Annotated in this window: 93 protein-coding genes, 3 tRNA genes and 1 pseudogene (2 of these 97 only partly in view); 43 read left to right on the forward strand and 54 right to left on the reverse strand. The window is 28.7% G+C overall.

Annotated features, from left to right (window positions below; genetic code table 11):
• Together BMUR_RS13010 and pyrB are read right to left on the reverse strand one after the other, a co-directional pair.
• A protein-coding gene (locus BMUR_RS13010; RefSeq protein ID WP_013115008.1) for a dihydroorotase crosses the window boundary here: on the reverse strand, nt 1-1209 show its 5' portion. It extends 9 nt beyond the left edge of the window; only the first 1209 of its 1218 coding nucleotides appear in the window; it begins with the start codon at nt 1207-1209; its stop codon lies beyond the left edge, outside the window.
• Between the two features lie 100 nt (nt 1210-1309).
• Nucleotides 1310-2389: an aspartate carbamoyltransferase gene (pyrB, locus tag BMUR_RS13015; protein WP_013115009.1), complete on the reverse strand. Its 1080-nt coding sequence runs from the start codon at nt 2387-2389 to the stop codon at nt 1310-1312.
• A 339-nt stretch (nt 2390-2728) separates the two neighbouring features.
• On the opposite strand from pyrB, the gene dxs reads away from it, so the two are divergent.
• Nucleotides 2729-4585, forward strand: a complete 1857-nt coding sequence (gene dxs / locus BMUR_RS13020; protein WP_013115010.1) for a 1-deoxy-D-xylulose-5-phosphate synthase — start codon at nt 2729-2731, stop codon at nt 4583-4585.
• On the opposite strand, the gene BMUR_RS13025 is transcribed toward dxs, so the two are convergent.
• The 4 genes from BMUR_RS13025 to BMUR_RS13040 all read right to left on the reverse strand — a co-directional run bounded on the left by BMUR_RS13025 (nt 4580) and on the right by BMUR_RS13040 (nt 10233).
• A complete protein-coding gene (locus BMUR_RS13025; protein WP_013115011.1) occupies nt 4580-5713 on the reverse strand; it encodes a hypothetical protein in 1134 nt (377 codons plus the stop codon). The two genes, dxs and BMUR_RS13025, sit on opposite strands and share 6 nt — an antisense overlap.
• Nucleotides 5714-5846: 133 nt before the next feature.
• Complete coding sequence (gene radA, locus BMUR_RS13030) at nt 5847-7229, reverse strand: DNA repair protein RadA (protein WP_013115012.1); 1383 nt, start codon at nt 7227-7229, stop codon at nt 5847-5849.
• 9 nt (nt 7230-7238) lie between these two features.
• Nucleotides 7239-8108 (reverse strand): Rpn family recombination-promoting nuclease/putative transposase, encoded by an 870-nt coding sequence (locus tag BMUR_RS13035; RefSeq protein ID WP_013115013.1) that lies wholly within the window; start codon nt 8106-8108, stop codon nt 7239-7241.
• Between the two features lie 88 nt (nt 8109-8196).
• Nucleotides 8197-10233, reverse strand: a complete 2037-nt coding sequence (locus tag BMUR_RS13040) for a GldG family protein (RefSeq protein ID WP_013115014.1) — start codon at nt 10231-10233, stop codon at nt 8197-8199.
• Nucleotides 10234-10416: 183 nt separating this feature from the next.
• Between BMUR_RS13040 and BMUR_RS13045 the strand changes: the two genes are divergently transcribed.
• The 5 genes from BMUR_RS13045 to BMUR_RS13065 all read left to right on the forward strand — a co-directional run bounded on the left by BMUR_RS13045 (nt 10417) and on the right by BMUR_RS13065 (nt 12945).
• Nucleotides 10417-10489, forward strand: a tRNA-Phe gene (locus tag BMUR_RS13045).
• Between the two features lie 123 nt (nt 10490-10612).
• Nucleotides 10613-11326 (forward strand): RluA family pseudouridine synthase, encoded by a 714-nt coding sequence (locus BMUR_RS13050; protein ID WP_013115015.1) that lies wholly within the window; start codon nt 10613-10615, stop codon nt 11324-11326.
• An 85-nt stretch (nt 11327-11411) separates the two neighbouring features.
• Nucleotides 11412-11484, forward strand: a tRNA-Lys gene (locus BMUR_RS13055).
• Between the two features lie 32 nt (nt 11485-11516).
• Nucleotides 11517-11589 (forward strand) — tRNA-Glu (locus BMUR_RS13060).
• A 156-nt stretch (nt 11590-11745) separates the two neighbouring features.
• Nucleotides 11746-12945: a pyridoxal phosphate-dependent aminotransferase gene (locus BMUR_RS13065; protein ID WP_013115016.1), complete on the forward strand. Its 1200-nt coding sequence runs from the start codon at nt 11746-11748 to the stop codon at nt 12943-12945.
• Between the two features lie 69 nt (nt 12946-13014).
• Here BMUR_RS13065 and BMUR_RS13070 read toward each other — a convergent pair whose 3' ends face one another.
• The 5 genes from BMUR_RS13070 to BMUR_RS13090 form a co-directional block, all read right to left on the reverse strand.
• Nucleotides 13015-15021 (reverse strand): AAA family ATPase, encoded by a 2007-nt coding sequence (locus tag BMUR_RS13070; protein WP_013115017.1) that lies wholly within the window; start codon nt 15019-15021, stop codon nt 13015-13017.
• Nucleotides 15022-15421: 400 nt separating this feature from the next.
• Nucleotides 15422-16684 carry an S-methyl-5-thioribose kinase gene (gene mtnK, locus BMUR_RS13075; protein ID WP_013115018.1) on the reverse strand — a complete coding sequence of 421 codons (1263 nt, stop codon included), beginning with the start codon at nt 16682-16684 and terminating at the stop codon, nt 15422-15424.
• 26 nt (nt 16685-16710) lie between these two features.
• Nucleotides 16711-17760 (reverse strand): S-methyl-5-thioribose-1-phosphate isomerase, encoded by a 1050-nt coding sequence (gene mtnA, locus BMUR_RS13080; protein ID WP_013115019.1) that lies wholly within the window; start codon nt 17758-17760, stop codon nt 16711-16713.
• Between the two features lie 72 nt (nt 17761-17832).
• A complete protein-coding gene (gene arsS / locus BMUR_RS13085) occupies nt 17833-18783 on the reverse strand; it encodes an arsenosugar biosynthesis radical SAM (seleno)protein ArsS (RefSeq protein ID WP_013115020.1) in 951 nt (316 codons plus the stop codon).
• Nucleotides 18784-19044: 261 nt separating this feature from the next.
• Nucleotides 19045-19452 carry a rhodanese-like domain-containing protein gene (locus BMUR_RS13090; RefSeq protein ID WP_013115021.1) on the reverse strand — a complete coding sequence of 136 codons (408 nt, stop codon included), beginning with the start codon at nt 19450-19452 and terminating at the stop codon, nt 19045-19047.
• Nucleotides 19453-19656: 204 nt separating this feature from the next.
• Between BMUR_RS13090 and BMUR_RS13095 the strand changes: the two genes are divergently transcribed.
• From BMUR_RS13095 to aroA, 4 genes are all read left to right on the forward strand, one after another.
• Nucleotides 19657-20844, forward strand: coding sequence for an aminotransferase-like domain-containing protein (locus tag BMUR_RS13095; RefSeq protein ID WP_013115022.1), 1188 nt, complete (start codon nt 19657-19659; stop codon nt 20842-20844).
• 306 nt (nt 20845-21150) lie between these two features.
• Nucleotides 21151-21759 carry a rubrerythrin family protein gene (locus BMUR_RS13100; protein ID WP_013115023.1) on the forward strand — a complete coding sequence of 203 codons (609 nt, stop codon included), beginning with the start codon at nt 21151-21153 and terminating at the stop codon, nt 21757-21759.
• 156 nt (nt 21760-21915) lie between these two features.
• Nucleotides 21916-22875, forward strand: coding sequence for a signal recognition particle-docking protein FtsY (gene ftsY, locus BMUR_RS13105; RefSeq protein ID WP_013115024.1), 960 nt, complete (start codon nt 21916-21918; stop codon nt 22873-22875).
• A gap of 24 nt (nt 22876-22899) precedes the next feature.
• Nucleotides 22900-24162, forward strand: coding sequence for a 3-phosphoshikimate 1-carboxyvinyltransferase (gene aroA / locus BMUR_RS13110; RefSeq protein ID WP_013115025.1), 1263 nt, complete (start codon nt 22900-22902; stop codon nt 24160-24162).
• On the opposite strand, the gene BMUR_RS13115 is transcribed toward aroA, so the two are convergent.
• The 9 genes from BMUR_RS13115 to BMUR_RS13155 all read right to left on the reverse strand — a co-directional run bounded on the left by BMUR_RS13115 (nt 24157) and on the right by BMUR_RS13155 (nt 35447).
• Nucleotides 24157-25143, reverse strand: a complete 987-nt coding sequence (locus BMUR_RS13115) for an ABC transporter substrate-binding protein (protein WP_013115026.1) — start codon at nt 25141-25143, stop codon at nt 24157-24159. The two genes, aroA and BMUR_RS13115, sit on opposite strands and share 6 nt — an antisense overlap.
• Before the next feature lie 126 nt (nt 25144-25269).
• On the reverse strand, nt 25270-26262 hold the full coding sequence (locus tag BMUR_RS13120; RefSeq protein WP_013115027.1) for an ABC transporter substrate-binding protein: 993 nt from the start codon (nt 26260-26262) through the stop codon (nt 25270-25272).
• A gap of 6 nt (nt 26263-26268) precedes the next feature.
• Nucleotides 26269-26991: a polyprenol monophosphomannose synthase gene (locus BMUR_RS13125; protein ID WP_013115028.1), complete on the reverse strand. Its 723-nt coding sequence runs from the start codon at nt 26989-26991 to the stop codon at nt 26269-26271.
• A complete protein-coding gene (locus BMUR_RS13130) occupies nt 26988-29699 on the reverse strand; it encodes a DUF4132 domain-containing protein (protein ID WP_013115029.1) in 2712 nt (903 codons plus the stop codon). Before BMUR_RS13130 ends, BMUR_RS13125 begins: the two co-directional genes overlap by 4 nt.
• An 80-nt stretch (nt 29700-29779) precedes the next feature.
• Nucleotides 29780-30808 (reverse strand): 23S rRNA (adenine(2503)-C(2))-methyltransferase RlmN, encoded by a 1029-nt coding sequence (gene rlmN, locus BMUR_RS13135; protein WP_013115030.1) that lies wholly within the window; start codon nt 30806-30808, stop codon nt 29780-29782.
• 62 nt (nt 30809-30870) lie between these two features.
• On the reverse strand, nt 30871-31098 hold the full coding sequence (locus BMUR_RS13140) for an FmdB family zinc ribbon protein (RefSeq protein ID WP_013115031.1): 228 nt from the start codon (nt 31096-31098) through the stop codon (nt 30871-30873).
• Between the two features lie 142 nt (nt 31099-31240).
• Nucleotides 31241-32797, reverse strand: a complete 1557-nt coding sequence (locus tag BMUR_RS13145) for an FGGY family carbohydrate kinase (RefSeq protein WP_013115032.1) — start codon at nt 32795-32797, stop codon at nt 31241-31243.
• A 56-nt stretch (nt 32798-32853) separates the two neighbouring features.
• Nucleotides 32854-34578: a DNA repair protein RecN gene (gene recN / locus BMUR_RS13150; RefSeq protein ID WP_013115033.1), complete on the reverse strand. Its 1725-nt coding sequence runs from the start codon at nt 34576-34578 to the stop codon at nt 32854-32856.
• Entirely contained in the window at nt 34578-35447 is an 870-nt protein-coding gene (locus BMUR_RS13155) for an NAD(+)/NADH kinase (protein WP_013115034.1), read from the reverse strand. Before BMUR_RS13155 ends, recN begins: the two co-directional genes overlap by 1 nt.
• 109 nt (nt 35448-35556) lie before the next feature.
• Between BMUR_RS13155 and BMUR_RS13160 the strand changes: the two genes are divergently transcribed.
• Nucleotides 35557-36294 (forward strand): lysophospholipid acyltransferase family protein, encoded by a 738-nt coding sequence (locus tag BMUR_RS13160; protein ID WP_013115035.1) that lies wholly within the window; start codon nt 35557-35559, stop codon nt 36292-36294.
• 350 nt (nt 36295-36644) lie between these two features.
• Here BMUR_RS13160 and ald read toward each other — a convergent pair whose 3' ends face one another.
• Nucleotides 36645-37757, reverse strand: coding sequence for an alanine dehydrogenase (gene ald / locus BMUR_RS13165; protein WP_013115036.1), 1113 nt, complete (start codon nt 37755-37757; stop codon nt 36645-36647).
• Nucleotides 37758-38084: 327 nt separating this feature from the next.
• Here ald and BMUR_RS13170 point away from each other — a divergent pair, with 327 nt between their 5' ends.
• Nucleotides 38085-39557, forward strand: a complete 1473-nt coding sequence (locus BMUR_RS13170; protein ID WP_013115037.1) for a 4Fe-4S dicluster domain-containing protein — start codon at nt 38085-38087, stop codon at nt 39555-39557.
• Nucleotides 39558-39641: 84 nt separating this feature from the next.
• Here BMUR_RS13170 and BMUR_RS13175 read toward each other — a convergent pair whose 3' ends face one another.
• Nucleotides 39642-40274, reverse strand: coding sequence for an ankyrin repeat domain-containing protein (locus tag BMUR_RS13175; protein ID WP_013115038.1), 633 nt, complete (start codon nt 40272-40274; stop codon nt 39642-39644).
• Nucleotides 40275-40562: 288 nt separating this feature from the next.
• Here BMUR_RS13175 and BMUR_RS13180 point away from each other — a divergent pair, with 288 nt between their 5' ends.
• From BMUR_RS13180 to BMUR_RS13235, 12 genes are all read left to right on the forward strand, one after another.
• Nucleotides 40563-41978, forward strand: coding sequence for a fibronectin type III domain-containing protein (locus BMUR_RS13180; protein WP_013115039.1), 1416 nt, complete (start codon nt 40563-40565; stop codon nt 41976-41978).
• Between the two features lie 19 nt (nt 41979-41997).
• A complete protein-coding gene (locus BMUR_RS13185) occupies nt 41998-42861 on the forward strand; it encodes a tetratricopeptide repeat protein (protein ID WP_013115040.1) in 864 nt (287 codons plus the stop codon).
• A 320-nt stretch (nt 42862-43181) separates the two neighbouring features.
• Entirely contained in the window at nt 43182-45008 is a 1827-nt protein-coding gene (locus BMUR_RS13190; RefSeq protein WP_013115041.1) for a methyl-accepting chemotaxis protein, read from the forward strand.
• Between the two features lie 132 nt (nt 45009-45140).
• Nucleotides 45141-45392 (forward strand): TM1266 family iron-only hydrogenase system putative regulator, encoded by a 252-nt coding sequence (locus BMUR_RS13195; protein ID WP_008727843.1) that lies wholly within the window; start codon nt 45141-45143, stop codon nt 45390-45392.
• 38 nt (nt 45393-45430) lie between these two features.
• A complete protein-coding gene (hydG, locus tag BMUR_RS13200) occupies nt 45431-46855 on the forward strand; it encodes a [FeFe] hydrogenase H-cluster radical SAM maturase HydG (protein ID WP_013115042.1) in 1425 nt (474 codons plus the stop codon).
• Between the two features lie 189 nt (nt 46856-47044).
• Entirely contained in the window at nt 47045-48229 is a 1185-nt protein-coding gene (gene hydF / locus BMUR_RS13205) for a [FeFe] hydrogenase H-cluster maturation GTPase HydF (protein ID WP_013115043.1), read from the forward strand.
• Between the two features lie 540 nt (nt 48230-48769).
• Nucleotides 48770-49894: a [FeFe] hydrogenase H-cluster radical SAM maturase HydE gene (hydE, locus tag BMUR_RS13210; RefSeq protein ID WP_013115044.1), complete on the forward strand. Its 1125-nt coding sequence runs from the start codon at nt 48770-48772 to the stop codon at nt 49892-49894.
• 67 nt (nt 49895-49961) lie between these two features.
• Nucleotides 49962-51716 carry a TrkH family potassium uptake protein gene (locus tag BMUR_RS13215; protein ID WP_013115045.1) on the forward strand — a complete coding sequence of 585 codons (1755 nt, stop codon included), beginning with the start codon at nt 49962-49964 and terminating at the stop codon, nt 51714-51716.
• 6 nt (nt 51717-51722) lie between these two features.
• Entirely contained in the window at nt 51723-52907 is a 1185-nt protein-coding gene (gene yqeC / locus BMUR_RS13220; RefSeq protein ID WP_013115046.1) for a selenium cofactor biosynthesis protein YqeC, read from the forward strand.
• A gap of 316 nt (nt 52908-53223) precedes the next feature.
• Complete coding sequence (locus BMUR_RS13225; RefSeq protein ID WP_013115047.1) at nt 53224-54414, forward strand: ferritin-like domain-containing protein; 1191 nt, start codon at nt 53224-53226, stop codon at nt 54412-54414.
• Between the two features lie 55 nt (nt 54415-54469).
• A complete protein-coding gene (locus BMUR_RS13230) occupies nt 54470-55585 on the forward strand; it encodes an acyl-CoA dehydrogenase family protein (protein WP_013115048.1) in 1116 nt (371 codons plus the stop codon).
• Nucleotides 55586-55626: 41 nt separating this feature from the next.
• On the forward strand, nt 55627-56481 hold the full coding sequence (locus BMUR_RS13235; RefSeq protein WP_013115049.1) for a phosphate/phosphite/phosphonate ABC transporter substrate-binding protein: 855 nt from the start codon (nt 55627-55629) through the stop codon (nt 56479-56481).
• Nucleotides 56482-56630: 149 nt separating this feature from the next.
• On the opposite strand, the gene BMUR_RS13240 is transcribed toward BMUR_RS13235, so the two are convergent.
• The 11 genes from BMUR_RS13240 to BMUR_RS13285 all read right to left on the reverse strand — a co-directional run bounded on the left by BMUR_RS13240 (nt 56631) and on the right by BMUR_RS13285 (nt 68510).
• Nucleotides 56631-58013 carry a uracil-xanthine permease family protein gene (locus BMUR_RS13240; RefSeq protein WP_013115050.1) on the reverse strand — a complete coding sequence of 461 codons (1383 nt, stop codon included), beginning with the start codon at nt 58011-58013 and terminating at the stop codon, nt 56631-56633.
• A gap of 43 nt (nt 58014-58056) precedes the next feature.
• Entirely contained in the window at nt 58057-58908 is an 852-nt protein-coding gene (locus tag BMUR_RS13245) for an FAD binding domain-containing protein (RefSeq protein WP_013115051.1), read from the reverse strand.
• Nucleotides 58899-59387 carry a (2Fe-2S)-binding protein gene (locus tag BMUR_RS13250; RefSeq protein WP_013115052.1) on the reverse strand — a complete coding sequence of 163 codons (489 nt, stop codon included), beginning with the start codon at nt 59385-59387 and terminating at the stop codon, nt 58899-58901. The genes BMUR_RS13245 and BMUR_RS13250 overlap by 10 nt, the downstream gene beginning before the upstream one ends.
• On the reverse strand, nt 59387-61522 hold the full coding sequence (locus BMUR_RS13255) for a xanthine dehydrogenase family protein molybdopterin-binding subunit (RefSeq protein ID WP_013115053.1): 2136 nt from the start codon (nt 61520-61522) through the stop codon (nt 59387-59389). Before BMUR_RS13255 ends, BMUR_RS13250 begins: the two co-directional genes overlap by 1 nt.
• A gap of 41 nt (nt 61523-61563) precedes the next feature.
• The gene (locus BMUR_RS13260) at nt 61564-62529 is read right to left on the reverse strand and encodes a solute carrier family 23 protein (RefSeq protein ID WP_222832564.1); all 966 of its coding nucleotides are present in this window, start codon (nt 62527-62529) and stop codon (nt 61564-61566) included.
• Nucleotides 62526-62867, reverse strand: coding sequence for a hypothetical protein (locus BMUR_RS14835; protein WP_219817437.1), 342 nt, complete (start codon nt 62865-62867; stop codon nt 62526-62528). Before BMUR_RS14835 ends, BMUR_RS13260 begins: the two co-directional genes overlap by 4 nt.
• A gap of 79 nt (nt 62868-62946) precedes the next feature.
• Nucleotides 62947-63888 (reverse strand): carbamate kinase, encoded by a 942-nt coding sequence (gene arcC, locus BMUR_RS13265; RefSeq protein ID WP_013115054.1) that lies wholly within the window; start codon nt 63886-63888, stop codon nt 62947-62949.
• 133 nt (nt 63889-64021) lie between these two features.
• Nucleotides 64022-65215: a knotted carbamoyltransferase YgeW gene (gene ygeW, locus BMUR_RS13270; RefSeq protein ID WP_013115055.1), complete on the reverse strand. Its 1194-nt coding sequence runs from the start codon at nt 65213-65215 to the stop codon at nt 64022-64024.
• Nucleotides 65216-65263: 48 nt separating this feature from the next.
• Nucleotides 65264-66595 (reverse strand): YgeY family selenium metabolism-linked hydrolase, encoded by a 1332-nt coding sequence (locus BMUR_RS13275; protein WP_013115056.1) that lies wholly within the window; start codon nt 66593-66595, stop codon nt 65264-65266.
• 75 nt (nt 66596-66670) lie between these two features.
• Complete coding sequence (dpaL, locus tag BMUR_RS13280) at nt 66671-67864, reverse strand: diaminopropionate ammonia-lyase (protein WP_013115057.1); 1194 nt, start codon at nt 67862-67864, stop codon at nt 66671-66673.
• On the reverse strand, nt 67857-68510 hold the full coding sequence (locus tag BMUR_RS13285; RefSeq protein ID WP_013115058.1) for a helix-turn-helix transcriptional regulator: 654 nt from the start codon (nt 68508-68510) through the stop codon (nt 67857-67859). The genes dpaL and BMUR_RS13285 overlap by 8 nt, the downstream gene beginning before the upstream one ends.
• Nucleotides 68511-68711: 201 nt before the next feature.
• Here BMUR_RS13285 and ssnA point away from each other — a divergent pair, with 201 nt between their 5' ends.
• The 4 genes from ssnA to yqeB all read left to right on the forward strand — a co-directional run bounded on the left by ssnA (nt 68712) and on the right by yqeB (nt 76661).
• Nucleotides 68712-70043 (forward strand): putative aminohydrolase SsnA, encoded by a 1332-nt coding sequence (gene ssnA, locus BMUR_RS13290; RefSeq protein ID WP_013115059.1) that lies wholly within the window; start codon nt 68712-68714, stop codon nt 70041-70043.
• A gap of 127 nt (nt 70044-70170) precedes the next feature.
• Nucleotides 70171-73146, forward strand: a complete 2976-nt coding sequence (ygfK, locus tag BMUR_RS13295) for a putative selenate reductase subunit YgfK (protein WP_013115060.1) — start codon at nt 70171-70173, stop codon at nt 73144-73146.
• 105 nt (nt 73147-73251) lie between these two features.
• A complete protein-coding gene (gene xdh / locus BMUR_RS13300) occupies nt 73252-75822 on the forward strand; it encodes a selenium-dependent xanthine dehydrogenase (RefSeq protein WP_013115061.1) in 2571 nt (856 codons plus the stop codon).
• Nucleotides 75823-75833: 11 nt separating this feature from the next.
• Nucleotides 75834-76661 carry a selenium-dependent molybdenum cofactor biosynthesis protein YqeB gene (yqeB, locus tag BMUR_RS13305; RefSeq protein WP_013115062.1) on the forward strand — a complete coding sequence of 276 codons (828 nt, stop codon included), beginning with the start codon at nt 75834-75836 and terminating at the stop codon, nt 76659-76661.
• A 428-nt stretch (nt 76662-77089) separates the two neighbouring features.
• Here yqeB and BMUR_RS13310 read toward each other — a convergent pair whose 3' ends face one another.
• The 4 genes from BMUR_RS13310 to trxA form a co-directional block, all read right to left on the reverse strand.
• Nucleotides 77090-77638: a hypothetical protein gene (locus BMUR_RS13310; protein ID WP_013115063.1), complete on the reverse strand. Its 549-nt coding sequence runs from the start codon at nt 77636-77638 to the stop codon at nt 77090-77092.
• 5 nt (nt 77639-77643) lie between these two features.
• On the reverse strand, nt 77644-79185 hold the full coding sequence (locus BMUR_RS13315) for an NAD(P)H-hydrate dehydratase (protein WP_013115064.1): 1542 nt from the start codon (nt 79183-79185) through the stop codon (nt 77644-77646).
• Nucleotides 79182-81041 carry a hypothetical protein gene (locus BMUR_RS14380; RefSeq protein ID WP_013115065.1) on the reverse strand — a complete coding sequence of 620 codons (1860 nt, stop codon included), beginning with the start codon at nt 81039-81041 and terminating at the stop codon, nt 79182-79184. The genes BMUR_RS13315 and BMUR_RS14380 overlap by 4 nt, the downstream gene beginning before the upstream one ends.
• A 109-nt stretch (nt 81042-81150) precedes the next feature.
• Nucleotides 81151-81468: a thioredoxin gene (trxA, locus tag BMUR_RS13325; RefSeq protein WP_013115066.1), complete on the reverse strand. Its 318-nt coding sequence runs from the start codon at nt 81466-81468 to the stop codon at nt 81151-81153.
• Between the two features lie 203 nt (nt 81469-81671).
• On the opposite strand from trxA, the gene BMUR_RS13330 reads away from it, so the two are divergent.
• Complete coding sequence (locus BMUR_RS13330; protein ID WP_041750018.1) at nt 81672-82064, forward strand: MarR family winged helix-turn-helix transcriptional regulator; 393 nt, start codon at nt 81672-81674, stop codon at nt 82062-82064.
• A gap of 2 nt (nt 82065-82066) precedes the next feature.
• Complete coding sequence (locus BMUR_RS13335) at nt 82067-82729, forward strand: YczE/YyaS/YitT family protein (protein ID WP_013115068.1); 663 nt, start codon at nt 82067-82069, stop codon at nt 82727-82729.
• 212 nt (nt 82730-82941) lie between these two features.
• On the opposite strand, the gene fabF is transcribed toward BMUR_RS13335, so the two are convergent.
• The 12 genes and pseudogenes from fabF to BMUR_RS13395 form a co-directional block, all read right to left on the reverse strand.
• Nucleotides 82942-84195 (reverse strand): beta-ketoacyl-ACP synthase II, encoded by a 1254-nt coding sequence (gene fabF / locus BMUR_RS13340; RefSeq protein WP_013115069.1) that lies wholly within the window; start codon nt 84193-84195, stop codon nt 82942-82944.
• Nucleotides 84196-84287: 92 nt separating this feature from the next.
• Nucleotides 84288-84524 carry an acyl carrier protein gene (gene acpP / locus BMUR_RS13345; protein ID WP_013115070.1) on the reverse strand — a complete coding sequence of 79 codons (237 nt, stop codon included), beginning with the start codon at nt 84522-84524 and terminating at the stop codon, nt 84288-84290.
• Nucleotides 84525-84604: 80 nt separating this feature from the next.
• The gene (gene fabG, locus BMUR_RS13350; protein WP_013115071.1) at nt 84605-85354 is read right to left on the reverse strand and encodes a 3-oxoacyl-[acyl-carrier-protein] reductase; all 750 of its coding nucleotides are present in this window, start codon (nt 85352-85354) and stop codon (nt 84605-84607) included.
• A 246-nt stretch (nt 85355-85600) separates the two neighbouring features.
• Nucleotides 85601-87037: a phosphoglucosamine mutase gene (glmM, locus tag BMUR_RS13355; protein ID WP_013115072.1), complete on the reverse strand. Its 1437-nt coding sequence runs from the start codon at nt 87035-87037 to the stop codon at nt 85601-85603.
• Between the two features lie 133 nt (nt 87038-87170).
• Entirely contained in the window at nt 87171-88355 is a 1185-nt protein-coding gene (locus tag BMUR_RS13360; protein WP_013115073.1) for a cyclic nucleotide-binding domain-containing protein, read from the reverse strand.
• Between the two features lie 71 nt (nt 88356-88426).
• Nucleotides 88427-88996: a DNA-3-methyladenine glycosylase I gene (locus BMUR_RS13365; protein WP_104618813.1), complete on the reverse strand. Its 570-nt coding sequence runs from the start codon at nt 88994-88996 to the stop codon at nt 88427-88429.
• A 35-nt stretch (nt 88997-89031) separates the two neighbouring features.
• Nucleotides 89032-89526: a hypothetical protein gene (locus BMUR_RS13370; RefSeq protein ID WP_013115075.1), complete on the reverse strand. Its 495-nt coding sequence runs from the start codon at nt 89524-89526 to the stop codon at nt 89032-89034.
• 16 nt (nt 89527-89542) lie between these two features.
• The gene (locus tag BMUR_RS13375) at nt 89543-90430 is read right to left on the reverse strand and encodes a sigma-70 family RNA polymerase sigma factor (RefSeq protein ID WP_013115076.1); all 888 of its coding nucleotides are present in this window, start codon (nt 90428-90430) and stop codon (nt 89543-89545) included.
• Nucleotides 90423-90878 (reverse strand): DUF721 domain-containing protein, encoded by a 456-nt coding sequence (locus BMUR_RS13380; RefSeq protein ID WP_013115077.1) that lies wholly within the window; start codon nt 90876-90878, stop codon nt 90423-90425. The genes BMUR_RS13375 and BMUR_RS13380 overlap by 8 nt, the downstream gene beginning before the upstream one ends.
• Before the next feature lie 50 nt (nt 90879-90928).
• Complete coding sequence (locus BMUR_RS13385) at nt 90929-91879, reverse strand: tetratricopeptide repeat protein (RefSeq protein ID WP_013115078.1); 951 nt, start codon at nt 91877-91879, stop codon at nt 90929-90931.
• Nucleotides 91869-92711: a hypothetical protein gene (locus BMUR_RS13390; RefSeq protein ID WP_013115079.1), complete on the reverse strand. Its 843-nt coding sequence runs from the start codon at nt 92709-92711 to the stop codon at nt 91869-91871. Before BMUR_RS13390 ends, BMUR_RS13385 begins: the two co-directional genes overlap by 11 nt.
• 208 nt (nt 92712-92919) lie before the next feature.
• Nucleotides 92920-94189 (reverse strand): annotated as a pseudogene (locus BMUR_RS13395) (L-cysteine desulfidase family protein).
• Between the two features lie 234 nt (nt 94190-94423).
• On the opposite strand from BMUR_RS13395, the gene galK reads away from it, so the two are divergent.
• From galK to BMUR_RS13415, 4 genes are all read left to right on the forward strand, one after another.
• Complete coding sequence (galK, locus tag BMUR_RS13400) at nt 94424-95605, forward strand: galactokinase (protein ID WP_013115080.1); 1182 nt, start codon at nt 94424-94426, stop codon at nt 95603-95605.
• Between the two features lie 139 nt (nt 95606-95744).
• Nucleotides 95745-96849, forward strand: a protein-coding gene (prfB, locus tag BMUR_RS13405) for a peptide chain release factor 2 (RefSeq protein WP_013115081.1) whose coding sequence is annotated in 2 segments (ribosomal slippage) — nt 95745-95816 and nt 95818-96849 — 1104 coding nt in all. Because the reading frame shifts where the segments join, the coding sequence is not laid out codon by codon here.
• A 201-nt stretch (nt 96850-97050) separates the two neighbouring features.
• Nucleotides 97051-97623: a hypothetical protein gene (locus BMUR_RS13410; RefSeq protein WP_013115082.1), complete on the forward strand. Its 573-nt coding sequence runs from the start codon at nt 97051-97053 to the stop codon at nt 97621-97623.
• A 145-nt stretch (nt 97624-97768) separates the two neighbouring features.
• Nucleotides 97769-98341: a BAPKO_0422 family outer member beta-barrel protein gene (locus BMUR_RS13415; RefSeq protein ID WP_013115083.1), complete on the forward strand. Its 573-nt coding sequence runs from the start codon at nt 97769-97771 to the stop codon at nt 98339-98341.
• Nucleotides 98342-98346: 5 nt separating this feature from the next.
• On the opposite strand, the gene BMUR_RS13420 is transcribed toward BMUR_RS13415, so the two are convergent.
• Nucleotides 98347-99627, reverse strand: a complete 1281-nt coding sequence (locus BMUR_RS13420; RefSeq protein WP_013115084.1) for an ankyrin repeat domain-containing protein — start codon at nt 99625-99627, stop codon at nt 98347-98349.
• A 177-nt stretch (nt 99628-99804) separates the two neighbouring features.
• On the opposite strand from BMUR_RS13420, the gene BMUR_RS13425 reads away from it, so the two are divergent.
• From BMUR_RS13425 to BMUR_RS13450, 6 genes are all read left to right on the forward strand, one after another.
• Entirely contained in the window at nt 99805-100377 is a 573-nt protein-coding gene (locus BMUR_RS13425; protein WP_013115085.1) for an HDIG domain-containing metalloprotein, read from the forward strand.
• A gap of 17 nt (nt 100378-100394) precedes the next feature.
• The gene (locus BMUR_RS13430) at nt 100395-101036 is read left to right on the forward strand and encodes an isochorismatase family protein (protein ID WP_013115086.1); all 642 of its coding nucleotides are present in this window, start codon (nt 100395-100397) and stop codon (nt 101034-101036) included.
• Complete coding sequence (locus BMUR_RS13435; protein WP_013115087.1) at nt 101033-101566, forward strand: methylated-DNA--[protein]-cysteine S-methyltransferase; 534 nt, start codon at nt 101033-101035, stop codon at nt 101564-101566. The genes BMUR_RS13430 and BMUR_RS13435 overlap by 4 nt, the downstream gene beginning before the upstream one ends.
• 40 nt (nt 101567-101606) lie before the next feature.
• Nucleotides 101607-102161 (forward strand): GNAT family N-acetyltransferase, encoded by a 555-nt coding sequence (locus BMUR_RS13440; protein WP_013115088.1) that lies wholly within the window; start codon nt 101607-101609, stop codon nt 102159-102161.
• Nucleotides 102162-102742: 581 nt separating this feature from the next.
• The gene (locus BMUR_RS13445) at nt 102743-103744 is read left to right on the forward strand and encodes an NADP-dependent oxidoreductase (RefSeq protein ID WP_013115089.1); all 1002 of its coding nucleotides are present in this window, start codon (nt 102743-102745) and stop codon (nt 103742-103744) included.
• Between the two features lie 183 nt (nt 103745-103927).
• Complete coding sequence (locus BMUR_RS13450; RefSeq protein WP_181039125.1) at nt 103928-105034, forward strand: SpoIID/LytB domain-containing protein; 1107 nt, start codon at nt 103928-103930, stop codon at nt 105032-105034.
• Between the two features lie 84 nt (nt 105035-105118).
• On the opposite strand, the gene BMUR_RS13455 is transcribed toward BMUR_RS13450, so the two are convergent.
• Nucleotides 105119-106489 (reverse strand): aldehyde dehydrogenase family protein, encoded by a 1371-nt coding sequence (locus tag BMUR_RS13455; protein WP_013115091.1) that lies wholly within the window; start codon nt 106487-106489, stop codon nt 105119-105121.
• A gap of 180 nt (nt 106490-106669) precedes the next feature.
• On the opposite strand from BMUR_RS13455, the gene BMUR_RS13460 reads away from it, so the two are divergent.
• Nucleotides 106670-108928 (forward strand): lytic transglycosylase domain-containing protein, encoded by a 2259-nt coding sequence (locus tag BMUR_RS13460; RefSeq protein ID WP_013115092.1) that lies wholly within the window; start codon nt 106670-106672, stop codon nt 108926-108928.
• 468 nt (nt 108929-109396) lie between these two features.
• Here BMUR_RS13460 and BMUR_RS13465 read toward each other — a convergent pair whose 3' ends face one another.
• The 3 genes from BMUR_RS13465 to BMUR_RS13475 all read right to left on the reverse strand — a co-directional run bounded on the left by BMUR_RS13465 (nt 109397) and on the right by BMUR_RS13475 (nt 113477).
• Nucleotides 109397-109822 (reverse strand): PepSY-like domain-containing protein, encoded by a 426-nt coding sequence (locus tag BMUR_RS13465; RefSeq protein WP_013115093.1) that lies wholly within the window; start codon nt 109820-109822, stop codon nt 109397-109399.
• Nucleotides 109823-110109: 287 nt separating this feature from the next.
• A complete protein-coding gene (locus BMUR_RS13470) occupies nt 110110-112680 on the reverse strand; it encodes a glycosyltransferase family protein (protein WP_013115094.1) in 2571 nt (856 codons plus the stop codon).
• A gap of 215 nt (nt 112681-112895) precedes the next feature.
• Entirely contained in the window at nt 112896-113477 is a 582-nt protein-coding gene (locus tag BMUR_RS13475) for a hypothetical protein (protein WP_013115095.1), read from the reverse strand.
• 241 nt (nt 113478-113718) lie between these two features.
• Here BMUR_RS13475 and BMUR_RS13480 point away from each other — a divergent pair, with 241 nt between their 5' ends.
• Complete coding sequence (locus BMUR_RS13480; protein ID WP_013115096.1) at nt 113719-114864, forward strand: pyridoxal-phosphate-dependent aminotransferase family protein; 1146 nt, start codon at nt 113719-113721, stop codon at nt 114862-114864.
• Between the two features lie 182 nt (nt 114865-115046).
• Nucleotides 115047-115343, forward strand: the start of a protein-coding gene (serA, locus tag BMUR_RS13485; protein ID WP_013115097.1) for a phosphoglycerate dehydrogenase. 1308 nt of this gene lie beyond the right edge of the window; the window shows 297 of its 1605 coding nt (coding positions 1-297); it begins with the start codon at nt 115047-115049; its stop codon lies beyond the right edge, outside the window.

The following is a 115343-nucleotide window of genomic DNA, read 5'->3' on the forward strand; positions in this document are numbered from 1 at the left end:
AATTATCTCTTTTCCTATAAACTTATCAGTAAATATAGCATTATCATATACTTTATTTCCGCGTACTATAGTAGTTAATACTTTACCGCCTCTATTAAAACCTATATAAGGAGACCAGCCTGATTTAGTAATTATATCTTTCTCTTCTATTATAGAATTGTCTTTCATATCTATTATTACTAGATCTGCGTCATAATTTTCTTTTAACATGCCTTTATTTTTTATACCAAATATTTTTGAAGCATTTTCGCTCATAATTTTGGTTAATAATTTTAAATCCATTGTGCTGTCATTTACTTTATTTAGCATTAGTTCTAATGAATGCTCTACAGAAGGCACTCCGAAAGTAAGTTTTTCCAACTTTTCACTTATCAAATGAGGGGCATGATCAGTTCCTATTGTATCTATTGTGTAATCTAATATTGCTTTTAACAATGCTTTATTATCAGATTTTTCTCTTAATTCAGGCTTCATTCTCAAAAGCATTTTATTTTTTTCATTTTTATTAACATCTTCAGTATTTAAAAATAAATGATGAGGAGTTGCCTCTCCATAAATCACCATTCCAGAATCTTTTGCTCTTTTTAGCGAATTGATTTCACTTTCCAATGATATATGACATAAATATAATGGTGTTTTTGTTTTTTTAGCTATTTCTATTGCTTTATCAGCCATTTTATCTTCTGCATGTACTGTAACTATTTTAGAACTTTCAAATAGCTTTTCTAATATTTTATCATCTTCTACAAGCATATTTCCAGTAGAGGCATTAAAAAATATTTTTGTAGATGCTGCATCATTAATAATATTTTTTATATCATCACTGTTATCTGCTTTGCTTCCGCCGAAATGAAAACCATAATCAACATAAGATTTTCCTATCATCATATTTTTTTTGGCAATTAGATTTTCTTTTGTTATAGTGTTTGGTATAGTATTAGGCATATCCAAAAAAGAAGTAACTCCGCCCCTTGCTGCAGCCTTGCTTCCAGAATTAAAATCTTCTTTTTGAGTAAGACCGGGATCTCTCATATGAACATGAGGATCTATTATACCTGCAATCACATAATTATAGTTAGCATCTATTATATCTTTATCTTTATAGTTTTGAAAATTATTATCAAAATCTATTTTTTTTATTTTTTCATCTTTTATTATGATGGAAACTATATTGCTGCTTTCTATTATTTTAGCATTTTTTATTATCATATTACTGCCTTTATTATATTGATGATTGTTTAGAGATAATTTTTGATAATAAAAGCATTAATTATACTTTTACTATCAATTATTGTTAGATTATAAAATATTATTTTCCTATTTCTCTATTACAGTAGTAGCAGAAATCTCCGTAACTTCTTTTTGCTACTTTATTTTTTGTCTGTTCAAAGTGAGTAACACATTTGCCATTAGTACAAACCATTTCTTTATTTTCTACTACTTCATAGTCTATTTCTTTTCTTTTTGCTTTTGACTCTATTATTCCAGTAGCAAGTGCAAGCATAGCCATTCTTGTAGGAACTCCGTTTCTAGCCTGTACAAAATATTTAGCATATTTAGTATCATCTAGATCTATATTAATTTCATCTACTCTTGGAAGAGGGTGCATTATTATCATATTATCTTTGCATTTTCCTTCTATATCTTTTCTTGATATATTAAAAGCATTTTTTACTTTTTCGTACTCATTAATATTATCAAATCTTTCTTTCTGTATCCTTGTCATATATAAGCAGTCTATATCTTTTAATATCTCTTCATAGCTGTTAAGTTTTTTATATTTTATTTTAGCTTGGTCTAATTCTTTTAATATATAATCAGGTATTTGTATAATATCAGGTGAAACAAAGTAAAGTTCTCCATTAAACATTTTCAAAGCTTTGGATAATGAATGAACAGTTCTTCCATATTTTGTATCCCCAACAAAAGCTATTTTTTTATTTTCAATACTTCCAAGTTCATCTCTTAAAGTGTATAAATCAAGTAGCGTTTGGCTAGGGTGTTCATTAGAGCCGTCTCCAGCATTTATAACAGGGCATTTTGTAACTTCTTCTGCGAATTTGGCAGCACCGTCTATATTATGACGCATAACTATAATATCAGAATAAGCAGAAACCATTATAAGAGTATCTCTCAAAGATTCTCCTTTCATTATGGAGCTTTTATCTGGGTTGTCAAATCCTAATTCTTTACATCCCATTCTGTAAGCTGCTGAAGTGAATGATAATCTTGTTCTTGTGGAAGGTTCAAAGAATATGCTGGTCATAATTTTACCGTCCATAATTTTTCTTCTTTCATCACTATCAGTGTTATCCAATTTTTTAGCTGTGTCTAATACTTCAATAATTTCCTCTTTTGATAACTCTTTGATGGATATAAAGTTTTTCATTGTTGCTCCCTTAAAAATAATTTATGATAATAGTTTTTTTATTTTGGAATAAAAAAAAGGAATAAAATTGTTAAAGATAACAACTTTATTCCTTGATTTTTAAAAAATTCCAAATTCGTTAATTTAAACAAATCAATAAAACAGGGTAATAAATAAAAAATAATCTTATGCTCTAAAAATATATTTTTCATATTAATTCCTGCTTTGTCTCAAATTGAATAGATTATATCATGAGCATTAAAAAAATCAAGTTTAAATTTTATAATTTTATTTTTAATTATTGAAATAAAATATTTTATAGTTATAATTGCCTTATATTTTATATTATAAGGCGTTGTAATGTATTTAGAAGAAATAAATAGTCCAATTGATTTAAAAAAATTAACAGCAGAAGAATTGAAAATTTTATCATCTGAGATAAGAGAGTTTTTGATAAATAATGTTTCCAATACTGGAGGACATTTAGGAAGTAATTTAGGCGTAGTAGATTTAACTATCGTACTTCATTATTTGTTTTCTTCTCCGAGAGATGCTTTTATATTTGATGTTGGTCATCAGGCTTATACGCATAAAATTCTCACTGGAAGAAAAGACCGATTTCATACATTAAGGAAATACGGCGGACTTTCTGGATTTCCTAAAAGATGTGAGTCTGAACATGATATAGAAGAAACAGGACATGCCTCTACTTCATTATCATTTGCTTATGGGCTTGCTTGTTCAAGAAACATATTAGGTCTTAAAGGTGATGTTATAGCTATAATAGGTGACGGAGCTATGACCGGCGGTATGGCTCTTGAAGCTATGAATAATATTGCAAATACTGACACTGATATAATTATAGTATTAAATAATAATGAAATGTCTATAGGTAAAAATATAGGAGCTATATCAAAGTTTTTAAATACAACTTTAAATGATTCTTTAGTTCAGGAGGCTTCAGAAAAGGTTAGAGGATTAGTTTCAAGCCTTCCTTTCGGAGATATTGCAAACGAGTTTATAGACAGAGGTAAAGGTGCTATTAGAACTTTTGTTGCTCCCGGTATAGCTTTTAGAGAGATGGGATTTAAATATTTCGGTCCTGTTGACGGACATGATTATGATGATCTTATAAATACTTTTCAGAAGGTAAAATCTATAAGAGGCCCGAGACTTGTTCAGGTTAATACAGTTAAGGGAAAAGGCTATAAAATAGCTGAAGAAAATCCTTCCAAATTTCATGGAATAGCTCCTTTTAATGTAGAAACTGGAGAACTAAAGACAAAACAAGAATCAAAAACCTTTTCTGCCCTTGCAGGCGAATGTATTGTAAACGCTGCAAAAGAAAATAAAAATATCGCAGCAATAACTGCCGCAATGGAATCTGGAACAGGATTAACAGAATATGCCAAAATGTTTCCGGACAGATTCTTTGATGTAGGGATAGCAGAGCAGCATGCGGTAACATTTGCTGTAGGGCTTGCTGAAAGCGGTATAATACCTTTTGTTTGTTTATATTCTACATTTCTTCAAAGGGCATATGATCAGGTTATTCATGATGTTGGTATTATGAATGCTAATGTTAAACTTATGATAGATAGAGCTGGACTTGTACCAGAAGACGGAGATACTCATCAGGGGGTATTTGATGTATCTTTTTTGAGAATTGTCCCAAATATTACTATTATGGCTCCTATAGCAGAAAAAGATTTTAGAAGTATGGTAAAAAAAGCTGTAGAATATAATGGACCTGTTGTTATAAGATATAATAAATCATCTGTAAGGGAATTAAAAAATGATGAAGTATTAGATGATATAGAAATAGGAAAAGCATATATTCTTAGAGAAGATAAAAAGAATAATAATGTTATAATAAGCTATGGTCAGACTCTTATTGATATAACAGAAGCAGCTGATGAACTTAATACAGATTTTACTATTATTAATCTTTCTACTTTAAAACCTTTAGATGAAGAGACTATTTTAAAGTACATAAAAAAAGCTAATAAAGTTTTAATTATTGAAGAGGCTTTGGAGGCAGGAGGAATTGGAAGTGCTGTATTAGAATTATTAGCAGATAATGATATATATATACCTGTCAAACTTCATGCATTGCCTAATAAATTTTTTGAATCAGCAGCAAGGTCTGAGCTTTTGAAAATGTATAAACTTGATAAAGACGGATTAAAAGAAATGATAAAAAGTTATTTTTTATAATTTTATTTTTTTTACTTCTTTTAAGTATTGTATAAACATATTTGTGATAATTGGATCAAGCATTATATCTTTTTCTATAAAGTTTTCTGTCATATAGTTTACAGTTTCTTTGATTGATTTTTTAAAGCCATGTGTTAAAGTGTCGTATACATCTATAACTTCTAAAATTTTAGCCGGTAAATATGTTAAACTTTGCAGTGTTAATATATCTTTATAATCATAAGAAACTAAATATTCTATATTATGATTAGGATTTCTTTTTAGAGCTGCTTTATATAACTCGCTAAAAAGTCCGTATCCATGACCGTAGTATTCATGATGCAAAGAAACAGTTAAAGATATTCCTTCGCTTCCTCTCATAAAATATTTAGCAAAAGTATAATCTTTTATAGAGTGATTATCCTTTTTTTCTTCGTTTATTGGTATATAGTCATGATCATTTTCAAGAGCAATATCATGCATTAATACTCCTATAGATGTATCCAGCAGCGTATTAGCTTCTACTTTTCTTATTCCTAGTTTAACATTTGTTTCTAAGCTGTTTTCAGTATCTATATTGTACATTTTGTATATTTTTTCAGAATATTTGTAATAAGTTTTTTTAAAATCTACTCTGATTTTATTAGTTATTCCCTGACTCATTTTTTCATTAAAAAAAAGTATTGCTTCTATTACTGTTAAGAATACCCTGTTAATATGACCTATTGAAGAATCAGATTTAAATGCTTCCATATTATCAAATATATTATTAGTTTCATACTCTTTTTTATATATTATCATAGAGATTTCAGAGATTAAAAGTTTTATCATTTTCGATAAACCCATTATATCTTCATCATCATTTTTTAGCATATTATTTTCTTTTTTCTGCAAATAATCGGCATATTGAAGTCTTAATATAAAAGCTATTTCCATAAGCATTTTAGATATTGCTGATGCAGTTTCAGAGTCTAGGAAGTTTTTACGATAATATGTTAATTTTACTATGTATTGTCGCAAATAATTTGATGTTTCTTTATTGGACATATTAATAATATTCTGAAGTATAGTTATTTCTTTATTAGCGATTTCTTTATTTGTAGAGAGGCAAAATTTGAATTTAGTGTAAAATTCTTCTACTTTTTTCAAAACTTATCCTTAAATATAGATATAATATTATACATTATAATATGATATTTTTCAATTATATTTTTTGTATATGCTTGTATTAAAATTATTATTAACGGTAATTTTTTAATTTTTTTAATAAAAAATATATAAATTATGATATACCCAATCTTTTTACAGCCTCTGAAATATGTTCTAATCCTATAATTTTTATTCCTTCTATATTTTTTACTTCTTTTAAAGCCCGCTTAGAAATATATACTTCTTTGAGAGAGAATTTTTTCATTTCTTTTATACGTCTTTCTATAAATCTTACAGGTCTTATTTCCCCAGAAAGTCCTAATTCTCCAATATAGGCAGTTGTTCTTTGAATAGATATTCCAGACATACTAGAAGCTATTGCCATTGCTATAGATAAATCGCTTGCTGTTTCTTTTACATTAAGTCCGTTTGCTATATTAATATATACATCTTGATTTGAAAGGTTTAGATGAGCACGTTTTTCTAGTATTGCTATTATTATAAGAAGTCTGTACTGATCATAACCTATAGTAAGTCTTCTAGGATAACCGAATGCACTGCTTCCCACCAATGCCTCTTCTTCTACGCAAAATACCCTGCTTCCTTCTATTACAGGGGTTATGACGCTTCCTGCAAATACTGCTTCGTTTAATCCTCTTGTAAATACTCTTGAAGGGTCTTTTACTTCCATTAATCCTTTTTCAGCCATTTCAAATATTCCGACTTCATCTACCGCTCCGTAACGGTTTTTTACGGCTCTTAATATTCTGTATATTCCTTTATCATCGCCCTCAAAATAAAGAACACAGTCTACTATATGCTCCAAAATTTTAGGTCCTGCTATAGTTCCTTCTTTTGTGATATGTCCTACCAAAAATATAGTTATATTTTTTAATTTTGCAGTCTGCATTAAAGCCCATGCACAGTTTTTTATTTGTGCTGGAGATCCTGCTATACTATTTGTTGAAGGGCTGTATACTGTTTGTATAGAGTCTATTATGGCAAGTGTAGGCGGATTATCTAATAATGTATTTATTATATTATCGCAGTTGGACTCTGATGATATTAAAAAGTCTGAGTCTTCTAATATCAGTCTGTCAGCTCTTAATTTTATCTGCTCAATAGATTCTTCGCCTGTAAAATAATAAACTTTTTCATTTTTGGCAATATTTGAAGCAGTTTGTAAAAGCAAAGTAGATTTACCAATACCCGGTTCGCCTCCTATAAGTATGACGCTTCCAGATACAATTCCTCCCCCTAAAACTCTGTTAAGCTCATCTATATTTGTTGATATTCTTGCACTTTCATTAGTTTTTATTTTTTTTATAGATGTTAATTGAGCTTTATCTGAAGAAACGGAAGTTCTTTCTCTTATAGCTTTATTTGTATTTTCTGTAGGTTCTGTAAAAGGTTTTAAGCTATTCCAAGAACCGCAGGAAGGGCATTTACCCATCCAATTAATAGTGCTTTCTCCGCAGTTATCGCAGACAAATATTGTGTTATTTTTCTTTGCCATATTTATTAATTATAGTTTATTTATTTCATCTACTGTAAGTCCTGTTAATTCACTTATCAATAAAATATCCATATTTTTATTTTTCATTCCTTTAGCTATTAATATAGATCTATTTTTTTCACCTTCTTCAATTCCTAGTCTACGCTCTTCCTCAAGCATTATTTGATTTCCATATAGGTAAGCCTCTCTTTTATCGTATTCATTCATCATTAATCTATCTTTAATAAAGTTATTATATCGTCTCTGTACTTCTTCCATTACAGGTTTTTCTTTTACTAATTCTGACATTATAACCTCCCTATTATCTTTTTCTTTCATTGTAAAGAATTTAAGCCAGCAATTTAAATCTGGTTTTAATAAATTATTATGAAATTTTTTAAGTTCAATTATATGTATTTGTAAATGATCTGTTAAAAGTCTTTGATTAACCGTATCATAAATCATATAGCAGGAATGTATATTATTACTGTTATCTAAATTAAAATTAAGAAGATTAATACTTATTACAGGAGTTAGTGCATCATATTTTTCGCCTTGCTTTAAAAGTTTACTGTAATTAGAAGCCCAATAATAAAGTATGCGTTCTGGAAATCTTGAATTGCCTTGAAGCTGAATTTCTATTATAACAACTGAACCATTTTGAGTTATGCACTTAACATCTGGGCGTCTGCCCACCTTCGGTGCTATAGTTTCTTTATCTTCATAGTTCTCCTTATAGTTAAATGGCGTCAAAATTTCAACTGATCTAAAAGTCTTCATTCCAACATCAAGCATTGTTGAATTAATAAAATCAAGCAATATTGCCTCACTTCCTTTATCAGAGAAAAGATATCTCACAAAATAATCATTTAATACATTAATGCCGTTTTTTTTATTCATAAGTTTATTATAACAAAACAAAATAATTTGTAAAGGAAGTTATTTTCCATTATGCTATATAAAACTGTTTGTAACTATAAATATATTATCACTTACTGTTAAACTTTTCAAAAATTTTCTCTCTTCTTTTTTTGTCGGAACTCCATAACATAAGCCCGAACACTATAACAGCAATAGGAAGCATAACTATATTTATTACTCTTACAAATAGTTTTACAGTCTCTGGTACTTGATAAGGAGGATTATATATAGCTCCTTTTCTTCTTATGCTCATAAGTCCGTTATCTCCTACCATATAATCAACTAGATTCATTAAGAAAATTTTGTTTGCACTATAGGCACTATTTTTAGCCATTTCATAAGAACCTACTGCTATAACTTTTCCGCTTGTAGTGGAGTTAATTCTGTTTATATCATTATTAATATTGTTTTGAGTATTATCTGATAACGGTATATCCTTTCCTTCAAATGCACTGTTCATCTTTCCTTCAAATACAGAAGCTAATAATCTTTTTGATAATTTACTTGAATCAGTAGGCATTCCAGTCATAGATGCAGTGAAGTTCTCCGTTTCAACCCAGCTTTTATCGCTTGTGTAAATTAGAGGCGTAACTTTTATATCTGTATTATTTGTATTTGTGATAATTTCTGATGATATAGGAGTAAGCATTAAATTAATACTTTTAGTTATATCACTTTTGGCATTGATATTTTCTGCAGCTATTAAAGGTATATAGTACATTTTTTGTTCCGGCATACCTTGCTGTAATTGTGCTTTATATGAATTATCATCAAATATCATGTTTTCTGCTACAGTAAATCCGTAATTAGGAAGTATTTCATTAAGTCTGTTTGTAACAGGTATAAGTTTAGGTCCGTACATCTGAGCAGCAGGATCGTCTTGATTTATTTGTACGCCGTTAAGCATAAATAGTACAGGTTTTCCGCTCATAATGAATTGATCTAGTTTATATAATTCATAGTCGCTGAATGCAGTTTTGCTTCCTAAAACTATTAAAGCGTCTATATTAGAAGGTATATCATTTAAAGAAATATCAACTGCTTCAAAATTATAATTTCCTTCTATCTCTGATACATACTCGCTTACACTATCATATGCATCATTAGGATTTCCGCCGAATTGAGGAGGTATAGTTATATAGTTTGCTTCTTCATGACCTTGTATATATCCTATAGTGGCTTTAAGTCCTAGCATACTGTCTATATTTTTTGATATTTCATCTTTTATTTGGTCAAAAGCTCCGTATAAGATATATGATGTAGAAAGATGTCTTATATCATCTCCGTTTTCTAAAACTAATGAGAAATAAGCACTTCCTTTATTTGCTACTATATTTCCGTTTGGGTCTTTTATATCATTCCATTCTATCTTTTCTACATTTAATTTTTTTATCAATTCTTCATTTTCTTTATTAGGGTTTGTCATGTCTACATTAATAAACTTTACTTTGTTCATTAAGTCTTTATTTGCTTCAGCAACTGCCTGCATAATAGAGTCTGGTATAATTTCCATTGCTCCTATTTGAAGAAGATCATATATTTCAGGAGACGATATATAATAAACATTTAAATTGTTTTCAAGTCTTTTTAATCTGTCATTTTTATCCATCATCTTTCTTATGATAGTATCTATATTGTATTCTAATCCTTCAGTTGACTGAATAAAAGGTATAGTCTCTATAGAGTCGCCGTATATAAAAGAAAGCCCCATATACGCTACTTTAGTCTGAGTTTGATCTTTTTCTAAAACACTTATTTGAGTTGGATTTATTCTGTATTGAGAAGCTAATTCAGAATGTTTTGATGCGTCTACTACTTCAAAACTTATATTTTTTCCTCCAGCTGTTTTGTATCCTTCAAACAAATCTTTTACGTATTTCTCGTAAGTTGAAAAAGGAGGCGGAAGATTTGGTGTAACAAAAAACTTTACACTCATAGGCTCTTTTAAATTTTTAACCAAATTTTTGCTTTCTTTGCTTAGAGAGTATACTTTATCTTTTGTTAAATCTATCATTGGAGTGAATTGATTAATGATAGCATTTATCAGTATTATAATTACAACTATTAATGAAAATGTTATTATTCTGTCTTTTTTCTTTGTCATGTATTACCTGCTCATTAAGTGTTTTTTATTTAATTAAAATATTTTGGATTAAAAAGTATATTATATATTAACATTATTATTTGTCAAAATATATAAAGTATAAACCCAAAAATATATTTTTTGTAATAATTTTTATATCAATACTTGACATTTTTTTCTTGTGTGATATAATAACTATCACTTGCCCAGTTAGCTCAGTAGGTAGAGCAAAGGACTGAAAATCCTTGTGTCTAGGGTTCGATTCCCTGACTGGGCACATTCCTTTTATTTCCCCCAAATCAAAATAATCTATTTGCTATTTTAATAATTAATTTTATCCACTTGACAATAACTTTTAATGCTTTAAAATATTTTTTATTAAAATATATAGCGGTAAAATATGAATATAGAAAAAGAAATGACAAATTACATTAATCCAATCTATGAGGATAATCATATAATAGTGGCAGTTAAGCCTCCTAATATACCCGTGCAGGGTGATATAACAGGGGATTTATCTTTTTTTGATAATATAAAAGATTATATAAAAATAAAATACAATAAAAAAGGAAATGTATTTTTGGGTCTTGTTCATAGATTAGACAGACCAGTATCTGGGATAATGGTTTTTGCCAAAACTTCTAAGGCTGCTTCAAGATTAAGTGAGGCTATAAGAGATAGAAAGTTTGAAAAGACTTATTATGCTGTTGTTAATGGCATACTTTTAGATAAAGAGGGTATGCTTGAAAACTATCTTATAAAAAAGACAAATAAATTGGGCAATATTGCTCAGGTGGTTTTTGAAAATACTAAAAATGCCAAAATAGCAAAATTAAAATACGAAGTTATAAAAGAAGACTTGATAAAAAATTTGAGTTTATTAAAAATAGAGTTAGAAACAGGAAGATTTCATCAAATAAGGGTTCAGCTTTCAAATATAGGGCATACCATATATGGAGACAGGAAATACGGAAACTATATAAAATATGACAGAGATAATGTTCCTTTAGCCTTATTTGCCAAAAGTTTGAGATTTCCGCATCCTACAAAAGATGAATATATCTATGCCGAGGCAGATTTACCTAATTATAATCCTTGGAATATATTTTTATGATAATTATGAAAAAAATTGTTTTTGGTACTTGACAAAAAATAATAATATGCTATTATATACAAACATTCAAATGAATGAAACAAACGGGCCAATAGCTCAGTCGGTAGAGCATCGCCCTTTTAAGGCGGTTGTCGAAAGTTCGAACCTTTCTTGGCTCATATAGAGTTTATGTTCTATTTATATTTAATATGCCGGTGTGGTGAAGTGGCTAACACACAGGATTTTCATTCCTGCATTCGCGGGTTCGAAACCCGTCACCGGTTCATTTCTTACCATACTTGAGAGAGTATGGTTTTTTTATATTTTTTTATTAATTTATGTTATCAGTTACAAAAAATATCAATAATTGTATTGACAATTTTAATAGTTTACTATATCTTCTTTTTTAGATTACTATATATAAAAATTTGGAGAGAAATATGTATATATCTAAAAGAATTCAAAGGCTTAAAACTTCGCCTGTAAGAAAGTTAAATCCATATGCTGAAGAAGCTGTAAAAAGAGGAATAAAAATATATCATCTTAATATAGGACAGCCTGATATTGAAACACCAAGCGTATTTTTGGAAGCTATTTCTAAATATAAAGGAAAAACTCTCAAATACGAGAATTCAAGAGGTATGAAGCCGCTTATCAATAAAATTCAAGAGTATTATGATAAATTAGGTATTCATTATGAAGAAAATGAAATTACTATTACTAACGGCGGAAGTGAAGCAATATTATTTAGTTTGCTTGCTATTTTTGATGAGGGTGATGAAATTTTGGTAGCAGAACCTTACTATGCTAATTATAATAGTTTTTATGATGTTCTTGATATCAAACGTAATGCTGTTAGAACTTATGCTGAAAATGGCTTTCATCTTCCTAATCGCGATGAGATAGAAAAACATATTACTCCAAAGACAAAAGCATATATGTTCTCTAACCCTTCAAACCCTACTGGTGTTGTATCTACTAAAGAAGAGCTTGATGATATAGCTTATCTTGCTAAAAAACATAATATGTTCATCATAAGCGATGAAGTATATAGAGAATTTGTTTATGGAGAGAGAAAAGCAATCAGCTTTGGTACTTATAAAGATTTAGCTGATAATGTTGTAATAATTGATTCTATATCAAAAAGGTTTTCAGCATGCGGAGCTAGAATAGGCTGTATAATAAGTAAAAACAAAGATTTCAGTAATGCTGTATTTAGAGAATGTCAGGCTAGATTATCTGCTCCTACACTTGAGATGGTTGGTGCTGCTGCTTTATATGATTTACCAGATAACTATTTTGAAGCTGCTAGAAAAGAGTATGACAATAGAAGAAAAATATTATTTGAAGAGCTTACAAAGATGGACGGCGTAGTAATGAAAGAACCTGAAGGTGCATTTTATGTACTTGCAAAACTTCCAGTAAAAAATGCTGAGGACTTTGCTATATGGCTTTTAAAAGATTTTAATCTTGATAATGAAACTGTAATGTTTGCTCCTGGCGAAGGTTTTTATGCTACTGAAGGTTTGGGTAAAGATGAAGTTAGAATGTGTTATGCTTTAGAAGCTAAAGATTTGAAAAGATCTATGGAAATATTAAGACAAGGTTTAATAAAATACAAAAAAGAAGTAGAAAAATAATTTTTATATTAAAATTAAAAAAGGGGCTATTAAAAAATAGTCCCTTTTATTTATTATCAATTATTTTTATTAGTCAATTTCATTTATCACCTTAAAGAAATTATCTATTGTTTTCTTAGATATTAATTCTTTATTATAATAGTCTATTATATTATTTTTAAATAAACTTGAATAAAGAGCATCTTTATTTTTTTTATCTATTTTGTAAATTTGTTTGTCTTTCTCACTAAATAAATCTTCTATTGTAACAAAATTTGTATTTATATCTGTAAGCTGTGTTACTTTGAGATTTGTATTTTTAGCGAGTTCTTTAAATTGATTAGCAGAGTTATCACCGTCAATTAATATAGAAGGATTTTTTGATATATTGCATAATCCTTCTATTATGATATTTTTTTGCTTTTCATCATTTTCTCTTCCTATACCATTAATAGGCATGAATGCTATATCTATTTCTTTATTTTCTATATATTCCATAAGTATTTTAAATGCTGTAAAATAATTATAATCTGTAATGCCTTCTACATATATCAGTTTTGTATCTCTGGTAATATCTATATGTTTTATACCGAATGCATTTATAATTTTTTCAAGAGTATCTGATTTGCCGTAAGTTGCAGAGAAGTCGTTTTCTATTTTTATTCCTATACCGTCCTGTTTTATTTCAGCTATTTTTAATTCGTCTAAATAATTTATATCAGCAAAATATGGAATTTGAACAGATGTTATAATTGTAACTCCATTGTCTTTTGCAAACTGTTTTAAAAATTCTCTAAGTTCTTTTATTACTGGTACCGATAAATGCTGCTCTGGTTCATCTATTATAATAATATCGCCTTTTTTAAACTCATTATAGTTCAATGTGTTGAAAAATAAACTGAAAAACCAATTAAATCCTTCAGATTCATTTTCTAAATTTGTAAGTCCGTTTTTGCTTTCAAAATATATTTTTATGAATTCTTTTTCTAATGATATCTTAAAACTATAATCACTATTTGATTTGTATAATTCATTGTTTGATATATATAAATCATTAAATCTTTTGGATATAGTATTTTCTAATATTTTATTTATCTCATTTTCTGTTTGTTTTGCAAATGCTACATCAGATAGTATATTGCTGTAATTATCTGATATATATTCATACATTTCCATATTATTGGCTGATTTAAATAAAGAATATAGAAAATTAGATTCTTTAATAAAGTTTTTACTATTATTTTTTCGGTTATGTTTTGAAATTGAGTTTTCATTTTTTTTGTAGCATGATACTACAAGTTCATCACTTTTTATATTGTTTTTATGAACATATACTTGAGAGTTTTCTATACCGTCAATTTTTATTAATATATCTGTTAAATATTGTAAATCACTATTATTTATTTTATCTTCGTCTAGTAAGATATTATAATAATTATTCCATTTATCAAGTTCATAATATTCTGTTTTAAGTATGCTTATTAATAGTTTTAATTTATCTATTGTTTGATTTTCTTTATATTTAGAAATTATATCCAAAATCTTTTCTGAAGAATAATCTAATATATCATTAAAATTTTCTTCTTCATTATTATCAGTTTTTATATTATTATCAATATTATAATTATTTTTATAAATATAAAATAGCTCATTATCTTTATACACTTCATCATCGCTTTTAAATATGTAATTAAGTATTTTATATATATAATTTTTTTTCAAAACAATATCATATAAATCTTTGTTTTCTATAACAGTCCATACAATATTTTTATTTTGAGCATTACCTTTGTATATGATTCCTTCATCAGTTTCTATAAATATTGAAATTTCTGGTTTACAGTTTATAAAGCCTTCTATTTTGGGATTATCTCTTTTATCATCTATACAGCCTGTAAAAGCTTTTTCTACTGCAGAAAGTATATTACTTTTTCCAATGCCGTTAGCTCCTATTATACTTATTAAAGATCCCTGTTTCATATCTCCGTTAAGATATAATCTTCCATACTTTAATTCATTTTCTTTACTTCGTTCATCTTCATTTTCTAATACTGGGTTAATGTTCCTAAAGTTTTTTATTGTTAAATACCTTTTCATAATTCTCCTCCACATTTTATTTAAGGTGAGATATTTTAACTTATATATTCTTATGTTGCAATAGTTTTATTTGATAATATATTTTATTTCAAAACCACTTGACAAAGTTAATTATGAAAATTATTTAATTTTAAAACTATAAATATTAAAAAAATTGAGTTTTGAAACAAGTCTAATAAATAATTTCAATATATTAAATTATTTATTATTAAAGGAATATAAAATATAATATTAGGATTAAAAAGTTAAATAATTTTGTATTTAAAAATGTTTTTAAACAAGTATAATTATATCATACAGAAAAATCAGATTTATATTTTGAAATAATAAAAAATAATTTTAAGCTATAGTTAATAAAAAATATAATTAAAAACATACAGCTTAAAATTATTTAAATTAATTAAATTTTATCAATACTTGAATATTTGTTTACAATGTCAGAAACTTTTTCTATATTTTCAATACTTTCTCTATTTACTAAAAACTCTCTTCCTATTTCTAAACATATCCAATCAAGCCTTGCTCTTTCTTTTAAATCTTCTATTGAAGCAATATCTTTATTTTTAGCAAGTCCTAAAGTTCTTCTTATAAGTACGCAGCCTGCAAAACCAATAGCATCTTTAAATATTCTTTTTAATACAGTTTTTATATACACTTCAGAATGTTTTTCTCCTTCATCATAATTCCAATAGAGCGGTTTAGTTTCTTTTAAGTGCTTTTTCAATAATTTTTCAAATTTTTCCAAAGTACCTGTTATCATATATTTAGCAGTGTCAAAAAGCCATTTTCTAAACTCTATTGAATTAGTACCGAGTCTTTTTTGATGATATTCCTGAGATATGTAAGCCATAAAAAAGTTAGCACTTGCTTTTCCTATATCAAAACCTATAGGACCATAAAATGCAAATTCAGGGTCTATTACATAAGTTTCTTCTTCATTACCCATAAAACTTCCCAAATGAAAATCACCATGAAGTAATGCCTCTGCTTTTGTCATAAACGCATATTTCATTTCAGCAGCTGCTATTTTTAGCTTAAAATCTCTTTGAAATTGTTTTACTTTTTCTATATTTAATTCTTCATAAAATACATTAGTTTCATTATCTTCAAAAGGGTGAGTAAAAATAAAATCCTCTGTTAAACTACATAGTTCGGCATTCATGTATTCAGAGACAAGAGCCTTTTTTGTTTTGCTGTCTAAATAATAATCGGATGTGAAAAATAATGTTTTTGAAAGAAAATCGGTTAAATCTTCTGCAGCTTTTGGAAATTTTCTTCCGTTTATTATTTCGCCTCTAAGCACTTTATGTTTATTTAGATTCTGCATTATAACAACGCACATATCATCAGAATCATAATATATTTTAGGTACTAAATTTGGACATAATTTGTATTGTTCTTTAAGTGTTTTTATTTCTATTTTCATTCTGTCTTTTTCTAAAGGATAATTTTCTCCTACACATCTTAAAAAAGGTACAGACTGTTTTAATATTACAGTTTCCTTATCATTGTTTTTATTTGTAATACTGTATACATAATTTAAGTTTCCATCTCCAATTTCTGTTATAACTAAATCATCAAAACTCGAGAATATATTTTTCATTTCATCAATTGTTTTTAAATAGTCTGATATAGTATTAATATTTAATTGTTTATAAGCCATATTTATATCTCCTTTATATATTTTATCTATCTACTTAGAAGTGCTTTTAAATTTTCTGTATAAGGCGGTTTTATTATTCCTTTTTCAGTTATAAATCCTGTTATAAGTTCATTAGGAGTAACATCAAAAGCTGGATTTCTTACCTTCATATCTAAAGGTGCAGTTTGTACTCCTGCAAAATTAATAATTTCTTTAGCGTCTCTTTCTTCTATTATTATATCATTACCAGTTTTGGTATTTAAATCGAATGTTGTAGAAGGACATGCTATATAAAAAGGTATATTGAAATATTTAGCTAAAATAGCAACTCCCATAGTACCTATTTTATTTGCAGCGTCTCCGTTTTCAGCAACCCTGTCGCAGCCTACTATTACCAAATCAACAAGTCCTTTTGACATTATAAAAGCAGCCATATTATCGCATATTAAAGTAACATCTATTCCAGCCTCCTGAAGTTCAAAACTAGTTAATCTAGCTCCTTGAAGAAGCGGTCTTGTTTCATCAGCATATACTCTTATTTTTATTCCTTTCTGATGAGCTATATACATAGGGGCAAGTGCTGTTCCTATTCCGCTTACAGCGAGTCTTCCGGCATTGCAGTGAGTTAGTATTCCGCAATTATCTTTTAAAAGCTTTGAACCATATTCTCCTATTTTCTGGCATATACCAATATCTTCAGAATGTATTTTTTTTGCCTCTTCTTCTAGTATGTTATATAGTTCTAAAGATGATTTGTCTTTTTTGTTTTTTATGGTATTTATCATTCTATTTAAAGCGTAGCTTAAATTAACAGCAGTAGGTCTTGAAGAGTTCAAATATTTTGCTCTTTCTTCTACAAAGTTTATAAACTCATTAGTATTTAAATTAGTTTTATTTTTTAAGTTTATAAGCAAAGAATATGCAGCAGCAACACCTATTGCAGGAGCACCTCTTACCTTTAATTCTTTTATCGCATTATAAGCCTCTTCTTCATTTGATAATTTTATTTCTTTTACTGTTATGGGTATTAACGTTTGGTCAAGTATATACAATTCTTCTCCAGTCCATCTTACAGTAGGTATATTTTTACTTTGCATAAAAAACTCTCCGAATAGTTTATGTATTATAATAAAGTATAGTAAAATGATTTTTTAATTTCAATAACTTATTTAAGATAAATTACCCTGACAGCTGCTTCCTTCTCCAGCAGTACATCCGTAACAGTAGTCTTCAACTGGTATATTATTATCTTTAAAATCATCAATAGTTAAATCGCCTATATAATAAGATTTTCCATTCTGTGATAAAAGATTTTTCATTTGGTTAAAATCGCAGTCATAAACATTGCCGTCATATCCTATATTAATGGTATCAAGACACATTACTTTAAACGCATTTGAGGCATTAAAATTATCTTCAAGGAGTTTCATATATGCTTCATATTTATTATTTTTCTTTAATTTTTCTTCAAATCTTCCTATGGGTATATTTGCTATTGTGTATAGATTATTAAATACTATATTATGATCATTTTTTAAATTTATTTTATAATCTTTTTCAAGTTCTTTTTGAGAAGAAGGTAAATAATCGTCCAAAGGATTATAAACTAAATTTATTATCAAGTTTTTATCTATACCGTATCCTATTGAGTTTAGATACTTAAGCATATTTATACATTTTTCATAAGTGCCGTTTCCTCTTTGTTCATCTACATTTTCTTTAGTGTAGCATGGAAGAGAGGCAGTTAATTCTACATTATTTTCTTTGAAAACATCTATAAGTTCTTTTTTATCTTCTAAAATAGTTAAATTTGTTCTTAATATTATTCTTTTTACATTTTTTAATTTTCTAAGCTCTTTTATAAAATATTCTATAAACTCTGATTTTTCAGGAGCTCCTCCGGTAATATCAATATCAATTTCCTTACCGCAGTTTTTTATAAATTTTAAGCAGTCATCTATTACTTCTTTTGTTATAGTTTCTGTTCTGTTTTTGTTAGCATCAACATGACAGTGGGTACAATTTAGATTACAGCCATACCCAGTATTAATTTGTATTGTTTTAATTTCTTTTTTATTTAGTTTAATTGAGTATTTCTTTAACATTTCTGAAAAATGCATTGTGATTCCTCCGTAAATATTTTATTAATATTGAATAACAAGTATAATAAATAATATTACTATACTTGTTAATTTTTTTTAAATTGTTTATATGATTGTTTTATTTGTAATTAATTATATAAAATAATAATGATGATAATAGTTTTGAATTGCTTTTATAGATTCACGATCTAATTAAATTAAAATAAGAGGGATTTTATTTTTATAATGCAGTGTTTTTTGTTTATAAAAATTATATTTCATAATAAAAAATAATAAAAATTATTTCGCTAATGCTTTAGAAAACTCATCGTATCCTGCATCTTTTAAATTATTAATGTTAGTAAATCCTAAATCAGCCATTATTTGAGATGCCTGACCAGAGCGGTTTCCTGTTCTGCAGAATAATAGATATTCTTTGCTTTTATCTAATGTTGATACTTTTTCTTTGAAATCAGCTGCTTTGAAATCTATATTAGAAGAATTTTCTATAGTACCTGTTTCTTTAATTTCATCTGGAGTTCTAACATCTATTAGTATGATATCAGGATTAGATACTATTAGAGCTGCCGCCTCATCTACAGTTAGATTTTTGTAGTTTACAGCTTCAGAGGTTTCCTTTTTTTGACAGCCTGCCATTAATAATATAACAGATAATAGTGTGAAAGTGATAATAAGATTTTTTTTCATGTAATTCTCCTTAAAAATTATATAAAATTTTTTATATAATATCATAGAGAGAATTATAGTCAATTAAAATTTTATTTATGCTTTTTATTAGTATTAGTGATAAAATAATTTCTTTATCTTTTTGATAAAAAATTGTAAATTAATATAGCATTATTGTTAATAGTAGTGTATAATATTTAACAAATTTTTTAAATGGATAGGATTATGAAATTAAGATTATCAAAAAGAGCATTACAAGAAGATTTTCAGACTAGTTTTGTTAAGATGATTTTAGAAGTAGCTGCTAAAGGTAATTTGATATCATTTGCAGGAGGATTGCCTAATCCGGCTTCTTTTCCAGTAGATGAAATAAAAGCAGCAGCTATTAAAGTATTGGAAACTAAAGGCAGCTATTCTTTGCAGTACAATAGTGCTCAAGGATATGAACCTTTAAGAGAGTTTATAGCCAACAGGTACAGAAAACAAGGCGTTAATGTAGAGGCTAAAGATATTCTCATTACAAATGGTTCGCAGCAGGCATTAGACATTATTTCTTCATGTTTGGTGGATCCAAGTGATACTGTTTTAGTTGAAGATCCGTCATATTTAGCAGCTTTGCAGTCATTTCATCTATATAATCCTAATATTAAAACTATTGATTTGAATGAAGACGGTGCAGATATAGAACAATTAAGAGAATCTATGAATAAGTATGACCATAAATTCTTTTATGCAGTTCCTAACTTTCAGAACCCAACAGGAATAACTTATACAAATGCAGTAAGAGAAAAGATAGCTGAAATAATGAAAGGCAAGGATACATTCTTTATAGAAGATAACCCTTATGGAGAATTAAGATTTAAAGGTGAGCATCAAAAATCTCTTTATACTTATTTAGGAGAACAGGCTATACTTTTGGGTACTTTCTCAAAAACAGTTTCACCGGGTTTAAGAATAGGCTGGATAGTATGCAGTATTAAAGATCTTATGGATAAAATGACAGAGTATAAACAGCTTATCGATATGCATACCAGCACATTTGTTCAGGTGGTTATTACTCAGTATTTTGAGGACAATGATTACGATGCCCATATCAAAAAAATCATTGATATGTATGGAAAACAATGCGGATATATGCTTGATGCTATGGATAAGCATTTACCTGATGATATGCATTGGACACACCCAGAAGGCGGTATGTTTGTGTGGGCTACACTTCCTAAAGGAATTGACGCAGTTGAGTTTTATAAGAATGCCGTTGAGGCTGGAGTTGCTGTTGTTCCGGGCGAGCCTTTCTATGAGGCTAAAAGAGGATTAGGTACTTTAAGACTTAATTATACCAACTCAAAACCAGAAGATATTGATAAAGGTATGTCTATCTTAGCAAAAGTTATTAAAGATATGCGTAAATAATATTTTTTATGATAAAAATTATATGAGGGGCTTTTATAAAGCCCCTTTATTATTGCATAATTATTAATTTTATATTTGAAAATATGTAAATTTTTATAGACATCATACAGGTATGAAGTATATAAAAAATTGTAATATATATCTAACATATGTTTTAATTATTTTACAATATTTTAATGTATTCATTAATTAATAAAAAATATTGCTTTTTTATTTAACCTTTTTTCGATATTAACTGTTTATATCGTATATGATTGCCTCTCATATATAAAAATCTAAACACTATATTAAAAAAAGGAAAAAAGTATGATTAAAAAAATTAGTTTATTTTTATTATTATCATTTGTTTTTGCTAGTTTTGTATACGGACAAACAGCTAAATCTACATTAGACGGTTTATCACAATCATATAACGGGGAAATGAATGCTTCTGCTTCTTATGCTGAATATGCTAAAGCAGCAAAAAATAAAAGCGTAGCAGCTATGTTTAGAGCAGCTTCTGCAGCTGAAGCTATACATGCTAAACTTTTAAATGAGATTGCTCTTTCTTCTAAATTATCATCAACTCCTTTAAAAGCTACAATCAATGCTGTAAAAACTTCTTCTGATGTTGATAATTTAAAAAGCGGTATAGCTGGCGAAACTTATGAATATACAAAAATGTATCCTGCATTCAGTAAAGTAGCTTCTGCTGAAAAAAATAAAAATGTTGCTGATTTAATGAACAGAACAGCTGCTGTAGAAAAAACTCATGCTAGTTTATATACTAAAACTATGCAGGACTTAAATGCTAATAAAACTTTACCAGAAGGATATTATTTATGTCCAGTTTGCGGATATATAGAAGCAGGAAGTGCTCCTAGCAAATGTCCTTTATGTAATGCTACAGCTAGTTCTTTTCAAGTTTTTAATTAATTAAAATTATAATTGTTCAATTTACTAAAAGAGGCAAAAGAAGCATTGATAATAATTTTATTATCGATGCTTTTTTTTATTATATACAAATTATAACTTGAAAAAATATCAATAGCCTATATAATATTTTCAATAATTTTTTAATCGGAGAAATAAATGTCATATATGAATATTATAATAATAGCTTGTGCTGTTATAGTTGTACTTATTATACTTTTAGTTTTAATGAAAAAATCTAAAAGCAAACCTAAGGTGTCTTTAACTAGTGCTAAAAGTAAATTTTCATTATCATCTCTTTTTAATACTTCATCTATTAACGATGAGTTTTTTGCAAGTTTGGAAAATACATTGATAACGGCCGATGCAGGAGTGGAAACTACAAAAGATATTATTTCAAAATTAAGAGAAGCTATAGAAAAAGAAAATATAAAAGAGCCTTCAGAAGCAAAAAAATATTTAAGGGAAATTTTAATATCAAAGTTTATATCTAAAAAAATAGAATTAAAAGATAAAAATATACTTTTTATAGTTGGAGTAAATGGTGTTGGAAAAACTACATCAATAGCAAAATTAGCCAATATACTAAAAAAAGATCATAAAGTAATACTGGCAGCAGCAGATACATTCAGAGCAGCTGCAATAGAACAGTTAGAAGAGTGGGCTAATAGGCTTTCTGTTACAATAGTAAAAGGTCAGCAGGCAGGAGACCCGGCAAGCGTATTGTTTTCAGCTTTAGATAAAGCTAAGGCTGCAAATGCTGATATTGTAATAGTTGATACAGCTGGAAGATTTCATAATCAGGAAAATTTGGTAAGACAGCTTGAAAAAATGAAAAAAATAGCTACTGAAAGATTTAGTGAATTTAATTTTATACCTATATTGGTATTGGATGCTAATGTAGGACATAATGGGATAGAGCAGGCTAAAGTTTTTACTAATGCTTTAAATATACAAGGTGCTATAGTTTCAAAATTAGACAGCACTGCTAAAGGCGGGGTTGCTATAAGTATAGCTCATTATTTATCTCTCCCTATATACTATGGCGGATTTGGTGAGAAGGTTGATGACTTTAAGGAATTTGATGCTGAAAGTTTTGTAGATTCTATATTGCAGTAAAAGTTATATTTAGGAGTTATTCTTATGCCTTTGACTATTAAACCTTCAGAAATTTTTGGTTCTGTTTATATTCAAATGAGTAAAAGTGATGCACATAGAGCTTTGATAGCTTCTGCTTTATCTAAAAGCCCCAATATTATAAAACCTTGGATTGATAATGTAAGTATCGACATAGAAGTTACTAAAGATGCCGTTTCTAATTTTGCTGATTTAGAACTTATTGATGACGGGCTTAAAGTTGTTCCAAAAAAAGAATATAAAAAAGAATTAACTATAGATGCAAAAGAATCTGGTACTAGTTTGAGGCTATTAATTCCTATTGTATCGGCACTTGGGCTTAACTGCACTTTTATAGGTTCTAAAAAGTTATTTTCAAGACCTATGGAAGTATATAAAAATATATGGAAAGAACAGGGACTAGAGTTTTCTCTTAACGAGGATTCTCTTAAAGTGTCTGGAAAATTAAAAAGCGGTGAGTTTAGAGTTGCTGGTAATGTAAGCAGTCAATTTGTAAGCGGGCTTTTATTTGCTCTGCCTTTATTAGAAGGAGATTCTAAGATTGTAATAGAAGGGGAGCTTGAGTCGGCACCTTATGTTATGATGACGCTAAAAACTCTTAAACATGCTAATATAGAAACTCTGAGAAAAGGAAGCGATGTAATAGAGGTATATGGAAATCAGGAGTATTCTCTTACTGACTATGAAGTAGAATCTGATTGGTCACATGCGGCATTTTTTGCTGCTGCCGGGGCTTTAGGCGGAGAGGTTACTTTGTATGGGCTTAATAAATATTCTATACAGGGTGATAAGGAAATACTTAATATACTCAAGTTTATGGGTGCCCCTATAATTTATAATGATGATAATTCTATAACTATAAAAAAAGCAAACAGACTTAATGCTATGGATATAGATATTTCAAATATACCAGATTTAGCACCTATAATAACATCTCTTGCTTCTACGGCAAAGGGAAGAACAAAATTGTATAATGCCTCAAGATTAAGATATAAAGAAAGCGACAGAATAAATGATCTTAAAGACAGCTTTAGTAAAATAGGAGCAAAAATAGAAGTTACAGAAAATGAGATTTTTATAGAAGGAATAGAAAAATTAGAAGGAGGAAAAACAACTTCTCATAATGATCATAGAATAGCTATGTCCCTTGCAGTTGCTTCTATAGCTTCAAATAATCCTATCACAATAGATGATGCTCAGTCTATTAATAAATCATCTTTTAACTTTATAGAACAGTTTAGGAGTATCGGTGTTAATATGGTATTATAAAGTATTTAATATGCTTTTTAATAGTTCTAATTGTATGTAATTTGTTACTGGTACATTTTCATCAATTAGTTCTGAATGCCAAAATACTTTCTGCTGAGTTTCATACCATTTTAATATATCGCCTGATTCGCAGGCGTTACTTATATCTGATGAAGAAAACCATATTCCAGTGTCTATTTCTTCTTTTATTGCCTCCATACTGTTTCCATTAAGTTTTGATACAAACTTTACAGCTTCATCTATATGATCCTTTCTATAATCCATTGCTTTTAATATTGCTCTTGAAAATTTAGAAACGGTTTCCCTATGAGTATTTATATATTCTAAAGTTGATACAAAGCTGCTTGTTAATATAATTCTATCAGAATAATTAGTAATATCAGCAAGCATTTTATAATCATTAGTATTCAAATTAGTAGTATAAGGTTCCCAAGTTGATATAGCATCAACCTCTTTATTTATAAGAGCATTTTCCAAATTTGTAATATTAATATTTAATAAATTAATATCCTTTTTTGTAAGTCCTTCATTTTCTAAAGCTGCAAGCAGCATAGCCTCTCCGGATGTGCCAAAATGAGTAGCTACAGTTTTTCCTTTTAAATCTGAAATTGTATTTATATTGTTGTATTTAGCTGTTATTATTTTTTCACCCTTACTTATTCCATTTGGTATTAAAATTTGTGCTTTTCCATCTATTATTAAATTATGAGCAGCATGTCCAATGTAAGCAAAGTCAATTTCTTCTGATATCATAGACAAAATAGCAGCATGTCCGTTAAAAAATTCATGAAGTTCTGCATCTAAATTTTCTTCTTCAAAAAAACCTTTTTCTTTAGCTATGGCTACAGCAGAAGACCCTGCAAATTCGTATAAATATCCTATTCTTATTTTTGTTTTTGGGACTTTATCTTCTTTCTCTTCTTTATTAGAGCATGATATAATGCTAATCATTATAAAAAGAGTGTAAATTATTTTCTTCATAAAATTCTCCTTAATTTAAATTCTCAATTATTGACTCTGAATGCTAAAATATTTTCTGCTGAATTGTATGAAATAGTAAAAATAATATAATATAATATATTGTTTTATTCATATATAAAATCCAAATTATAAAGTTGATAGTATATTTTTTAATCTATCTAATTCTACATAATTAGTAATAGGTACATTTTCTTTAATAATTCCAGAATCTAAAAATGTTTTTTGCTGAGTATTATACCACTTTTCTATGTTTTTATATTTGCATGAATTTTTTAAATCTGCTGATGAAAACCAAACGGCAGTATCTATTTCTCTTTTCATCATATTTTCATCTTGTTCTGTTATTTCGGCTGTAATTTTTACTGCTTCATTTAAATTATATTTTCTATAATCCATAGCTCTTAATATTGCTCTTGAAAATCTTTCAACTGCATACGAATTATTCTTTATATATTTGGAAGTTGATATAAAACTGCTTATGAATACTGCTTCATTTGAATAATTTGTTATACTTGATATTACAGTGTATTGATCTGGTATAGAGTCAGTGATTTCTTTTGTATATGGAGACCAAGTAGATACAGCATCTGCTTTTTTATTTATTATCATATTGGCTAAGTTTGTAACGTTTACATTTAATAAATTTATATCTTCTTTTGTAAGTCCTGCAGATTTTAAAGCTATATTAAGCATTGTTTCTCCTGAGGTACCAAGATGTGTAGCTACAGTTTTTCCTTTTAAGTCTGATATAGTTCTTATATTAGTCCACTTACCGGATATTATTTGTTCAGCTTTACTTATTCCATTTGGAAACAATACTTGAACATATCCGTTTATAGCATGAGAATGAGCTCCGTTTCCTATATACGCAAATTCTATTTCATTTCCTATCATTGACAGTATTTCAGAGGGTCCGCTATAAAATTTTATTAATTGAGCATCTAAATTTTCATCTTCAAAGAATCCTTTTTCCTTGGCTATTGCAATCGCAGAAGCTCCTGCAAAATCTGCTAAATACCCCACATTTATTTTTATAATATTATCTTCATTATCATTTTTTGTATTATTACTGCAGGATAATATTGCAATAGTTATTAATATGTATATTATTTTTTTCATTATTAATTATCCATTGAAATATTTCTTTTTATTTCTAAATCTTAAACGAACAACCCTAAATAATGCTTCAGCTATAATATTTTTAGACATTTTAGATTGTCCGCTTCTTCTTTCATAAAATATAATAGGCTCTTCTTTTATTTTGTATCCATTGCTTTCAAAAGAGTAATTCATTTCTATTTGAAAAGAATAACCAGCTGAAATAATATTATCAAAATTCATTTTTTTTAATACTGAAGCCCTAAAACATTTAAATCCGCCTGTTATATCCATAATCTTTGAACCTAGTATAAATGCTGCGTATCTGTTTCCATAATACGATAAAAAAAGTCTTCTTAAAGGCCAATTTACAACACTTATTCCATTACAATATCTTGAACCTATAACTAAATCAAGTTTTTCTTTTTCTATCCTTTCTATAAACTTAACTACAAAATTAGGATCATGAGAAAAGTCAGCATCCATTTCTATTATATAGTCCGGATTATATTGAAATGAATGTTTGAACCCAGCGATATAGGCAGGTCCAAGTCCTTCTTTTTTATCTCTTTTTAATAGATGAACCCTCTCATTATTCAAATATTTTTCTACGATAGTAGCAGTTCCGTCAGGACTATTGTCATCTACAACTAAAATCTCTATATATTCAGGAAGATTTAATACGGTATTTATCATATTTTCTATATTGTCTTTTTCATTGTATGTTGGAAGTACTATAATCGCTTTCATTTATTATCTGTTATCCTTCTATTTCTATTTTGTATAGTTTCTATTTTTTTTATTTTGTTTGCGTTTCTTTTTATGTGATTATCTATATTAAACATTATGTAGTTTACATATCTTAAATTTGATGCTGCGGGGTCTATAATATTTTTATATGAAAATACTTCATTAGAATCTACTTTATAAAATACTATATCTCCAAATAATATTATATCATTATCTTCTATGGCATTATCCATTCCTATTAAATTTATTTTTACTCCTATGGATATAGAAGAATCTATAATTTTGTATCCTACTATATAAGAGTTTTCATAATCCAATTCCATATCTAATGTGTCTATTAAACTTTTAAAAGTTTTTATTTTCACTTCTTTATTTCTATATTTTACTATTATATTTTCTTTTATATCGCCTTCTTCAAAATGAAATGTAATCTCCTGCATTTGATTAAAAGGCTGCTTAATTTTAAATTTTGAAATAAGTGTTTTTGATTTTTCTATATCATCTTTTGACATTTCTATTGGGCTTGCTAAGGATAATTGATACTGCTTATTTATTTTATATATTTCATAATCTAATGTATAGAATGCATTCTCTTTTCTGCTGTATTTTACATGTTTTAGTATTTTACCATTTTTATTGTAGATAGTCCATATAAACATATCAGCTAGTACATTCATAATATAATTGTTAGCAAATATTTCTTTCCAGTCTTCAACGCTCCATTTTTTTCCGGTCATTAATGCTTTGTATAATCTGTTTAATTGGAATTTATAGCATATTTTTATATGATTTTTTATACTTGTAAATTCGTCTAAAATATTTTTATCTAAACTGCTGTATTTGTCTAATTTATTGATGCATTTATTAATGTTATTATCTAGTATTTTCTCTATATTTAATTTTTCATTTAAATATATAGTAAAAGAATATTTATCATCTTTAAGAGTTTTTGTTCCGTTTAAGTCTATTCCGAAATCAGGTATTATTTTATCACTTAATTTATCTTCAGATATATTTAATCTTTTAGCAACTGATTTAAATGCTAATTTTGATGTATTTTTTATTTGAAAATATTTAAAGTTGCTTGATATATAATCAATAACTATAAGAGAATTAATGCTTCCATTAGAAGCCAATGCTGATATAGCATAATTAGCAAGGGATATTCTTCCAGATTCGCACCATTCTTTTATTTTATAAACTACCTTATCTATTTTATATTCATTTTCATACACCAAATATGGTATCATTACATATTTATAAGAGGTATCAGCACCCTCATGAATCCATTTTTCATATACATTTTTTATTACTGTTATAAATGAATTAAAATCAAAATATGATATAATTTTATCCAAATCTTTTATTTTTATAGGATTTTTTAATCTTGAATATTCTATATAAATATATTTCATTACTATAACTGGAATATTTTGATTAGTGTCTTTGCTTAAAACACCATAGAGCATAGATTCATCTATACATAAAAGATTTTTCTCATATTTTTTATTGTAGTTTTTATTAACAAAGTTTACAAGACTGCTTATATCTTTAAAACCAGAATTAATAATCTTTTTATTTTTCCATTTTTTCAATATATCTTTTGCAAGATCACTATTTAAACCTTTTAAGTATTCATATGATTCTTTTTTCTTTCGATTAATAATTTTTATGGCAGCTTTTCTTATTTTTTTTGACTTGTTTTCAAGTAAAGAACATAGTACCTTACTTGAACTAAAATTTATTTCTTTGCTGTAGAGTTCATTCAAAAATGGTATGAAATTTTTACTGTTTTTTGTTATTCTTTTTATAAAATTTTTATTTGAGAATAGGTTTTCAAAATAATCGCTGTTATTTTTTATAAGAGAGTAGAAAAAATTATTAAACTCTTTATTTTTTATTTGTACAGCAAATGAATCATAATATGATATTCTGTCATTATAAGAATAGAAAAATATATATGATATGATAATATCTGATAAAGTTATGTCAAATCCGTTTAAATAATCAAGACTTTCCTGATATGTTGTATTGAATCCTTCTTTTTCTGTTAATATTAAATATATTAATGCTTTATAATTATTAGTCTTTAATATAATATTTAAAAGTCTTTTTGCTTTTTTGGAATATTCGGATAATAAAAGTATATAGTATATTCTATAGTTTGTAAGAAGCGATTTTTTTATGAAAGAAATGTCATTAGAATTAGGAGCTTTTTTCAAATTATATGGGGCATATGGTCTTAAAGCACTAAAGTATCCGAAAGCTGATTTTTTTACATGAAATCTTTTAATGAGATCATATCTTTTATCATCTTCATAGATTATATCATCATTAATAACTGTAATACTGTTTGGGGTACCTAAATGTTCTACTATATTGTATTTAGCATAATAAGAGTCATATATTTTCTGCATAAGCAGATCTATTTTCTTTTCTGCTATTTTTATATTAGCTTTTTCATCTCCTTTTTTTAAGAGAATAGCAGTTAATATTAAATATATTCCGCAGTTATTGCTTTTTTCTAATTTTGAATAGAGAGTATAGAAATAATCTCTGTCTTTGCTGTATGTATAATTGGCTTCTCTTAGAAAATCTAGTGCATATATATCATTGTCTACTATTCCTCTGTTAATTATGCATATTTCTTTTTCTAAGTTATAGCCCTCATATCTTCTGCTAAATAACGAACTATTAAATTTTTCCATAAAAAACTCTTAATTGTTAATTAACTTTTATCTAATTATTATTATACTATTATTTATACAAAAAATAAATAGTATATATTTTATAAATTTTTTACAGCTAATTGTCCGCAGCCTGCTAAGATTTCCTGCCCTTGTTTAAATCTTTCTACTACTTCAATGCCATTATCTTTCAGTATAGACTTAAATCTTAATATAATATCTTTATTAGGTCTTTGAAGATGAGGAGCATGTTCTACCGGATTCATAGGAATGACATTTACTTTGAAAGGAAACTCTTTTTTCAAATTTACAAGTCTATAGGCATCATTAACAGAATCATTAACATCTTTTATAAGCACCCATTCAAAAGTTATCATTCTTTTTCCGTTTTTACTGTATCTTTTAAGTACAGCCATAAGGTTTTCAATAGGATATCTTTTATTAATAGGCATAATTTTATCTCTTACTTCATTTTTTAATGAATGTAAAGAAACGGCAAGACGGCAGTCTAAATCTTTTTCTATAAGCTGTTTTATTCCGACTACCTCGCCTGAAGTTGATATAGTAATATGTCTTATTCCCAAATTAAAGCCTTTAAAAGAGTTAATAGTTTCTATGGCTTTGAAAAGATTTTTGGTGTTAGCTAAAGGTTCGCCCATACCCATAAATACAATGGAATTTACCTTTTTTGTAACGGCCCTCATTAAAATAAATTCAGCAAGTATTTCATCAGCAGTAAGATTGCGTGATAAACCCATACTTCCAGTAGCACAAAAAGCACAGCCGTACCCGCATCCTACCTGTGATGACAGACAAAAAGTTACTCTATCTTTTTTTTGTAAAATAACAGATTCTATTTTTTTCTTATCGTATAATGAAATTAATAATTTTTTTGTTCCGTATTCATCTTCGGATATAGTTTCTATTTTAGAATTATGTATAAAATAGTTTTCATCAAGTAATGCTCTTAAATTTTTTGGTATATTGCTCATATCCTCAAAACTTACAGCATACTTTTTATATATCCAATCAAGTACCTGAGAAGCATGGAACTTTGGAAAATTATTTTCCTCACAGAATTTAGATAAATCCTCTTCTGAAACATTCATTATAGATATTTTTTTTGACATAGTTTTTTGTATATATTTTATTTTTTATTTAACTTATAACCTATAAGTTTTAATCAGACCCCTCAGCAGCTTTTTGTAGGCGGAGTAGGGGATTCTGATGCACTGTTTTTGGCTTTATAATCATTTACATAAAAGCCTTTTCCTTTAAATATGATACCGCTATTTAAAGATATCATTCTTTTAGCTTCGCTGCCGCATTCTGGGCAAGCAGCTTTAGCTTCTGCAGTTATTGATTGAAACTCTTCAAATTCATGACCGCAGTTTTCACATTTATATTCATAAGTCGGCATGATTTTTCCTCTTTAATTTTTAAAAATTAATTGCTGATAAATATATTATGTGAATAAAAATATGTCAAGTATATTTATTTACAGATTATATAAGTAATTGCTTATGAATAGATATACAGATAGACACAAACTAAAATTATAGTTATTTAATAATATCTTCATATCTTTCTTTTAAAATTTTCATATAGTTATGATATTTATTTGCAAGCATTAAATCAGGTTCTATTACATTATTATCGATTAAGGCGTCTCTAATTTCATCTAAAGAAACTTGCTTTTTTAGAAGAAGTACAGCAGATAAGGCAGCTCCCAAAGAAGCACCAGCTGAAGGCAGTATTTTTATAGGAGCTTCCCAAATATTTGATATTATTTTTACTATTTCTTTATTGTTTGAAACTCCGCCAGTAACAGCAAGATCTATTTTATTATCATCTCTGTTTTTATGTGTAAATTTGCTTAAATATATTTCTAATAATCCTAAAGAACTTAAAACTATACCTTTATAATCATCATCAAATGAAGGCTTTTCATAATATCTTTTTATAGGAAACGCCTTACTTATAGGAGCAGACTCATATTCTTTCTGCCAAAGCATTATTGGAAGATTATCAGCATTTGTTTCTAAAGATTTTTCAGCTTCTTTGTATGTTCTGTCATAGGAGTTCATAATTTCATCTAAAACTAAGCCTCCATTTGTTCTGCATAATATCATAAAAGGATTATCTATACCGTCATACATATTATTGGCAGCACCTGAATAATCTCTTGTGCTTTCATCTATATCAAGCATATAAACAAAACTAGTTCCTAATGATAATATATCGCCTTTATATAAAACTTTTGTCTGTGGATTATCACCGCTTCCTATACCAACTATACATTCACTATCAAAACCGTATCTTTCCATAAAGTATTCGGATATATAGCCTGCAAAACTAGATGGAGCATCGATTTCTCCTAATTTTTGCTTTAAATCAATTGATATAGTGTTTAATAATGTATCATTCCATTCTCTTTTATTATAGTCCATCAAACTTGTACCAGAGGCATTTCCAAAGTCAGTAGGTATATTGTCTTTAGCAGTTAATATTGAGGCTATAAATGTATTTAATAGAAATATTTTGTATGTATTTTCTGATAAACCTTTGTTATGGTCAAAATAGTATTTTATAACAGCACCTGTAAATCTAAGGGGAGAGTTTGAGGCTGTTATTTGTATCATTTTTTCTTTTCCGCCTGCTGCTTCTCTTAATTCATTGGCTTCTTTCTGTGTGCAGGAAGTTCTCCATATAGGTGTGGCATTATATGAATATGAGTCTTTAAACATATCCATTAAACTTTGATTTGCTGATGATTTATCTCTTAACTTCTCTAAATTATATTTATATTTTTCAGACAAATAAACATGTCCATGCTGCTGTGCTGATATTTGTATTGCTTTTATATCTTTTATACTGCATTTTTGTTTAAGTTCATCAAATGCTTTATTTAGTGCCGCCAAAAATATATTAGGGTCTTGTTCGGCTTTTCCTCTTACATTAGAATAAATTAAAAGTGTATTTTTATTCATAGACGTTTTTTTTATTTCTTCTAATGAGTTAAAAGCTATAGATATATTTAATTCATTTTTTTTAGTTTCATAATTTAAAATACTTAGAGTTACACTTTGAGTGCTTAAATCTATTCCCAATGTATACATTTTTACTTCCTGATATTTTATAGATTGATTGTATTATTTTTTATGATATGTATTATTTATATAATTTTTTTATTATTTTTAGCATGTTCTAATAATTCTTCAGCATGTTTTATGCTTGCTTCTGTAATTTCTTTTCCAGTTATCATTCTTGCAATTTCATTAACACGCATGGAATTATCTAGTTCTTCAATAGTAGAAGTTACAGTATCTTCGCCTTCATTTTTTGTAACTTTAAAATGATTATTAGCATATATTGCAATTTGTGCCAAATGCGTAACACTTAATACCTGTTTTCTTTTTGAAAGGGCAGCTATTTTTTCACCTATAACCTCAGCTATTCTTCCGCCAACTCCAACATCTATCTCATCAAAAACGCATGTTTCACAGTAGTCGCCTAAAGAAAGTACATTTTTTAATGAAAGCATTATTCTTGATATTTCCCCTCCAGAAGCAATTTTTCTAAGAGGCTGATATATACTCTGTTTATTCGGTGCTATTATAAACTCTATATTATCTATTCCATTAGAATTGGCCTTTATATTTGAGCCGTCAATATTTAGTATTCCTTCATCATCTTCATCTAAAGTTATTTCAACATCAAATTTTGTAGATGACATACCTAAATCATTCATCTCGCTTTCTATAGCCTTTATAAATTCATCTTTTCTATTATGCCTTATATCAGATATTTCTTTAGCAAGTATTGAAGTTTTTTCTCTTAAAGATTTTATTTCTTTTTTTAAATTTTCAATATCCTCTTCTGAGAAATTTAAAGACTCTAATTTTTCTTTTGCATCTTTGGCATATGATATAATTTCTTTTATATTAGAGCCGTATTTCTTTTTAAGGTTATTTATAAAGAAAAGTCTTTCATTAAGGGATTCAAGTTCTTCAGGGTTAAATTTTGTTTTGTATCTTATTTCTGTTAATACGCTTTTTATATCTTCGAGATTTAACGTTATGCCTTCTATCTGCGAAGCAATATCTGAAAGTCTGCTGTCATATTTTGATACCGTCTGCAATGCTCCTATGCTTCTTGTGAGTTTTGTATAAGCTCCAGATTCGCTTCCGAATATATCTTTATTTATAGAAGAAAGCGATGAGGCTATACTTTCAGCATTTGACATCATTGTTATATCGTTTTTTATATCCTCATCTTCATTGGGTTTTAATTTTGCTTTTTCTATTTCGTCTATTGCATATTCCAAAAATGATTTTTCTTTTAGAATAGAGTTTTTATTCTGAGATATTTCATTATATTGTCTTATAAGTTTTGTTAATTTATAATAATGATTTTTATAATTTTCAAGTTTATCTTCTATATTTAAATAACTGTCATAAAAATTAATATGATTTGCAGGATTAAAAAGAGACTGATGTTCATGCTGTCCATGAATATCAACTATTAAATCTCCAAGCTCTTTTAATTCAGCAACTTTTACTCCTACATTATTTATAAATGACTTGCTTTTTCCGTCTTTAGTAATTTCTCTTTTTATAGTAAGTTCATCATTATTAATTTCTATATTCCATTCTTTTAATTTATTTTTTACTATTTCTGAAGATGACTGAAGTTTGAAGTTTCCAGTAACAATAAGTCTGTCCCCATTAGAGCCTACCATTCTTATAGAGCCTTTTTCACCTGTAATAAGTTCTAAAGCACTGATTATAATACTTTTACCGGCTCCAGTTTCTCCAGTAAGCACATTAAAACCGCTGCTGAAATTAATTTTTAATTTATCTATTAAAACAAAATTTCTTATTTCAAGATATTTTAGCATTATCTGCCCCAATTAAGTTTATTTCTAAGTATATCGTAAAACAGTCTGTTAGCACTTTGAAATATGTAACAGTTTTTATCACTTATTTTTGCCTTTATTTTATCATAATTTTTAAATTGGCATATATCATACCCATCTATAATAACCATAGCTTTTAAAGATTTTTCTGTTAATTCTAATTCTATAGTATCATGTTTTGGAATAACCAGCGGTCTGAACGTAAGTGAATGCGGAGCTATAGGTACAAAAGATATAGCATCAATACTAGGCGATAATATAGGTCCTCCTGCACTTAAGGCATAAGCAGTAGAGCCTGTAGGGGTTGCTATCACTACTCCGTCAGCTACTATTGAAGATATAAGTTTACCTGATATCATAATATTAATATATATAGCTCTTCCAGAACATTTACTTAAGACAAGTTCATTAACAGCTAAATATTCTTTAATAACTTTCTTATTAGTAGAATATAGACTTACAGATAATAAAGTTCTAGGCTCTATTTCATAAAGTGTTTTTTTACCTTCAAGATATTCATTAAGTATCATATATGCTTCATTCGGAGGAATCTCTGATATGAAACCAAGCGTGCCGTTATATATTGGTAGTACAGAAATATCATATTTTATAGCTATTTTTAAAGCAGATAATAATGTGCCGTCTCCTCCAATAGATATAAGCATTGATACATCTTTTAATTTTCTTATTGCTTTTTTAATATTCATATAAGTAGATATATCATAATCTATTATAATAGGTTCTATATTGTATTTTTTTAATATTTTTTTAATGTTTTTTAGAATGCAAGCAGGATCACCCCTAAGTGTATTTACTATAATTCCTATTTGCTTTTTTGCTTTGTTATTCATATTACTTTAATTAAAAACTCTAAAAATAATTCATTTGATTATATCAAACAGTAATTAATATATCAAGTTATATATTGATAATTTTTAATTTTTATAATAAACTATTGATATGATATTGTTTAGTTTAATTTATTTTTTGTTGGGATTTATCCATACATTATTATGCATTATTATCGCATTTCCTGTTTATCCGTTTATCCGTATATTCAGCAAAAAGAAGGCAAAATATTGGGTGCATTCAATGGCAAAAGTTTGGGGAAGAGTACTTATGAAAATGGCTTTTATCTCATTTAATGTTGAAGGAAAAGAAAATTATAATCCTAATAAAACATACCTTCTTACTCCTAATCATCAAAGCTCATTTGATATATTTGCATGTTTTTCAATATTTAAAAAATCATATGCTTTTGTTTCAAAAGATACTTACGGAAAAGTGCCTTTAATAGGTTTTGGTATGTCGCTTGCTAATTATATATTTGTAAAACGCGGTACTGTAGGTGCTGTAAAATCTATAGATGATATGGAAGACAGATTAAAAAATGGTACTAGTATAGTTATATATCCGGAAGGAAGCAGAAGTGCTGACGGAGAAATAAGAAAGCCAAAAAGAGGAATATTAAAAATAGCAGAGAGATGTCCTGATATAGAAATACTTCCTGTTGTCATATATGGAACTAGAGATATTATGAAGGCAAAGAGTATTAAAATTAATCCTTTCAGAAAAATAAGAGTAAGATTTCTAAAACCTTTCTATCTAAAAGATATAGATGGAGATGATAATGCCAAGTTAAATTATTGGTATGAGATTATGTCTAAGAACTATAATGAGGTTAAAAACGGAAAGTAAGGTATAAAAATTTATTTGTCTTTTAGAGGTTTATATTAATCAAGGATTAATTTTTATTAACAATAATAATTTTCCCTTTTAAAATTTAATAAATTTAAAAAAGCAAATCGCTATAAGTATAACTTATAGCGATTTTGGAGTTTTATGTACTTATAAAAAATTGATAATTTTCTTATTTACTTTTAAGTAAAGAGTTTTTTAAAATTAATTAAACTGTTATTTTTAGTAGTAATACTATATTAAATAAGTATTAAAGTCAATATATTTATATGTAATTTTTTTATAATTTTAAATTAAAGCCGTAAAGATTACTAAACTTTACGGCACTTTATATAAAATTTATTTATTTTTTAATTAGATAATGCTGTCTTAGGATCTGTATATTCTATATCAAATGCTTCAGCAACACCTTTAAATGTACATTTTCCATTATAAGTATTAAGTCCGGTAAGCAAAGTATTATTTGTTTTGCAAATTTCTTCTAATCCTTTTTCAGCAATCATTATTCCGTAATGAGTTGTAGAATTAGTAAGTGCTATAGTAGAAGTTCTTGCCACAGCCCCCGGCATATTGGCGACACAGTAATGAACAATATCGTCTACTATAAATATAGGGTCATCATGAGTAGTAGGGTGAGATGTTTCAAAACAGCCTCCTTGATCAATAGCAACGTCTACTATTACAGCTCCTTTTTTCATCATTTTTAAATGCTCTTTTCTTAAAAGTTTAGGAGCTTTAGCCCCCGGTATAAGTACGCTTCCAATCACAACATCAGCAGTTTTAAATAATTCTTCTAAAGTTGAAGGAGCACTGAAATATGTATTTATCCTCATATTAAATATTTGATCTATATAGGATAGTCTTGCTGCATTAATATCAGTAATAGATACATTAGCTCCAAATCCCATAGCTATTTGAGCAGCATTAAGCCCTACAACACCAGCACCTAATATAACAACATTTGCTTTTTGTACTCCCGGAACACCTCCTAATAATACGCCTTCTCCTCCGAATTTCTTTTCCATATATTTAGCAGCTTCCTGAATTGACAATCTTCCAGCTATACCGCTCATAGGAGCTAAACAAGGCAGCTGATTCATTTCATCTTTCATGGTCTCGTATGCTATTGCTCTTATTTTTTTCTTCAAAAGCATTTCTGTTAAAGGTTTGTCAGCAGCCAAATGTAAATAAGTGTACAATATTTGATTTTCTCTGAAATATTCATATTCTTCTTCTATAGGTTCTTTTACTTTAATAATCATATCTGCTTCAAATACTCTTTTTTTATCAGCTATTTCAACACCAACTTTTTTATATTCTTCATCGCTAAATCCGGATCCTTCTCCTGCACCTTTTTCTATAATTACTTTATTACCATGCAGTATATAATCAGCTGCATTAGCAGGTGTTAATCCTACTCTGTACTCTTGATTTTTAATTTCTTTTGGACATCCTATAAGCATATAAAAAAACTCCTTTAAAATCAAAATTACTTTATATAGAAGTATATTATATTGTGTATAAAACTCTATATACATACAATATAGTTGTTTAATTATGGTTTGTCAAGAAATAAATTAGTTTTTTATTTTATTTAATATATTTTTATTTTGTATTTTTGTTTGATTATTATACATTTAATATGAATACTATATACAATAAATTTTTGTACATAATTTGAATATTATACTTGAAAAAATTAAACTTCATATTATAATACATAATAATAAATATGATATTATACTACTTAATTTAATATCAAATCACTTAAAAATATAGGAGAATATAAGGTGAATATTAATAATAATGCCTCTCAGTTAAAAAAAGAAATTTTGGTAAAAATAGCATTAATGTTTATTGAAGACAGATTAATAGAGGATATAGATAGATTGCCTATAGAAATTATACCAAGAGACAGTAAATCTATAAGGTGCTGTATACATAATGACAGAGAAATAATGAAAAATAGAATTATGGCTAGGCTTGGAATAAGCGTTGAGGGTAAAGAAGACAGCGGAATACCATTGTCAGAGTATGCTAAATTAGCTTTAGAAAGAGAAAAACCAACTTGGCCTATGCTTACAGTACTTGATGAGGCATGCAATGCTTGTGTAAGAGCAAATTTTATGGTTACTAATGCATGTCAGGCTTGTTTGGCAAGACCTTGTTTGGTGAATTGTCCTAAAGATGCAATTACTATTTTAGATGAAAAAAGGGCACATATAGACAGCAGCAAATGTATAAACTGCGGATTATGTTTAAAAAATTGTCCTTATCATGCTATTATATATATACCTGTTCCTTGTGAGGAATCTTGTCCTGTAGGAGCAATTAATAAAAATGAGCAGGGTAAAGAAGTAATAGACTATCATAAATGTATATTCTGCGGCAATTGTATGAGGGAATGTCCTTTTAGTGCTATGATGGATAAGGGACAGCTTGTAGATGTTTTAAAACACTTAAAAGAGGATAAAAAAGTTAATGTTATGTATGCTCCTGCTATTGCTTCACAGTTTAATGCTAAACCTGGACAATTAAAAAGTGCATTACTAAAAATAGGATTTAATAAAGTCTGGGAGGTGGCTTTGGGTGCTGATGTTACTTCTGACAGGGAAGCTGCTGAGTTTGAAGAGAGAATGGAGAGGGGAGATAAACTTATGACTACTTCATGCTGTCCTGCTTATGTTAAAGCTGTTAGAAAACATGTGCCTGAATTGATTCCTTGTGTATCTGAAACTAAAACTCCTATGCATTATACCGCTGAGATGATGCATGCTGAAGATCCAGATGCTGTTAATGTTTTTATAGGTCCTTGTCTTGCTAAGAGAAGAGAGAGTATAGATGATGAATTGGTGGATTATTGTTTATCTATGGAGGAGCTTGATGCTTTATTTATAGCTACTGGTACAGAAGTTGCTAAAGAGCCAGACTTGGATATAGGAGTTGTTCCTACTGCTTCTGGAAGAAAATATGCTATGAGCGGCGGTGTAGCTGAAGCTGTTAAAATAAGATTAAAACACCCTGAAAAATTAAAAGCTGCTGTTATTAACGGGCTTGATAAAGATGGTATGAAGCAGCTTAAAGGATACGGAAAAGTTCAGTCTGGAGAAACTCCTGTTACTGATGATACTCCTAATCTTGTTGAGGTTATGGCTTGTAACGGAGGCTGTGTAGGAGGTCCTTGCGTAGTTAAAAATCCTAAAGCGGCTGCTGTTCAATTACAAAGATACGCTTCTACTGGTACTGAAGTTAAAAAAGACTGATAATTTATTAAAATAAGCAATAATTAAAGGCAGGAGTTATTATTACTCTTGCCTTTTTTATTTATTTAATTATTCTTAATTTAATTATTCTATCAATAATTTTTCTATATTTTTCAAATTTCTTTCTTTTGCATAGTATAAAGCATCATTTCCCTTACTGTCTTTTATGGTTTTGTCAGCATTATGCTCTAATAGAAGTTTTACTATTTCTACGTAATTAATAGTATCTTTTCCAAATATCGCTATTTCAAGCAGAGCTGTTCTTGATAAATTATCTATATGATTAACATTTACATCTGTATTTTCAAGCAGAAATTTTACTGTTTCCCAATGTCCTTTTTCGCATGCCAGTGTTAAAGCATTTGCTCCATATATATTAACTACTTTAGTATCAGCATTAACATACATTATTTTTATTGTATTTATATATCCTTTCTCGCAGGCATATAAAAAAGGAGAATTAAATTTATTATCTTGTATATTAACATTTGCCCCATTATCAATAAAAAGTTTAGCCATTTTCATATCATTTTTATATATTGCTATCATTAATGGAGTTCTTTTCATATCATCTTGTATATTAACATTAATACCCATTTCTATATATTCCTGTACTGTTTTTATATCTCCGCTATGTACTGCCGAAAAGAAACCTATTTTTATATCTGCAAATAACATCGCATCTGATATTAATAAGATAATAATTAAAACTTTCATAATTTAATCCTTAAATTGTACTCTTTTTGCCAAGTCAAACAATATATTTTTATATTACTAAAATACATTACTATTAAAATAACTTTAAAATACTTCCAAATATAAAAATTATGATAACATATTTTAATTTTTTTTTATATTTAAATTGTAGGATTTATTTTTATATATTTTTACAGCTTGTATTAATATATAGTTTTAAATGGGTGTTTTTATTATATTTTTAATAATGGAATTAAAAAAATATCCGAAGAATTATTAAAGAATTATAAAAATAATTAGGAATTGAAAGTGCGTTATATAGGTATTTTTATAGCGTTTATTTTATTTTGTACAGTCAATCTAAATGCGGCTGTTATTAATGTTTTTTCAGATACAAATAATGTTTATTACAGTTCATTAGATAATATTACTAATAGTTTTATATTAAATAACGGTAATTCAGATGAAGTATCAAACGATATGACATTAATATTTGAGAGAACTATTTTAGGCTCTTCATATTTTCATGGATTAAGCTACAGTTCAGATATAAAATATATAGCTGGTGCTAATGGCGGAAAGGCTGTATTTTTTCCAAATATTAGGTCTTATGTGAAAATAGATCATTATTTAGATAGTTCTGATGATGTTTCTATGTCAAGTTTTACTTTTGAATTTTATTTAAATCCTTATAGAGTAAGAATGAATTCTAAAGTGCTTTCAAAGATGGCTATATATAATGATAATGGTGTTACAAAATATGCAGGTATAAGAGCAAATATTATTAATGGCAGATTAGTTTGGCAGTTTAATAATTTGTTTTCTTATAATGGTCAGTATACAAATGTTACTTTATCAGGAGGAGAGTACTTAAAGGAAAATGAATGGAGACATCATAGTGTTAGTTTTGATGCTTCTACAGGAAAATTAGTAAAATATATAGACGGACTTGAAGAAGAAGTTATATATTTAACAAGTACAGGGGATAGAAACGGATCTCCTTATGTTGCTGAATTTGAAAATATCAAATTAGATCCTCTATATTTAGGACAAGGTTTTATAGGAGGCTTAGATTCTTTTTATTTTACCCCTGATTATAAACAGGATTTTAATTTATATAGATATTCATCAAACGGAGAAATAATAAGCAGAGTTATAGATTTTGAAGATAAAAATACATTTATAGACTCTATAAATTATACAGGAAGTTATACGAATGGCTGCTATATAGACCTTTATTATAGAACTTCAGATTATTATTTTGCTCCAGATGATAGTAATATAGCCTGGCAGTATTTAGATAATAATACTAATTATATGACATCTAATGTAAGATATCTTCAGATAAGAGCTGTATTGAATAGCAATGCTGATAGAAATATAACCCCTATATTGAACAATGTTGATATTTCCTATCATAAAGGAAGACTTCCTCAGATACCTGTTAATTTAACAGCAACAGCTGTTAATAATAATTCTGTTATGTTAAGATGGGATAGTGTTCATGAAGATGTTGTAGGCTATAAAATATATTACGGTACAAAACCCGGAGTTTATAATGATGCTGAATATACTCCTATACAGATAGGAAATCAGACTGAATACTATATAGAAGGACTTAATACGAATGAGGTTTATTATTTTACTATAACCGCTATAGGCGGAGAAGGCGGGAATATAGAGAGCGGTTTTTCTAAAGAAGTTTATGTCAGACCAGTTCATTAAAATAAAAAAGGAGATTAACGTGTCTACTAATACTAAAGCAATGAAATTAAGTAATCTTGCAGAGGAACTTTTAAAGAAAGGAGTAAATGAAGAAGCTATCGAGGCTTTAAAAAGAAGTATGAGATTAAGTACTTCTGAAGATATGAAGTCGTATTTACAGGTAGCTGTTTCCTTATTTGAAAACGGCGATTATGAACATGCTAAAATATTTTTAAACACTTTCTTGGAATATTGGATGGCAGCTGAAGCATATTTTATTTTGGGAGCTATTGCCAAAAAAGAATACAGACTTCAAGAGGCTTTTGAACTTTATAGAAAAGGTATTACACTATATACTTCTCAGAATCTTGATCCTTATTATGAGTTTTTGTCTTTATGTACTATGCTTAAAGAAGAAGACAAAGGATTGGAAGCTGCCAAAAATGTACTTAAAATTAATTCAAAAGACAGAGTTGCTTTGGTTTATATGGCTAATTACTTTTTTAGAAATGAACTTTATAAAGAGGCTATGAACTTTTATAAAATATTAGTAGATAATAATTTGGCTGACCATAATGATTATCATTATTACGGTGTATGCCTTCATGAAATTAAAGATTATAAAAGAGCTGAAAATATGTATTTGCAGGCTTTGGCTATGTATCCTGCTGATACTCCGGAAATTCTTGCTCTTAAAAACCTTAGAAGCAAAAGTTTAAAAGATAATTATCCTAATTTGGAAGAAAGCAAAGCTAAATATACTAAAAAAATAAAAGAAAATCCTGATTCTAGTTCTTATTTCCATTTAGGCAATATTGAATTTATTAATGGAAATTATGAAAAAGCTGCAGAGTTTTACTCTAAAGCTAAAGAAGTTTATGAAGAGAAAGTCTGCGTATCTTAAATAAGAGTTTATTTCTGCAATTACATATAAATAAAACTTTTTATTATAAATTGTAAATCTAAGTTATATATTAATTATATTATAAAATAATATAATTACTTATATATAAATAATAATATTTCATTAGTTTTGCATCAAGTATAATATCATTACCTATTTTCATTATATATTTTATATATTCAGTAATAAAACTTTTATAATTTCATAATTATATAAAATTAAATTTATTTTATTGACACTAATATATAATTTTACTATACTAAATTTATAAATTATTCTAATTATTATTTCATTTTTTATTTAGTATTAGGGGTATCATTATGAAGAAAATACATAGTTTATCTTTTAAACTACCAGTTACTATCAGTTTATTGTCAATATTGATGTTAGGTTTTTTATTGTCAACTTCAGTATACTTTTCAAATAAAGGTATAACTGAAAGTACAAATACGGGCTTTGAGAATACCGTTGAGGGGTACGCTAACTTGTTTGATTCTATATTAAATGCTCAGGTTATGCTTAATAAATCATATACAAGCGGTGCCAATATTAAAAATTTCTTTTCAAATGCCGCTGCCTATAGTAATAATGTTTATTTGGATATAACTTCATTTGTAGAAAATAATAATTTTGTAGAGAATATTTCTATAATGGATACTAGAGGTGTGATAGTTTTTGATAGAAACTCACAATTAATAGGCCGAAATTTCATGGATTTAAGACCCACTATGATGAATAAATTATTAGCAGGCGAAGAAGTTTCTTTTGGAGATGATATTGTTAAATCAGCTGCTACTGGGGATCTTACAATATCTTTAGGGGTGAGAATACTTGATTATAATGATCAATTGATAGGTTATTTAGTTTCTATTATAAAAATAATGTCTATATATGACGCCTATTTTAGTAATGTACGCTTAGGACAGTCTGGAAGGATAGTAACAGTTAATAATAAATCTGTGGTTGTAATGGATACAGATCCTAAAGAAATAAATAAGCAGGCTCCGAGTGAATATAATAGTATAATGCAAAACTCATCTGTATCTGGAAAGTTAAAATATGGTGTAAGAGAAGGATTTTATAAAAAAATGACTGCTCAGCCTTGGATAGTCGCTTATGCTATGGATACTAAAGAGATATATGAAGTTAATAGATCTATTATTGTAATAAGTGTAATAATAGGCATTATATCGATGGTTATTATGACATTAGTAGTATTTTTATTTACTAGAAGCATAATAAAACCTCTTAATATTGTAGTCGAAGAGGCTAAGGAGATAGAAAGCGGCAGACTTATTATGCATAAAAGAAAGCTAAATAGAAAAGATGAGATTGGAGAATTATCACATTCTTTTCATAATATGAAATATAAATTAATAGAAGTAATAGAAACAACTTTGCATAATGCTGATAAGATGTCGCATGCGGCTAATGCCCTTGCTTCTGGAAATAAGAACCTAGCTGCAAAAGCAGAAAATACAGCAGCCAACCTTGAAGAGACTGCATCTTCTATGGAAGAAATATCTTCAGCAATATCAATGGCTACTAATAATTCTGTAAAAGGGAATAATATGATGAATAGCTGTAAGGAAGCTATAGAAAATGCTGCTTCAGTGGTATCAGAAACAGTAAAAAGTATGAATGAAGTTAATAATGACAGTGAGAAAATTAAAGATATAATAAAAGTTATAGAAGGCATTGCTTTTCAGACTAATATTTTAGCACTTAATGCGGCTGTAGAGGCGGCACGTGCAGGAGATCAGGGTAAAGGTTTTGCTGTTGTAGCAAGCGAGGTTAGAAGTTTGGCACAAAATAGTCAGACTTCTGCTAAAGATATTACAGAATTGATTAATCAGGTATATGAAAAGATAAATAAAGCTAATGAGATTGTAGAAAGTCAGGAACAATTATTTATAGGAATAAAAGAGCAAATAGAAAATACGGCAAATATTATAAAAGATATAAGTGCTGCTGCCGTAGAACAGCAGTCTGGAGTAGCTCAGGTTAATAAAGCTGTTATGGAAATGGATACTATTACTCAGGAAAATGCTGCTTTGGTAGAAGAGTCTACTGCTTCTTCTATATCGCTTTATAATGATGCTAAAGAACTTCAAAATGTTGTTAGCTTTTTCCATATAGAAAAATAATTATAAAAAATTAATAAAAGCTATTTACAAAATAATTTATAGTTTTATAATAAAATAACCTAAGTGAATAACTGTTAATGTTTATCATAAAGGAATTTATTTTAAAATAATATTTATATTTTTTGTTAGTTTATGGAAAATAATAGAATTGCTGTTATAGGTATAATAATTGAAGACACCAATGCTGCGGCAAAGGTGAATGAAATTCTTCATAGCTACAGTGATTTTGTTATAGGAAGAATGGGTATACCTTACAGAGAAGAAAATATAAATATAATAAGCATAGTATTAAATGCTCCTATAGATAAAATTAATAGTTTAACAGGTAAACTTGGCATGATTGAAAATGTTTCTGCAAAAGCACTTTATGCCAGTAAAAAATAATACCTAAACAGTTTAATTATAAAATAGGAGTATATTTTATGTCTTTAAAAACTTTATTCAAATACGATTCTAAATCAAGAAATGCAAATGAGTTTATCAATGATGAGGAAATTCTAAAAACAATATCCGAAGTAGAAAATGGCAACTATAATATAAGAGAAATATTAGATAAAGCTAATGAAATGAAAGGCTTAGAGCCTAAAGAGGCATTAGCTTTACTTCTTTGCAATGACAAAGATGCTGAAAATGAGATGTTTGAAATAGCAAAGAAAATCAAATTAGAAATATATGGTAAAAGAATAGTTTTATTTGCTCCGCTTTATTTATCTAACTATTGTATAAACGGCTGTGTTTACTGTCCTTATCATGCCAAAAATGGTCATATAGCAAGAAAACAATTAACTCAAGATGAAATTAGAGCAGAAGTTACAGCATTGCAGAATATGGGACATAAAAGACTTGCTTTAGAAACTGGAGAAGACCCAGATTATGCTAGCATGGAGTATTTACTTGAATCTATAAAAACAATATACAGTATTAAACATAAAAACGGAGCCATCAGAAGAGTTAATGTAAATATTGCCGCTACTACAGTTGAAAATTATAGAAAGTTAAAAGATGCTGGAATCGGTACTTATGTGTTATTCCAAGAAACTTATCATAAACATACTTATGAGAAAGTTCACCCAAGCGGACCTAAAAGCAACTATGAATATCATACAGAGGCAATGGACAGAGCGATGGAAGGCGGTATCGATGATGTAGGTATAGGTGTATTATTCGGGCTTTATGATTATAAGTATGATTTTACTGCTATGCTCTATCATGCTAAACATTTGGAAGATACTTTTGGCTGCGGACCTCATACTATAAGTGTTCCTAGAATAAGACCTGCTGATGATGTTGATGTTAAAAGTTTTCCTAATGCCATAGTTGATAGTTTATTTAAAAAGATAGTTGCTGTTTTAAGAATTGCTGTTCCTTATACTGGTATAATAGTTTCTACAAGAGAGAGCCAAAAATCAAGAGAGGAGGCATTAGAAGTAGGAGTTTCTCAAATAAGCGGAGGTTCAAGAACTAGTGTCGGAGGATATGTTGAAGAGGAAGAAGAAAATTCAAAACAGTTTGAGATATCTGATAACCGTTCGCTTGATGATATTATTAAATGGCTTTCTGATATAGGTTATTTACCTAGCTTCTGTACTGCCTGCTATAGAGAAGGTAGAACAGGAGACAGATTTATGGCTTTTGCTAAGAGCGGACAAATAAAAAATTTCTGTCAGGCCAATGCTATAATAACATTAAAAGAATATAAAAATGATTATGCCAAAGAAGAAACTAGAAAATCTATAGATAAAGTTATGGCAAATGAAATAGAGAGAGTACCTAATGAAAAAGTAAAATCAAGATTGGTTGATGCTTTAAAAGGTATAGATGAAGGAAGAAGAGATTTTAAATTTTAATTTGTATATAATCTATTTTATATATTTAGGTATAAATTGTTGATTTAATTTTATGGGATATTTATTTCACCGAGCAGAAAAATATAACTTTTATTTGCTCGGTGTATTTTATTTGTTATATTTAGAAATAAGAATTAAATAAATTTTTTGAATATTATTAATTATAATATAAATAAAATGGAATGAAATATGAATACTACACCAAATTCAAATAGAACGCATATTGCAATATTTGGAAGAAGAAATGCAGGTAAATCTAGCATCATAAATGCAATTGCAAATCAAGACGTAGCAATAGTATCTGATACTGCAGGAACTACAACAGACCCTGTAAAAAAAGCTATAGAGATAAATGCAATAGGAGCATGTGTCATAGTTGATACTGCTGGTTTTGATGATGAGGGTGAGCTTGGAGCTTTGAGAATACATAAAACTAGAAAGATTATGGAATCTGCTGATATTGCTTTACTTGTATTTGATTCTTCTTTTATTAATAATGATTATTTGCTTGAATTAAAATGGAAAAATGAGCTTGTAAGTTTGGAAATACCTGTTATAGCCGTATTAAACAAAATAGATTTAAATGATAATTATAAAAATATAGAACAGAATATAAAAGAAATGTTCGATTTAGAAGTTGTTTCAATTAGTGCCAATAGCAGAGTTAATATTGATAATCTAATAGAATCTATAAAATCGTCAATTCCAAAAACAGAAGAAATTAGTATAACAGGGCATATAATTAAAGAAGATGATATTGTAATGCTTGTTATGCCTCAAGATATTCAGGCACCAAAGGGGCGTCTTATACTTCCGCAAGTACAGACTATAAGAGATATTTTAGACAATAAGGCTGTTATTATTGCTTCTACTTTTGATAAGTTTGAAAAAGCTATTAAAGCATTAAGTAAGCCTCCTAAAGTGATAATAACAGATTCGCAAGTTTTCAAAGAAGTAGAAAAGTTAAAACCTAAAGAAAGCCTTTTAACTTCATTTTCTGTGCTTTTTGCAAGATACAAAGGAAATGAAGAAGTATATAAAAGAGGTGCTGACTTTATAGACAATCTTACAAAAGAGAGCAAATTATTAATTGCAGAAAGCTGTACTCATGTTCCTTTGGAGGGTGATATTGGAAGAGTAAAAATACCTAATCTTTTAAAAAAGAAATTTGGTTTTGACTTTGATATAGACTATGCTGTAGGAAATGATTTTCCAGATGATTTGTCTAAATATGATTTGGTAATACATTGCGGCGGGTGTATGGGTACTAGAAAGCATATTTTAAATAGAATAAGAATATGCGAAGAGCAGAATGTTCCAATAACTAATTATGGCATGACTATAGCAAAGATTAATGGAGTGCAATATATATAAAAAAGTATTTTTTAGTATTACAAATAAAATAAATTATTAACAATATATACCTAAACAACTACATTTTGTCAATTTTTATATTTTGTAAATGTATTATCAACTTTTTTGACGTACAAAAAAGTTGCTGCCGCAGGCACGCTACGCGAAAACGCAATTGCTACAGCCTTACATTATTATAATATGTATTAAATGTGTGGTAATATCTAAAATTTGGGTTAAAAATGCAGTTTTTTTGGTTCTTTTATACCAATAAAAGAACTGGTGTGCGGGGCAAAGCCCCGCAAATATTTTAAATTAGAAAATTAAGTTTGTCAATTTTTTGTTGTTCTTTTTCCTGTATCTACACGGTGTGGACTTCGTCAAAGAACCATACGAAGTGTGCCTACTGCAGGCAAAAGTGCAAATAAAAAATAATATTAGTTGTGTTTTATATTTTAGATAATTTATTAAATTTTTTAAAATAAAACATAAATTAGTTATGAAAATAACAGCAATTTAGTAAGTATTTTTACTAAAAATTAAAAATAAAGGAATATAAACTTGATTAATATAAATAAAGCAAAAGAAATTATTAAAAAAATAGATAAAGAAGAGAGCATATCCTATGATGATGCTTTAGTGTTATTATCATCTTTTGAGTACGATAATAATATTAATAAAAAACAATTAACTCAGAAAGAAGAAGAGAGCATAAAAGAATTAAAAGAATATCTTAGAGTGAAGGCTAGGGAAAAGGCAGATAAAATATTTGGAAAGTATGTTTTTATGCGAGGGCTTATAGAGTTTACCAATTACTGCAAAAATGACTGTATATACTGCGGTATAAGAAAGAGCAATAAAAATGCTGAAAGGTATAGATTAAATAAAGAAGATATTTTATCATGCTGCGAACTTGGTTATGAAATAGGATTTAGAACTTTTGTTTTGCAAGGCGGAGAAGATCCTTATTACAATATAAGTATAATGTCTGATATAGTGGATGCTATTAAAACTAAATTCCCAGACTGTGCATTAACATTATCAATAGGGGAAAAAGAAGAAGAGTATTACAGAGTATTAAAAGAAAAAGGAGCTGACAGATTTTTATTAAGGCATGAAACTTCAGATAATACTCATTATTCAAAACTTCACCCAATAGACATGAGTTTGTATAACAGAAAAGAATGTTTAAGGAGTTTAAAAAAGTTAGGCTTTCAAACAGGTACAGGAATTATGGTAGGAAGTCCGTATCAAACTTTAGAAAATATTGCTTGTGATTTGGTATTTATGCAGGAAATAAAACCAGAGATGATAGGTATAGGACCATTTTTGCCGCATAAAGATACACCTTTTTCTAATGAGAAAAAAGGAGAGTTGGAACTTACTTTAATACTCATAAGCATACTTCGTTTAATTTTTCCTTTAGCATTAATACCCGCTACTACAGCTTTAGGCACTATAAAAGAGGGAGGACGAGAAATGGGTATACTTCATGGTTCTAATGTTGTTATGCCTAATTTATCTCCTATGGACGTTAGAAAAAAATATTTATTGTATAATGATAAAATAGCTACAGGAACTGAATCTGCTGAGGGCGTTGAAAGTTTAAAAAATAATATGAAAAATATCGGGTATATTCTTACTGGAATGAGAGGCGATTATGATATAAGCAGAGGCAAAAAATAAAATTATATATTTACATATAGTTAAATATATATTAAAATACTTATACTATAAAAATAAAGATTAGTTTATGAAAAATATATTTAATAACAGAACAGGTAATAATATAAATAATAAAAATATAATACAGACTATAGATGAGCTTTTTAGAAGAGTATCAAATTTAGTAGCAATAGCAGGTTCTATATTTGCAATATTTGTTCTTCTTATGCAGGTAAGACAGATTAATGCCAGTAATTTTTATATAGCCAATTATGATAAAATAATTAATATTATTACAGTTTGTTTTGTTTTTATACTTATAGATCAAATAAGAATAGCACCTAGGAAACTTTATATAGTAGTGCCAATTATTCAGCTTATAGGGCTTTTACTTCTTAATTTTTTCAGCAAAAAATATTATGATATATATGCAAATAGAATAATATGGACTATAGCAGGGTCAATACTTTTCTTTTTGGTTATAGTTATAAATTGGCTAAGATTATCGTATTCTAAGTTTACATTATATCAAATGATTATAGCTTCTTTTGTATTTGTTATAACATTAGGAAGCTTATTATTATATCTTCCTTTAAGTACAGTAAGCGGTAAATTATCATTCGTTGATGCTTTATTTACAGCAACAAGTGCAGTATGTGTTACAGGGCTTAGTGTTATAGATATATCCAAAGAGTTTACATTATTTGGGCAAGTTGTATTAATAATTCTTATACAAATAGGCGGACTTGGTATTATGTCTATATCGGCGATAGTGCTTTTGTTTTCGGTAAATAAAGGAAGTGTTCAGGATAGGGTTAGAACTTTAGAGATGTTTAATACTCAAAATAAAGATATTATACAATCAACAGTAAAAGTAATCTTTTTATCAACATTTTTCATAGAACTATTAGGAGCTGTTTCTTTATTTACTGTTATGGAAACTGACAGTAAATTAGGAATGCGTATATTTTCGTCTGTGTTTCACTCTGTAAGTGCTTTTTGTAATGCAGGATTTTCTCTTTATACAGATAATCTTCATCAGTATTCAGCAAATATTACAGTTAATGTTACTATTATGCTTCTTATCACTTTGGGAGGTATAGGATATCCAGTAATGCTTACAGTGTCAAGGGCTGTAATTAATAAGATAAAGGGACAAAGATACGTATTTGATGTTCAGGCTAGAATAGTTATATATACAAGTGTTATGTTGATAATAGTAGGAAGTGTTTTCATATTTTTTAATGAATATTCAAATTCTTTAAAAGATTTGCCTTTAAAAGAAAAAATATTAGTTTCATTATTTCAAAGTGTAAGTCCTAGAACAGCAGGCTTTGAAACTATAGCATATAATTCTATGAGTACTGTTACTATAGGAGTAGTAATATTTTTAATGTTTGTAGGTGCTTCTCCCAACAGTACTGGCGGAGGTGTAAAAACTACTACATTATTTGTTTTTATGTTTTCAGTAATTACAGCAATTTTTAACAGACCTTATATTGTGGTTAATGGCAGAAAAATAAAAAGTGATACTGTTAATAAATCTGTTGCTATAGTTACACTTGCTATAAGCATTTCTGTACTTGCTTCATTTATTATGTTTTATATAGAAAAATCAAAAAATATGATGCCTATACTTTTTGAGGCAGTATCAGCTATAAGTACAGTAGGGCTTTCTTTGGGTATTACTCCTACAGTTACAGTATGGAGCAAATTAATACTTATACTATTGATGTTTATAGGAAGAGTAGGGTATCTTACTTTATTTATGAGCATAGGTTCTATTAATCAGGGAAAATATGGAATAATAGATTTGCCTACAAGTGATGTAACTATTGGTTAAAATATTATGTCTAAAGTTATTGTTGTATGCGGTGCAGGAGGAAAAACTTCTTATATAAAAAAGTTATCAGAAAGTTATAAAGATAAAAGGGTAGTTATAACAACAACAGCAAAAATTTTTAAACCTAAAAAATACACAGAAACAATAGATTCACATTCTTTTGATAATGATAATATTATTGTGTTAGGCAGATATTATGATGATAAAAAACTAATGTATAGAGGAGATGATGAATTAAAAAAAGCTATTAACTTGGCGGATATTGTTTTGATAGAGGCAGACGGAGCGAAGTATTATCCTATAAAAATACCTAATGATGAAGAGCCTATTATACCAGAGTTTTTATACGGAAAAATAGAGAAAATAGTTGTGGTTATGGGGCTTCATGGTTTAGGAAGAAAATTTAGAGAGGTTTGTTTTAGATATAATTTATGCAGTGAAATAGATAGTGAAAAGATAGTAGATTTTAAAACTATTAAATATATTGCAGATAAATATTATATAAATAAACTAAAAAATAAATGCAGTAATATAAGTTTATATTTAAATGATTTTACAAAGAATAATAATATTACATATAAAAAAACAGCATTTATTATATTAGCTTCTGGCAGCAGTAAGCGTTTTAATGGTAATAAATTAATTCATAAGTTTAAAAATCTAAATAATAAAACATTATTTGAAAACACCATTAATAAAATATCATATGTAAGAAAATTATTTAAAGAAGATGAAAAGCTAAAAAATATAGAAACTTCTGTAATAGCAGTAAGTATATATGATGAGATAATAAATAAAACATTTGAAAATAAAGATTATATTTCAGTATATAATGATAATCATAATGAAGGTATAAGCTCTTCTATAAAACTTGGTATTAATGAGGCTTTAAAAATAAATTCTGACTCTTTTGCTTTTTTTGTATGCGATATGCATGTTTTAGAAAGTAATGATATTTTTAATATGCTTAAATATTTTTATTATAGTCATAAAAATATAGGAGCTATGTTTACAGGAGATAGACCTTCTAATCCTGCGGTATTTTCATCAAGATATATTGATGAAATTTTAAGTTTAGAGTATGACAGCGGAGCATTAAAGATTATTAAAAAAAATATAGATGACTGTTTTTTTTATACAATAGATGAAAATAAATTAAAAGATATAGATACAAGAGAAGATTTAAAATGATGATATTAAAATGTTTATTAACTTTAATAATTCATTTTTTTATATGTATTTATGTTTTTTATAACGGATTTTATATTTATTTAATATAATTTTTGTTTTCAATATATTGACTTTAATGTTTTTCATGTTATTATACCTAGTAATAAATTGATCGGGATTAAAAAATGTATTTATTAGAAAATGTTTATATGTCTATTTATTTCTATAATAATTTTTATTTTCCCGAGACAATCTCTCTATAATAAGCCGTGCGTTTATTCTAATTTATTCTAAATAACAATATTATTATATTACACTTATCTTTTAAGGAAGCTTTATGAGTTATAATGTTAATAAAAGTATATTTTTAGGTGATTTGCCTATAGGAAAATCTTTTTTCTTTAGAATAGAAAATTCTCTTTTGATATCTAATAAAGATGATATTATAGAAATCGTTTCATTTTCTGATAATTTGGAAAGTGATTTAAAATCGTACTGTGTATTTAAAGGAGAAACATTTCTTGATAAAATAAAAAATAAAGAATTGTATAGTTATTATATTAAGAAAAAATCTAGTACTAATTTTCCTAAATTTGACACTGATAAATCAGAATTAAGAAGTTACCCAGAATCAAATATAGGTCTTGCTCCAAGAAACAGTGTTGCTGAAAATGGTTCACCTGATTATGGTTTTGATTTGGATTATAAAGAAGATATATGGAATAATAATATAACAAAGCTTTACGAAGATACAAAAAAGAGTCAGTGGAATAGTTCTTCAGATATAGAATGGAAAGAAATACCTAATTATGATAAGGATATGGAATTTGCTATAGCACAAATTATGACATATTTAACAGAGAATGAATTTTCTGCTTTATATGTTCCTAGTAAATTCATATCAAAAATAAGTCCTTATTTTTATGAAGTACCTTTATTTTTGTCATCACTTATGAATGATGAAGCGAGGCATATAGATGCTTTTATTAGAAGAGCTAATATAAATGGTATGGGGGTTCAATATTCTTCAATAATAACTCAAAATTCCTTATATACATTGTATAAAGAAAATAATTATTTAAAATCTAGTTTTTTGCTTCATATAATGGGTGAAGGTACTTTTGTAGATTTATTAAGTTTTTTAGAAAAATATACACAAGATGAGGCAACTAAAAAACTTTTAAGATTAGTTAGAATAGATGAATTAAGACATGTAGCTTATGGCATGAATCATATAAAACAAGTTTTAAAATACAATCCTAAAAAAGTTAATATTTTAAAAGAAGCAGTTTTTAAAAGAAAAGAATATTTAGATGAGTTAAACGGAGAATCTACTTTACTTATAGAGTCTATGGCATTTTTAGCAGGTGGGGGTACATCATATAGTCAATATAAAACAGGTATGGATTTAGTCGGAGAGCTTAAAGAAAAAATGCATATTAATAGAGTTCAAAGGCTTGTTGATATAGGGATAGATGAAGATTTGGCTGTTGATATATCTAAGAAACATACCCCTAATTTCATGTGATTATCAATATTATTTTTATATAAATTACAAATATTTAAAAAAGGAGAATTAGAAAATGAGTAAAATTTTTGATGATGCAATTGAATTTGCAAAAAAATATGTTGCACCTTATACGGAAGATGTAGACAAAAATGCAAGATTTCCAAAAGAAGCTTATAATGAGCTTAGAAAACAAGGTTATATGGGGCTAGTCGTTCCTAAAGAATATGGTGGAATGGGAGGTGGAGCCAGAGAACATGCAGAAGTTGTTCATGCTTTAGCTAATTATTGTGCTACTACAGCTTTGTGTTATATGATGCATAATGTTGCAACTTTATCTATAGTGTTTTTTGGAAGTGATGAGCAAAAAAAAGAGTTTTTACCAAAAATAGCTAAAGGTGAAATAGCACTTGCTTTGGCTTATAGTGAAAGCGGAAGCGGTACGCATTTTGGAAGTCCTGATATGACAGAAACTAAATCAGGCGATAAAATCATACTTAAAGGAAGAAAAAGTTTTGTAACTAGTGCTTTATTTGCTGATTATTATTTAACTCTCACAAACTCCTGTGAAAATAAAGGTACTTTAAATAACTGGTTAGTTAATCACAAATTAAATGGAATGGTTCATGAGGAAAATAAATGGGATGGTTTAGGTATGAGAGGAAATGCTTCTATGCCTGTTTGTTATAATGATGTAGAACTTGATACATTCTACAGAGTTGGAAAAGAAGGGGACGGCGGAAATCAAGCTATGAGTATTACTGCATATTTTGTATTTGGTCTTGGTGCTGTTTATAGCGGACTTGCTAGGAATGCTTATAATTGTATATTGGATTATACAAAGAATAGAAAATATACTGATGGAAAATCTTTATCTGATATAGAAATGGTTAGAGTTAATTTAGCTGAAATATATACTAGAATGCAGTCAGCTGTTGACTTTACATTTGCTGCTGCTAATGCAGTTGAAAATAAAGAAGCTGATGCTACTTTAAAAGTATTTGGATGCCGAATTAATTCTATTGAGGCTGCTGCTTACTGCTGTCAAAAAGCTATGAAATTAGGCGGCGGAAATGCCTATGCTAAAAGACTTCCTCTAGAAAGATATATGAGAGATGCTTTGGCTGCTCCTGTTATGGCACCTGGTATTGATGTATTAAAAACTTGGCTAGGTGATGCTATAGTATTATAAAATAAAATTAAGAAAATATTATTTGTATTTAAGGAGATAAAATGAAAACATTATTACTTGGTGCTGTTGCTTATGATCCTAAGGTTGTAGGAGTATGGGATATAATAAGAGATTATAGTAATGAATACGGATTAAAACTTGATTATGTTTTATTTTCAAATTATGAGAGACAAGTTGATTCTTTATTAAAAGGTCATATAGATATAGCTTGGAATACAAATGTAGCTTGGATTCAAACTTTATATGCTACTAATGATAAAGCCAGAGCTTTAGCTATGAGAGATACAGATACTAATTTTACAAGTAAATTTATTGTGAAAAAAGACAGTACAATAAAAAAATTGGAAGATTTAAAAGGTAAAAAATTCGGAGTTGGAAGTTATGACTCTTCTCAGGCAGCTATATTACCTATACAATATATAAAAGAAGCTGGTTTGCAAATAAAAGAAATAGATCTTAATGCTGATACAGATCCGAATTGTGTTAATATAGTACGATACAATACAGATTTGGGAAAACATGGCGATACAGGTAAAAGTGAATGGCATGTATTAGATGATATAAAAAGCGGAGCATTAGATGCTGGAAGTATAGGTTCTACTACTTGGATACGTATACTTGAAGAAGGATTATATCCAGATGGAGAACTAATATCTTTTTATACTGGTCCTGAATTTTGTCATTGTAATTTCTCAGTTATGCCTGATTTTGATAAAGAGGCAGGAGATGCATTTGTTAAAATGCTTACTTCCCAAAGCAAAGATGATCCTATAATTAAAAAGATGATGTCTATGGAAGGATTAAATAAATGGATTGCTGTAGGTGAAAAAGAGCTTAGAGGATATGATTCTTTATATAAAGCTATGAGAGAACAAAATTATTTTGGCAATAAATAAAAATAAATATTTATCATAATGTTATCTGGGGCTTTATATTTTCATATAAAGTCCTTTTTGTTTGTTATTTTATATTAAAATAAAAAGCATAAGTATTAAATTAATAATAACTTATGCTTTATTTTTATTATGATTATATCTTTATAATTTTATTTTTTAGCTTCTTCTTTAGGAAGAACAACATTAAGTATAATAGCAACACAAGTAGCTATAACAACAGGGCTGCTTCCAAATACAGTTTTAGCCCAAGCAGGGAAAGTATCTAAAGCACCGCCAACTTGAACAGTACCCATACCTAAAGCAACAGCAAGACCAACTATTAAAGTATTTCTAGGTCCCATATTTTCAGTGAATACCAATTTTATACCAGTCATAGCAATAGAAGCAAATACCATAATAGTAGCCCCTCCAAGCACACATGAAGGTATAGTAGTAAGTAAAGCAGAAAATTTAGGGAATAATCCTGCAACTAATATGATAATAGCAGCAATTAAAAATACTATTCTATTGATAACTTTAGTAGTAGCAACTATACCAACGTTCTGACTGTAAGTAGCAGTAGGCAGACATCCGAACATAGAAGATAATATATTAGTAAGACCGTAAGCTGTGATGCCGCATTTTAATTCTTTATCGCTAGGCATTCTTCCCATACCTCCTGAAGTAGTAGCTGAGAAATCTCCTATAGCCTGAACAGAGTTTACAGCAAATAAAAGAGCTATAGCAATACAAGCAGAAGGATCAAACTCTATACCGAAAGGAAGTAGTTTCGGAGCTTGGAAAATACCGGCATTAGCAACACTAGTAAAATTAATCATTCCAAAGAAAAAAGCAGCTATATATCCTACTATTAATCCCATAAGTATAGAAGCTAGTTTTAAAAACCCTTTAGTAAACTGATTGAATATAATAACAGCAATAAGAGTGATAAAAGCAACAGCCCAATACTGCCAAGAACCAAAAGGAACAACCTCTCCATTTATACTATATAATGTGCTTCCTCCAGCCATATATCTTACAGCAGTAGGATATAAAGAAAGACCAACGGTAAATACAACAGTACCAGCTATTAGAGGAGGAAATAACTTTCTTATTTTTTCAACAGCAAACCCGAATATAATGGCTACTATACCGCCTATTACCTGAGCACCAAATATAATAGCAAGGCCTTGAGCTCCAAGACCTGTACCTTCAGGACCTCTTGCTATAGACTGCATAGTAGATACATATGCAAAACTAACACCAATAATCATTGGAAGTCTTGCCCCTATATGATAATTTTTAGTGATAGGTATTGGGAAAACCATTATTATTGTAGAAATAGCAGCAAATACTAAAGATGACTGAACTAAGAGTATTTGTTCCGGACTTCCGCTTTTAAGACCTGCTGCAGATGATACTATAAGTGCAGGTGTTACACAGCCTACAATCATAGCAACTACATGCTGAATAGCTAGCGGAAAAGCCTGCGACATCTTTGGAACGGCTTCGTATTCAAACAAAGCGTTTTGAGTTTTTTCATTTGTACTCATATTTCTTCTCCATTCATTAAATTGTTTTATTTAAATTAATAAACTATTTTGTACAGATATGCTCTATAAAATATTTTATTAAATTTAAAGCACATTTTTTCCTATACAGAGTGGTTGACCTTGCACTGTCTCTAGGTTTCATAATATTAGAATATGCTTCCTGTATAAGATTAATGCTGTTTTGCCATTCAAGAGTATTTGAAGTTATAAATTTTTCTTCTATAGCTTCATCTCTTGTTATAGTAGTTCCTAATGTACAGAAACTTATTTTAAATCTGTATTTATTATTTTCTTTAAGAGCTAAAGCACATATTGCTAGTTTTGATAATGCATTAGCTTTTCTAGTACCTATTTTTTTGTAGAAAGAATATTTATAATCTTTTTTTGGTATTATTATATGGGTGAGTATTTCATCATCTTTAATAGTAGTTTTTCCTATTCCGGTAATAAAATCTTTAATTTTTATATCCCTCTCTGAACCTTTAGTTTTTAATCTTAAAATACTGTCCATTGCATACAATGCTGGAAGGCTGTCAGCTGAAGGCGAAGCATTGCAGATATTTCCGCCGATAGTGGCTATATTTCTAATAGGAGGACCTGCTATACCGGATGCACTTTCTTTTAATACTTGAGGAATTAAAGGAGATTTAATAATTTCATCAAAAGTGGTTAATGCTCCTATGATTATATTATTTTCATCTTCTTTTATACCTTTTAATTCATCTAAATAATTTATAAATAATACAGGTCTGTCAAATTTAGCTATTAAATTACTTCCTCTCAAATGCTCAACCATCAAATCAGTACCGCCTGCAAATATTATAGGATTATATTTAGCTTTTAATTCTAAAGCTTCATTTATATTTTTTGCTTTTAAAGTTTTCTCTACTGCCATAGGTTTTTACCCTCCTTAGAAGCTATATCAGAAGCTCTTAATACAGCATTAACTATATGGTCATACCCAGTGCATCTGCATAGATTACCTGATAAACCTTTTCTTATATCATCTTCAGTAGGTTTTCCTTTAGTACTGCTTAATACTGCCTCAGAAGACATCACCATACCCGGCGTACAAAAACCGCATTGCACAGCACCCTCATCTAAAAAAGCCTGAACTACAATTTTTCCTTTTTCTGTTTTTGTATACCCTTCTATAGTAATTATTTCTTTGCCTTCACATAATGCTATAGGTATAAGACAAGAGTTCACTACTTTTTTATCTAAAAATACGGCACAAGCACCGCATTCTCCTTCTCCGCATCCTTCTTTAGTACCAGTGAGTTTTAATTCATCGCGTAAGAAATCTATTAACCTAGTTAAAGGATTTAGTTCTGTAGTAATTTTTTCCCCATTAACGGTAAAGTTTATAGCCATTATAATACCTCCGCAATATTTTCAGGCAGTATAGGAATACTTGTGAAATGATAATTCAAAGCATTTTCCATAGCTGAAGCATAAGCACTAGCAGCTCCGTCAAATGTTATCTCTCCGACACCCTTAGCACCTAAAGGTCCGTATTCATAAGGCTCACACATAATGCAGGTCTTTATTTCCGGCAAATCCAAAGAAGTAGGTATCATGTAATCAGACATTTTTACCTGAAGGAATCTTCCATTTTTATTTACTATTTTCTCCAAAGCTCCCCAGCCCAATGCTTGAGCAACTCCGCCCTTAATTTGTCCTTCAACTATTTTTTCATCTATAGGATATCCGCAGTCAAATACAGCCCAAACGCCTACAATTTTTACTTCTAATGTAACCTTGTCAATTTCAACTTCCACAACATTAATTCCAAGTCCGTAGCTAGGATAGGCATCTCCTCTTAAAGCAGAAGTATCCCAATCTATTAAATGTGTAGGGTGTTTATAGTCTTCTATTATTTCTATTTCTTCAGATTCATTCCATCTTTGTTTTAACTTTTTAGAAGCCTCTTGTATTAGATATCCCACTATCATAACAGATCGTGAAGCTACAGTTGGACCAGTATTTGGAACAATTTCTGTATCGTATTCGGCTATTTCAATATTTTCTAATGGAATGCCCAAATTGTATGCAGCTATTTTTTTGAATGTGGTATGAAGTCCTTGTCCTATTTCTGTATTTGAAGTGAGTATAATTACTTTATTTCCTTTTTTTCTTAATTTTAATTTAGCTTTTATTATATCTCTTTCGCCGCTTCCAGTAAATGCACATCCATGAAGAAAGCATGATATTCCTATTCCTTTATACATAGTGTTTTTGTATTCTTTTGCTTTTCTTTCATAGTCTGATTCTTTTAAAGCCCATTCAAGCATTTGAGGAAGTATTATATTATCATGAAACATACCGCCTGTTATTGTAGGATCATTTTTTTTGACAAAATATTTTCTTTTTAACTCTATAGGATCAACGCCTATTTTTTGTGCTATATTATCCATAGTTCTCTCTATAGCAAATATAGCCTGAGGTCCGCCGAATCCTCTGAATGCACAGCTAGGCACATTATTAGTAGCATATAATCTTCCTAAAACTCTTACATTAGGAAAATTATATACATTAGCCGCAGTGTATGTACATCTTTGCATAATAACTCTTGAGCTAGCTTCATAAGCACCTGCATCCATATCGGATACTATATCAATAGCAATGATATTATTATTTTCATCAAGAGCTGCTTTTGTTGTTATTTGTGCGGGCTGTCTTTTTACACTGTAAGCCATATCAAATTGTCTGTCTAATATGAGTTTTACAGTTTTTTTTACTTTATATGCGGCAACAGCAACTGCAGCAGCCAATATATCAGGGTAATGCTCTTTTCCTCCAAATCCTCCGCCTATAGGTGGAGCTATTATTCTTAACTCATCATCTTCAACCCCAAGTACTGGAGCGGCTGCTTTACGTACATAATACGGGCATTGAGTAGAAGAGTAAATTAATACTTTTCCATTTTCCCATATACCAACGGCACCATTAACTTCCATATACAAATGTTCCTGATATGGAGTATAATATGTTTCTTCTATAATGGTTTTTGCTTTTTTGAATGCATTATCCACATCGCCATATCCAGCTTTAAATGATACAAATATATTATCATCTCCTACTATAGCACCGCCCAATAATTTTTTGGAATCATCTATAGTAAGAGATGCCTCTAAATCTTCGTACTCTATTACAATTTTTTCTGCTATATCATAAACTATATTTTTATCAGGCCCAACTACAAGAAGTATAGTCTCTCCGATATATCTTACAGTATCTTCAGCAAAAGGCGGCCAGTCGGATACAACCATAGCAGTCATATTTTTACCCGGAACATCTCTGTAATCAACAGTAAAATATCCGTCTGGAAGTTCTGGGATATTTATTTTTAATATTTTAGCTCTTGCTTTTGTAGAATATACTATTTTTGCATGAAGTATATCTTTGCCGAAATCTATATCATTTAAATACTTTGTTTTTCCTGTTATCTTATCTAAAGCATCTACTCTTGGTACAGAGTTTCTTAATTCTTTAATAAAAGTTTCCATTTTTTATATATCCTTTTATATACTTTAAACCTAAAAATCAATTAAGCATTATAATCTTCCGGCTTATTACTTATTTTATCATAATAAAATATAAAATTTGATAGTATATATATAATGCATGCTGCATACACAGTATTATAAAATATAAATTCTATAAATATATTCAAACTAGATACTGCATTTTGATGATTAGCAAGTCTAAGACCTAAAGCAAATGTTATTCCCATTACTATTATATTGCATTTGTTGAAAGCAGCTTTTGCTATTATTTTTATACCGTTAATTAATATCGTATCAAATAGGGTAATTATAGAACCTCTAGTTATAGGTGAAAATACAGCCCCCAATTTAGTGAAGAAACGGCATAGCATTAATACAAAAGCACCAGTTGCTATACAAAACTTATTAATAACTTTTATCATAGATACTATTACAGCATTTGGTATGAAGGCAGTATTTTTAAGACAGTTAAAAAATACTGCTGTAGTAGAACCTAATGCATATTCTGTTATAGTTTCTGAAGTTTCTTTTTCTGCCGCCTTTATATCAAATCCTGATATAGTAATTTCAGAAGTATTTACTATACTCCATAAACCATAAGTTATGTAGATTAATATAGCATAAAAAGAAAATTCTAATTTTAAATTCATAGGTATAGGAAGTATAAACCATAACGTATCTGCTATAGCCTGAGTATTTACTATTTCCAAAAATGCGGAAGCTATATAGCCGATTATAAGAGCTGTCAATATGGCTGAGTTTTTAATAATTCCTTTTACAAATTTTTGAAGTATAATAGTGATAAATAAAGATAATAATCCAAGAGCTAAACTTTTAGTAGAACCTACGGCAAAGTAATCAATACCTAAATCAAGTAAGATAACGCAAATAGTTACAAGAGTACAGCTAATAACAAAAGCCATTAAAAATTTGTGCATATATTTTTTGTATAAAAAAAACATAATGACTTCAGTTAAACTTCCAACCATAGCTCCTCCTAATATCATTTTATTTCTCCAATAGAAGCAGCAGTTTTTGCAGTAGGAATAAAATCAAAATAAGTACCCATAACTATAGGTAAGTTAGCTCTGATTTTCCTGCTTTTACCAAGTTTAATATGGCAGAACTGTATAAATGTTATAAATACAGATACAAACATTGCATATTGTACTATTATAACAGTATCAGCCCATGATAAAGCAGATGCTCCTGCAATGATTAATATAGAAGCTAGGTTAGAAGTAAATATTGCCATTACATACTGCATACCTGAAGCTACATTAGGACGACCTTCAAGCTGATATACCAAATCTGTATTAGATTTGTTTGTTTTATTAATATCCATAAAGATACGATCCTCCTTAAAATATTTTTATTATATTACTATAATTAATATATTCTAAGTTTTTTATTTATAAAAAATATTATTTAGTTATTCTAGTTCCTGTTTTGCCGTTTATAGCATCTTTAGCTTTTTCAAGTAATGTAATCATAGCTTCTTTTCCAGTAGCTTCTGCAAACTGCATACAAGCCTGAACTTTAGGAAGCATAGAACCAGGTGCAAACTGACCTTCATCGCAGTACTTTTTAGCTTCTTCTACAGTCATAGAATCAAGCCATTTAACATCAGGTTTACCAAAATTAATAGCAGCTTTTTCAACAGCAGTTAATATTATAAGCATATCGGCATTAAGTTCTTTAGCAAGCACTGAAGCAGCAAAATCTTTATCTATAACAGCAGCCATACCTTTTAAATGATTGCCTTTTCTTACTACAGGTATTCCTCCTCCTCCGCAGCATATAACTAATGCTTTTTCATTGAGCATAGCCTTTATAGCTGTACTTTCAGCAATTGCAACTGGTTTTGGAGAAGCAACAACTCTTCTGTATCCTCTTCCTGCATCTTCTTTTACTATCCAGCCCAATTCTTTTGATTTAGCCTCTCCTTCTTCTTTAGTCATAAACTGACCTATAGGTTTAGTAGGGTTTTGAAAAGCAGGGTCTTTTTCATCAACTACTACTTGTGTAATTAATGTAGCTATAGGAGGAACCTCTAAATTTCTATTAGAGAACTCTTCCATAATAGCATTCTGCAAATCATAACCAATATAAGCCTGACTCATAGCAACACATACTGATAAAGGTATATCATTACCTGTTTTATGATTAGTAGTATATTCATTCATAGCATTGTTAATGAATCCAACTTGAGGTCCGTTTCCATGTGCCACAATTACCTCGCATCCATTTTCAACCAAATCTACTATATTTTTAGCAGTTATTTTAACAGCTTCCATTTGCTCTGCTAAAGTATCTCCCAAAGCATTACCGCCCAAAGCAATAACAATTCTTTTTTTATTTTCCATTTTTATATCCTAAAATCAAAATTAAATTAATTTAATAATATATAATAAGTGCTTTTTTTCACAATATTATAGATATAAAATGGTAAGCACTATTATGTTTAATATAGATACTTACCATTATATTTTTTAATTATTAACAGCCAAATACTCTTGGTTTTCCATCAGAAGCTAATTTGCTTAATATAGCTTGAGGATCTCTGAATTTAGATAAGAATATCATAGCAGCTATAACATAAGGTTTGTAGCTAGCTTGTTTATAAAGAGGAACTCTGTATCTGTCAAATACTGAAGCAGCAACTTCTCCGTCTTTACAGCTAACATCATTGATATCAGCAGGTAAGCAGTGTAAGTATAATGCTTTTCCGTCTTTAGTTTTTTTCATTTTTTCTTCAGTACAGCACCAATCTTTATGCTGAGCATTTTGTTCTAGTAATCTTTTTTCAAGAGCTTTGATACCGTCAGTGTCGCCTTTTCCGTAAAGGTCTGTTCTTTCCTGCATAGCAGCAAAAGGAGCCCAAGATTTAGGATAAACAACATCAGCATTTTCAAAAGCTTCGTCCATACTGTTAGTGATAGTTAATTTAACTCCGGCAGCTTCAGCATTTTTCTTAGCAATAGCTTCAACTTCTGGCATAAGTTCATAACCTTTTGGATAAGCCAAAGCAACATCCATACCCAATCTAGTAAATAAACCAGCAGCACCTTGAGGTACAGATAAAGGTTTACCGTAAGAAGGAGAATAAGCCCAAGTCATAGCAACTTTTTTACCTTTAAGGTTTTCTAATCCGCCTAATTCATGGATAAAGTGAAGTGAGTCAGCCATCATTTGTGTTGGGTGGTCTCTATCACATTGTAAGTTTACCAAAGTAGGAATTTGCTCTAATATTCCGTCATTGTATCCTTGTCTTACAGAATCAGAAACTTCTTTCATGTATTCATGACCTTTACCTATGTACATATCATCTCTGATACCTATAACATCAGCCATAAATGATACCATGTTTGCAGTTTCTCTAACTGTTTCACCATGAGCTATTTGGCTTTTACCTTCGTCCAAGTCCTGAACTTCCAAACCTAAAAGATTACAAGCAGAAGCAAAAGAGAAACGAGTTCTAGTAGAATTATCTCTGAATAAAGAAATACCCAAACCAGAATCAAATACTTTAGTAGAGATGTTGCTTTCTCTTAAAAATCTTAAAGCATCAGCAACAGTCCAAACAGCTTGTAATTCATCAAAAGTTTTGTCCCAAGTTAGGAAGAAATCATTTTTATACATTTTGCCGAATTCAAGGCTGTCTAATTTTGAAATGTATTTTTGTATACTCATATTTAAAAATCCTTTTTAATTTTATTTTTATATTGGTTATTTTTTATATTATTTATTTGCACAGTAAATAGTAGGTACAGCAGCATATAAAGCAGCACAATGAACCAAATCTTGTTTCCAAGTGATTTCATTAGGGGCATGAGCCTGAGCTTCAGCACCAGGTCCGAAACCTATGCAAGGTATTCCATTACGTCCCATAATAGATACGCCATTAGTAGAGAATGTCCATTTATCAGTAAGAGGACGAGCTTTTCTTTCTTTATCTATTTCTGGAGTAGGTCCTATTCTTTCAGTACCATAAAGACCTTTGTATGCTTCTTCTAATGCTTTAGTTACAGCATGATCTTCTGGAATTACCCAAGTAGGGAAGTAGCATTCTATTGGATAAACTAAACCTGTACAAGATGGTCTGTCATAGTTGTACATAGATACTTCAGCACCATATTTTTTTACATTAGGAAGATTTCTAATTTCTTCTAAGCAGCTTTCCCAAGTTTCACCTGCTGTCATTCTTCTGTCTAATGATATAGAGCATGAGTCAGCAACAGCACATCTGCTTGGTGAAGTATAGAAAATTTGAGAAACAGTTACAGTACCTCTTCCTAAGAAGTTAGCTTCTTTATATTGAGGATTGTATTTTTCTTCAAGCATTTTTACTAAGCCTTTGATTTCTGTAGAATCTTTAGCATCATTTTCATTAAGGCTTCTGATGTCCTGAAGTATATCAGCCATTTTATAAATAGCATTGTCTCCCCTTTCTGGAGCAGAACCATGGCAGGAAATACCTTTAACATCTACTCTTATTTCCATTCTTCCTCTTTGACCTCTGTAAATACCGCCGTCAGTAGGTTCAGTAGATATTACAAATTCAGGTTTAATTTTGCTTTCTTTACATATATATTCCCAGCATAATCCGTCGCAGTCTTCTTCTTGTACAGTACCAACAACAACAACTTGATATTTGTCATTTAAAAGACCTAAATCTTTCATTATTTTAGCACCGTAAACACCAGAAACTATACCGCCTTCTTGGTCAGAAGTTCCTCTTCCGCCTATTTCGATATCATTTTCATAACCTTCATAAGGATCAAATTTCCAGTTGTCTTTGTTTCCTATACCAACAGTGTCTATATGAGCATCAATACCTATTAAAGTTTTACCGCTTCCCATATAACCTAAAACATTACCCATAGGATCTATATCAACTTTATCAAATCCTACTTTTTTCATCTCTTCAGCTATTCTTTCGATTACGCCTTTTTCTTCGCAAGATTCACTAGGAATTCTAATTAAATCTCTTAAGAATTTAGTCATATCAGCTTTATAGCCTTCAGCTTTTGCTTTTATTTGTTCAAATTGTTCTTTTGAAATAGCACTCATTATTTTTTATTCTCCCTAATATATATTTTTTATTATTTTCTAATAAAAATTTATTTACAATTTAATTTAATTTAATTATCTATCTTTAGCTTCCCAAACAATGTTTTTCCATCTTATAGGATCAGTATCACCTTCAGTGCTGAATAATAATACTTTGGAATTAGAATCAAGTTTTAATTGTTTTCTTAACTCAGCATATTCATCTTTAAGCATAATAGTAGCCAAAGTACCGAAAGGAGCAGCACCAGACTCACCAGATACAACCTGAGGATCTCCTTTTAATGGAGCAGCAAGCATTCTCATGCCTCTTGCAGCAACTATATCTTCAGCAGCTATAAAGCAGTTAGCATGATTTTTTAGTATGTCCCAAGAAGTAATATTAGGCTCACCGCATGCAAGTCCAGCCATAATAGTATTTAAATCACCTTCTACTATTCTTATTTTACCGTCTCCAGCTTCAGCACCCTTATATAAACAAGCAGCAGCTTCAGCTTCAACTATAACCATTATAGGAGGATTATCTTTATATTTGTTAGAGAAATATCCAACCATAGCACCAGCCAAAGAACCAACACCAGCCTGTACGAATACATGTGTAGGTCTTTCTCCAAACTGTTCATCAGCTTCTAATGCCATAGTGCCGTAGCCTTGCATAATCCAAGCAGGTATTTCTTCATAGCCTTCCCAAGCAGTATCCTGTACAACTACACCGTTTGGAACTTTAGCAGCTTCGGCAGCAGCTTTTCTAACGCATTCATCATAGTTGTATTCTTCTATTGTAGCGGTAGCCCCTTCTGCCTGAATATTTTTTAATCTAGTTTCTGTTGAGCCTTTAGGCATAAAAATTACTGATTTTTGTCCTAATTTATTTGCAGCCCAAGCAACGCCTCTTCCATGATTGCCGTCTGTAGCAGAGAAGAATGTAGCCTGACCGAATTCATCTTTTAATTTTTGAGAAGTAAGTACATCATAGGTAAACTCGCTTACATCTTTTCCCATTTTTTGTGCTATGTATTTAGCCATAGAGTAAGAACCGCCCAATACTTTAAAGGCATTAAGACCAAATCTGTATGATTCGTCTTTTACTTTTACAGTTCTTAAACCCAAATATTTAGCCATTTCTTTTAATTCTGATAATGGTGTTTGTGTGTATTGAGGGAAACTTTGATGAAATGCCTTTGCTTTTTTTACTTCCTCAATAGACATTATTGGTAAATTTTTATCATCTGTTTTAGGCATCTTATTTTCAGCCCATTTAAGCTCACTCATTTATATCCTCCTTTTTTGAATCTATATAATTATATAGAGTGAATTTACTTATTCCAAAATGATTTGATACTTTATCTCCTGATTTTGTTATTAAAAATACTCCAGAATTATTCAAAAACTTTATAGCTCTTATTTTCTCTTCTTTGTTCATTATACTAGCAGGTTTTCCTATTAACTCTTCACTTTTTATTATGAGTTTTTCCATAAGTTCCTGAGCACTATTTGGTATCTCTTCTAATTTTGATTTGTCTTCTGTATTCAAAAGACTTTCTAAATCGCTTTTAAAAGGCATTAAATTAGTTATATCAAAATTTATAGACAGTATATATTTATACTTTCCATTCATATCTTTTATAAATACTGTTGAAGACTTTAATATTTTTCCGTTTGAAGATTTGGTAAGATATGATAAATGATCTACTATAGGTTCTCCTTTTTTTAATTTTTCTATAGTATTTATTACAACATTTGAAGCACCTTCCCCCGTCTTTCTTCCAGTGATTCCTCCGTTAATAATAAAAACTATAGTGTGATCCAAATCATCTTCTTTTAGTTCACGTATACACACTTCGCAGTTATTTCCAAATTGTCTTGCTATACCATGTGCTACACTTATCAATGTTTCAAGTATTATATTAGAGCTCATAAATATCCTAAAATATATTTTTTATGGTTAATTAAATCATCAATAGATACGTTTATAGTATACTAACTTTTTTTTAGATTTTCAAGGAAAAATCTAAATTTTTTTTGAAAATTCGTTGACAAATGTACTTTTTTTAATATCCTATTAAAATATATAGAAAAAAATAATTTCATTAAAATATATAATTTTAGGAGGCAGCTTATGCTATTAATAGGAGGCGGAAAGTTAATCACAAGAGATAATAACATGCCGTTTTTAGAAGACGGTGCTGTTCTTTGTGATGGAAGATTAATTAAAGAAGTGGGAAAAACTTCTGATTTGAAGGCTAAATATAAAGATGCTGAGTATATAGATGCTAAAGGCGGCGTTATTATGCCGGCATTTATAAATGTGCATGAACATATTTACTCTGCTATGGCTAGAGGCTTCAGTATTAATGGCTATAATCCTAAAGGTTTTTTAGAAATATTAGACGGAATGTGGTGGACTATAGACCGAAATCTTACTTTAGAGCAGACAAAACAAAGTGCTATGGCTACCTACATAGAATCAATAAAAAATGGTGTTACTACAGTATTTGACCATCATGCAAGTTTCGGACATATAGAAGGTTCTTTATTTGCTATAGAAGAAGCTGCCAAAATTATGGGTGTGCGTTCTTGTTTATGTTACGAGGTTTCTGATAGGGACGGAGATGCTAAGTCTAAGGCTTCTGTTAAAGAAAATCTTGACTTTATTAAGCATGCTATGGCTGATAAAACTGATATGATTAAAGCTATGATGGGTATGCATGCCTCTTTTACTATTTCTGACAAAACTATGGAAGCATGTATGAAAGATTTACCTGAAGGCATAGGCTGTCATATACATGTTGCTGAAGGTATAGAAGATTTGCATGCCTGTCTTAAAGATCATGGCAAAAGAATAGTTGACAGACTTTATGATTTCAAAGTTTTAGGTCCGAAAACTATACTTGTACATTGTATATATATTAATCCTCATGAAATGGATTTAATAAAAGATACTGATACTATGACTTCTCATAATCCAGAATCTAATATGGGTAATGCCTGCGGATGTCCTCCTACTATGGAATTAATGAAAAAAGGTATATTAACAGGTTTGGGTACTGACGGATATACTCATGATATGACAGAATCATACAAGGTAGCTAATGTTCTTCATAAACATAGTCTTTGCAATCCTAATGCTGCTTGGGGAGAAATACCTCAAATGCTTTTTGAAAATAATGCTAAAATAGCTAACCGTTATTTTGAAACTCCTCTTGGTGTATTAAAAGAAGGTGCAGCTGCTGATGTTATTATAATGGATTATAAAAACTATACAGAGTTAAGCGACAAAAATATCAACGGGCATATATTATTTGGTATGAATGGAGGACATGTTAATACTACTGTTTGTAACGGAGAGGTATTAATGAGAGACAGAAAACTTACAAAAATTGATGAAGAAGCAGCTTATGCCAAAATAAAAGAAGAATCTGATAAACTTTGGAAACAAATCAATAAATAATTAATAATAGACTCTTTATGAATTATACCAAATAATGGATATATGTATTATGTTCATTATTTGGTATTATGTATGTAAGTATGAAGTAAAATAAATAACAGTAATAATTATTTGGAGGAATTATATAATGAGTGATGTAATGACACCTATTCCTTTTGGAAATCTTATGAATTGGGTTTTGGAAGAGAAAAAGACGGGTAAAGTATTTGGTATTTCAAGAGCGTTTAAAGCTGATAAATCTAAATATTATGAAATTTTTGGAAGAAAATTAGAAACTCCCATAGGACCTGCTGCAGGACCTCATACTCAGTTAGCACAAAATATAATAGCTGCATACTATACTGGAAGCAGATTCTTTGAGCTTAAAACAGTACAGAAAATGGACGGAGAAGAATTAAGTAAATGCGTTGCAAAACCTTGTATAGCTGCCAATGATGAATGTTATAACTGCGAATGGTCAACAGAGCTTTATGTACCTCAGGCTTTTGATGAGTATGTTAAAGCTTGGGTGGCTTTAAAAGTTATAGCTAAAGAATGGGATTTAGGAGATATGGACGGCTTTCAGTTTAATATGTCTGTTGGTTATGATTATGAAGGTATTAAACTAGAAAAGATAGACAAGTTTATTGAAGGATTAAAAGACGCTTCTAATACTCCTATATTCAAAGAATGTATAAAGTGGCTCAATGATAATATTGACAGATTTCAAAACTTCAAAAAAGAAGATATTGATAAAATTAATGCTGATGTATGTAATTCTGTTACTTTGTCTACTCTTCATGGATGTCCTCCTACTGAAATAGAAAAAATCGCTTCTTATTTAATCACAGAAAAAAAATTGAATACATTTGTTAAATGCAATCCTACACTTTTAGGTTATGAATATGCTAGAAAAACATTAGATGATATGGGTTATGACTATATATCATTTACAGATTTTCACTTTAAAGATGATTTACAGTATAGCGATGCAGTTCCAATGCTTCAAAGACTTCAAAAATTAGCTTCTGATAATTCTCTTTTATTCGGAGTAAAAATCACCAATACATTCCCAGTAGATGTTAAGCAGAAAGAACTTCCTTCTGAAGAGATGTATATGTCTGGTAAATCATTATTCCCTCTTTCTATGACAGTAGCTTCAAGATTGAGTAAGGATTTTGACGGAAATTTAAGAATATCATACTCCGGCGGATGCGATTATTTCAATATTAATGATGTTATAGATGCAGGAATTTGGCCTGTAACTATTGCTACTACTTTATTAAAAACAGGCGGTTATCAAAGAACTGAGCAAATAGCTAAAAATCTTAAAGAATATAAACCATTTACAAAAATAGATGTTTCTAAAGCTGAAAAAATAGTTGAGGCAAGTAAAAAAGATAAACATCATACAAAACCAATTAAACCTCTTGCAAGCAGAAAAATTAAGAAAAAAGTTCCTTTGGTAGACTGTTATACAGCACCTTGTATGGAAACTTGTCCTATACATCAAGACCTTACAACATATATAAGACTTAATTCTGAAGGCAAATATGATGAATCTTTCAAAGTAATTATAGAAAAAAATGCTATGCCTTTTGCTACTGGTATATTATGTCCTCATACTTGTATGGATACTTGTACAAGACAATTCTATGAAGAGCCTGTAAGTATAAGAGCATGCAAATTAGAGGCTGCTAGAGCTGGTTATAAAAATGTTATATCCACTTTAAAACCTGCTGCTCCTATAGGAAAAAAAGCTGGTATTATAGGTGCTGGACCTGCTGGACTTTCTGCAGCATTTTTCTTGGCTCGTGCTGGGGTAGAAGTTACAGTATTTGATAAGAGAGAAAAAGCTGGAGGAGTTGTTGCTAATATTATACCTAATTTTAGAATAAGTGCTGAAGAGATTGGAAATGATGTAAGTTTATGCACGCAAATGGGCGTAAAATTTGAACTTGGAAAAGAGATAAAAGATATAAAAGAGTTTGCTAAAAATTATGATTATACAGTTGTTTGTATAGGTGCTCATAAAAACATGCCTTTGAAGCTTGAGGCTGGTCAGTCTATAAATGCACTTAAATTCTTAGAAGAGTTCAATAAAACTAACGGTAATGTAGATTTAGGAGAAGATGTAGTAATTATAGGAGGCGGTAATACTGCTATGGACGCTGCCCGTGCTGCTAAGAAAAATAAAGGTGTTAAAAATGTTAGATTAGTTTATAGAAGAACTAAAAGATATATGCCGGCATTAGAAGAAGAGTTAAAAGAGGCTTTAGAGGACGGCGTTGAGTTTATGGAATTACTTGCACCTGTAAAAATAGAAAATGGAAAACTTTTATGTAAGAAAATGGAATTATCAGACTATGATGAAAAAGGCAGAAGAAATGTTGTTGAAACTAGCGAAACAGTAGAAGTTCCTGCAAGTACCGTTATAGCTTCTATAGGCGAGCAGATTGAATCTGAGTTTTATAAATCTAATGGCATAGAAGTTGATGACAGAGGAAGACCAAAATGCAATGCTAATAATGAATCATCTCTCAAAAATGTTTATATCGCTGGAGACGGACTTTACGGAGCTGCTACTATAGTTGAAGCTATAAGAGATGCTAAAGTTATTGCTGAGGCTGTATTAGGAAAAGTAGTTGCTCCTGATTTGCTTTCTGTTTCTACTGAAGAGATTTCTTACAGTAAAAAAGGTAATCTAAAAGAAGTATCAAAAGACCCTGAAGCTAGCAGATGTTTAACCTGCGACTATATATGTGAAAGCTGTGCTGAGGTTTGTCCTAATAGAGCGAATATATCAGTTAAAGTAGAAGGCGGAGCTAAAATATCACAGATTATACATGTTGACTATATGTGTAATGAATGCGGAAACTGCGAAACATTCTGTCCTTATAGTTCTGCTCCTTATAAAGATAAGTTTACATTATTTGCCACTGCAGATGATATGAAAAACTCTAAAAATGACGGTTTCTTATTCCTAGATAAAGAAGGTAATGCTAAACTTAGAATAGACGGAAAAGAAGAAGCATATAAAGCTGGATGTTCTAAAAACTTTAATGGAGTTTATAGTATAGTCGATAGTGTATTTAATAACTATAAATATCTTATATTGAAATAATTTTTGGGTTTTTATTATTATATAATAGCATAACAGTGGGGAATATAAATCTCCATTGTTATGTTTATTTTCATTAATTATTATAAAAATGGGAGGCAATTTTATATGGGTGAGAGCGTTAATATTATCATTAATGGCAAAGAGATGAGCTTTGACTCTGACAGAAAATTAATGGATGTTCTTAGAAATGACTGCAAGTGCAAATCTGTAAAAGACGGCTGTTCTGAAGGAGCATGCGGAACTTGTACTGTTTTAATAGATGGAAAGCCAACTAAAGCATGTATACAAACTATAGGAAGACTTCAGGGAAAAAGTGTACAAACTATAGAAGGTTTTACTCAAAGAGAAAAAGATGTATATTCTCATGCTTTTGCAGTTGCTGGTGCTGTTCAATGCGGATTCTGTATACCGGGTATGGTTATATGTGCTAAAGGCTTAATAGATAAAAATAATAATCCTACTAGACTTGAAATAGTTGCTGCTATAAAAAATAATATTTGCAGATGTACCGGATATAAAAAAATTATTGATGCTGTAGAATTAGCAGCTAAAATGATAAGAGAAAATATTGATGTTAAAGACTACAAAGGAAAGGTAAAATTAGGCGACAGAAATATTGCAAGAATAGACGCTAAAGAAAAAGCCTTAGGTACTGGTGAATACTGTGATGATGTTGAAATAGAAGGTATGCTTTATGGTGTTGCTGTTAGAACTAAATATCCTAGAGCTAAAATATTAAAAATAGATACAAGCGAAGCAAAGGCTTTAAAAGGTGTAGTTGATGTTATTACTGCTAAAGATTTGCCGGGGGCTAAAAAAATAGGTCATATTTTCCATGACTGGGACGTGCTTATAGGCGAGGGTGAGACTACAAGATTTATAGCTGACGGACTAGCTTTGATTGTTGCTGAAGATGAAAACACTGCAAAAAAAGCTAGAGATTTAGTAAAAGTAGAATATGAAGAACTTCCTTTGGTAAGAAATCCAGAAGAGGCTATGAAAGCAGATGCTCCTTTAGTTCATGAAGAGAGAGAAAGCAATCTTCTTACTCATGAAAGATTAGTTAAAGGAAATGCTGACGAGGTAATAGCAAAATCAAAATATAAAGTTACAAGGCATTATGAGCTTCCTTGGACAGAGCATGCTTTTATGGAAGCTGAAGTTGCTGTTGCTATGCCTTTTAATGACGGTGTATTTATATATTCGAGCGATCAAAGTGTTTATGATACTAAAAGAGAAGTTTCTATGGCTTTGGGAATAGAGCCGGATAAGGTTGTAGTAGAAAATAAATATGTAGGCGGCGGTTTCGGCGGTAAGGAAGATATGAGTGTTCAGCATTATGCTGCTATAATGGCATACAGAACAAAAAGACCTGTTAAGTTCAAACTTACAAGACAGGAAAGTATTAATTGGCACCCAAAACGTCACCCTATGAGTATAGATATGACTACTGCCTGTGATGAAAACGGTATACTTACTGCTATGAAAGCTACTTTAATTACTGATGCTGGGGCTTATGCTTCTTTATCTGGTCCTGTACTTCAAAGAGCCTGTACTCATGCTGCTGGTCCTTATAATTATCAGGTTATAGATATAGACGGTAAATCTTTCTATACTAATAATCCTCCTACTGGACCTTTCAGAGGATTTGGAGTGCCTCAGTCTTGCTTTGCTACTGAAATGAATATAAACCTGCTTGCTGAAATGTGCGGATTAGATCCTTGGGAGATAAGATATAGAAATGCTATACGTCCGGGTCAGGTACTTCCTAATTATCAAATAGCTGATGAAGCTACTGGACTTGTAGAAACATTAGAGGCGGTTAAAGATATATATTATAATAATAAAAATGTAGGTATAGCTTGTGCTTTGAAAAACTCTGGTGTAGGTGTTGGACTTCCAGATACTGGAAGAGTTCGTTTGGTTGTAGAAGATGAAAAAGTACATGTATATTCTGCGGCTTCTTGTATAGGTCAGGGTATTGCTACTGTGCTTTATCAGATAGCAGGAGAAACTCTTGATTTAGATGATGATAAAATAATAGTTCATCAGCCTAATACGGCTACCTCTCCAGACTCTGGTACTACTTCAGGTTCAAGACAAACTCTTATAACAGGTGAGGCTTGTAAAAGGGCTTGTGAGGATCTTAAAAAAGAGCTTGATAAAGGAAAAACTTTAAAAGATTTGGAAGGTAAAGAGTTTTATGGTGAATGGCTTACTATAACTGATAAAATGGGCGTTGATAAACCGCATCCTATTTCGCATGTTGCTTATAGTTATGCTACTCAGGTTTGTATACTTAATGATGATGGTACTATACAAAAAATAGTTGCAGCTCATGATATAGGAAAGGCTATTAACCCTATAGCTTTGGAAGGTCAAATTGAAGGCGGTGTTGTAATGTCTTTAGGTTATGCTCTTACAGAAAAATTCCCGCTTGAAAATTGCGTGCCTAAAGTAAAATTTGGTACTTTAGGTTTATTTAGAGCTGATAAAACTCCTGATGTTGAATCTATTATTATAGAAAAACCGGGTGTACCTTATGGTTATGGGGCTACTGGTATAGGTGAGATTTCTAGTATACCTACTGCTCCTGCTGTTGCTTTGGCATATTACAAATTTAATGGTGAGTTCCAAACAGAACTTCCGCTTAAAAATACTCCTTATTCAAAATAATTTATTTTTTTATGAGTTTGTTTAATGATGAACTTGTAATTATAAGAGGTGCTGGAGATTTAGCTACTGGTATTGTGTATTCTTTATATAAGGCTCATTTTAAGATTATATTATTAGAAACACAATGCCCCTCTTCAATTAGAAGAAAGGCGGCATTATCTGAAGCTGTTTATGATGGCAAAAGCAGAGTTGAAGATATTGAAGCTGTTTTAGTAAAAAGCTATGAAGAAGCCCTTAATATAGTTGCATATAGAAATTATAGTAAGATACCTATTCTTATTGATCCTAATTGTGAAATATTAAATCATGTAAAACCTACATTTTTAATTGATGCTATAATAGCTAAAAAAAATCTTGGCACTAATAAATCTATGGCAAAATATACTATAGCATTAGGTCCTGGATTTACTGCTGAAAAAGACTGCGATATTGTTATAGAAACTATGCGAGGGCATAATCTTGGAAGAATGTATACCAAAGGTGAGGCTATACCAAATACTGGAATACCGGGCAACATTGGTGGTAAAGAGGCTGAAAGGGTAATACATGCAAGTGCTGATGGTATTATTGAAAATATAAAAAATATCGGCGATTTTGTAAGAGAAAAAGAGGTTATAGCATACATAAACAAAAATAATGAAAAAATAGAAGTGCTTGCTGCTTTTGATGGTCTTTTGAGAGGCATTATAAGAGATGGTTTTAAAGTGCATAGGGGCTTAAAAATAGCGGATATTGATCCTAGAAAATCCGAATATGATAATTGCTTTACCATTTCTGATAAGGCTAGAAATTTGGGCGGTGCTGTGCTTACTGCTATGATGTATTTATACGGCAGGTAAAAAGGCTTAAACTTATTAATATTAGAAGTGACTAAACTTGTATTTTTATACGCTTAATATTAAAAGTACATACCATAATTTTTATTTATAGTGATTTTATATATAAATATTCACTCTTTCACTTGTATATAGCCTGCATAGTGCCATCTTTTTTCTATACCGCATATGGGGGAGACAGCGTACAAAAAAATTGTGTACTAGTCTTAACAATAATAAATAAAATTAGTTTTGAAACAAGTCTATTATTGTAATAATACAAATATACACAAGTACAAAATTGCAGCTTGGCTAATAAATATCACATATATCTGACATTTTATATTAGTAAATAATACAGGTACACAAAACAAATATGAGATATCTTCTTCGTTGAGATTCAGTCTATAAAATATTATACTTTAATATATAAAAATGCCTTATCTATAATATTATCTTTTAAGTCTTCTTATATCTATATTGTTAGTTGTGATTAGATTGTTGTCTAAATATAATATAACTTCAAGATTATTTGCCTCTTTCCAATAATTTTTATCGAAACTCATTTTAAATCCTATTCTCTGACCTAGAGGAAATCTTATATTATAGAATGAATCATTTCCTGTAAATATTAGTTTCTTATTTTTATATAGTGATAGAGTTGCAGTTAGATTTTCTATATTTATAGAATTTGTATAATTAGAATTTTTTACTTCTATTGTAGCAAGAACAGCTTCATTTTCATAAAACTCTACATTATTTATTTTTACTTCTATAGGTATATTTGTTTTTAATGCACTAAAGTATGGCATATCATTAAAAAAACCTTTTTTGTATAGAAGAAAAAATACTACAAGCAGTGTAAGAAAAGCACCATATAAAAACATAAACCATCTTTTAGCAAATATACTTACTTCTCTTTTGGGGGTTGGAGGTTTAACCTGCCTGTTATTATAGAATTCTAATTCCGGTTTTTTAGGGTCATAAACTTCTCTTGACAACTTTTTTATATCCTTTTTAATATTTTATATGATACATCGGCTAAATCTTTCGGCTGAATATAGTCATTTCCAAATTTTTTAGATAGTATATTAAAAGATTTTGCCTGTATTATTAATGCAAGTTTAGAAGCATCTAGTATATTAAGCTTTCTTGCAAGTAATGCTCCAAGAAATCCAGCAAATACATCTCCCATTCCAGCTTTTCCCATAGATGGTTTAGGGTTATAGTTTATATATATATCATTTTCATACATTAAAAAACTTACAGCATCTTTTAATATTATAGAAGCATTTGTCATCTGCCTGCATTTTAATAAAGCCTCATACGGATTTTCTAATGCTTCTATATGATTTATATGTGTTAATTTCTCAAATTCATATATATGAGGTGTTAATACAAAATTACTGTTAAGTTCATTAAGTGTGCTTTCAAACATCAAATATAAAGCATCAGCATCTATAACAGTCGGTATATTTATTTGTTTGAGTATGCTGTTTACAAAAACTTCAGCAGACATATTTCTTCCAAGTCCTGAACCTATTATGCATGCATTGCTTTTATTTATATCATTAACTATTTCTATATCATTTTCTGTGAAGCATCTTTGATTATCTTCTCCTACACCTATAATAACAATTTCAGGCATAGAAGACATAACAGCCTCTCTTATATTCTTTAATATTCCTTTAGGTACATAAAGTCTTATATATCCAACTCCAAGTCTGTAAGCAGCATGTACAGATAAAACAGCAGCTCCTATATACTCATCACTTCCAGCTATTACAGCAAGCATTCCCTGTTCTCTTTTGCTGAAAAAAGCATTTCTATTTAAATTGATTTTTTCATTATAGTCTATTAATTTAGCTTTATATCCGAAGTTTTTTAATATATTTTCCGGAAATATTGATTTTATCATAAATAATTTTCCTATATATTCTCTTGTTCTATATAAGAAAAATATATCTTTAGCAAAGCATACAGTATAAGTTTCATGAGCTTTAAAGCAAGTATGTATATTGTCATAATCATTTATTTTTGAAGTAAGTCCAGAAGGTATATCTATAGCTATTCTAAGAACGTCTAATTTATTTAGATTATCTACAAGAGTTTTTTGTATGCCTTCTAAAGGTCTGTTGCCTCCAGTACCAAAAAGTGCATCTAATACTATTGATTTTTTTTCTATATTTTCTAAAGCAGATAAAACATCGTCTTCACTTCCTAAATAACTTATATCTACATTCATAGATTTTAATATGTTAAAATTGGCATAAGTATCTTTATTAACTCTGTCAAGATTACCTGTAATATATATGCTTACATCATACCCATTATTTATCAAATATCTTGCTATTGCAAGTCCGTCTCCGCCATTTCCACCAACTGATGAAAAAATATATACAGTTTTTGTGTATAATAGTTTTCTATGCCTTTTTAATAGCAGATAAAAAATCTCGCTTGCTACATGTTCCATAAGAAGTATAGAAGGAATCTTTTCTGTGGTTTTTTTATCTATATTTATTAAATCTTCAGTAGTTACAACTTTCATTTTGATATTCCTAATTTTTCTTTAATTATATCTATAAATGATAATAATATATTTTCATTTAATTGTCCATACCTTATAAACTCATCATAAGTAATTTTTATGCTGCTGCTTTCTTTTACAATATTATTATAAGTATTCTCTGGAATCATATCAGCATTATTTTTAAATACATTCAAATCATAATATGCAGATAATTTCAAAGCCCATAATGCATGTTTCAGCTTTCTATCATTTATAAGTATAGGGTAGAGTAACATATAGCTTTTTGATAGTGTATTATCCAAATTTTTAATTTCTTTATAAGAATAAAAATCTGGAATATTTCTATATGAAATACTGCTTCCTTTCTTTATAACATTGTTTATTTTGTATTTATCATTATTGTATGAGTATAATAAAGGCCAGTAAGTAGCATCTCCGTATAAATATTTTGCTATATCCCAATAATACATATCTTTTGATGTTATATATGATAAACTTGCTGCGTTCATTGAATTAAAAAATGTATTAACAACATCGTATAATTTTTGATTTTCTACATTATTGCTTGCTACAGTTCTATTGCTTCCATAATAAATAGATATAAACACACCAACTATTAGTATAAATATTATTATGAATGCTACTTTTAATATGCTTTTTAACAATTCAAAGTTTTCTTTTCGTTTCTTCATTTTCTTATTATCCAATTCCTTAGTATTTTTAATATTTAATAATTCTTTTTCTATATTTTTATTAGATATAGTATTTTTTATTATATTCTTCTCGTTTAAATCATTTAAATCATTTTTATCAAAGTTATTAATATCAAGTAGTTCCTCTTTGCTGTATTCTTTCATTTCCGGATAATTATTTTCTTCTTTTTTGCTTTTTTCTTTTATTTCCATTACCTCTATCACATTTTCATTATCTTTCATGTCTTTATCATTTTCTAACAAATAATCTTTATCAAAGTTATTAATATCAAGTAATTCCTCTTTGCTGTATTCTTTCATTTCTGGGTAGTTAGTTTTTTCTTCTTTTTCTTCCTTTTTATTATTTTCAATTTTGTTTTCTTTATTATCATTTTCTATGCTGTCATCTTTATTTAAATAATCTTCATCAAAATTATTAATATCTAATAATTCTTCTTTGCTGTATTCTTTCATTTCTGGGTAGTCAATTTTTTCTTCTTGATTTTTTTCTTCTTCCATTATTACAGTATTTTCATTATCCTCTGTTTTTTCTTCATTTTCATTTAGATTTTTTATCATAGTATTTAAATCTATAGAATTATATGTTTTATTTTTCCATATATTTTCTATTATATTATCGTCTATAGAATTATTTTCTTCATCTATCACTTCTTCTAGTGTTTCATCATTATTGATATTTTCTATTCTTTTATTTAATATTTTATTATCTAATTCATCTAAAATATATTCAGCGATTTCATTATTTTTAGTATTTTTAACTTTATTTTCTAGGTAAGTATCAGGCTCAAATATGATATTTGAATTGTAATAAAATGTTCCGAAGTTTTCTATATATACATGCTCATTTTTTGATATATCTTTTATATTTTTGAAAATACTTTTATATATTGATTTCTCTAAGAAAATATTTTTTAGTTCTTTACTTTTGACATCAATTGATTCCAAAGATTCATCAAAGCTTTCATCTTCATTTGAAAAAAATATATTTTTATCTTCATCAGTACTAATTACACCAAGCTTATCCATATAAAATTTATTTCCGTTTATAATGGATAATGATATTTTATCAAAAAGTTCTTTAATGATTAAGTTGATTTCATTTTTGTCTATGTTAAATTCATTTGATATATTTTCTATTAGTGTATAATTTGTTTTAAACATGTCTTACCCGCAAAATTATATATTATTGTAGAATTATATATCAATTTAGAATAAAAAAAAGCCTAATTTATAACAAAATTAGGCCAAAATAAAATGTATATTTTTTATTTTATAGATAATCTTTCAACCATTCTTTTAATTGAGCTTCATTTTTCATACCTTCAGCTCTTTTTACAATCTCTCCGCCTTTAAATACTATCAAAGTAGGTATTGACTGAACACCATATTTTGCAGCAATATCTTCTGCTTCATCAACATTAACAGCTCCGAAATTCATTTTATCTGAATACTGATCTGCTATTTTATGTAATATAGGTGTCTGCATTTTACAAGGTCCGCACCATTCGGCAAAAAAGTCAACCAATATTGCTTTATCTCCACTGATAGAACCTTCAAAGTTATCTGATTTTAATTCTTGTACTGACATGTTTATTTCCCTCACTTATTTTATTGTTTTATTAGTATACTCTAACTTTACTAAAAGTCAATACCTTTTTTTATTTTTTTAATATACCTATATGGTGTATATGGTGCTTGACTTATTTTTATTTTTATGTATAATAAGCTATCTTATTATAAGAATACTTACTATAAGGATACTTATCATTGGAGAATCTGCATTATTTACTTATGAAAGCCAATTCTATGTTTGCTCGTAAAGTAATGTATGAAGCAAATAAGATAGGACTTACATCAGGACAGCCTAAAGTATTATATTTTTTATCCAAATTTAAAGAGGCTGACCAAAAGACAATAGCCAATTATTTGGAAATAGAACCTGCTACTGTAGGAAGCATACTTCTTGGTATGGAGAAATCTGGTCTAATAGAGAGAAAACAGCGTGAAGGAAACAGGCGTTCTCTTTATGTATCGTTAACAGAAAAGGGTGTAGAAGTTTCAAATAATATGGAGAAAATATTTGAAGATGCTGAGAATATTGCTACTGATAGATTATCAGAAAAAGATAAAGAAAAATTAAAAAAACTATTGATTGAGATGTGTAATTCATTGAAAGGAGTTTAATTATGTTTAAGAAAATTTTAGAAAAGCGTATTATAGAAAGAACTATAATACTTTTAATAGGGCTTTATATTATGTCTTTAGGTATAGCTTTTTCTATTAAAGCATCACTTGGTACTTCTCCTATTTCGAGCGTACCATATGTTACAAGCTGCATATCAGGTCTTTCTGTAGGAGAAACTACGATTCTTATTAATCTTGCATTTATATTAACACAAATACTTCTTCTTAGAAAAAAATATAATCCCTTTCAGCTTTTTCAAATACCAGCACTTATTTTATTTGGTATAATGATAGATATAAGCGGATCTTTAATAAAAAATATAACATACAGCAATTATTTTCAGCAATGGGTATTATGTTTTATTGGAATAATTTTGGTAGGTGTTGGAGTTAGTATAGAAATTATGGCAAAACTTGTAACTACTCCGGGAGAAGGTGTGGTGCTTGCTATATGCAAAGTTTTTCCTTTAAAATTTGGAAATACAAAAATTATGTTTGATGTTGTATTAGTAATGATTTCTTTAGTAACAGTTTTAATATTTTTAGGTCATTTAGAAGGGGTTAGGGAAGGTACTGTAATAGCTGCAATTTTGGTAGGATTTATAGCAAAACATTTGAGTAAGCCTTTAAAACTTTTAGAAAACAAATATTTACTTAATGAATAAATAATAATAATAAATATTTATTTAGTTTATATGAAAAGCCTTGTTTCTATTGGAAGCATGGCTTTTATTATTATATTTTTTATATATGTATTAAATATAGGCTATAAATTATATTTGTATTATTATTGTTGTATTTGAAATTAAATTTATTTTCCGCAAATAAAAAAGCCCTGTTTATTAAAAACAGAGCTTATTATTTTTATGATTTTTTATTATATTTTTTTGAATACTATAGAAGCATTATGTCCGCCGAAACCGAAAGAATTACTTATAGCATATTCTATTTTGTAATCCTGAGCAGTATTAGCAACAACATCTAAATCACATTCAGGATCTTGTTCTTCTACATTGATAGTAGGGTGAACTTTTCCTTCAATCATACTCATAACTGTAGCAATAGCCTCTATACCGCCTGCAGCACCTAGAGCATGACCTGTCATAGATTTAGTAGAGTTAATTTTTATTTTTTTAGCATTATCTTCACCTAAAGCCTTTTTAATAGCTTTTATTTCGGCAATATCTCCTACAGGAGTAGAAGTACCATGAGTATTGACATAGCTGATTTTATCAGGTGAAATTTTAGCACTTTCAATAGCTAATGACATAGCTCTTGCTCCCATAGCACCGTCTTCTAAAGGAGCAGTAATATGATTAGCGTCAGCAGTAAAGCCATAACCGCAGACTTCAGCAAGTATATTAGCATTTCTTTTTTTGGCATGTTCATATTCTTCAAGTATCAATATACCAGCACCTTCAGCAATAACAAATCCATCTCTTCCTTTATCAAAAGGTCTTGATGCTTTTGAAGGCTCATCATTTCTAGTAGATAAAGCTCTGGCATTATTAAATCCTGCTATAGTAAGAGGATTTATAGTAGCTTCAGAACCTCCTACTACCATAATATCAGCTTCATTATCTTTTATGTGTTTATATCCCAAACCTATAGAGTGGTTTGAAGAAGCACAGGCAGTAACAGTACTGTAATTAGGACCGTTCATTCCATATTCCATAGAAATAAGTCCGGGTGTCATATTAATTATCTGCATTGGTACAAAGAAAGGGGAAACTCTGCTAGGACCATCAGAAAGTATAACATTATGATTGGATAAAAGAGTAGTTATTCCGCCAATACCGCTGCCAAGAACACAGCCTGCTCTTAGAGGATCAAAGCCTGTTTTAGGTTCTATACCAGCTTGTTTAAAAGCATGATAGGCTGCATATACTCCAAAATTAATGAAAGGATCTAATCTTCTTAACATTTTTTTATCGGAATAATAATCGCCTTCTAATGGTAAAGCTTCAGCACCGATTTTAGTAATAAGCTGCTCTTTTTCTGGATCAAAATATTTACTTAATGTTTTAATTCCAGAAACTCCATTAAGTAAGTTATTCCAAAAAGTTTTAACATCATTTCCTAAAGAACTTACTATTCCAAGTCCTGTAATTACAACTCTGCGTTCACTCATATATAAAACTCCTATGATTTACAATATATTAAAAAATTTCCCGTAAAAGATTTTTATACATATCTGTTTACGGGAAAAATATAATATATTAATTATTTTTTATGTTCTTCGATATATTTAGCAGCATCTGCTACATTTTTAATTTTTTCCTGATCTTCCTGAGGAATTTTGATGTCATAACGTTTTTCTAATTCCATGATTAATTCTACTAAATCAAGTGAATCAGCGTTTAAGTCATCTACAAAAGAAGCTGTATCAGTAATTTTGCTTTTGTCTGAGATGTTTAATTGATTAGCAACAACATCTTTAATTTCATCGATTAATGCCATTTTTTAATCTCCTTAATTTTTTATAATTTATAATTTTATAATAAAGTGCCTGTTTTAAGCACATTATATACTTTAATTTATTACATTGACATTCCGCCGTCAACGGCAATAACTTCTCCAGTAATATAGCTGCTCATATCGGAAGCTAAAAATAATACCAAGTTGGCAACATCTTCCGGAGTACCTAATCTTTTTAAAGGAGTTATACTCATAATTCCTTTAACTGTATCTTCAGGAAGTACATCTGTCATATCTGTTTGAATAAATCCCGGTGCTATAGCATTTACACATATATTTCTAGGAGCAAACTCTTTAGCCATAGACTTGGTAATACCAATAATACCAGCTTTAGCAGCAGCATAATTAACTTGTCCGGCATTACCCATTTTGCCTATAACACTTGATATATTAATTATTTTTCCTTTTCTAGCTCTTAACATAGTTTTAGCAGCTTCTCTTGACATATAAAAAGCACCTGAAAGATTTGTTGATATTACATCATTCCAAGCACTATCGTCCATTTGTATAACAAGCATATCTTTAGTTATACCCGCATTATTTACAAGTATATCTATAGAGTTAAATTTTTCTATAGTTTTAGCAATTACTTCTTTGCAGGATTCGCTTGATTTTGCATCATGCTCTAATGCTAAAGTTTCTATATTGTAAGATGATTTTAACTCTTCAGCAACCTGAGAAGCCTTATCAAGATTTGTAGCTGTAACTACTATATTAGCTCCTTCTTTAGCTAAAGCTTCAGCTATTTTTTTACCTATTCCTCTGCTGGAACCTGTTACTATAGCTGTTTTATTTTTAAGATTTAAGTCCATATTTATCCTTTTTATATGTATAAAAGATACATAATAAACATATACATATATTAAAACAAAATATAATAAATTTGTCAAGCAAAAATCATAACTTTAAAATTTTCGACTTTTTTGGTTTAAAAGTCGAAGTAGTTAATTTTTACTATTAATATTTTGTATCAATTTGTATATATTTTTATAAGATGTTAATAAAATAAAACAAGAGATAAAGCTATACCCCTTGTCTTATTTATTAATTATAAAATATTATTTTTTAGTTTTTACTTCTTTTGTTTTAGTATCTTTTTTAGTTTTAACTGATTTAGATGCCTTATTATCAGATGATTTTTTTGAAGTTTTTTCACCTTTTATCATGTCCATTGCAGCATTTATTAATTCTTTAGCTTCTTTTTTAGTTTTAGCTTCTGCGATAATACGTACTATAGGCTCTGTATTTGAAGAACGTACATGAAGCCAGCCTTCTTCCAAATCTATTTTTATTCCGTCAATAGATGTTATTTTAGCTTTAGGGTACTCTTCTTTAATTTGTTTTAAGAAATTATCTTCATCAATTTTTGATACTTCTAGTTTTTCTTTTACTATCTCATATTTAGGTATTTCATTTACTAGCTCTGTTATAGTTTTTCCTGTTTTAGCCATTAATTCTAATATTAATGCTATACCCAAAAGAGAATCTCTTCCCGGAGTTACAGCAGGAACTATTATTCCTCCATTGCCTTCGCCTCCAAAGTATAATTTATTTTTTACAACATGAGAAGAAACATTTATTTCTCCTATCTTAGTACGGTCAACAGAATAGCCTTTTTCTTTTGCCAAATCATCTATCATTCTTGATGTAGATAAGTTTACTGCAGCATTTCCTTTTCCTACAAGCCATAAATATTTAGCACATAAAGCCAAAGTATACTCTTCGCTTATTATAGTGCCGTCATCAAGAACTAATGCAAGTCTGTCAGCATCTGGGTCTTGAGTAAATCCTATATTAACCTTATTTTTTTTCACTAACTCTGACAAACTCTTCATACTAGCAGCAGAAGGTTCAGCAACATGAGCAAATTTTCCAGTAAGCTCATTATTTATTGAAACCTCTTTTACTCCTAATGCTTTAAGTAGGGGAGGAGTAGCAAATAAACCTGTACCATTAACATAATCGCAGGCTACTTTAAAATTAGCTTTTTTTATTTTATCAGTATCTATCCATCTTAAAATACGTTTTATATGCTCTTCTATAGCATTATCTATTTTCTCATATGTTCCTGTTTCTAATGCTTTAACAAATCTTGAAGCCTTTTTCTCATAAAGTTTCATAAGTTCATTAACAGCTTTCTCATCTAAAAAATGTCCGCCTTTACCTATAAGTTTTAAAGCGTTCCATTCTATAGGATTATGGCTTGCAGATATCATTATTCCGCCATGTATTTTTAGTTTTTCAACCATATATAATGCTGTAGGCGTAGGTGTTATTCCTATATCTATTACATTGATACCTGATGCCATTAATGTAGAAGCAACCGCATTTAATATAGATTCTCCTGTTATTCTTGTATCTCTTGCTACTAAAACTTTTGCCTTTTTTGGAAAAAGACATGCAAATGCCGAAGTATAATCTACTATAGTTCTTATATCTAAACCATCTCCTATTATTCCTCTTATTCCTGATATGCTTGTTTTTAATGTTGGCATTTAAAACTCCTGAAAAATTATATGAATATATTATAAAATAATTAGATATAAAAGTAAAATATTTTATTTTATAATTTTTATTGATATTAGTTGGGCGTTCTATATTGAAGATTATAAATTACATTAAAATATCTTAAAAATACATCATACTATGATGATGAGTGCTGCTTAATCTGTTTATACAGTTTCGGTATTCTATTATAAGGCTTTTCATATCTGTTATATTAATATACCCGTCTGATGATACTGATACGCCTCTTACTCTGTTTAACTCTCTTTCTATAAGTTTTACATCTTTTATATTCATTAGAGTTTTTATATCATTTAATGTATATAATAAACTCACAGAATTAACATCTTCTGGAAGTATCTCTGTTTTTAGTATATAATAAAGTGTTATAAGCAGTTTTGATAATATGTCATCTACACTAAGAACCATCATTTTTAATATAGTATTTCTTATTTTTACGCTCACCATTTTTATATAGTAAAGGTTTAGCTCAGGATCATGTTCTGTAATATTTACCAATTCTTTTTTGGTTAGTACCTTTATATAAGAATCTTCTAAAGCAACAGCACAAGTTGAAAGAGGCTGATACTGTAAAACAGGCTTGTATCCGTCTATCATACTGTTTTTTGAATAAATGGCTCTTGTAACTTGCCCTAAGTTTACTATGTTATATATTCCTATTTCTCCTGATTTTATAATATAAAGTTTATTTGTGTATTCCAATTCTGTATACAAACAATATCCTTTTTTATAATAGTATACATTATCATCATTTTTTTGCGGCTCTTCTATAGGAGTTATTTCTGATAGCTTGTCTTTTACATCATCAGCATTTTCTGGAAATAGTTTTCTATATTCATTATAAAGTTTGTATGCAATATGTTTAAATCCGTTTTTATTATAAACATCTGCCATATTCATTATTTCTTCTTTTGTTCTTATATGAGAAATTTCTTTGTTTTTTGATAGCTGCATATAATATCTTCCAAGCCAAGTTTCAAACGAAGCATCTAAATTTTCAGCTATTTTTATAATTAACTCCTCATTTTTTGTTTTTATAACTTCTGCTATATCCACTTCTATAGCCTCTACATCTTCCATTGCTTTTACATTAAAGAAGTAAGGTTCATTTAATAAAATATTTACTAATCCTAAAATGTCGCCTTGTTTGAACTCTATGTTGTAGTAAAAAGTACCATATGATATGGCTTTGCCTTTTGTTATTATGTAAAATACATCTTTTGGAATTTGATCTTTAATATAAATAATAGTTGATTTTTTAAAATGAGCAGTATTATATTTGTGCATATGTTTTATCCGTAGTTATATTATTTTATTCTAATTTATTATCATTATTAGTCAATATTAGTTTTTATTTTTTATTTGCCGTATTCAATTTTTTTATGAAAATCACAGTTTACAGAATGATCATTTATTATTCCGATAGCTTCTAAGTAGCTGTATATAATAATACTTCCTACAAATTTAAATCCTTTTTTTGATAAATCTTTGCTTATAGTATCAGACAATTCATTTCTTGCAGGAAGCATACTGTCATCATCTAATTTATTATCTATTTGTTTATTATTTGTAAAAGACCATATGTATTTATCAAAACTTCCATACTCTTTTTGAACTTCTATAAATTTTTGAGCATTTACTATAAGAGCATTAATTTTTCTCTTATTTCTTATTATACCTTTATTATTTAATAGCTCTTCTATTTTTTTATCGTCATATTTAGCTATTTTTTTATAATCAAAATTATCAAATGCCTTTCTCATATTCTCACGCTTATTTAATATGCATCTCCAACTAAGACCTGCCTGCATACCTTCTAATATAAGCATTTCGAATAGTTTATTTTCATCATGGCATATTCTGCACCATTCTTCATTATGATATTTTATTTCTATATCTGTTTTAGCCCACTTGCAAATATTGTTAATATTGTTCATTTATTTTATACGTCCTAATTTTTTATTTATTCTATATTAATACTGCATTCATCATTATCTATTTTTATGTTATATAATCCTTTTTTTAAAGTAGAAGAATAATTATCCTTTTGACCGAATATATTTACTATTTTCTCTCCGTTATACTCTATAACACACCAGTTTTTTATATCGTTTATGTTAATAAAATATTCATTGCCGCTTTTGCTTATCTCTATATTTTTATAAACATAAATATCATTATTATTATCATCTCCTCTTGATGCCATAGGAGATATTCTGCTGAAATAAAGCATGTAATCTATTATCCCATCTTTTATGCTGATAACTGATTTTTTCTTTGATTCTATAAACATATTTGAATCTTCTATATTTTCCATAATAAACAAATCATTTTTTAAGCTGCTTACTTTTCTCTGAAGTTCTTCATCGGTTTGAAGAATATTTAAAAAGTTATCAGAAACTTTTATTCCATTAACATAGTTTATGATTTCTTCTTCTGTGTAATTATTTTTATCCATATATTATCCCATATTATTACAGTAAATTTTTAAAATTTTCTTTTAAATCAGTTTTAATCTTATTAATTATTTTTGTTACTGTATTGCTTGTAATATTTAAAAGTTTTGCTATAAACCCATAAGGTACATTTATTTTTATTTTGTGCAGCTTTTTTATATAATCTTGTTTTTTGCTTGCCAAATGCACAGTAAATATTCCTCTTTTATTATTTTCTTCTATCTGTGCATTAACTTTTGCTATTTTATCCTGCTGTTTTAATATATCATTATATTTATTTATATATGTTGCTCTTGCTTTTTCTATTATAGAATATGCTTCTTCATAATCTATATTAAAATATTTCATTAATGGCGATATGATAAAGTTTATAAATAATTCAAGATTATGTATAAAGAATGCTAAAGAATCTCTGCTTTTAAACTCTTTTTCTATATAATTAAATATATTTAAAGCTATTGTTTCTATATTGCCGTCATCATTATAATTTTCAATATATTCATTTATAGAGTAGGATTTTGTTTCATAAAGCACATCATGAAGAGTAATAGCCTCTCTTTCATATAATGACTTATATAAAGGAGCGTCCATTGATATTTCTTTTTTATTGTATTTTTCTTTTCTTTTTTTGAAGTCTAAAAAATTAATATAATGCGTTCTTAATGTATAGGTAAGCCAAGTAATAAATTTAGCATCAGTTTCATTGTATTTAAGTATTATATTATCTATTCTTTCAATATAATATGAATAAAACTCCAAAGCCTTTTCATGATAAGCTCCGAAAACTTTTCTAGGGTAGTTATAAATATAATTTGATAAATGTTCATTAATTTCTCTCAAAGCTATTATACTTTTTGTAGCTTTGTACTCAGAAATTTTCTTTTTTATAAACTCATCATCAATCATCTTCGTCCTCATACTTTAATATATTATAAAACATCTCTTTCATTTTCTCATCTTTTATATTTGCTTCTTTTATTACCTTATCCATCCATTCTTTATGTTCTTTAGTAGGTTCTTTACGTATATCAGATTTGTTATTTGAATTTTCAGCTGGTTTATTACTAATTTCTCCGATTCTAGTTTTTAATTCCGCTACTTCTATATTTGTTTCTTTTTTTATGTTTTTGAATATATTTGCTCTGTTCATAAATATTTCATTAGCCCATACACTATCTCTTACAGCAATAGTAAGAACTGCATTTCTAAAAAATAGAGGATAGCATATTTTGGATAAAACTTCTCCCATAATATCATTCCATTTTTGTGATATCTTGATATAGCTTGCTAAATTGATATTTTGATACAATTTATTATCAGAGTATTCTTCTAATGTATTTTTAATAGTGTGCATATACAATAATCCTAATGATATTATAATACAATAATTTTTTATATAATCAATTAATTATTAGTATTATTTTGAATATTTGTAGATGATGCAGTATTAGTTGAAATATTATTTATATTATTTGTTATAATATTATTATTTGTGATTATAGAATTAGTTATTATATTATTGGTATTGATTATGATATTGTTTGTATCTATTGTATTAGTATATATTTCGTTGGTATATATATTATCCATTTCTATTGGTTTAGCTTCAACATCTTCATCATAAGTGATATTTATATTTTGATTTGCAGATATATTTTTATTTTCTGCTGTTTCATTTACTTCAGTGTCTGTTTCAGTATTTTTTCCAGATATTCTGTTTATTATACCTTTAACTCTAACTATAGAATCTCCAAGACCTCTGTAATTAGGATTTACTTTATATGCTTCTTCGTATACATTTAAAGCAGAACTAAAATTTCTGTCTCTTTCATAAGTAGCAGCGAGATTAACCATATAAACTACATTATTAGGGCTATATACAGTTGCTTTAAGAAAAGAAGATTCTGCCTGTTTATAATCTTCTACATACAGATATAAAAGCCCTAAAAAATTATTCATATAAGCATCATTAGGGTCTAAACTTATAGAATATCTTATGGCTTCTATAGCTTTATTAGTATCCCCCAATTTATATAATGCATAACCTTTTTGAAAATGAAGTTTTGGCGAGAATCTATTAACGATTATTCCGCTTCTTGCTGTCTTAAGCATATTGGTATAATCTCTAAGATTCATATATGAGTTTGCAAGATTTTCAAAGTATTCTATTTTTAATATAGGGGAGTTTTCTATTTCATATTCAAATAGTTCAGCTGCTTTTTTATAGTTTTTAGCATTATAGTAACGGTATGCATTAGACAAATTTTTTCTATTATATTTAAATACTTCATTAGTCTGAGGGTATAATGATAATGTAATCAAAAGAAGAAGTATTAGTACTTTATTAATGTGCATCTTTTTTGAAACTTTGAAGTCTGAAATCGTTTATCATAGCATTAGCATAAGCTATAGTAGCATCATACATTTCTTCTTTAGTTTTTCCTTTAAAAAATTTGTATACTCTAGGAGACTGAACATTCAAATAGTCTGGAAGTACTATTTCTCCGTCATTGCTTGCTTTTAGGGCCAATGATTTGATATTGTTCATTTTTTCAATAAAAGCATGGAGGAAAAAACCTGATTCTTTAAGTATAAATTGTTCAGCTCTGCTTGAGTTATCTCCATTGTTTAAAGCATAAACATAGTCAGCAAATATCTGAGGGACTTTTGTTTCTCCTACAGGTATAATAAATTTTTGGAATTGATTATCATAATCTTTAATAGCAGTTTCTACAACATAGTCGCTTGCAGGTCCGCAGCAGAAAAATCTGATAACAGAGAAACAGTTATATAATTCTTTAAAAGCACCGTATAAATGTCTTATTTCATCATCAGCTTTAGAATGAATATCTTCTAAAGGATATTTTTCTGTTGCACTTCTAAATTTTTCTATCATATTATCAACTTTATTCATAAATGAGTTTTCTTTGGCCTTTTCTTCTTCTGCTTTTTTTCTTTGGCGTTCTAATTCTCTGTCTCTCAAAGTAGTTTTTATGTCTTCTAGTATTTTTATTTCTACTATTAGAAAATTTGATAAATCTTGTCTGTTTTGTAAAGCTTCTCTGTATCTGTCATTAAAACTGCTTAGATTGTATATTTTATTGCCATATTTTTCAGCACCTTGTTCATATTCACGTCTTATTTTTGCCAAGGTGGCATTAATTTCTTTGTCGCTTAAACTCGCCATTGCAGACTCCTTTAAAAATATTTCTAATTTGTCATTACAATATATCGAAAACTATTATGTAGTATATTATACAATTTTTAAAAAATAAATCTAGTATAAAAAAATATTATGCTTTATGTTTATTAATATCATGCAATATTTTTTATCTTAAAAAGCAACGGTTTGTAGTCAAACATTATTTTTTCTGATTAAGTATTTGTATAAAAAACTATTTATCTATCATTATATTTAGTATTTCAATATCTGTGCCTTTCATACCTTCTTTAGCCATTCTTCCTATGCTGTCAATAGTAGCTTCAATATTATCTTTTACAAGACCGTCTCCAGATTTGAACACTTTTCCGTCTCTTGCTAAATTATAAGCAAGTATTCCGCAGTCAAGAGCCTCTGATATTTTTGAAGCACATGAAGATTTAGCACCATCACAAACCATACCGCCTATAGTACATAAAGCATTTGTAATAGTATCGCAAATAATTTTGTAGTCAGCATTATTTAGGTATGCTATACCAGAAGCAGCACCGGTTGCAGCACAAACAACTCCGCAGAATGCTGAAAGTTTACCTATATGTTTTTTCTGAAGTATTGCAATCAAATTTGAAAGTACCAAAGCACGGTATAGTTTTTCTTCAGAGGCATTCATTTCTTTAGCATATATTATAACCGGTACAGATACAGTTATACCCTGATTTCCGCTTCCAGAGTTTGTAACTACTGGCATAGGACAGCCTCCCATTCTGGCATCAGAACCTGCAGAAGCATATGCTTTAGCTCTGTTGCGTACATCTTCACCATAATATTTTATCAATGTCTTTCCTACACCAGAACCGTAATCATTTTTTAATCCTTCTTCGGCTATTGCTGAGTTTAAATCAATTTGTCTTTTAATTGTTTCTCTAATATCTTCTATATTAACTTCATTTGCAAAGTTTAATATGTCTTTTATATTTAAAAGTTCTCTGTCATCATGTTCTTTTTGTTTTAAAGAATTATCAGCAGAGAATATTTCCTTACCATCTTTGATAATTTTTGTAATATTGGTATGAGCATTTTTTATTTCTACTAATGCAGAAGAATATTTGTATTTAGCTTCTATTATAATATGTAAATTTTCAGAACCTTCTATCAAATCACATTGACAGAAATTATTACTTATAAGTTCTTTAGTTTTTTCTATATCTTCTTTTTTAATTGAGGATAAAACTTCAAGATTTTTATTAGCATCTCCTCCAACTATACCTAAAACAGCTGCTACATCAATACCTTTTAACCCCCCCTGAGTTTGGTACAGTAACACCTTTAACATTTTTAATAATATTACCGCTGCATTTTACAGTTACAGAATCGGGCATATTTGCAAGTACTTCTCTTACCTTAGCACCAGCAAAAGCTATAGCTATAGGTTCAGTACAGCCTAATGCTGGTATTAGTTCTTCTTTTAAGATATTTATATAGCTGCTGTATAAAGTTTTATCCATATTATTTGTCCTTTCAATCAATGTGTTATGATTAGTATTATATTATTCTTTATATTCAAAATCAATATTTTTTAATAAATTATTTATTTTAGTTTTCTAAAAAATTTACGATTTATTAAAATATACAATTTATTTTATTAAAATATTATTTTTTTTATAATACTATTATTTATACTATTGATTTTTTTTTATTTTATGATATTTATAACAGATAATTTTTGAGAGAATTAAATTATGATACCTAGATTACATTTAAAAATAGTCGCAAGATTCAGAGAAGTTTTCGGACATAAAGGCGATACAAAATTATACTTTGCACCCGGAAGAGTAACGATAATAGGTGAACTTATAGATTATTCCGGCGGAGATACTATAACTACTGCTGTAGACAGGGGTACTTATATAGTTGCAAGAAAAAGACCTGATAATAAAGTTAATATATATGCTCATTCTTTTAAAGCGAAAAAGTCATTTACTTTAGATGATTTAGAAAGAAATAAAGAAGATGAATGGGCTTTATATTTTAAAGGTGTTTTTTCCGTTCTTTTGGAAAAAGAGTACAAGATACATGGTATGGATATTTTTGTTTATACTGATTTGCCTTTTAATACATCTTTGGCATCTTCAAGTTCACTGTGTGCTTGTTTAACATATGCTGCTTTGGATATTAATAACATAAAAGACACTGATGCTATAGAAATGGCTAAGCTTTCTTATGAGGCCGAAATAAAATATGCTTCTCATAGAACTTCTTTAAGCGATCATGTTACTATATTTATGTCTAAAGAAAATACATTGTTTTTCTTTAATATGAAAACACTTAAATACGAATATTTTGATTTTAATTTGGGCGACTATTGTATGGCTGTTGTAAATAGTAATAAGAAAAGAACTTCAAGCGACAGCGAATATAATGCCAGAAAAAGAGAATGCGAAAATGCATTAAAAAAACTTAAAGATAAAAAGCCGAATTTAAAGTCTTTATCCGATTTAAAGCCTAAAGATGCTGATTTTATAAAAGAAACTCTTCAAAATAAAGAGCAGAGACGTGCTTTATACGTTTCAGCAGAGCAGGACAGAGTAAATCAGGCAGTAAAAGCTATTAAAAAAGGCTCTGTTAAAGATTTGGCTAATTTGATACTTAAAACTCATGACGGATTGAGTAAATTATATGAAGTATCTACTGCTGAACTTGATATATTGGTTGAAGAATCCACTAATATGGACGGAGTTTTGGGGGCCAGAATGATAGGTACTGGATTTGGAGGCGGAGTTTTGTTATTTTTGAAGAAAACTGAAGTTGAAAATGTTATAGAAAATTTATATGCTCATTATAAAGAAAGAACAAGAAGAGATGCTGATGTTTATATATTAAAGCCTTCTAATGGTACAAGAGTTCTTCCTACTGAAGAATAATTTCTTTAAGCGATTATAAATTTATATATTATTGTTTTATTAATAATTCAATATAGTAAAGTTTAAATTTATATATTAAATCTGTATATAACTTTTTTAATATATAGCATTTAATTATATTATAATAGGAAGTGATTTTATGACATTATCTGAGATAAAAAATACGGTATCAAATATTAAGGAACAATCTGAAATATTAAGGGGGTATCTTTGACCCAGATTCTATTTATAAAAGAGTTAAAGAGATAGATGAAATATCAGCCAAAGATGATTTTTGGAACGATAATATAAAAGCTCAAAAATTGATGAAAGAAAGAATGCTTCTTCTTGATAAAATAGAGCCTGTTGAAAATCTAATAAAAAACTCTAATAATATATATGAACTTGTAGAAATGGCTATAGAGTCTAATGATATAGAAATGGAAAAAGAGCTTGAGGGCGAATGTATAGAGCTTCAGCGTGTTTTTGATGAACTTGAAACTAAAAATCTATTTTCCGGAGAATTTGACAGTAAGAATGCATATTTAACTTTGAATGCAGGTGCTGGAGGTACAGAAAGCTGCGATTGGGCTTCTATGCTTTCAAGAATGTACGTACGCTTTTGCGAAAGACATGGCTTTACTGTTGAAATTACTGATGAACTTCCAGGTGATGAGGCTGGAATAAAACAGATAAGTTTTTATGTTCAAGGGCTTTATGCTTATGGTTATCTGCGTTCTGAAATAGGTGTTCATAGACTTGTAAGAATATCTCCCTTTGATGCTAATGCAAAAAGGCATACATCTTTTGTTGCAGTTAGTGTTATGCCGGATATAGATGAGGATATTGAAGTAGAAATAAATCCTTCTGATTTGAGAGTAGATACATACAGAGCTTCCGGAGCGGGCGGACAGCATGTTAATAAAACTTCATCAGCTATAAGAATTACGCACATACCTACTAATATAGTTGTTCAGTGTCAGGCAGAAAGAAGTCAGCATAATAATAAAGATATGGCTATGAAAATGCTTAAAGCAAAACTTTATCAGCTTGAAAAAGATAAACTTGATAAAGAAAAACAAAAAATAGCTGGAGAAAAAACTGATATAGCTTGGGGAAATCAAATCAGAAGTTATGTTTTTCAGCCTTATCAGATGGTCAAAGATTTAAGAACAGGACATGAAACTGGAAATATGAACTCTGTTATGGACGGTAATATTGATGAGTTTATATCAGCATATCTTAAACAGCAAATAAAAAAATAATAGTTTTTGTATAATTAAAAATAGCAATATAATATATCATTGCTAAATAATCAAAAAAACTTTATGTTTTGTATAGTTTTGATAAAATAAATTTTACTATTTATCATACAAATAAAACTTTTATTAAATAATATTATGTTAATTATTGACATTTTTAGACATAAATTGTATAGTGTAGATAAATAAAACATGGAGAATATTATGTTAAAAAAGATTACGTTAGTAGCAGCTATGATATTAGTTTTAGCTGCTGCCATGCCGAAAAAGGCAGAGGCTGCTTATTCTGACGGTGCGGCAATAGGAGCTTCATTATTTTTTGGATATCCAAATCAAGGTTTAACTTTAGTAGGACAATTTAAAGGTGTACCTTTGATGTTTGGTGTTCAAGCTGTAGCAAATTTATTTAATAATGGTTATCAATATTTTGGTATTGGTTTGACTATGGATTGGTGGGGATTAAAAATACCTTTAGGAAGAGCAGGAGAGTCTGATGTTCATTTTTATTTAGGACCTGGACTTGCTGCTGATGCTACTTTTGGTTCATCTTATTGGTCAATTAATGCCGGATTAAGAATGCCTATAGGTTTCTCTTTCTTAATCAAACAAAAATGGGAAATTTTCTTAGAACCTGCTCCGGTTGTTAACGTTTTACATGCTGATAGTGACGGTGTATCTTTGTTAGGTATATATCTTGGAGATAGAAATGGAAATCGTTGGAACTTAGGACATTTCTTACATTTATCATTCCAGTTTGGATTTAGATATTGGTTCTAATATAAAAAATATCATTGAAATAACTAGCCTCGCTTTTTATTTAAGCGGGGCTTTATTTTTTATAAAGATAATATATTTACTTTTCGATATTATTTTCTATATTTATTAAAAATAATAATTAAATACTAATTTGGATTTTTATACTATGTTTAGAAAAACGGTAGTTTATGCTTTTATAATAATTTCTTTTTGTTCTATTTTTTCATTATCATCAAAATTATATGCCGATTATCCAGACGGAAGCAGTGCTGGTTTTTTTCTTAGATTTAGTTTTCCAAGTCAGGTATCTTTAGGGGTAACAGGAAAATTTGATGTTGTTCCTTTTATGTTCAGCGGTATATTTAATGTTGGCATATCTTCTAAAGGCTGGGCATGGATGGGCTTAAGTGCCAGTGCAGATTGGTGGGGATTAAAGTATAGACTTGGAGAGGCTGGTAAATCAGATGCTTGGCTTTATTTTGGGGCTGGTGCTGAGGCTGTTGCAGAGTTTGGTAACAATTATTGGAATATAGGTTTAGGTGTAAGAGTTCCGCTTGGTGTTTCTTTTATAGTAGACAGAGATTGGGAAATATTTTTGCAGATTGCTCCGGGACTTAATGTAATAGCTGTAGGAAGTGAGGGATTTGGTACTTTCGGCTGGTATCCTAGTCATACAGGCTGGACTTTTGCAAAATTTTTTAGATTTTCAGGTGATTTTGGATTTAGATACTGGTTTTAAATAATTTAATCCATTTTCTGACTTTCTAATAATTTTTTTATCTCTTCATTTGCTGAGTTATTTATTAAGTTTATAGCATTATTATCTATAGAGGCATTATTTATTATAAGTGTTCTGCACATTTCATAATTATTATTTTCTATTGCAATGCATAACGGAGTATATCCTTTTACTTCATCTTTTATATCAGCATATGCACCATTTGATAATAATTTTTTTACAGCATATATGTTATTATTTTTCACTGCCATATGAATAGGAGCATATCCTTTATAGATATTATTTAATTCTGACTTTGCATTTATTAGTATATTCATAGCTTCAGTATAGTTATTTTCAGCTGCAATATTTATAGGCATTGCATTATCATTGTTTAATATATTAAGATTGGCATTGTATTTTATAAGCAAGTTCATAACATTTATATATTCTTTTGATTTGCTTAAATTTATTACAGCTAAATGCATAGCCGTATTTCCATTTTTATCTTGTATATTAGGGTCAGCATTTTTTGATAGTAAAAGATTTACACTTTCAATCAGTTTATTAGAATCATTTTCTATTATGTATTGCAAAGGTGTTTTAAAATTTGCATTTGTATTATTAACATCAGCACCTAATTCTATCAATTCACTTGCTGCCTGAATAGAACCATAACCTACAGCATAATGAAGCATTGTATTTGTATCTTTTGTGTCTACATCTATACCCAAAGTTTTTACCAAATAATTTATATTTTGAGCATTATTACCAATAGAAGCAGATTTTATCAATGATATAACATCTTCACTGTTCATAAGAAGATATATATTTTTATTTAAATAAAGCTCTAATATTTTTGGGTTTGCATATTCTGAAGCTATAAACTCACTTCTTGGTTTTTCTTTCATTTGAAAATTAATATTTGCTCCAGAATCTATTAATAATTTTACACTTTCAAAGTTATTATTAATAGCAGCAATGTCCATAGCAGAGCAGTATGAAACATTTATATTTTTATTATTATTTGTGATATTTGTATTTTTGTCTAAAAGCAGGTTTAAATCAGTGTATGGAGAGTTTTTTAATGCGTTTATAGAGGAAGTTTGATTATTTTCTGCTGCTATATGCAGTAAAGGGTATCCTCTTTCATCTTTAGTATTGGGGCTTACATTTTGTGATAATAATGTTTGTATAGTTCTTACATCTCCTATTTTTACAGCATTTATCATTTTGTTTTCATTTTCAGTTACAGCGTATAGATTTATTAAGTTTATAAACATAAGAGATATTATAATTTTTTTCATTATTAAGTCCTATTAATAATATTATGTATACTAATACTATATAATAATCGTTTTTCTATTGATTTTTATTATAATTTTTTTGTGATATTTATTTTAATTTATATAAATATAAGAATAAAAATATTGAAAAATAGGAAAATATAATATATACTTATGATAATCTTTGGAGGTTTTTAAATGGCCAGTATAGAAAGAGAAAAAGCAGTAGAATTATTTAAAAAATACAATGAAGAGCAGTCCTTATTTAAACATGCTTTATCTGTAGAAGCAGTGATGAGATATTTTGCTAAAAAGTACGGCGAAGATGAAGATGAATGGGGTATGGTTGGTTTTTTGCATGATATGGACTATGAGAAATACCCAGATGAGCATTGTATAAAAGTTAAAGAGATACTTGAAGAAGAAGGACTTCCAAGCAGTTTTATACGTGCTATTCAAAGTCATGGTTATGGACTTTGTACTGATATTGAGCCTTTAAGCAATATGGAGAAAACATTATATGCTGTTGATGAGCTTGCAGGGTTTATTACAGCATGTGCTTTAGTAAGACCTTCAAAGAGTTTGGACGATATGGAAGTAAAATCAGTAAAGAAGAAATTAAAAGATAAAGCATTTGCAGCTAAAGTTGATAGAACAGTAATAAATAATGGTGCTGATATGTTAGGAGTTTCTATTGATGAACTTATTAAAGAAACTATAGAGGCACTTGTACCTATACAGGAAAGTATAGGGCTTAAGAAAATTTCCTAAATTACGGATTTTGTGCTATGAGTAAAATAAAGATATTAACAATAGTAGACATGCAAAATGATTATATGGAAGGCGGTCCTATGGCAGTAAAAGGTGCTGTAAAACTTGTACCTGTAATCAATGATCTTATAAAAAATGGGGAATATGATGCTATAATTGCCACACAGGATTGGCATCCTTCCAATCATATATCATTTGCTTCTACTCATGAAAAAGAGCCTTTTTCAAAAATAAAAGTAATAGATCAGGATACAGGAGATGAAGAGATATTAACTCTTTGGCCTCGTCATTGTGTTGCAAGAACTTACGGTTCGGCTATAGTTGACGGTCTTAGAAAGAAGAGAGACTACATATATGTTCAAAAGGGGGTTGACCCTGATGATGAGGGTAACTCTGGATTTTCTTATATGCATAAAGAGTTTATCGATGCGGCAAGAGAAAATAAAGAAACGCTGATACTTGATTTTGTAGGTGTTGCTTTGGATTACTGCGTATTTTATACAGCAAGAGATACTGCAGAATATGTAGCTTCTATTGATGCCGAGTATTTAGTCAGCGTTAATGTACTTGAATATGCATCGGCTGCTGTTAATCCTGACGTGATAGAAGGGCTTTATTCATCATGCCCTCTTATTAATCTTAAAAAGGTTAGACTGTGAATATTATTAGGCTTGATAAAAAAGAAGATTCTAAAAAAGCCTATATTTATAAAAGTCCTATAGGGGATTTAATAATTACTTCTGATGATGACTGTCAATATATTACTTCATTAACATTCGATTTAAATGATAATCAAACTATTATAAAAGATGAAGAACCTGCCATTATAAAAAGAGTAAAAAAAGAACTTGATAATTACTTTACTAAAAATAGCAGAACATTTACTATAGATTTAGGAGTGTATGGTACTGATTTTCAATATAATGTTTGGATTGAAACTTCAAAAATACCTTTCGGAAAAGTTTTGACATATTCTGATATAGCAAAAAACATTTCAGATAAAAAGGGAAGCATATCAAGGGCTGTAGGCACAGCCGAAGGAAAAAATAGTATAGCTATTATAATACCTTGTCATAGAGTTGTAGGTTCTAATAGAAAATTAACTGGTTATGCCGGAGGATTAGATAAAAAAGAATATCTGCTTTCTCATGAGGGATTTAATATAGTGGGGTTTAAGATTATTCCTTAATTATTATTTATATTATTTATAAAAGAGGTTGTTTTTTTTAATGCTTAAAAAGACTTATAAAACCAGCAGGCTTTTTTTAGTTCAGCCAAATATAAATATGGCAGAGAGTATAACCGATTTCTACAGCAGAAACAGAGATTTTTTTGAAAAATTTGACCCTCAAAGACCAGAAGTTTTCTATAAAATTAATACTCATAAAAATATTATAAAAAGAGAACTTGAAGAAATTAGAGCAGGAAGAATGCTTAAATTTTGGATTTACAAAATAGAAGATAAAAAAAGAATTATAGGAATGATTAATTTTACTAATATATTTATGGGCACTTTCTTATCATCTACTGTGGGTTATAAATTAGATGAGTTTGAACAGCATAAAGGTTATATGACAGAAGCTTTAAAATCAGCAGTAATAATAGTTTTTAAAGAGTTGAAACTTCATAGAGTGGAAGCCAATATTATGCCTCATAATAAACCTTCATTAGAATTGGCAAAAAGATTGGGGTTTGAATACGAAGGACTTGCAAAAAAATATTTAAAGATTAATGGCAAATGGGAAGACCATGTTCATATGACTATAATAAATGATGAGGTATAATATATTTATAAGTTACTGTCTTATTATATATAATTAAGTCTTTTGCATATATTTGCAATATAAATAAAATTAAGTGTCGGGGAGTTATATATTATACTTTACTTACTGTAATATTTTTTATTCTTTTAGCAATTATAGTATATATTAGAGCAGATATCAATCTCTGATTATTATGAAAATGTGTGTATTCTTTTTATTTTTGTTTTAGGATTTCTACACCTCTGTATTCTTTATCATAAAGATTAATAATTAAATTAATGACTTCCTCATTATTAAAATATTAGGTGAAGTTTTCGGTTTAGTTGTTAAATTAGAAATAGTTACAGTAGTTTGATATTTGCTGTACAAATTATAAAAAGTAGATATAGAATATTTTTAGTTTTTAATGTTTACTGAACTATAAATAATTTTAATTCTGTAGTATATGGTTTGTTCATTTTTATGTCAAAAATATTAGTATACTGCTTTTTTAAACTAAAAAATGTACAAAACTCACACTCCTAAATAATAAATAAAATTAAGTATATTGATTTTTATAAAAAATATTATAAAATCTTTCAAATTAAAATTTAGGAGATATTATGAGAGCAGCACAGATTGACAGATATTCAAAAGATATTGATATAAAGATTAGAGATATACAAATACCAGAAATCACCGATGATGAAGTATTGGTTAATATAAAGGCAGCAGCAGTAAATCCGCTTGAAATATTAATATTAACAGGCAGTGTAAGACTTATACAGGATTATAAAATGCCTCTCACATTAGGAAATGAGTTTTCTGGTGTAGTTGAAAAGATAGGTAAAAATGTAAAAGATTTTAATGTAGGCGATAAAGTTTATACGCGTATGCCTATACAAAAAATAGGTGCTTTTGCTGATTATGCGGCAGTAGATAGTAAGTTTTTAGCTCCTATGCCTAATAATTGCAGTTTTATTGAAGCGGCAGCAATACCTCTTACAGCACTTACAGCGTATCAGGCACTTAAAGAAGAATTAGAAGCCAAAACTGGCGATACTGTTTTAATAACAGGAGGTTCTGGAAGTTTTGGGGAAACGGCAGTTCCTATTTTTAAATATTTCGGTCTTAATGTTATTGTTTCTGGTAATGAGAGATCAAAAGAGCATTTTATAAGTTTGGGTGCTGATAAATATATTGATTATCGTAAAGAAAATTATTGGGATTTAGTTTCAGAAGCTGATTATGTTATCGATACACTTGGTGCAAAAGAGTTTGATAAAGAGTTATCAGTGTTGAAAAAAGGCGGGCGTATTTTGAGTTTGAGAACAAGTCCTAATAAAAAATTTGCTCAAGTTAATCAATTTCCTTTCTTAAAAAGAACTTTATTTTCTTTGGCAGGCTCTAAATATGATAAAAAAGCTATGAAAGAAGGAAAAGAGTATAGATTTATGTTTGTAAGAGCTGATGGAAAACAGCTTAAAGAGATTACAAAAATAGTAGAAGAGAAAAATATAAAGCCTAAAATATTTTCTAAAGTATTTAATATTGAAGATACAAAAGAAGCTATTGAAACTATGGCTAAAGGCGGTATAGAAGGTAAGATAATCATATCTATGTGATTGTTTTTAATAAAAAATTAAATAACTTGCTGCAGTATAATTAAAGAAAACTACATAAAATTATATTGTAAAGCAAGTTTTTAAATAGCCGATAATTTTAGCGAATAATTTTATTTACAGCAAGGAGGCGTTAAAATTATGGGAGTCAAAAAGTATTTCTTTTTATTGCTAGTATTATTGGCAATGAATAGTATATATGCATTTGCAAATCAAAATATTATCAGAGTACAATTAACAGATGTAAAAGCTCCGTATACTATTAATATCAAAGGTCCTTATAAAGCGTACAATTACAAATATGAAAGTGAAATAATATCGGCTCTAACTAATGAAACTGTAATGGTCGTAGAAAACAGATTAGGTTTAAAAGTTAATGAAGTAGGTGTTTATAAAGAAGGAATAGTATTTGAAACAGCTGACGGATTTACTTTGAACGGAAAGGAATATTATGGTTCTTTAATGTTTATTCCATATAATGATACTATGATAGTGGTTAATGAGCTTAATATTGAAGACTATGTTAAAGGTGTTTTACCTCATGAGATGTCTCCAGATTGGCCTATGGAAGCATTGAAAGCTCAGGCAGTTGCAGCCCGTACTTATGCAATGTATCATATATTAAAAAATGCCAATAAACTTCCTTTTGATGTTGATAATACTACAAAATATCAGGTTTATAACGGCAAAGAAAAAATGAATTGGTCTGTTGAACAGGCTGTTGACAGAACAAGATATGAAATTGCTGTTTATAAAGGCAAAGTTATAGCTACGTACTTCAGTGCTTTATGCGGCGGACATACTGACAGTGCTGAAAATGTATTCGGTGTAGCTGTACCTTATTTGGAAGGTGTTTCTTGTCCTTACTGTAATGCACAGATTAAACCTTGGACTAATGCTTTAAGCTATAATGAACTTAATAATGACTTAGCTAATTATTCTGTACATGCAAGTGAAAAATCTTCTATTGGTATTAGCACTGATCCTAAATCTGGAAAGGCTACTAATATTAAAATAGATGACAGCGATATTACTTCAAGAGATTTCAGAAGCACACTTTCTCCTAAACTAGTACCATCACTTAATTTTACTATTAAAAAAGTGGATAATGGTATAATAATTACTGGTAAAGGAAGCGGACATGGTGTAGGTATGTGCCAATGGGGTGCTTATGGTATGGCTCAGGTTAAAAAAGACTACAAAGAAATTTTGAAGTTCTATTATAATGGTATTGATATTGTTGATTATAATAGAGTTAATAAAGAGTTTGAACCTGATGTTTGGGGAAAATAAAATTTATAACTAGATAAAATTAAAGGCTTGTATTAATTAATTTTAATGCAAGCCTTTTTTATTTTTATGAGTTATATAATAAAATTATTTCTTTACCAAATTATATAATAAATTAACTTCCTTAATTTTTGTAGAATAAGGCGGATATTTAGTTTTTACCTCAAAACCATATCCTTTGGTTAAAACGGTTGTTTCTTTTGAAAAACATTTAAAGCTATAATATCCATGATAATTACCCATTCCGCTGTTTCCAACTCCTCCAAATGGAGCATTAGAATTTAATATATGGGTTATAGTGTCATTAACAGAGCAGCCTCCATAACTTATTTTCTCTATAAAATAATAATTAAAGTCAATATCTTCAGAAAATATATACATAGCAAGAGGATTAGGACATACTTTTTCTATTATATCTCTGGCTTCTTCTTTTGTTTTATAATAAAGTATTGGGAAAATGCTGCCGAATATTTCATCTTTTATAATATTAGTTTCTAAATTTTTAGGTTCTACTAATGTTATAGAAATAGATAAATTATTATCATCATATTCACCACCGTAAATAATTTTTCCGTCATTTAAATATGATTTTAATCTTTTATAGTGATTTTCATTTATTATTCTATGAAGCTTTTTTTCATCATTAAATAATTTTATTTCATCATTAAATGCTTTTAAAAATCTTTCTTTTAAGTCTTCTCTTATAAGTATATAATCTGGAGATACGCAAGTTTGACCCGAGTTTATAAACTTACCCCATATAATTCTTTTTACAGCCTTATTAAAATTATTTCCTTTAATATCATCAATTATAACAGGTGATTTTCCTCCAAGCTCTAATGTTACAGGGGTGAGAAACTCTGAAGCATTTGACATAATAATTTTCCCAACTCTTGGAGAACCTGTAAAAAATATTTTGTCGTATTCTATTTTGCTTACATTTTCTGGAGGTATACTTTTATCTACAACGGCAATATATTCTTCATCAAATGTATCTTTAATAGAATTATATATTACATCATAAACAGTAGGCGTTAATTGAGAAGGTGCTATTATAGCGGTATTTCCAGCTCCTATTGCCCCTACAAGCGGAAGAAAGGTTAATTGTATAGGGTAATTCCAAGGCGATATTATTAATGATACTCCGAATGGTTTATTTATTATAGTTGTTTTTGAATCTATAGTTACCATATTTCTTTTTGCATTTTTATTATGCATCCATTTTTTTAGATTTTTTATGAATGTTTTAATCTCTTCCATCACAAAAAATAATTCTGTACCTATAGCTTCAAATTCTGACTTCTGCATATCTTTATATAGAGCATCTATAATATCTCTTTCATATTTTATGAGCATTGATTGTAATTTTTTTAACTGTTTTATTCTAAAATCGTATGATAATGTTTTTGAACTTTTAAAAAATTGTTTTTGTTTATCTCTTAATTCTGTTAAATTCATTTTTCCTCCGTTTTTTGTTTAAATATATAAAAAATAATAAGAAAATTACATACTTTTTTATAAAATTTTAATTAAATATATAATCATCATAGTAAGTCAAAATGTAAAATTTGTTTGCAAAAAATGAAAAAAATAATAAAATAATAATTGCTATATAAAAACTATTTTTGATGAGGTTCAATGAAAAATCAAATTCTTCATACATTTAATAAAAGAGTATTATTATTCGCTGTTTTTTTTGAAGTTATTATTATCATAATGACTTCTATGTTAGATGCGAAGGGAATATCGTTAAAAGAAAATATTATATCAAAAAATAAAATTAATTACGGAACTGCTTTAGAACTTTATAATAGAGAAAAGTATTTAGAGGCTTACAATCAATTTACAAATATAATGAATACAGAAGAAGATTTGCTTATAAAAGATTATATTATATATTATGGAGCTAAAAGTGCATTATATACCAATATGTATAATGAAGCTATAGATTTGTATTCATTACTTATGAAAGAGTATCCGCGTTCATCTTTGTATCCTTATGCCGAGCAGTATAAGGCATTGGCAGAGTTTTATAGAGATGATTATCCAGTGAGTAATTTTTTTAACAGCAAAGCACAAAAATGGATTAAAGAGTTTGTAGGTATTAGAGCATTGAGAAATACTGATGATACCAATAAGGCTAAGATGATAGCTTATGAGCTTTTAAGCAGATTTTTAAATAGAGAAGCTATTATATATTATAATAATAATTATGAAGAAGATATAATGTCATTTGATAATGATTTGAAATATAAGGTTTCTACAGAGCTTTATGAGGCTGGGTATAGAAAAGCATCTTTACAATATTTTGAATATTTTTATGATAATAATTTATATAAAGCCAATTCAACATACTATATGGCTAGAATAAAACAGCAGGCAGGAGACAGAGAAGATGCGGCAAAATTATTTGATGAGTATTTGTCAAATGCCAATAATAAAACTCATAGAAGGTTAGGACTTTATTATTCTGCTGATAATTATAACAGATTAAAAAACTATGATAAATCGATTGAACTTTATAATACTTTTTTGAAAGAATATCCAAGAGATGATTATGTACCTAGAATATATAATAATTTTGTGAATGTAAGTTTAAATAGAAATAATCTGGTTCAGGCAAAAACTTATTTAACAAATGTTATGAAAAAATTTCCTAAAAGCTGGCAGACAGAACTTGCTTTAAAATCGTATTTAAGAAAATCATTCAAACTTAAAAACAAAACAGAAACTTATTTTGCAACTAAAGCTTTGGAGGATAGATACCCTAGTTTCAGGCATGATTTTGCTTTATCTTGGAATATGTGGACTGCTGAAGAGTTTGGAGATGATGAGAAAAGAGATGACTATATAATGAAAAGCCTTTTAAGCAGTAAAAGCCATTATTTTATTAAAGGAGCATTGAGTCTTGCAAGCGATGAAATGATTAGTAATGTAAAACTTAGCAATACTTATTATTTAAACGAAGCTAAAAAATATTATGCTGATTCTAATTTTACTAAATCTATGGAGATGCTTAATAAAGTGCAGTTTTTAACTTATGCATCTACAGGTAAAGAAGATAAAACAGAAAAAGAGGCTAGAAGTATAGCTAAAAATATACTTATGCAAAGCAGATTTGTAAAAGAGATGTATTCTAAAATGAGTGAAAATGATCTCTTTAATGAACTCTCTCTTCAAACTAGAAGGGAAGTTAATAAAGCTATAGTGCTTTATTATTACGGAGATTATGATAATGCATATACAGAGTTCGATAAAGTATTTAAGAAAACTCAGGTAACATATCCTTTATATTATTTTGCTGAGAAAATATTTATAAGTTCTGAAAATACAAAAAGGCTTATGCAGATATCGGCCAATATAGGAAAATATTTTGGATATCCATATTCAGATAATACAGATTTACTACCAGATGAGCTTAGAAGAAAAGTTTATCCTAGATATTTTGATGAGTATGTAGTACCAGAGGCTAAATATTATAAAATAGAGCCTGCATTTGTATACGGCATAATGAGAGAAGAGAGTTTATTTGATCCTAAGGCTAGGTCTTGGGTTGGTGCTATGGGGCTTATGCAGCTTATGCCTACAACAGCAGCAGCTGAGAATAAAAAAGCAAGATATAGATATGATCCTTTAGATTTAACAGACCCTAAACAAAATATTAATCTTGGAGTTTCGCATTTGGGCTGGCTTTTCAGCAGTCAGAAAGCAAGCAATTATATACTTGTAGCAGCAAGCTATAATGCAGGTTCTGGACGAGGAAGAAGGTGGAAAGCTGAATACGGAACTAATAATATGTACCGTACTGGAAGATTTATTGATATAGAAGAAACTGAGTATTATGTAGAGCGTGTTATAAAGAGTTATGAGTTTTATAGTAAGTATTATAAGGATTAGAGTTATGATATTATTTTATTAGTTTATGTTATAAAATCAAATAACAAAGCTATGTTATAAATATTAGACTTGTTTCAAAACTACTTGACAAATAATTTTATGCTAAATTATATAATATTAGTTATTGTGTAAATTGTATGTTTTACATGTTGTATAATTTATCGCTTTAATATGTAAATATGTAGTCTTTCGCTGCCGACACCACAGGTGGACTCCGTCGGCACACAGAGTGAGGCGTACTTCGTATGGGGCACGCCACAGGACTTCCTACGGTCGCAAAAGAAGAGGGGTGCGGTACGACTGTGTGCTTCGCAGGGCTAGTCCCCGCAATTATAAAAAAAATAGTTTTGAAACAAGTCTATTAAAATGTTTTTCTATCAAGTAAAATAATAATTATATTTGTATAAAAATTACAGGGTATTAGCATTAAAACTAATACCCCGCATTGTATATGGGATGGAAAGTAAATCAATCGTCGAATTTTTGTCCTATAAGCTGACCGTCTGAAGATATATAAAGCTCCATCATATTGTTAAGCTTTATTTCATAAGTTCCCCATTTTTTTTCGGCACTAATAATTACCGTATTTGGGTATGTATTTCGTATGGTGTTTGCTACATTAGCAGGAAAAACATTGTATGGTATTCCTATATATTCTGCGTCTATCTCCACCCAATCACCATTATATAAGAAGTCTATTTTTATTCCATTAGAAAGTTCAACCTCATATTTTCCATCATCGCTTTCTACATACCATATCTGAGCATCAGGAAATGCTTGAGATATGAACTGCTTGGCATTATTAGGAAGAGATTCTGGAGAAACAACCCAATCAGCAAATAAACTACTAGAGGAGATTATTATAACTGTTAATATGATTTTTAGTATTTTCATAAATAACCTCCTCTTTTATTTATAGTTATATTATAACATATTTATAATTTTTGTCAATATTTTTTACAAATAATTTACTTCTTATTTACAAGCATTTTTATTTTTTAATAATTTATTACATAATTATCGTATATATTTGTAATAAATTAAAAAAATACCTCTAATATAAAATTATTAGAGGTATTTTTTATTATTGCTAATAAAAATTGTTCGCTAAAAATATATAGCAAATGAATTTACTATATGCTTACAATTTTTATATTTTGCTTTCTAATATTTTAAAATTATTATTCTTGATTATTATATCTTTTTATATACAAAACTGTACTTATAATAGATATTACTATAAATATTACCCAGCATATTATTGTACTGTAAGCATATTTCATTGAAGGAGTAAATTCAAATACTACATTGTTATCTCCAGCTTCTACATAAACCCCTCTAAATAGTAAATTAGCATTTAATAACTCTTTTTTATCTCCATTAACAGTAACAGACCAGTCATTATTATAACGCTCTTTTGATACAAGTACACCAGCATCTGGAGTTTTTACATTAAATACTATTTTATTGTCAGTTTCTTCAAGCATTTCCACACTATGAATGGATTTAGGATTATTTAATGTTATATTATTATTTGAATTATTTAGTAAAACAACTTCATTTGCCAAATTAAAATTAGGCATAGTTAATCTTCCCAAACCATCATTAAAATCTTTGGCATTGTAAGCGTTATTAACAAACTCGTATTTATTTCTGTATCCTTTAAGTTCATACAATACAGCAGCAGAAAATTGGTCCTGATACTCTGTTATCTTTGTTAAGTCATTTGAAAGAACAGATTGATCCAAATATGTAGGGCTTAAAATATATCTTACTCCAAGTAAATCCATAAGTCTAGGCTGATATCCCACATAATCATTTATTCTGAAAGATGCAAAAGTATCTGTTATATCTTTTGAAAGCCTACTTGCTGCAGGAGGTTCTGTTAATGGTATATTGTAGTAAGGCATTGTATGAGTGGTGTATCTGTATAAATACGGTATCAATATAGGCATTGTAGTTTTGTTGCCGCCTTCTCTTAATATATGATCAACTATTGGAGTAGATTTATACATTTGATTATAATTAGATTTTACTATAAACATATTTCCGCTTTGAGTTAAATCCAAAAATAAAATAGCTATAAACATATAAGGCAGATATTTATAAAATAGATCTTCTTTATTAGCAATAATAACATACAAAAATACTATAATGCTTCCTATTATAAGGAAACCTATATGTCCTAGATCATATACAGAAAATAGTATAAAACATATTAGAGGAAGTATTACAGCAAATTTATCTTTTATAGTTATTTCTTTTAATGATATAGAAGTATTAACTAGTAAAAGTGCAGTTGTGGATATAAGTGCCAATCTTATAAAAGACATAAATATATTTTTTGATATTAAGGCAGCATTAGCTTCTTTCCAATCAGTAACGAAACTATTATATATTAATCCGTTAGTAAGTATAGTTATTAATGCCAATACTATAGAAAGAATTGCTATTATATACATTATCTTTTGAGCTATATTTATGTATTTGTAGTCATCTTCCAAATATTTAAGTAGTCTGTCTTCTTTTTTAGCATCTATTGCTTTGAATATATAGTCGGCTGCAAATGATGCTATTACAGCAAATGGTATTGGTATAATTTCTATAAATTTATTTGGATTTCTAGCATCTTGGAATATTGGTATTTGAAATAATGCTCCGTATATGATAGGAAAATATCTACCGAAACTTGCTATTAAGAAAAATAATGCTGCGGCAATCCAGAAATATTTCTCTTTATATTTTTTCTTACTTATAAAAACTGCAAATATTATAAATAGGAAAGTAATATATCCAATATTAGCAGCTGTAAGTGAGAAGTTAGAAGTTTTAGGCTCTCCCGGCATATTGGCTATTCTTCCCCAATAAGGGTGAGTTTCACTTCCAGAATAGTATCCGAAGAATCCGGGCATAAAAAATCCTAATACTTCTTCAGGTGGGTATGACCATCTTGTAGCCCATTCCCATAATTGTTTTTTGTCAGTAACTCCAGCAGCTCCCATATCCTGAGTGTTTCTTGTAATCATTATTATTTGTATAGACATTAAAAAAGAAAATACTGCTACTAATGCAAATTTTATACATAAGAGAATTATTTTTTTAAAATCTTCTTTTAAAAAAACTATTAATTTTTTATCATTCTTTTTGTTATAAAGAAGGTATAAAAAATAACATGATAAAAATAAAGCGAAATACATAGCAACATCCAAAGCACCACCCAAAAATGCAATACCTAAGAATGCACCTGCAAAAAAGAAATGAATCCACTTTTCAGTATTCATAGCCTTTGATAAAAAATATAGTACAAAAGGAAAATAACAGTAGGTTTCAAATTTACCTAAATGACCAGGTAGTATCAAAGTTATAATAGCATTAGAAAACATTAAAGCAACAGCCCCGAATATTGCCGCTTTAATAGATAATTTTTTTTCTCTCAAAAATAAAAATAACCCGTATCCCATTACAGTTATATGAAATATTATTGTAATCTGCGGATATATTTCTGTTGGAAAAATAGCCATAAATAAAGATTTTGGGTGTATTGGTACTGTTGAAGAAGAGGCTATTGTAAAATAAGCATTGTTCCAAAAATATAAATTCCCGCTTAATATGGCATCTTTAATATTTTTTATATCCCAAAGAATAACATCTCCCATTTGAAGATATGAAAAAGTTAAATTGCTGTAAAAAAATAGTATAGATAATAATAAAAATATAATAGGGTATATAATTTCTTTTTTTAATGATTTCATTATTTATATATTCCTTATTTTGATGATGATTTTATTGAAAGCATTTTATAAATAATATATAAAAGATGATGTATTGTCAAGGAGTTTTGTATTAAAATATTTTTTATAAAAGTGAGTATTAAGAAATTAAAAAACATATAAAAAAGGTATTAACTTAGAAATTAAGATAATACCTTTTGAGTTTCTTTAATTTATGTTATTTTTATTTGTGATTATTATTTTACAGGATTTAAATATCCCCAGTTATCACCTTTTTGAGTAGTATCCAAATCATTTTCTGTCATATGAGGGTATTGATTCCAGTCAGCATTTTCCGGCTCATTACTATTTTCATTAACAAATACTGTTATAGATATTCTATATTTTTCTGTCCAGCTTGTACTTTTATATCCGTCAAGAAAATAAACATTATCGTTTGGAGCAATTATCATCAAAATACCATATATTTTTTCTATTTTATCTGATGGTTTATCAAATAACATATCACTCGGATCTACCTCTTCGTAGTATAATCCTTTATCCTCTCCTAGATATTTTACAAATGTCCATCTTTTTTCCCCATTTACTTCTATATTTCCATTTGAATCAAATTCATAATTTACATTACTATTTTGAATATTTCTTCCAGAAACTTTATCTAGCCATTCTTTATTATTATCAGTTGTTGAAGTTCCGTTTTGGTTTTCTTGCTCTGTATTACTGCTTGATGAATTATTATAGCTTGAGCCTGTTTTACTAGTATTATTACATGATATGCTAAATATTAATATCAGCATAAAAATTAATATTTTTTTCATTTATTTATCCTTTATCATATTAATATTTTAAATATAAAAAATACATAAGAAAAAGCAATTATTTTTTATTTTAATGTAAATTATATAAAAATATTCTTATTTTTGAAATTAAATATAAAAAAATTGTATAAATATTACTAAATATAGTATTGTAAAAAAAAATATATATAATATAATAGTATAAGGATTTTTTAGATACTATAGTATTGTATTTTTAATTTTAAGGAGAAGTTATACTATTATGAAGGATAAGACTTTTTTGATGATACCGGGTCCTACACCAGTACCTGAATCAGCATTAGTAGAAATGGGAAAACACCCTATGGCACACAGAAGCAAAGAATTTTCAAACATACTTAAAGAAGTTTATGAAGATTTAAAATATGTGTTCCAAACAAAGAATGATGTATTTTTATTTACAGCAAGCGGAACAGGGGCAATGTGTGCTGCTTTGGAAAACCTTATTAATGAAGGTGATAAGGTATTGTGTTTGTCTATTGGTAATTTTGGAAGCAGATGGTCTAAGATTGCTGCAAGCAGGGGAGCCGTTGTAACAAAAATAGAAGTTGAAGCAGGTCAAGTGATAAAACCAGAAATTCTTGAAGAGGCTTTAAATAAAGATAAAGATATAAAAATAGTAACACTTACTCATAGCGAAACTTCAACTGGTGCTGCTAATGATGTTAAGACATTATGTTCTATAATAAAGAAACATGGTGCTGTATCTGTAGTTGACGGCATAACAAGTTTATGTGCTATGGAGTTTAAAACAGATGAATGGAATATTGATGTTGCTATATCAGGTTCTCAAAAAGGATTTATGGTAGCTCCGGGTCTTTCATTTTTAACAGCAAGCGAAGATGCTTTTAAAATGCATGAAAAATGTAAATATCCTAGCTTTTATTTTAATTGGACAGAGCATAAAAAATCTTTAGCTAAAGATACTACACCTTTTACACCTGCTGTTAATTTGATAGCTTCTCTTCATACAGCTTTAAAAATGATAAAAGAAGAGGGTATTGAAAATGTTAATAAAAGACATAAGAAACTTTCTCTTGCTTTAAGGGCTGCTGTAAAAGCTATAGGATTAAAACTTCTTGTTGAAGATGACAGTAATGCAAGCTATGCTATAACTTCAATACTTCCTCCAGAAGGAATAAGCGTTCCAGATATAAGAAAAACTCTAAAAGAAGATTATGATATTATAGTAGCAAACGGACAGGGTGCTTTGGAAAATAAAATATTTAGAATAGGCAGTTTAGGATATGTATGCGAACGTGATTTGATAATGGCGGTTGGTGCTTTGGAGGCTAGTTTGGTTAAACTTGGTTATAAGTTTGAACTAGGAAGCGGAGTTAAAAAATTGATAGAAGAATTAAATAAATAATAAATATTTTGAATTGTTTTATATATTCTAATATAGTTAGTAATAATTATATTAGAATATTTTATTTTTTAGTAATAATAAAAAGCTAGAAAGACTGTATTGATAATTCGCCTAAGGCGGACAAAGTCATTATTGAGGAATTTATAGGCTTTTTCGAGCGTAACAACAATAGGAGATGATATATGAAGGTTTTAATAACTGATAAGGTAAATGAATGTGTAAAGGATATAATAGCTGATGTTTCTGAGGCTGTATTTCTTCCTACAATGAGTGAAGATGAACTTGTAAGTATTATAGGTGAGTATGATGCTTTAATGGTTAGAAGTCAGACTAAAGTTACAAAAAGAATTATAGAAGCTGGAAAAAATTTAAAGATTATAGGACGTGCTGGTGTAGGAGTAGATAACATCGATGTAGAAGCTGCTACAGAAAAAGGTGTAATAGTAGTAAACTCTCCAGACGGAAATACCATTGCTGCG

The sequence above is a fragment of the Brachyspira murdochii DSM 12563 genome, from assembly GCF_000092845.1.
In the GTDB taxonomy this organism is placed as follows: Bacteria; Spirochaetota; Brachyspiria; order Brachyspirales; family Brachyspiraceae; genus Brachyspira; species Brachyspira murdochii.

Excerpts from the sequence above, each read along its gene's own strand:
- BMUR_RS13375 (WP_013115076.1), bottom strand. The coding sequence starts at position 90,430 with ATGATTGATGATGAGTTTATAAAAAAGAAAATTTCTGAGTACAAAGCT.
- aroA (WP_013115025.1), top strand. The coding sequence starts at position 22,900 with ATGCCTTTGACTATTAAACCTTCAGAAATTTTTGGTTCTGTTTATATT.
- trxA (WP_013115066.1), bottom strand. The coding sequence starts at position 81,468 with ATGTCAGTACAAGAATTAAAATCAGATAACTTTGAAGGTTCTATCAGT.
- BMUR_RS13380 (WP_013115077.1), bottom strand. The coding sequence starts at position 90,878 with ATGCACACTATTAAAAATACATTAGAAGAATACTCTGATAATAAATTG.
- BMUR_RS13330 (WP_041750018.1), top strand. The coding sequence starts at position 81,672 with ATGAAAGCCAATTCTATGTTTGCTCGTAAAGTAATGTATGAAGCAAAT.
- BMUR_RS13415 (WP_013115083.1), top strand. The coding sequence starts at position 97,769 with ATGTTTAGAAAAACGGTAGTTTATGCTTTTATAATAATTTCTTTTTGT.
- BMUR_RS13315 (WP_013115064.1), bottom strand. The coding sequence starts at position 79,185 with ATGAAAGTTGTAACTACTGAAGATTTAATAAATATAGATAAAAAAACC.
- yqeB (WP_013115062.1), top strand. The coding sequence starts at position 75,834 with ATGAGTTTGTTTAATGATGAACTTGTAATTATAAGAGGTGCTGGAGAT.
- hydF (WP_013115043.1), top strand. The coding sequence starts at position 47,045 with ATGAATACTACACCAAATTCAAATAGAACGCATATTGCAATATTTGGA.
- BMUR_RS13130 (WP_013115029.1), bottom strand. The coding sequence starts at position 29,699 with ATGGAAAAATTTAATAGTTCGTTATTTAGCAGAAGATATGAGGGCTAT.
- fabG (WP_013115071.1), bottom strand. The coding sequence starts at position 85,354 with ATGGACTTAAATCTTAAAAATAAAACAGCTATAGTAACAGGTTCCAGC.
- BMUR_RS13285 (WP_013115058.1), bottom strand. The coding sequence starts at position 68,510 with ATGAGCTCTAATATAATACTTGAAACATTGATAAGTGTAGCACATGGT.
- BMUR_RS13385 (WP_013115078.1), bottom strand. The coding sequence starts at position 91,879 with ATGCACATTAATAAAGTACTAATACTTCTTCTTTTGATTACATTATCA.
- BMUR_RS13240 (WP_013115050.1), bottom strand. The coding sequence starts at position 58,013 with ATGAGTACAAATGAAAAAACTCAAAACGCTTTGTTTGAATACGAAGCC.
- BMUR_RS13250 (WP_013115052.1), bottom strand. The coding sequence starts at position 59,387 with ATGGCTATAAACTTTACCGTTAATGGGGAAAAAATTACTACAGAACTA.
- BMUR_RS13245 (WP_013115051.1), bottom strand. The coding sequence starts at position 58,908 with ATGGCAGTAGAGAAAACTTTAAAAGCAAAAAATATAAATGAAGCTTTA.
- dxs (WP_013115010.1), top strand. The coding sequence starts at position 2,729 with ATGTATTTAGAAGAAATAAATAGTCCAATTGATTTAAAAAAATTAACA.
- BMUR_RS13430 (WP_013115086.1), top strand. The coding sequence starts at position 100,395 with ATGAGTAAAATAAAGATATTAACAATAGTAGACATGCAAAATGATTAT.
- BMUR_RS13040 (WP_013115014.1), bottom strand. The coding sequence starts at position 10,233 with ATGACAAAGAAAAAAGACAGAATAATAACATTTTCATTAATAGTTGTA.
- arsS (WP_013115020.1), bottom strand. The coding sequence starts at position 18,783 with ATGCATTTTTCAGAAATGTTAAAGAAATACTCAATTAAACTAAATAAA.
- BMUR_RS13480 (WP_013115096.1), top strand. The coding sequence starts at position 113,719 with ATGAAGGATAAGACTTTTTTGATGATACCGGGTCCTACACCAGTACCT.
- ssnA (WP_013115059.1), top strand. The coding sequence starts at position 68,712 with ATGCTATTAATAGGAGGCGGAAAGTTAATCACAAGAGATAATAACATG.
- ygeW (WP_013115055.1), bottom strand. The coding sequence starts at position 65,215 with ATGAGTATACAAAAATACATTTCAAAATTAGACAGCCTTGAATTCGGC.
- hydG (WP_013115042.1), top strand. The coding sequence starts at position 45,431 with ATGTCTTTAAAAACTTTATTCAAATACGATTCTAAATCAAGAAATGCA.
- BMUR_RS13470 (WP_013115094.1), bottom strand. The coding sequence starts at position 112,680 with ATGAAATCATTAAAAAAAGAAATTATATACCCTATTATATTTTTATTA.
- rlmN (WP_013115030.1), bottom strand. The coding sequence starts at position 30,808 with ATGTCAAAAAAAATATCTATAATGAATGTTTCAGAAGAGGATTTATCT.
- BMUR_RS13035 (WP_013115013.1), bottom strand. The coding sequence starts at position 8,108 with ATGAATAAAAAAAACGGCATTAATGTATTAAATGATTATTTTGTGAGA.
- ald (WP_013115036.1), bottom strand. The coding sequence starts at position 37,757 with ATGCTTATAGGATGTCCAAAAGAAATTAAAAATCAAGAGTACAGAGTA.
- BMUR_RS13120 (WP_013115027.1), bottom strand. The coding sequence starts at position 26,262 with ATGAAAAAAATAATATACATATTAATAACTATTGCAATATTATCCTGC.
- BMUR_RS14835 (WP_219817437.1), bottom strand. The coding sequence starts at position 62,867 with ATGGATATTAATAAAACAAACAAATCTAATACAGATTTGGTATATCAG.
- BMUR_RS13175 (WP_013115038.1), bottom strand. The coding sequence starts at position 40,274 with ATGAAAGTTTTAATTATTATCTTATTAATATCAGATGCGATGTTATTT.
- BMUR_RS13370 (WP_013115075.1), bottom strand. The coding sequence starts at position 89,526 with ATGGATAAAAATAATTACACAGAAGAAGAAATCATAAACTATGTTAAT.
- BMUR_RS13335 (WP_013115068.1), top strand. The coding sequence starts at position 82,067 with ATGTTTAAGAAAATTTTAGAAAAGCGTATTATAGAAAGAACTATAATA.
- BMUR_RS13390 (WP_013115079.1), bottom strand. The coding sequence starts at position 92,711 with ATGGCGAGTTTAAGCGACAAAGAAATTAATGCCACCTTGGCAAAAATA.
- BMUR_RS13475 (WP_013115095.1), bottom strand. The coding sequence starts at position 113,477 with ATGAAAAAAATATTAATTTTTATGCTGATATTAATATTTAGCATATCA.
- ftsY (WP_013115024.1), top strand. The coding sequence starts at position 21,916 with ATGTCATATATGAATATTATAATAATAGCTTGTGCTGTTATAGTTGTA.
- BMUR_RS13140 (WP_013115031.1), bottom strand. The coding sequence starts at position 31,098 with ATGCCGACTTATGAATATAAATGTGAAAACTGCGGTCATGAATTTGAA.
- BMUR_RS13260 (WP_222832564.1), bottom strand. The coding sequence starts at position 62,529 with ATGATATTAGGAGGAGCTATGGTTGGAAGTTTAACTGAAGTCATTATG.
- BMUR_RS13215 (WP_013115045.1), top strand. The coding sequence starts at position 49,962 with ATGAAAAATATATTTAATAACAGAACAGGTAATAATATAAATAATAAA.
- fabF (WP_013115069.1), bottom strand. The coding sequence starts at position 84,195 with ATGAGTGAACGCAGAGTTGTAATTACAGGACTTGGAATAGTAAGTTCT.
- BMUR_RS13425 (WP_013115085.1), top strand. The coding sequence starts at position 99,805 with ATGGCCAGTATAGAAAGAGAAAAAGCAGTAGAATTATTTAAAAAATAC.
- ygfK (WP_013115060.1), top strand. The coding sequence starts at position 70,171 with ATGAGTGATGTAATGACACCTATTCCTTTTGGAAATCTTATGAATTGG.
- BMUR_RS13100 (WP_013115023.1), top strand. The coding sequence starts at position 21,151 with ATGATTAAAAAAATTAGTTTATTTTTATTATTATCATTTGTTTTTGCT.
- BMUR_RS13420 (WP_013115084.1), bottom strand. The coding sequence starts at position 99,627 with ATGAAAAAAATTATAATATCTCTTATGTTTATAAACTTAATAAATCTA.
- pyrB (WP_013115009.1), bottom strand. The coding sequence starts at position 2,389 with ATGAAAAACTTTATATCCATCAAAGAGTTATCAAAAGAGGAAATTATT.
- xdh (WP_013115061.1), top strand. The coding sequence starts at position 73,252 with ATGGGTGAGAGCGTTAATATTATCATTAATGGCAAAGAGATGAGCTTT.
- BMUR_RS13095 (WP_013115022.1), top strand. The coding sequence starts at position 19,657 with ATGAAATTAAGATTATCAAAAAGAGCATTACAAGAAGATTTTCAGACT.
- acpP (WP_013115070.1), bottom strand. The coding sequence starts at position 84,524 with ATGGCATTAATCGATGAAATTAAAGATGTTGTTGCTAATCAATTAAAC.
- BMUR_RS13255 (WP_013115053.1), bottom strand. The coding sequence starts at position 61,522 with ATGGAAACTTTTATTAAAGAATTAAGAAACTCTGTACCAAGAGTAGAT.
- BMUR_RS13455 (WP_013115091.1), bottom strand. The coding sequence starts at position 106,489 with ATGAATTTAACAGAATTAAGAGATAAACAAAAACAATTTTTTAAAAGT.
- BMUR_RS13160 (WP_013115035.1), top strand. The coding sequence starts at position 35,557 with ATGATATTGTTTAGTTTAATTTATTTTTTGTTGGGATTTATCCATACA.
- BMUR_RS14380 (WP_013115065.1), bottom strand. The coding sequence starts at position 81,041 with ATGTTTAAAACAAATTATACACTAATAGAAAATATATCAAATGAATTT.
- BMUR_RS13190 (WP_013115041.1), top strand. The coding sequence starts at position 43,182 with ATGAAGAAAATACATAGTTTATCTTTTAAACTACCAGTTACTATCAGT.
- BMUR_RS13050 (WP_013115015.1), top strand. The coding sequence starts at position 10,613 with ATGAATATAGAAAAAGAAATGACAAATTACATTAATCCAATCTATGAG.
- dpaL (WP_013115057.1), bottom strand. The coding sequence starts at position 67,864 with ATGAGTGAGCTTAAATGGGCTGAAAATAAGATGCCTAAAACAGATGAT.
- BMUR_RS13235 (WP_013115049.1), top strand. The coding sequence starts at position 55,627 with ATGAAAACATTATTACTTGGTGCTGTTGCTTATGATCCTAAGGTTGTA.
- BMUR_RS13445 (WP_013115089.1), top strand. The coding sequence starts at position 102,743 with ATGAGAGCAGCACAGATTGACAGATATTCAAAAGATATTGATATAAAG.
- BMUR_RS13230 (WP_013115048.1), top strand. The coding sequence starts at position 54,470 with ATGAGTAAAATTTTTGATGATGCAATTGAATTTGCAAAAAAATATGTT.
- BMUR_RS13460 (WP_013115092.1), top strand. The coding sequence starts at position 106,670 with ATGAAAAATCAAATTCTTCATACATTTAATAAAAGAGTATTATTATTC.
- BMUR_RS13465 (WP_013115093.1), bottom strand. The coding sequence starts at position 109,822 with ATGAAAATACTAAAAATCATATTAACAGTTATAATAATCTCCTCTAGT.
- BMUR_RS13125 (WP_013115028.1), bottom strand. The coding sequence starts at position 26,991 with ATGAAAGCGATTATAGTACTTCCAACATACAATGAAAAAGACAATATA.
- radA (WP_013115012.1), bottom strand. The coding sequence starts at position 7,229 with ATGGCAAAGAAAAATAACACAATATTTGTCTGCGATAACTGCGGAGAA.
- BMUR_RS13360 (WP_013115073.1), bottom strand. The coding sequence starts at position 88,355 with ATGCACAAATATAATACTGCTCATTTTAAAAAATCAACTATTATTTAT.
- galK (WP_013115080.1), top strand. The coding sequence starts at position 94,424 with ATGATACCTAGATTACATTTAAAAATAGTCGCAAGATTCAGAGAAGTT.
- mtnA (WP_013115019.1), bottom strand. The coding sequence starts at position 17,760 with ATGCAAAGTAAAAATATACCTACTGTAAGATGGACTGGAGAAGAATTG.
- BMUR_RS13090 (WP_013115021.1), bottom strand. The coding sequence starts at position 19,452 with ATGAAAAAAAATCTTATTATCACTTTCACACTATTATCTGTTATATTA.
- BMUR_RS13115 (WP_013115026.1), bottom strand. The coding sequence starts at position 25,143 with ATGAAGAAAATAATTTACACTCTTTTTATAATGATTAGCATTATATCA.
- BMUR_RS13225 (WP_013115047.1), top strand. The coding sequence starts at position 53,224 with ATGAGTTATAATGTTAATAAAAGTATATTTTTAGGTGATTTGCCTATA.
- BMUR_RS13070 (WP_013115017.1), bottom strand. The coding sequence starts at position 15,021 with ATGAAAAGGTATTTAACAATAAAAAACTTTAGGAACATTAACCCAGTA.
- glmM (WP_013115072.1), bottom strand. The coding sequence starts at position 87,037 with ATGCCAACATTAAAAACAAGCATATCAGGAATAAGAGGAATAATAGGA.
- arcC (WP_013115054.1), bottom strand. The coding sequence starts at position 63,888 with ATGGAAAATAAAAAAAGAATTGTTATTGCTTTGGGCGGTAATGCTTTG.
- BMUR_RS13440 (WP_013115088.1), top strand. The coding sequence starts at position 101,607 with ATGCTTAAAAAGACTTATAAAACCAGCAGGCTTTTTTTAGTTCAGCCA.
- recN (WP_013115033.1), bottom strand. The coding sequence starts at position 34,578 with ATGCTAAAATATCTTGAAATAAGAAATTTTGTTTTAATAGATAAATTA.
- BMUR_RS13145 (WP_013115032.1), bottom strand. The coding sequence starts at position 32,797 with ATGTATACATTGGGAATAGATTTAAGCACTCAAAGTGTAACTCTAAGT.
- BMUR_RS13410 (WP_013115082.1), top strand. The coding sequence starts at position 97,051 with ATGTTAAAAAAGATTACGTTAGTAGCAGCTATGATATTAGTTTTAGCT.
- yqeC (WP_013115046.1), top strand. The coding sequence starts at position 51,723 with ATGTCTAAAGTTATTGTTGTATGCGGTGCAGGAGGAAAAACTTCTTAT.
- BMUR_RS13065 (WP_013115016.1), top strand. The coding sequence starts at position 11,746 with ATGTATATATCTAAAAGAATTCAAAGGCTTAAAACTTCGCCTGTAAGA.
- BMUR_RS13450 (WP_181039125.1), top strand. The coding sequence starts at position 103,928 with ATGAATAGTATATATGCATTTGCAAATCAAAATATTATCAGAGTACAA.
- BMUR_RS13275 (WP_013115056.1), bottom strand. The coding sequence starts at position 66,595 with ATGAGTGCTATTTCAAAAGAACAATTTGAACAAATAAAAGCAAAAGCT.
- mtnK (WP_013115018.1), bottom strand. The coding sequence starts at position 16,684 with ATGGCTTATAAACAATTAAATATTAATACTATATCAGACTATTTAAAA.
- BMUR_RS13155 (WP_013115034.1), bottom strand. The coding sequence starts at position 35,447 with ATGAATAACAAAGCAAAAAAGCAAATAGGAATTATAGTAAATACACTT.
- BMUR_RS13195 (WP_008727843.1), top strand. The coding sequence starts at position 45,141 with ATGGAAAATAATAGAATTGCTGTTATAGGTATAATAATTGAAGACACC.